The organism is Mycobacterium sp. NPDC003449 (assembly GCF_053588415.1).
Map to the genome: position 1 here is coordinate 1 of NZ_JBSFPX010000005.1, position 104,111 is coordinate 104,111.

The 104,111-nt window shown below is 68.8% G+C and carries 100 protein-coding genes and 2 tRNA genes; 37 read left to right on the forward strand and 65 right to left on the reverse strand.

What is annotated here, in order from left to right; translation table 11 throughout:
• Positions 1 to 146: 146 nt before the first annotated feature.
• Entirely contained in the window at positions 147 to 1,058 is a 912-nt protein-coding gene (locus tag ACWDTP_RS02645) for an arginase family protein (protein WP_450016296.1), read from the reverse strand.
• Positions 1,059 to 1,092: 34 nt separating this feature from the next.
• On the reverse strand, positions 1,093 to 1,833 hold the full coding sequence (locus ACWDTP_RS02650) for an HAD-IIA family hydrolase (RefSeq protein ID WP_450016469.1): 741 nt from the start codon (positions 1,831 to 1,833) through the stop codon (positions 1,093 to 1,095).
• Between the two features lie 137 nt (positions 1,834 to 1,970).
• Between ACWDTP_RS02650 and ACWDTP_RS02655 the strand changes: the two genes are divergently transcribed.
• Positions 1,971 to 2,249, forward strand: coding sequence for a hypothetical protein (locus tag ACWDTP_RS02655; protein WP_450016298.1), 279 nt, complete (start codon positions 1,971 to 1,973; stop codon positions 2,247 to 2,249).
• A gap of 52 nt (positions 2,250 to 2,301) precedes the next feature.
• Here ACWDTP_RS02655 and ACWDTP_RS02660 read toward each other — a convergent pair whose 3' ends face one another.
• Both ACWDTP_RS02660 and ACWDTP_RS02665 read right to left on the reverse strand, forming a co-directional pair.
• A complete protein-coding gene (locus ACWDTP_RS02660) occupies positions 2,302 to 3,687 on the reverse strand; it encodes an aminotransferase class III-fold pyridoxal phosphate-dependent enzyme (RefSeq protein ID WP_450016300.1) in 1,386 nt (461 codons plus the stop codon).
• A 13-nt stretch (positions 3,688 to 3,700) separates the two neighbouring features.
• Complete coding sequence (locus ACWDTP_RS02665) at positions 3,701 to 5,203, reverse strand: CoA-acylating methylmalonate-semialdehyde dehydrogenase (protein ID WP_450016302.1); 1,503 nt, start codon at positions 5,201 to 5,203, stop codon at positions 3,701 to 3,703.
• A gap of 126 nt (positions 5,204 to 5,329) precedes the next feature.
• On the opposite strand from ACWDTP_RS02665, the gene ACWDTP_RS02670 reads away from it, so the two are divergent.
• The 4 genes from ACWDTP_RS02670 to ACWDTP_RS02685 are packed head-to-tail and all read left to right on the forward strand — an operon-like array spanning position 5,330 to position 9,555.
• A complete protein-coding gene (locus ACWDTP_RS02670; RefSeq protein ID WP_450016303.1) occupies positions 5,330 to 6,928 on the forward strand; it encodes a PucR family transcriptional regulator in 1,599 nt (532 codons plus the stop codon).
• 29 nt (positions 6,929 to 6,957) lie between these two features.
• Positions 6,958 to 7,362, forward strand: a complete 405-nt coding sequence (locus ACWDTP_RS02675; RefSeq protein WP_450016305.1) for a DUF2237 family protein — start codon at positions 6,958 to 6,960, stop codon at positions 7,360 to 7,362.
• 10 nt (positions 7,363 to 7,372) lie between these two features.
• Positions 7,373 to 8,815: a protein adenylyltransferase SelO gene (locus ACWDTP_RS02680; protein ID WP_450016307.1), complete on the forward strand. Its 1,443-nt coding sequence runs from the start codon at positions 7,373 to 7,375 to the stop codon at positions 8,813 to 8,815.
• A 32-nt stretch (positions 8,816 to 8,847) separates the two neighbouring features.
• The gene (locus tag ACWDTP_RS02685; protein ID WP_450016309.1) at positions 8,848 to 9,555 is read left to right on the forward strand and encodes a dienelactone hydrolase family protein; all 708 of its coding nucleotides are present in this window, start codon (positions 8,848 to 8,850) and stop codon (positions 9,553 to 9,555) included.
• Here the strand turns inward: ACWDTP_RS02685 and ACWDTP_RS02690 are convergent.
• Genes ACWDTP_RS02690 through ACWDTP_RS02700 form a run of 3 tightly spaced genes read right to left on the reverse strand, consistent with a single transcriptional unit; the run spans position 9,552 to position 12,807 of the window.
• The gene (locus ACWDTP_RS02690) at positions 9,552 to 11,141 is read right to left on the reverse strand and encodes an aldehyde dehydrogenase (NADP(+)) (protein WP_450016311.1); all 1,590 of its coding nucleotides are present in this window, start codon (positions 11,139 to 11,141) and stop codon (positions 9,552 to 9,554) included. The genes ACWDTP_RS02685 and ACWDTP_RS02690 overlap by 4 nt on opposite strands.
• Positions 11,138 to 12,346 carry a fumarylacetoacetate hydrolase family protein gene (locus ACWDTP_RS02695; protein WP_450016313.1) on the reverse strand — a complete coding sequence of 403 codons (1,209 nt, stop codon included), beginning with the start codon at positions 12,344 to 12,346 and terminating at the stop codon, positions 11,138 to 11,140. The genes ACWDTP_RS02690 and ACWDTP_RS02695 overlap by 4 nt, the downstream gene beginning before the upstream one ends.
• Positions 12,343 to 12,807, reverse strand: coding sequence for a MaoC/PaaZ C-terminal domain-containing protein (locus tag ACWDTP_RS02700; RefSeq protein WP_450016315.1), 465 nt, complete (start codon positions 12,805 to 12,807; stop codon positions 12,343 to 12,345). Before ACWDTP_RS02700 ends, ACWDTP_RS02695 begins: the two co-directional genes overlap by 4 nt.
• Before the next feature lie 147 nt (positions 12,808 to 12,954).
• On the opposite strand from ACWDTP_RS02700, the gene ACWDTP_RS02705 reads away from it, so the two are divergent.
• The 5 genes from ACWDTP_RS02705 to ACWDTP_RS02725 all read left to right on the forward strand — a co-directional run bounded on the left by ACWDTP_RS02705 (position 12,955) and on the right by ACWDTP_RS02725 (position 18,643).
• The gene (locus ACWDTP_RS02705) at positions 12,955 to 13,986 is read left to right on the forward strand and encodes a LacI family DNA-binding transcriptional regulator (protein ID WP_450016317.1); all 1,032 of its coding nucleotides are present in this window, start codon (positions 12,955 to 12,957) and stop codon (positions 13,984 to 13,986) included.
• A gap of 76 nt (positions 13,987 to 14,062) precedes the next feature.
• On the forward strand, positions 14,063 to 15,436 hold the full coding sequence (locus ACWDTP_RS02710) for an MFS transporter (RefSeq protein WP_450016319.1): 1,374 nt from the start codon (positions 14,063 to 14,065) through the stop codon (positions 15,434 to 15,436).
• Positions 15,436 to 16,668 carry a CaiB/BaiF CoA transferase family protein gene (locus ACWDTP_RS02715; protein ID WP_450016321.1) on the forward strand — a complete coding sequence of 411 codons (1,233 nt, stop codon included), beginning with the start codon at positions 15,436 to 15,438 and terminating at the stop codon, positions 16,666 to 16,668. Before ACWDTP_RS02710 ends, ACWDTP_RS02715 begins: the two co-directional genes overlap by 1 nt.
• The gene (locus ACWDTP_RS02720) at positions 16,665 to 17,816 is read left to right on the forward strand and encodes a hypothetical protein (RefSeq protein WP_450016323.1); all 1,152 of its coding nucleotides are present in this window, start codon (positions 16,665 to 16,667) and stop codon (positions 17,814 to 17,816) included. The genes ACWDTP_RS02715 and ACWDTP_RS02720 overlap by 4 nt, the downstream gene beginning before the upstream one ends.
• 170 nt (positions 17,817 to 17,986) lie before the next feature.
• Positions 17,987 to 18,643, forward strand: coding sequence for a DUF3159 domain-containing protein (locus ACWDTP_RS02725; RefSeq protein ID WP_450016471.1), 657 nt, complete (start codon positions 17,987 to 17,989; stop codon positions 18,641 to 18,643).
• Here ACWDTP_RS02725 and ACWDTP_RS02730 read toward each other — a convergent pair.
• The 5 genes from ACWDTP_RS02730 to rplS form a co-directional block, all read right to left on the reverse strand.
• Positions 18,560 to 19,765: an amidohydrolase gene (locus ACWDTP_RS02730; RefSeq protein WP_450016472.1), complete on the reverse strand. Its 1,206-nt coding sequence runs from the start codon at positions 19,763 to 19,765 to the stop codon at positions 18,560 to 18,562. The two genes, ACWDTP_RS02725 and ACWDTP_RS02730, sit on opposite strands and share 84 nt — an antisense overlap.
• Before the next feature lie 64 nt (positions 19,766 to 19,829).
• Positions 19,830 to 20,135, reverse strand: coding sequence for a DUF2469 domain-containing protein (locus tag ACWDTP_RS02735; RefSeq protein ID WP_267316933.1), 306 nt, complete (start codon positions 20,133 to 20,135; stop codon positions 19,830 to 19,832).
• Positions 20,132 to 20,890, reverse strand: a complete 759-nt coding sequence (locus ACWDTP_RS02740; protein WP_450016474.1) for a ribonuclease HII — start codon at positions 20,888 to 20,890, stop codon at positions 20,132 to 20,134. The genes ACWDTP_RS02735 and ACWDTP_RS02740 overlap by 4 nt, the downstream gene beginning before the upstream one ends.
• A gap of 21 nt (positions 20,891 to 20,911) precedes the next feature.
• Positions 20,912 to 21,763, reverse strand: coding sequence for a signal peptidase I (gene lepB, locus ACWDTP_RS02745; protein WP_450016325.1), 852 nt, complete (start codon positions 21,761 to 21,763; stop codon positions 20,912 to 20,914).
• A 67-nt stretch (positions 21,764 to 21,830) separates the two neighbouring features.
• Complete coding sequence (gene rplS, locus ACWDTP_RS02750) at positions 21,831 to 22,172, reverse strand: 50S ribosomal protein L19 (protein WP_029372100.1); 342 nt, start codon at positions 22,170 to 22,172, stop codon at positions 21,831 to 21,833.
• 324 nt (positions 22,173 to 22,496) lie between these two features.
• Here rplS and ACWDTP_RS02755 point away from each other — a divergent pair, with 324 nt between their 5' ends.
• Entirely contained in the window at positions 22,497 to 23,438 is a 942-nt protein-coding gene (locus tag ACWDTP_RS02755) for a serine hydrolase (RefSeq protein WP_450016328.1), read from the forward strand.
• A gap of 79 nt (positions 23,439 to 23,517) precedes the next feature.
• Here the strand turns inward: ACWDTP_RS02755 and trmD are convergent, their stop codons facing one another.
• The 6 genes from trmD to ACWDTP_RS02785 form a co-directional block, all read right to left on the reverse strand.
• The gene (gene trmD, locus ACWDTP_RS02760; RefSeq protein WP_450016330.1) at positions 23,518 to 24,198 is read right to left on the reverse strand and encodes a tRNA (guanosine(37)-N1)-methyltransferase TrmD; all 681 of its coding nucleotides are present in this window, start codon (positions 24,196 to 24,198) and stop codon (positions 23,518 to 23,520) included.
• A gap of 12 nt (positions 24,199 to 24,210) precedes the next feature.
• The gene (gene rimM / locus ACWDTP_RS02765) at positions 24,211 to 24,732 is read right to left on the reverse strand and encodes a ribosome maturation factor RimM (protein WP_450016332.1); all 522 of its coding nucleotides are present in this window, start codon (positions 24,730 to 24,732) and stop codon (positions 24,211 to 24,213) included.
• 34 nt (positions 24,733 to 24,766) lie between these two features.
• Positions 24,767 to 25,009 carry an RNA-binding protein gene (locus ACWDTP_RS02770; RefSeq protein ID WP_003881089.1) on the reverse strand — a complete coding sequence of 81 codons (243 nt, stop codon included), beginning with the start codon at positions 25,007 to 25,009 and terminating at the stop codon, positions 24,767 to 24,769.
• An 8-nt stretch (positions 25,010 to 25,017) separates the two neighbouring features.
• Positions 25,018 to 25,473 (reverse strand): 30S ribosomal protein S16, encoded by a 456-nt coding sequence (gene rpsP, locus ACWDTP_RS02775; RefSeq protein WP_450016335.1) that lies wholly within the window; start codon positions 25,471 to 25,473, stop codon positions 25,018 to 25,020.
• Between the two features lie 176 nt (positions 25,474 to 25,649).
• Positions 25,650 to 26,081 carry a nuclear transport factor 2 family protein gene (locus tag ACWDTP_RS02780; protein WP_450016337.1) on the reverse strand — a complete coding sequence of 144 codons (432 nt, stop codon included), beginning with the start codon at positions 26,079 to 26,081 and terminating at the stop codon, positions 25,650 to 25,652.
• Between the two features lie 25 nt (positions 26,082 to 26,106).
• Positions 26,107 to 27,324: an osmoprotectant NAGGN system M42 family peptidase gene (locus ACWDTP_RS02785; protein WP_450016476.1), complete on the reverse strand. Its 1,218-nt coding sequence runs from the start codon at positions 27,322 to 27,324 to the stop codon at positions 26,107 to 26,109.
• Positions 27,325 to 27,417: 93 nt separating this feature from the next.
• Here ACWDTP_RS02785 and ACWDTP_RS02790 point away from each other — a divergent pair, with 93 nt between their 5' ends.
• The 3 genes from ACWDTP_RS02790 to ACWDTP_RS02800 all read left to right on the forward strand — a co-directional run bounded on the left by ACWDTP_RS02790 (position 27,418) and on the right by ACWDTP_RS02800 (position 30,935).
• A complete protein-coding gene (locus ACWDTP_RS02790; protein WP_450016339.1) occupies positions 27,418 to 28,305 on the forward strand; it encodes a D-alanyl-D-alanine carboxypeptidase family protein in 888 nt (295 codons plus the stop codon).
• Positions 28,306 to 28,391: 86 nt separating this feature from the next.
• Positions 28,392 to 29,207 (forward strand): D-alanyl-D-alanine carboxypeptidase, encoded by an 816-nt coding sequence (locus ACWDTP_RS02795; protein WP_450016341.1) that lies wholly within the window; start codon positions 28,392 to 28,394, stop codon positions 29,205 to 29,207.
• Between the two features lie 141 nt (positions 29,208 to 29,348).
• On the forward strand, positions 29,349 to 30,935 hold the full coding sequence (locus tag ACWDTP_RS02800; protein ID WP_450016478.1) for a diflavin oxidoreductase: 1,587 nt from the start codon (positions 29,349 to 29,351) through the stop codon (positions 30,933 to 30,935).
• 91 nt (positions 30,936 to 31,026) lie between these two features.
• Here ACWDTP_RS02800 and ACWDTP_RS02805 read toward each other — a convergent pair whose 3' ends face one another.
• The 10 genes from ACWDTP_RS02805 to ACWDTP_RS02850 all read right to left on the reverse strand — a co-directional run bounded on the left by ACWDTP_RS02805 (position 31,027) and on the right by ACWDTP_RS02850 (position 45,075).
• Positions 31,027 to 32,112, reverse strand: coding sequence for an amidohydrolase family protein (locus ACWDTP_RS02805; RefSeq protein ID WP_450016343.1), 1,086 nt, complete (start codon positions 32,110 to 32,112; stop codon positions 31,027 to 31,029).
• Positions 32,113 to 32,115: 3 nt separating this feature from the next.
• Positions 32,116 to 33,681, reverse strand: coding sequence for a signal recognition particle protein (ffh, locus tag ACWDTP_RS02810; RefSeq protein ID WP_450016345.1), 1,566 nt, complete (start codon positions 33,679 to 33,681; stop codon positions 32,116 to 32,118).
• A 67-nt stretch (positions 33,682 to 33,748) separates the two neighbouring features.
• Positions 33,749 to 36,205 (reverse strand): [protein-PII] uridylyltransferase, encoded by a 2,457-nt coding sequence (locus tag ACWDTP_RS02815; protein WP_450016347.1) that lies wholly within the window; start codon positions 36,203 to 36,205, stop codon positions 33,749 to 33,751.
• Between the two features lie 84 nt (positions 36,206 to 36,289).
• Complete coding sequence (locus tag ACWDTP_RS02820; RefSeq protein ID WP_003881099.1) at positions 36,290 to 36,628, reverse strand: P-II family nitrogen regulator; 339 nt, start codon at positions 36,626 to 36,628, stop codon at positions 36,290 to 36,292.
• Positions 36,629 to 36,663: 35 nt separating this feature from the next.
• On the reverse strand, positions 36,664 to 38,013 hold the full coding sequence (locus tag ACWDTP_RS02825; protein WP_450016356.1) for an ammonium transporter: 1,350 nt from the start codon (positions 38,011 to 38,013) through the stop codon (positions 36,664 to 36,666).
• Between the two features lie 187 nt (positions 38,014 to 38,200).
• Entirely contained in the window at positions 38,201 to 39,544 is a 1,344-nt protein-coding gene (gene ftsY / locus ACWDTP_RS02830) for a signal recognition particle-docking protein FtsY (protein WP_450016480.1), read from the reverse strand.
• A 107-nt stretch (positions 39,545 to 39,651) separates the two neighbouring features.
• On the reverse strand, positions 39,652 to 43,239 hold the full coding sequence (gene smc, locus ACWDTP_RS02835; RefSeq protein WP_450016358.1) for a chromosome segregation protein SMC: 3,588 nt from the start codon (positions 43,237 to 43,239) through the stop codon (positions 39,652 to 39,654).
• Positions 43,240 to 43,265: 26 nt separating this feature from the next.
• Positions 43,266 to 43,562, reverse strand: a complete 297-nt coding sequence (locus tag ACWDTP_RS02840; RefSeq protein ID WP_450016360.1) for an acylphosphatase — start codon at positions 43,560 to 43,562, stop codon at positions 43,266 to 43,268.
• The gene (locus tag ACWDTP_RS02845) at positions 43,559 to 43,966 is read right to left on the reverse strand and encodes an OsmC family protein (RefSeq protein WP_450016362.1); all 408 of its coding nucleotides are present in this window, start codon (positions 43,964 to 43,966) and stop codon (positions 43,559 to 43,561) included. Before ACWDTP_RS02845 ends, ACWDTP_RS02840 begins: the two co-directional genes overlap by 4 nt.
• Positions 43,967 to 44,046: 80 nt before the next feature.
• Entirely contained in the window at positions 44,047 to 45,075 is a 1,029-nt protein-coding gene (locus tag ACWDTP_RS02850) for a PucR family transcriptional regulator (RefSeq protein WP_450016482.1), read from the reverse strand.
• A 316-nt stretch (positions 45,076 to 45,391) separates the two neighbouring features.
• On the opposite strand from ACWDTP_RS02850, the gene ACWDTP_RS02855 reads away from it, so the two are divergent.
• From ACWDTP_RS02855 to ACWDTP_RS02880, 6 genes are all read left to right on the forward strand, one after another.
• A complete protein-coding gene (locus ACWDTP_RS02855) occupies positions 45,392 to 46,567 on the forward strand; it encodes a CaiB/BaiF CoA transferase family protein (RefSeq protein WP_450016364.1) in 1,176 nt (391 codons plus the stop codon).
• An 18-nt stretch (positions 46,568 to 46,585) separates the two neighbouring features.
• Positions 46,586 to 47,923, forward strand: a complete 1,338-nt coding sequence (locus ACWDTP_RS02860; protein WP_450016366.1) for an MFS transporter — start codon at positions 46,586 to 46,588, stop codon at positions 47,921 to 47,923.
• Positions 47,924 to 47,985: 62 nt separating this feature from the next.
• Positions 47,986 to 49,314 (forward strand): DUF1254 domain-containing protein, encoded by a 1,329-nt coding sequence (locus tag ACWDTP_RS02865; protein ID WP_450016368.1) that lies wholly within the window; start codon positions 47,986 to 47,988, stop codon positions 49,312 to 49,314.
• Positions 49,311 to 49,673: a YidH family protein gene (locus ACWDTP_RS02870; RefSeq protein WP_450016370.1), complete on the forward strand. Its 363-nt coding sequence runs from the start codon at positions 49,311 to 49,313 to the stop codon at positions 49,671 to 49,673. Before ACWDTP_RS02865 ends, ACWDTP_RS02870 begins: the two co-directional genes overlap by 4 nt.
• Positions 49,673 to 50,014, forward strand: coding sequence for a DUF202 domain-containing protein (locus tag ACWDTP_RS02875; RefSeq protein WP_450016372.1), 342 nt, complete (start codon positions 49,673 to 49,675; stop codon positions 50,012 to 50,014). Before ACWDTP_RS02870 ends, ACWDTP_RS02875 begins: the two co-directional genes overlap by 1 nt.
• Before the next feature lie 95 nt (positions 50,015 to 50,109).
• Complete coding sequence (locus ACWDTP_RS02880) at positions 50,110 to 50,820, forward strand: Rv0361 family membrane protein (RefSeq protein ID WP_450016374.1); 711 nt, start codon at positions 50,110 to 50,112, stop codon at positions 50,818 to 50,820.
• A 5-nt stretch (positions 50,821 to 50,825) separates the two neighbouring features.
• Here the strand turns inward: ACWDTP_RS02880 and mutM are convergent, their stop codons facing one another.
• From mutM to ACWDTP_RS02930, 10 genes are all read right to left on the reverse strand, one after another.
• Positions 50,826 to 51,677: a bifunctional DNA-formamidopyrimidine glycosylase/DNA-(apurinic or apyrimidinic site) lyase gene (mutM, locus tag ACWDTP_RS02885; protein ID WP_450016376.1), complete on the reverse strand. Its 852-nt coding sequence runs from the start codon at positions 51,675 to 51,677 to the stop codon at positions 50,826 to 50,828.
• A 3-nt stretch (positions 51,678 to 51,680) separates the two neighbouring features.
• Positions 51,681 to 52,373 (reverse strand): ribonuclease III, encoded by a 693-nt coding sequence (gene rnc, locus ACWDTP_RS02890; protein ID WP_450016378.1) that lies wholly within the window; start codon positions 52,371 to 52,373, stop codon positions 51,681 to 51,683.
• Positions 52,370 to 52,972, reverse strand: coding sequence for a YceD family protein (locus ACWDTP_RS02895; protein ID WP_450016380.1), 603 nt, complete (start codon positions 52,970 to 52,972; stop codon positions 52,370 to 52,372). The genes rnc and ACWDTP_RS02895 overlap by 4 nt, the downstream gene beginning before the upstream one ends.
• 58 nt (positions 52,973 to 53,030) lie before the next feature.
• On the reverse strand, positions 53,031 to 53,768 hold the full coding sequence (gene sepIVA, locus ACWDTP_RS02900) for a cell division protein SepIVA (RefSeq protein ID WP_450016382.1): 738 nt from the start codon (positions 53,766 to 53,768) through the stop codon (positions 53,031 to 53,033).
• 90 nt (positions 53,769 to 53,858) lie between these two features.
• Positions 53,859 to 54,335, reverse strand: a complete 477-nt coding sequence (gene coaD / locus ACWDTP_RS02905) for a pantetheine-phosphate adenylyltransferase (protein WP_450016384.1) — start codon at positions 54,333 to 54,335, stop codon at positions 53,859 to 53,861.
• A 34-nt stretch (positions 54,336 to 54,369) separates the two neighbouring features.
• Entirely contained in the window at positions 54,370 to 54,924 is a 555-nt protein-coding gene (gene rsmD, locus ACWDTP_RS02910) for a 16S rRNA (guanine(966)-N(2))-methyltransferase RsmD (RefSeq protein ID WP_450016484.1), read from the reverse strand.
• Positions 54,921 to 58,349 (reverse strand): pyruvate carboxylase, encoded by a 3,429-nt coding sequence (locus ACWDTP_RS02915; protein ID WP_450016386.1) that lies wholly within the window; start codon positions 58,347 to 58,349, stop codon positions 54,921 to 54,923. The genes rsmD and ACWDTP_RS02915 overlap by 4 nt, the downstream gene beginning before the upstream one ends.
• 34 nt (positions 58,350 to 58,383) lie before the next feature.
• Positions 58,384 to 59,022, reverse strand: coding sequence for a vitamin K epoxide reductase family protein (locus ACWDTP_RS02920; RefSeq protein WP_450016388.1), 639 nt, complete (start codon positions 59,020 to 59,022; stop codon positions 58,384 to 58,386).
• Entirely contained in the window at positions 59,019 to 59,780 is a 762-nt protein-coding gene (locus tag ACWDTP_RS02925; protein WP_450016390.1) for a DsbA family protein, read from the reverse strand. The genes ACWDTP_RS02920 and ACWDTP_RS02925 overlap by 4 nt, the downstream gene beginning before the upstream one ends.
• 31 nt (positions 59,781 to 59,811) lie before the next feature.
• Entirely contained in the window at positions 59,812 to 60,903 is a 1,092-nt protein-coding gene (locus ACWDTP_RS02930; RefSeq protein WP_450016392.1) for an alpha/beta hydrolase, read from the reverse strand.
• Positions 60,904 to 60,916: 13 nt separating this feature from the next.
• Between ACWDTP_RS02930 and ACWDTP_RS02935 the strand changes: the two genes are divergently transcribed.
• Both ACWDTP_RS02935 and ACWDTP_RS02940 read left to right on the forward strand, forming a co-directional pair.
• Entirely contained in the window at positions 60,917 to 61,744 is an 828-nt protein-coding gene (locus tag ACWDTP_RS02935) for an aldo/keto reductase (RefSeq protein ID WP_450016486.1), read from the forward strand.
• Positions 61,745 to 61,749: 5 nt separating this feature from the next.
• Positions 61,750 to 62,595, forward strand: a complete 846-nt coding sequence (locus ACWDTP_RS02940; RefSeq protein ID WP_450016394.1) for an aldo/keto reductase — start codon at positions 61,750 to 61,752, stop codon at positions 62,593 to 62,595.
• Positions 62,596 to 62,659: 64 nt separating this feature from the next.
• Here the strand turns inward: ACWDTP_RS02940 and ACWDTP_RS02945 are convergent, their stop codons facing one another.
• A complete protein-coding gene (locus tag ACWDTP_RS02945) occupies positions 62,660 to 63,229 on the reverse strand; it encodes a TetR/AcrR family transcriptional regulator (RefSeq protein ID WP_450016396.1) in 570 nt (189 codons plus the stop codon).
• A gap of 54 nt (positions 63,230 to 63,283) precedes the next feature.
• Between ACWDTP_RS02945 and ACWDTP_RS02950 the strand changes: the two genes are divergently transcribed.
• The 4 genes from ACWDTP_RS02950 (at position 63,284) to ACWDTP_RS02965 (ending at position 67,809) form a co-directional block, all read left to right on the forward strand.
• The gene (locus ACWDTP_RS02950; protein ID WP_450016398.1) at positions 63,284 to 63,790 is read left to right on the forward strand and encodes a GNAT family N-acetyltransferase; all 507 of its coding nucleotides are present in this window, start codon (positions 63,284 to 63,286) and stop codon (positions 63,788 to 63,790) included.
• Between the two features lie 156 nt (positions 63,791 to 63,946).
• Positions 63,947 to 65,623 carry a dihydroxy-acid dehydratase gene (ilvD, locus tag ACWDTP_RS02955; protein WP_450016400.1) on the forward strand — a complete coding sequence of 559 codons (1,677 nt, stop codon included), beginning with the start codon at positions 63,947 to 63,949 and terminating at the stop codon, positions 65,621 to 65,623.
• On the forward strand, positions 65,616 to 66,290 hold the full coding sequence (locus tag ACWDTP_RS02960; RefSeq protein ID WP_450016402.1) for a GntR family transcriptional regulator: 675 nt from the start codon (positions 65,616 to 65,618) through the stop codon (positions 66,288 to 66,290). Before ilvD ends, ACWDTP_RS02960 begins: the two co-directional genes overlap by 8 nt.
• 94 nt (positions 66,291 to 66,384) lie before the next feature.
• Entirely contained in the window at positions 66,385 to 67,809 is a 1,425-nt protein-coding gene (locus ACWDTP_RS02965; protein WP_450016404.1) for an MFS transporter, read from the forward strand.
• Between the two features lie 36 nt (positions 67,810 to 67,845).
• On the opposite strand, the gene ACWDTP_RS02970 is transcribed toward ACWDTP_RS02965, so the two are convergent.
• The 3 genes from ACWDTP_RS02970 to ACWDTP_RS02980 are packed head-to-tail and all read right to left on the reverse strand — an operon-like array spanning position 67,846 to position 72,427.
• A complete protein-coding gene (locus tag ACWDTP_RS02970) occupies positions 67,846 to 68,553 on the reverse strand; it encodes an HNH endonuclease family protein (protein WP_450016406.1) in 708 nt (235 codons plus the stop codon).
• The gene (gene recG / locus ACWDTP_RS02975) at positions 68,550 to 70,790 is read right to left on the reverse strand and encodes an ATP-dependent DNA helicase RecG (RefSeq protein WP_450016407.1); all 2,241 of its coding nucleotides are present in this window, start codon (positions 70,788 to 70,790) and stop codon (positions 68,550 to 68,552) included. The genes ACWDTP_RS02970 and recG overlap by 4 nt, the downstream gene beginning before the upstream one ends.
• Complete coding sequence (locus ACWDTP_RS02980; RefSeq protein ID WP_450016409.1) at positions 70,790 to 72,427, reverse strand: DAK2 domain-containing protein; 1,638 nt, start codon at positions 72,425 to 72,427, stop codon at positions 70,790 to 70,792. The genes recG and ACWDTP_RS02980 overlap by 1 nt, the downstream gene beginning before the upstream one ends.
• Before the next feature lie 247 nt (positions 72,428 to 72,674).
• Between ACWDTP_RS02980 and rpmB the strand changes: the two genes are divergently transcribed.
• Together rpmB and ACWDTP_RS02990 are read left to right on the forward strand one after the other, a co-directional pair.
• The gene (rpmB, locus tag ACWDTP_RS02985; protein WP_450016411.1) at positions 72,675 to 72,869 is read left to right on the forward strand and encodes a 50S ribosomal protein L28; all 195 of its coding nucleotides are present in this window, start codon (positions 72,675 to 72,677) and stop codon (positions 72,867 to 72,869) included.
• A gap of 53 nt (positions 72,870 to 72,922) precedes the next feature.
• Positions 72,923 to 73,285, forward strand: coding sequence for a hypothetical protein (locus tag ACWDTP_RS02990; protein WP_450016413.1), 363 nt, complete (start codon positions 72,923 to 72,925; stop codon positions 73,283 to 73,285).
• An 11-nt stretch (positions 73,286 to 73,296) separates the two neighbouring features.
• Here the strand turns inward: ACWDTP_RS02990 and ACWDTP_RS02995 are convergent, their stop codons facing one another.
• Positions 73,297 to 73,980, reverse strand: a complete 684-nt coding sequence (locus ACWDTP_RS02995) for a uracil-DNA glycosylase (protein WP_450016414.1) — start codon at positions 73,978 to 73,980, stop codon at positions 73,297 to 73,299.
• 89 nt (positions 73,981 to 74,069) lie between these two features.
• On the reverse strand, positions 74,070 to 75,041 hold the full coding sequence (locus tag ACWDTP_RS03000) for a thiamine-phosphate kinase (protein ID WP_450016416.1): 972 nt from the start codon (positions 75,039 to 75,041) through the stop codon (positions 74,070 to 74,072).
• A gap of 104 nt (positions 75,042 to 75,145) precedes the next feature.
• On the opposite strand from ACWDTP_RS03000, the gene ACWDTP_RS03005 reads away from it, so the two are divergent.
• The gene (locus tag ACWDTP_RS03005; RefSeq protein ID WP_450016418.1) at positions 75,146 to 75,388 is read left to right on the forward strand and encodes an Lrp/AsnC ligand binding domain-containing protein; all 243 of its coding nucleotides are present in this window, start codon (positions 75,146 to 75,148) and stop codon (positions 75,386 to 75,388) included.
• Here the strand turns inward: ACWDTP_RS03005 and ACWDTP_RS03010 are convergent.
• Positions 75,385 to 76,536, reverse strand: coding sequence for an MFS transporter (locus ACWDTP_RS03010; RefSeq protein WP_450016420.1), 1,152 nt, complete (start codon positions 76,534 to 76,536; stop codon positions 75,385 to 75,387). The two genes, ACWDTP_RS03005 and ACWDTP_RS03010, sit on opposite strands and share 4 nt — an antisense overlap.
• Before the next feature lie 90 nt (positions 76,537 to 76,626).
• Here ACWDTP_RS03010 and ACWDTP_RS03015 point away from each other — a divergent pair, with 90 nt between their 5' ends.
• Entirely contained in the window at positions 76,627 to 77,517 is an 891-nt protein-coding gene (locus ACWDTP_RS03015; protein ID WP_450016422.1) for a LysR family transcriptional regulator, read from the forward strand.
• Positions 77,518 to 77,526: 9 nt separating this feature from the next.
• On the opposite strand, the gene ACWDTP_RS03020 is transcribed toward ACWDTP_RS03015, so the two are convergent.
• On the reverse strand, positions 77,527 to 78,393 hold the full coding sequence (locus ACWDTP_RS03020) for a class I SAM-dependent methyltransferase (RefSeq protein WP_450016424.1): 867 nt from the start codon (positions 78,391 to 78,393) through the stop codon (positions 77,527 to 77,529).
• A 217-nt stretch (positions 78,394 to 78,610) separates the two neighbouring features.
• Here ACWDTP_RS03020 and ACWDTP_RS03025 point away from each other — a divergent pair, with 217 nt between their 5' ends.
• Both ACWDTP_RS03025 and ACWDTP_RS03030 read left to right on the forward strand, forming a co-directional pair.
• Entirely contained in the window at positions 78,611 to 79,537 is a 927-nt protein-coding gene (locus ACWDTP_RS03025) for an SDR family oxidoreductase (protein WP_450016426.1), read from the forward strand.
• Positions 79,538 to 79,600: 63 nt separating this feature from the next.
• Positions 79,601 to 80,176, forward strand: coding sequence for a DUF3515 domain-containing protein (locus tag ACWDTP_RS03030; RefSeq protein WP_450016428.1), 576 nt, complete (start codon positions 79,601 to 79,603; stop codon positions 80,174 to 80,176).
• 9 nt (positions 80,177 to 80,185) lie between these two features.
• On the opposite strand, the gene ACWDTP_RS03035 is transcribed toward ACWDTP_RS03030, so the two are convergent.
• The 11 genes from ACWDTP_RS03035 to ACWDTP_RS03085 form a co-directional block, all read right to left on the reverse strand.
• Positions 80,186 to 81,295, reverse strand: coding sequence for a D-alanine--D-alanine ligase family protein (locus ACWDTP_RS03035; protein WP_450016488.1), 1,110 nt, complete (start codon positions 81,293 to 81,295; stop codon positions 80,186 to 80,188).
• A 73-nt stretch (positions 81,296 to 81,368) separates the two neighbouring features.
• On the reverse strand, positions 81,369 to 82,061 hold the full coding sequence (locus ACWDTP_RS03040; protein WP_450016430.1) for an SDR family NAD(P)-dependent oxidoreductase: 693 nt from the start codon (positions 82,059 to 82,061) through the stop codon (positions 81,369 to 81,371).
• Positions 82,058 to 83,419: an MmgE/PrpD family protein gene (locus ACWDTP_RS03045; RefSeq protein WP_450016432.1), complete on the reverse strand. Its 1,362-nt coding sequence runs from the start codon at positions 83,417 to 83,419 to the stop codon at positions 82,058 to 82,060. The genes ACWDTP_RS03040 and ACWDTP_RS03045 overlap by 4 nt, the downstream gene beginning before the upstream one ends.
• Positions 83,416 to 84,414 carry a Bug family tripartite tricarboxylate transporter substrate binding protein gene (locus ACWDTP_RS03050; protein ID WP_450016434.1) on the reverse strand — a complete coding sequence of 333 codons (999 nt, stop codon included), beginning with the start codon at positions 84,412 to 84,414 and terminating at the stop codon, positions 83,416 to 83,418. The genes ACWDTP_RS03045 and ACWDTP_RS03050 overlap by 4 nt, the downstream gene beginning before the upstream one ends.
• The gene (locus ACWDTP_RS03055; RefSeq protein WP_450016436.1) at positions 84,414 to 85,967 is read right to left on the reverse strand and encodes a tripartite tricarboxylate transporter permease; all 1,554 of its coding nucleotides are present in this window, start codon (positions 85,965 to 85,967) and stop codon (positions 84,414 to 84,416) included. The genes ACWDTP_RS03050 and ACWDTP_RS03055 overlap by 1 nt, the downstream gene beginning before the upstream one ends.
• Positions 85,968 to 85,976: 9 nt before the next feature.
• Positions 85,977 to 86,552 (reverse strand): tripartite tricarboxylate transporter TctB family protein, encoded by a 576-nt coding sequence (locus ACWDTP_RS03060; RefSeq protein WP_450016438.1) that lies wholly within the window; start codon positions 86,550 to 86,552, stop codon positions 85,977 to 85,979.
• 32 nt (positions 86,553 to 86,584) lie between these two features.
• Entirely contained in the window at positions 86,585 to 87,262 is a 678-nt protein-coding gene (locus ACWDTP_RS03065) for an MmgE/PrpD family protein (protein WP_450016440.1), read from the reverse strand.
• The gene (locus ACWDTP_RS03070) at positions 87,259 to 88,635 is read right to left on the reverse strand and encodes an MmgE/PrpD family protein (RefSeq protein WP_450016442.1); all 1,377 of its coding nucleotides are present in this window, start codon (positions 88,633 to 88,635) and stop codon (positions 87,259 to 87,261) included. The genes ACWDTP_RS03065 and ACWDTP_RS03070 overlap by 4 nt, the downstream gene beginning before the upstream one ends.
• Positions 88,636 to 88,698: 63 nt before the next feature.
• Positions 88,699 to 89,625, reverse strand: coding sequence for a LysR family transcriptional regulator (locus ACWDTP_RS03075; protein WP_450016443.1), 927 nt, complete (start codon positions 89,623 to 89,625; stop codon positions 88,699 to 88,701).
• Positions 89,618 to 90,736 (reverse strand): cystathionine gamma-lyase, encoded by a 1,119-nt coding sequence (locus ACWDTP_RS03080; RefSeq protein ID WP_450016445.1) that lies wholly within the window; start codon positions 90,734 to 90,736, stop codon positions 89,618 to 89,620. Before ACWDTP_RS03080 ends, ACWDTP_RS03075 begins: the two co-directional genes overlap by 8 nt.
• A 3-nt stretch (positions 90,737 to 90,739) precedes the next feature.
• Positions 90,740 to 91,720, reverse strand: a complete 981-nt coding sequence (locus ACWDTP_RS03085) for an NAD(P)H-dependent glycerol-3-phosphate dehydrogenase (RefSeq protein ID WP_450016490.1) — start codon at positions 91,718 to 91,720, stop codon at positions 90,740 to 90,742.
• An 82-nt stretch (positions 91,721 to 91,802) separates the two neighbouring features.
• Here ACWDTP_RS03085 and cofC point away from each other — a divergent pair, with 82 nt between their 5' ends.
• The 3 genes from cofC to mutT1 are packed head-to-tail and all read left to right on the forward strand — an operon-like array spanning position 91,803 to position 95,690.
• Positions 91,803 to 92,498 (forward strand): 2-phospho-L-lactate guanylyltransferase, encoded by a 696-nt coding sequence (cofC, locus tag ACWDTP_RS03090; protein ID WP_450016447.1) that lies wholly within the window; start codon positions 91,803 to 91,805, stop codon positions 92,496 to 92,498.
• Positions 92,495 to 94,702: an RNA degradosome polyphosphate kinase gene (locus tag ACWDTP_RS03095; protein WP_450016449.1), complete on the forward strand. Its 2,208-nt coding sequence runs from the start codon at positions 92,495 to 92,497 to the stop codon at positions 94,700 to 94,702. Before cofC ends, ACWDTP_RS03095 begins: the two co-directional genes overlap by 4 nt.
• 55 nt (positions 94,703 to 94,757) lie before the next feature.
• Positions 94,758 to 95,690, forward strand: coding sequence for an 8-oxo-(d)GTP phosphatase MutT1 (gene mutT1 / locus ACWDTP_RS03100; protein WP_450016451.1), 933 nt, complete (start codon positions 94,758 to 94,760; stop codon positions 95,688 to 95,690).
• 61 nt (positions 95,691 to 95,751) lie between these two features.
• Here mutT1 and ACWDTP_RS03105 read toward each other — a convergent pair whose 3' ends face one another.
• From ACWDTP_RS03105 to leuC, 3 genes are all read right to left on the reverse strand, one after another.
• Positions 95,752 to 96,399 (reverse strand): HU family DNA-binding protein, encoded by a 648-nt coding sequence (locus ACWDTP_RS03105; protein WP_450016453.1) that lies wholly within the window; start codon positions 96,397 to 96,399, stop codon positions 95,752 to 95,754.
• A gap of 203 nt (positions 96,400 to 96,602) precedes the next feature.
• Positions 96,603 to 97,196: a 3-isopropylmalate dehydratase small subunit gene (leuD, locus tag ACWDTP_RS03110; RefSeq protein ID WP_450016455.1), complete on the reverse strand. Its 594-nt coding sequence runs from the start codon at positions 97,194 to 97,196 to the stop codon at positions 96,603 to 96,605.
• A gap of 18 nt (positions 97,197 to 97,214) precedes the next feature.
• Positions 97,215 to 98,666, reverse strand: a complete 1,452-nt coding sequence (gene leuC, locus ACWDTP_RS03115) for a 3-isopropylmalate dehydratase large subunit (protein ID WP_450016457.1) — start codon at positions 98,664 to 98,666, stop codon at positions 97,215 to 97,217.
• A 97-nt stretch (positions 98,667 to 98,763) separates the two neighbouring features.
• Here leuC and ACWDTP_RS03120 point away from each other — a divergent pair, with 97 nt between their 5' ends.
• The gene (locus ACWDTP_RS03120; RefSeq protein ID WP_450016459.1) at positions 98,764 to 99,465 is read left to right on the forward strand and encodes an IclR family transcriptional regulator; all 702 of its coding nucleotides are present in this window, start codon (positions 98,764 to 98,766) and stop codon (positions 99,463 to 99,465) included.
• Between the two features lie 100 nt (positions 99,466 to 99,565).
• On the opposite strand, the gene ACWDTP_RS03125 is transcribed toward ACWDTP_RS03120, so the two are convergent.
• The 4 genes from ACWDTP_RS03125 to ACWDTP_RS03140 form a co-directional block, all read right to left on the reverse strand.
• Positions 99,566 to 99,638, reverse strand: a tRNA-Glu gene (locus ACWDTP_RS03125).
• Between the two features lie 57 nt (positions 99,639 to 99,695).
• Positions 99,696 to 99,770, reverse strand: a tRNA-Gln gene (locus ACWDTP_RS03130).
• 114 nt (positions 99,771 to 99,884) lie between these two features.
• On the reverse strand, positions 99,885 to 101,351 hold the full coding sequence (gene gltX / locus ACWDTP_RS03135; protein WP_450016461.1) for a glutamate--tRNA ligase: 1,467 nt from the start codon (positions 101,349 to 101,351) through the stop codon (positions 99,885 to 99,887).
• A gap of 8 nt (positions 101,352 to 101,359) precedes the next feature.
• Complete coding sequence (locus ACWDTP_RS03140; protein WP_450016463.1) at positions 101,360 to 102,154, reverse strand: fumarylacetoacetate hydrolase family protein; 795 nt, start codon at positions 102,152 to 102,154, stop codon at positions 101,360 to 101,362.
• Between the two features lie 131 nt (positions 102,155 to 102,285).
• Here ACWDTP_RS03140 and ACWDTP_RS03145 point away from each other — a divergent pair, with 131 nt between their 5' ends.
• Positions 102,286 to 103,476 carry an MFS transporter gene (locus ACWDTP_RS03145; RefSeq protein ID WP_450016465.1) on the forward strand — a complete coding sequence of 397 codons (1,191 nt, stop codon included), beginning with the start codon at positions 102,286 to 102,288 and terminating at the stop codon, positions 103,474 to 103,476.
• Between the two features lie 95 nt (positions 103,477 to 103,571).
• Here the strand turns inward: ACWDTP_RS03145 and ACWDTP_RS03150 are convergent.
• A partial coding sequence (locus ACWDTP_RS03150) for a dihydrofolate reductase family protein (RefSeq protein ID WP_450016467.1) occupies positions 103,572 to 104,111 on the reverse strand: 540 nt, incomplete at its 5' end.

Here is a 104,111-nt window from a genome sequence, read left to right on the forward strand (position 1 = left end):
TCTGACCGCGGCGCGCTGCCGCCGTCGGAGGCGGCTGCTGTGCGCCGGGTGGCTGTTCGCGGTGGCATCGGGTCTCGCTTTCCCTAATATTGGATACTCTATGCGATTGCCCCGATGCCACGCCATCCCCGCCAACAGTGTGTCGGTCAGATCCAGGGCCCGCCGATGACATTTCGGACGAACGCGACGATCTGCGCGGCACCGGTCGCCCCTGGATCCTGATCCGGGTCGTAGATCGCGAGGCTGCATCCGATGCAGCCTCCTCTGAAGACCATCAGCCGGGTCAGTTCGGCGAGCTGAGCCCACGTCAATCCACCCGGTTCGTCCGCAACTCCGGGCAGCCCCTGGGCGGCGAACTCTTCGGGATCGAGCACGTCGAGATCGATGTGCAGCCACCACCGGTCGGCTCCGGCGGTCAGCGCGGTGTGCGCGCGGCGCGCGGTCCCGCCCGGGTCGCCGGCCACGCTCGCCAGCGGTGCCACCCAGACGCCGCAGTCGGCGAGGGTGCCTACGTTGAACTGACGGCGCCACGCCTCGTCGCGCGGCCCGATCACGACCAGCCGCTCACGCGGCAGAGCCGGCAACCGGTCAGCCAGCGGACCGCCGAGCAGTCGTCCGGTCAGGCCGAGCAGCAGCCCGATCTCGGTGTTGGCCGCCTCGCCATCCTCGGACACGTCCAGCGGCATGGTGTCCTCGTGGCCGTCGACGACCGCCAGGCCGACGTCGCGGGCGTGGTCGCGCAACCCGGTTACGATGCCGAACAATATCGAGCAGTCACCGCCGTAGACGACGGGAAACCGGTCGGCGGCCAGCGCCGCCCCGACCCGTTCGTTGAGCGCGGCGGTCATCGCCAGCAGCGCCTGCTCGTTGATGAGGCCGGTCGACGGGCCACGTGCGGAATCCGGTGCGGGCAGGTCGAGATCGGCGTTGACGACCACCCGATGGGTGCCGAATACGTCGAGAATCCCGGCGCCGCGCAACGCGCTCGCCGCGCGCGCCTGGTTACCTGTTCGCCCATAACCGTCGAACGGCACCCCGATCAGTTCGATGTGAGCCATCGGCATCACTCTTGATGGTGGGGCCGAATCGAGGTCAGATCAGATCGATCGCCTCGGCGATCGAGGGCAGCACCCGGCTGGGCCGGAACGGATAGCGCTCGATCTCCTCGGCCGATGTGGACCCGGTGAGCACCAGGATGGTGTCCAGGCCCGCCTCGATACCGGCCACCACATCGGTGTCCATCCGGTCACCGACCATGACGGTGTTCTCCGAATGGGCCTCGATGCGGTTGAGCGCGCTGCGGAACATCATCGGATTCGGTTTGCCGACGAAGTAGGGGTCACGCCCGGTCGCCTTGGTGATCATCGCGGCCACCGACCCGGTGGCGGGCAGCGGTCCCTCGGCCGACGGTCCGCTGACGTCGGGGTTGGTCGCGATGAACCGGGCGCCGCCCAGAATCAGCCGCACCGCCTTGGTGATCGCTTCGAACGAGTACGTGCGGGTCTCCCCCAGGACCACGAAATCCGGATCGGTGTCGGTGAGCGTGTAGCCGACCTCGTGCAGGGCGGTGGTCAGGCCGGCCTCGCCGATCACGTACGCCGAGCCGCCGGGCAGTTGATCGTCCAGGAACGTCGCGGTCGCCAGGGCCGATGTCCAGATAGCCGACTCGGGCACCGTCAGCCCCGAACGCGTCAGGCGCGCAGCCAGATCACGCGGGGTGAAGATCGAATTATTGGTCAACACCAGGAACGGCCGTTCCCGGTCGGCCAGCGTCTGAAGGAATTCCGCGGCGCCCGGCAACGCGTGTTCCTCGCGTACCAGGACGCCGTCCATGTCGGTGAGCCAGCATTGGGCGTGTGTTCGCACGGGATCAGTCTCTCAAGCCGATCCCGTGTCCACCGTCCAACCGGGTTATCCACAGGCGTGCCGATCGACCTACCGGGCCGCCCGGCGACCCATAGGATGTGGTGATGGCGACCCTGGAAGACCTCGAAGCGCGCGTTGCGGCGCTGGAGGCCGATCGCTTCGACTACCGTGCCGTGCTCGCCGCGGTGAACGCAGTGGGCGTCAATCAGCGCGAGCACGGCACGCGGCTCACGTCGGTCGAGGGACGACTGACCTCCGTGGAGGGACGCCTGATGTCGGTCGAGCGGGAGCTCGCCGAGTTCCGCCAGGAGACCCGCGCGCGTTTCCGCTCGGTCGACGAACACCTCGCCGAGATCAAAGACCTGATCATCCAGGGCCGCTGACGCACCAAGCCCGGCCACGCGAATCGCGCAGCCGGGCTTGGAGAATCGAACGTCAGGCCGTGTGCTGGTCGGCCACGTCCAGCGCGGAGTCCAGGATCGCCAGACCCTCACGCACCTCTTCGGCGGTCACGTTGCACGGGGGCACCACGTGGATTCGGTTGAAGTTGGCGAACGGCAGCAGTCCGCCCGCCTTGCACGCCGCGACCACGGCGTTCATCGCCGGGCTCGAACCACCGTAGGGCGCCAACGGTTCCCGCGTCTCCTGGTTGGCCACCAGTTCGAGCGCCCAGAACACGCCGGCGCCACGCACCTCGCCGATGCTGCGGTGCCTGGCGGCGAGCTCGGCCAGGCCGGGGCCGATCACCTCGGCACCGATCGTGGCCGCGTTGTCCACCATGCCCTCGTCTTCCATCGCGGTGATGGTCGCGACGGCCGCGGCGGTCGCGACGGGGTGACCGGAGTAGGTCAGCCCGCCAGGGTAGGCGCGATGCGCGAACGTCTCGTAGATCGCCGGGCTGATCGCCACACCGCCGAGCGGGATGTACCCGGAGTTGACGCCCTTGGCGAACGTCAACAGGTCGGGCACCACATCGAAGTGGTCGATGGAGAACCACTTTCCGCTGCGCCCGAAGCCCGCCATCACCTCGTCGGCGATGAAGACGATGCCGTACCGGTCGCAGATCTCGCGTACGCCCGCGATGTAGCCGGGCGGCGGGATCATGATGCCCGCGGTGCCGGGGATCGACTCCAGGATGATGGCCGCGATGGTCGACGGACCCTCCAGCCGGATCAACTCGTCGAGGTAGGCCAGCGCCCGCTCGGACTCCTCGGCCTCGGTGGTGGCGTGGAACCGCGAGCGGTACAGGAACGGCCCGAAGAAGTGCACGACACCGGCGTTGCCGTGGTCGTTGGGCCAGCGCCGCGGGTCGCCGGTCAGGTTGACCGCGGTCTCGGTGCCGCCGTGGTAGGCACGGTAGCGCGAGAGCACCTTGTAGCGGCCGGTGTGCAGCCGGGCCATCCGCACCGCATGCTCGACGGCATCCGCACCGGCATTGGTGAAGAACACCTTGTTCAGATCGCCCGGGGTGTGGCTGGCGATCAGCCGGGCCGCCTCCGAGCGCGCCGCATTGGCGTGCTGCGGGGCGACCGTACACAGCTTGGCGGCCTGTTCGGCAATGGCCGCAACAACTTTCGGATGCTGATGGCCGATGTTGGTGTTGACCAGCTGGCAGGAGAAGTCCAGCAGCCGGTTACCCTCGCCGTCCCACACGTACGATCCCTGCGATGCGGTGATCGCCATCGGGGAGATCTCCTCCTGGGCCGACCAGGAATGGAACACGTGCGCACGGTCGAGTTCGTAGGCGCGCGCGGCCTCGGCCTTGGCGTCCTGAAGGCTCAGGCCGTTGGGCAGCAGGGCGGGTTCTTGAGACACGGTCATGTGGTGCAGTCTCTCACTTGTTTTCGGGGAAGCCGAGGTTGATACCGCCGTGGCTGGGGTCGAGCCAGCGGCTGGTGATGGCCTTGGCGCGGGTGAAGAAGTGCACGCCTTCGGTGCCGTGGGCGTGGGTGTCGCCGAACAGCGAGGCCTTCCAGCCGCCGAAGCTGAAGTAGGCCATCGGAACCGGGATCGGGACGTTGATGCCGACCATGCCGACCTCGACCTCGTTCTGGAACCGGCGCGCCGCTCCCCCGTCATTGGTGAAGATCGCGGTGCCGTTGCCGTACGGGTTGGCGTTGATCAGCTCGAGTGCCTCGTCGTAGGTCTCGACGCGCACCACCGACAGCACCGGGCCGAAGATCTCGTCGGTGTAGACGCTCATATCGGGGGTGACATTGTCGAGCAGGGTGGGGCCCAGCCAGAAACCGGCCGGATCGCGCTGCCCGGCGCCGTCGAGCACGGTGCGGCCGTCGAGGACCACCTTGGCGCCCGCGGCCTCGCCGGCGTCGATGTAGCCCGCGACCTTGTCGCGGTGGGCCTTGGTGACCAGCGGACCCATATCGGAATCCTTGGTACCGTCGCCGGTCTTGAGGGTGGTGGCACGTTCGCTGATCTTGGCCACCAGGTCATCGGCGATCGGGCCGACCGCGACCGCGGCCGAGATCGCCATGCAGCGCTCACCCGCCGAGCCGAAACCGGCGTTGACCATGGCATCGGCGGCCAGGTCCAGATCCGCGTCTGGCAGGATCACGGCATGGTTCTTGGCGCCGCCGAGGGCCTGCACCCGCTTACCCGCCGCGGTGCCGGTGGCGTAGACATACTGGGCGATCGGGGTGGACCCGACGAAGCTGACCGCCTTGATCTTAGGGTTGGTCAGCAACTCGTCGACCGCGGTCTTATCCCCCTGCAGGACGTTGAACACCCCGTCGGGCAGTCCCGCCTCGGCCCACAACTTGGCCATCCACAGCGAGGACGACGGATCCTTCTCCGAGGGTTTGAGCACCACGGTGTTACCGGCGGCGATCGCGATCGGGAAGAACCACATCGGCACCATGGCCGGGAAGTTGAACGGGGAGATGATGCCCACCGGCCCCAACGCCTGGCGGATCGAGTACACATCGACCTTGGTCGAGGCGTTCTCGGTGAACCCGCCCTTGAGCAGATGCGGGATGCCACATGCGAACTCGACAACCTCCAACCCGCGGCTGACCTCGCCGGCGGCGTCGGAGAGCACCTTGCCGTGCTCGGCGGTGATGATCTCGGCCAGCTCACCCTTACGGGCGTTGAGCAACTCACGGAAGTTGAACAGCACCTGGGTGCGCTTGGCCAGCGAGGCGTCCCGCCAGGCCGGGAACGCCGCGGCCGCGGCATCGATCACCGCGCGCGCATCCTCGACCGAGGCCAACGCCACCTGACCGCTGACCGCACCCGTCGCCGGATTGGTCACCGGAGCGGTCTCGGTCGAACTGCCGGCAAACAGTTTGCCGTCGCGCCAGTGCTGGATGGCAGTGCTCATATGCGGGAACCTCCGGATCGGGTCGCTGAATGGATCGCTGACTTCACTGCCAACCCTGCGGCACCAAACCCTCACCCGCGGCGATCACTCTGTAATCACTATCGATACTTTTATTACACTCCGTAAATGATCCCCACCGTCAGGGACGTGATCGCACTCCCCGTCGTGCAGGCCGGCCTACCCGAGGTGGTGAGCACCGAAAACCTCGCCCGCCCGGTGCGGTGGGTGCACGTCAGCGATATGCCCGACCTCTCGGGACTGCTGCAGGGCGGCGAGCTGGTGCTGACGACGGGCGCGGCGCTGCGCGATGCGCCCCGCGACTATCTGGAGGGGATGCACCGGGCCGGCGCGGTCGGGGTGGTCGTGGAGTTGGGCACCCGCATCGATTCGCTACCCGATATCGCGGCCGGCCTCGCCCGCTCGCTCGGCCTGACCCTGGTGCTGCTGCACCGCGAGACCAGATTCGTCGAGGTCACCGAGGCGGTGCACCGGCTGATCGTCGCCGACCAGTACGAGGAACTGGCCTTCGCCTACCGCACCCACCAGACCTTCACCGAGCTGAGCATGAAACGCGCCCCGCTCGCCGACATCGTCCACGCGGCCGCCGACATGATCGACGAATCGGTTGTGCTCGAAGACCTCTCGCACCAGGTGCTGGCGATATCGCCGCGCAACGAGCCGGCCACGCTGGTCCTCGTCGACTGGCAGCGCCGGTCACGCTCGATGACGGAATCCTGGACCTGCACGGCCGTCGGCCCGCGCACCGAGGAGTGGGGACGGCTGATCATTCCGCACGCCCCCGCCGCCCCGGCCAAGGCCACCATGACGCTGGAGCGGGCCGCGCAGGCACTGGCCTTGCACCGGATGGCCGAGCGGGGCCGGTCCGGGCTCGAGCACCAGGCCCAGAGCGGGCTGATCGAGGACGTCCTCGGCGGGCGCATCCCCGATGACCGGGAGGCCGACGCCCGTGCGGCCGCGCTCGGCCTGCGCGCCACCGGGCCCTACCTTCCGGTCACGGTACGTGTCAGCCCGCACGCCGACCGGCTCGAACCGGTCGCCGCGCAGCGACGCAACATCCGCGTCCTCGACGCCGTCACCCACAGCGTCAGATCGCAGGGCCATACGGCGATCTGCTCGATCCGGCGCGATGGCGAGATCGGGCTGGTGCTGGCGGTGGCGACCCGGCGCGGCACGGCCGCCGACTCGGCCCTCACCCGCCTCGCCGAGGGGCTGCGCGAAACCATCACCCGGGAGGGCGAGGCCGGAGACGTCGTGGTCGCGGTGGGCGCGGGCGCGGGCGCGTTCGCCGATGCGGTTCGCGGCCTGCGGGAATCCGCGCACGTCGCCGAGGTCGCGGCGGCGATGACGGGGCCACGGCGTCCGTTCGTGCGGGCCTCCGATGTGCGCCTGCGCGGACTGCTGACCCTGCTGCACGACGATCCGCGGGTGCAGACGTTCGCCGAGACCGAACTGAAGACGCTGCTGATCCACGATGCCGCCCACGGCGAGAACGATATGGCCGTCCTGCGTGGGTATCTGGAGCTGGCCGGAAACAAGACGGCGCTGGCCAAACGCCTGCACATGAGCCGGCCCGCGCTCTACAGCCGGCTGGCCGCGATCCAGCGCAGGCTGGGGGCCGATCTGGACGACGGCGAGTCGATGACCTCGCTGCACGTCGCGCTGCTCATCCTCGACGCCCAGCCGGGTGCGGTCCGGCGGGCCTGACCGACCGCGGGCCGCGCAATACTGGTCGCATGGCGGATCGCAATGTGCTCGGCGGGCCACTGGCGGAATGTGGCACCGACCCGCTGACCGGCTTCTACCGCGACGGGTGCTGCACCACCGGCGATGCGGATGTGGGCAGGCACACCATCTGCGCCGTCGTCACCACCGACTTCCTGGAGCACCAGCGATCCATCGGCAACGATCTGTCCACCCCGGCACCGCACTTCCGCTTCCCCGGTCTGGTGCCCGGAGACCGCTGGTGCGTCACCGCGGTGAACTGGCTGCGCGCCCACCAGGACGGCTTCGCCGCCCCGGTGGTTCTGGCCGCCACCCACGAACGCACGCTGGAGGTGGTGCCCCTCGAGGTGCTCGCGGGCTACGCGGTCGACGTCCCCGACGACCTGGGCGACCTCGAGCCGCCGCCCGGTCCGTAGCCTCGAAAGGGTGAGCGTGACACCGGATACCGCCGTCGCCCTGGACGCCGGCTTCTCCCGCCAGTTGCCGGAGCTCGCGGTGGCCTGGCGAGCCGAGGCGGCACCGGACCCGCGGCTGCTGGTCCTCAACGAACCGCTGGCCACCGAACTCGGTCTGGATCCCGCCTGGCTGCGCGGCCCCGCCGGGCTCGGGCTGTTGACCGGAACCGCCGTACCGGAGGGTGCGGCCCCCGTCGCGCAGGCCTATGCGGGCCATCAGTTCGGCGGCTTCGTCCCGCGCCTCGGCGACGGCCGGGCCCTGCTGCTCGGCGAGCTCACCGATACCGAGGGGCACCCGCGCGACCTGCACCTGAAAGGGTCGGGGCGGACACCGTTCGCCCGCGGCGGTGACGGCCTGGCCGCCGTCGGCCCGATGCTGCGCGAGTACATCGTCAGCGAGGCCATGCACGCGATGGGCATCCCGACCACCCGGTCGCTGGCCGTGGTGGCGACCGGCCGCCAGGTGTGGCGCGACAGCGCGTTGCCCGGCGCGGTGCTCGCCCGGACCGCGAGCAGCCACCTGCGGGTGGGCAGTTTTCAGTACGCCGCCCAATACGGACGGGCGGCAGACGATCTGGGCTTGTTGCGACGGCTCGCCGATCATGCGATCGCCCGTCACCACCCGGCGGCCGCCGAGGCCGACAACCCCTACCTCGGACTGTTCGAGGCCGTGGTGTCGACCCAGGCTTCGCTGGTGGCCCGCTGGCTGCTGGCCGGCTTCGTGCACGGCGTGATGAACACCGACAATATGACCATCTCCGGCGAGACGATCGACTACGGACCGTGCGCGTTCATGGAATCCTATGATCCCGCAACGGTATTCAGCTCTATCGACCACACGGGGCGCTACGCCTACGGCAACCAGCCCGCGGTGGCCGAGTGGAACCTGGCCCGGTTCGGCGAAACCCTGCTCCCGCTGCTCGCCGACGACGGCGAGCGGGCGGTGGCGCTCGCCACCGGGGCCCTCGACGGTTTCCGGACCCGGTTCGAGGACGCCTGGCTGGCGGGCATGCGGGCCAAACTCGGCCTGCTCGGCGATACCGACGACGAGACGGCCCGCGCCCTGATCGTCGATCTGCTCGCCCTGCTGCAACAGCACCGTACCGACTACACCTCGTTTTTCCGGGCGCTGGGCGGTGAGCGCCCGGCCGGCACCGGGTTCGACGACTGGTTGGCGCGCTGGCAGGCACTCGGCCCCGACACCCGCGCGATGGACCGGTTCAATCCGGTCTACATCCCCCGCAATCATCTCGTCGAGGAGGCGCTGGACGCGGCGACCGCGGGCGACCTGGAACCGTTCGGCAGGCTCATGGACGCCGTCACCCAGCCCTACGATGAGCGTCCGGGCCTCGACCGCTACGCGTCGCCCGCTCCGGAGAGCTTCGGCGCCTACCGCACCTTCTGCGGCACCTGAACGCCGGCCGCCGAACCACTACATTCGGTGAGGTGACCGAAATCTCCATCGCCACCCCGAACGGTCCGCTCGACGCCCTGCTCAGCACACCCGAAGGCGACGGACCCTGGCCCGGGGTGGTGGTCATCCATGACGGCTTCGGATACGCCGCCGACAACGAGGCGATCTCGGCACGCATCGCCGCCGCCGGTTATCTGGCGATCACCCCGAAGCTGTTCTCCCGCGGCGGCTGGGCCCGCTGCGTGACCAGGGTGATGCGCGAGTTGTTGACCCAGCGCGGCAGGTCGCTCGACGACATTCTGGCCGCCCGCGATCACCTGTCCGCGCATCCACAGTGCACCGGCCGGATCGGGATCGCCGGCTTCTGCATGGGCGGGCAGTTCGCCCTGATCATGGGGCCCAAGGGGTTCGGCGCCGCCGCGCCGTTCTACGGCACCCCGCTGCCCCGGCACCTGAATCGGGCACTCGACCCGTCCTGCCCGATCGTGGCCAGCTTCGGCGGGCGCGACCCGTTAGGCGTCGGCGCACCGGCCCGGCTCCGCAGGATCGTCGAGGACAACCACATCCCCGCCGATATCAAGGTCTATCCCGGAGTCGGTCACAGTTTCGCCAATCAGCTTCCGGGCCAGACCCTGCTGCGCGTCACGGGCTTCGGCTATGACGAGGCCGCCAGCTCCGATGCCTGGTCGCGGGTGTTCGCGTTCTTCGGCGAACACCTCACGACCGAATCCGACGCCTAGACCCGTCCCGGCACCGTCAGGGTGCCCTCGATCCGACGGGTCAGGTTTGGCGAGTCGTCGCGCACGGCCGTGGGCTGCAGCGCCACCGGCATGTCCTGATAGGTCACCGGCCGCAGGAAGCGGTCGATGGCCAACGTGCCCACCGAGGTGGTCCGGGAATCGGACGTCGCCGGGAACGGGCCGCCGTGCACCATCGCGTCACACACCTCGACACCGGTCGGCCAGCCGTCGAACAGGATCCGGCCTGCCATGCGCTCAAGGCGCGGCAGCAGTCCGCGGATGAACGGGTGGTCGCCCTCGGCTGCGTGCACGGTCACGGTCAGTTGTCCGGGCAGTGTGTCGAGCACCTCGGTGAGCGCCTGCGGTGAGTCGCATTCGACGATCAAACCCGCCGGGCCGAACACTTCCTCACAGAGCGCCGGGCGGTGCGTGAAATCGTCTGCTGCGACCGCGAACAGCGCCGCACCAGCCTGCCGCGCGCCGGCCTCGGCCGGCCCGGTCAGCTCACGCACTCCGGGTTGTGCGCGCAACCGCTGCAGGCCACGGTGATACGCCGCCGCGATCCCAGGTGTCAGCATGGTCTGGGCCGCGGCCGTGCCGAGGGCTTCGACCGCGGCGCGGGTGAACTGTTCGCTGCCGGGTGACTTCACCACCAGCAACAGGCCCGGATTGGTGCAGAACTGTCCCGCGCCGAGGGTCAGTGACGCCGCGAAGCCGGCCGCGAGACGCTCGGCCCCCTCGTCGAGTGCCCCCGGGGCCACCAGGACGGGATTGATGCTCGACATCTCGGCGAAGACCGGGATCGGGACCGGCCGTTGTGCGGCCGCGGCCATCAGCGCCGACCCGGCACGCCGCGATCCGGTGAATCCCACGGCGGCGACGGCCGGATGCCGGGCCAGGCCCTGTCCGACATCGGGCCCCGCACCGTACAGCAATGAGAAGACGCCGTCCGGAAGGCCTTCGGCGCGAACGGCTTCGGTGATCACCGCGCCGACCAGCTCGCTGGTTCCCAGGTGGGCTTCGTGCCCCTTGGCGATCACCGGACATCCGGCCGCCAGCGCCGAGGCGGTGTCGCCGCCGGCAACCGAGAAGGCGAACGGAAAGTTGCTGGCCCCGAAGACCGCCACCGGGCCCAGCCCGATGTGCTGCAGCCGCAGGTCCGGGCGCGGCGAGGGTTGCCGTGACGGATCGGCCGGATCCACCCGGACCCCCAGCCAGTCGCCCTGACGGACGACCCGGGCGAACATCCGCAGCTGTCCGGTGGTCCGGCCGCGCTCGGACGTCAATCGCCCCTTCGGCAGGGCGGTCTCGACGTGGGCCCGGTCGATCAGCTCATCGCCGAGCCCTTCCAGGCCGTCGGCGATGCGTTCCAGCAGCCGGGCCCGCACCTCGAGCGGTGCGTTGCGGTACCCGTCGAACGCCTCGCGGGCTGCCGCGGCCGCGGCGTCGATATCGCCGGCCGCAGCCGAGCCGTAGGCCGGTTGCAGCTCGTCGCCACTGACGGCGGCAACCGGGTGCAGTACGGGGCCGGCGCCGGCCACCCGGCGGCCGGCGACGAACAGCTGTCCCGTCAGGGTCGTGGTCATGTGGTTCCTCCGTGTGCGTCGGGGGTGCGGTTTCGATGGTCGGTGAGCAGGGCGCCGATGCCGTAGCGCCACGGCGGCAGATCCTCGGTCCGGCCGATCACCCCGACGAGACTGCCGAGTTCGGGGCTCGAGATCGTCACGACATCATCGAGGTGGTGGGTGAATCCGAGCCCGGGCGCGTCGCGATCCTCGGTCGGCGCGAACAGGGTTCCGGTGAAAAGCGCGAACCCGTCCGGGTATTGGTGATGGCGGCCGTAGGTGGCCGCGATCAGCTCCTCGAACGAGCGGCTCAATGCGGCGACCACGTTGGTGCCGTGCAGAACGAAGCCGTCCGGGCCGTCCACCCGCAGGCTGATCTCGAGGGACCGCGCGTGGTCGACGGTGAAGTGCTCGTCGAAGATCCGGATGAACGGCCCGAGTGCGGCCGACCGGTTGTTGTCCTTGGCCATTCCGAGCAGCAGCGCGCTCCGGCCTTCGACGTCACGCAGGTTCACATCGTTGCCGAGGGCCGCGCCGACCGGTACGCCACCGGAGTTGACGGCCAGCACCAGTTCCGGCTCCGGATTGTTCCACTGCGAGAACTCCGGGATGCCGATGTGGCCGAGCGATCCGACCGAGGACAGCACCGGAGCCTTGGTGAACACCTCGGGGTCGGGGCCGAGGCCGACCTCCAGATACTGCGACCACAGACCGTTGACCACCAGTCGTGCCTTGAGTTCGGACGCGGCGGCCGAGCCGGGAGCGATGGCGGCCAGATCGAGCCGCTGGTCGCCGAGCCCACCGGCCTCGAGTTCAACGCGCAGGCTGTTGGCGCGGACCGGGTCTCCGGCGCTGCGTTCCTCGATGAGCCGTTCCAGCATACTGCCGGCGAACGTCACCCCGCATGCCTTGAGTACCTGAAGATCGAAGGGCGACAGCAGTACTGGCGCTCCTTCGGGTCCTGGCGGGCCGATCTCGCCGACCACGTCGTCGATACCGCACAGCGGGGCACCGCGGGCGATCCGGTCGAGGGTGTCCACCAGGTCGGGGGCGTCGAGCAGGTGGGCGACCGTCGGGGCCACCGACCGCAGATCCCACACCGATGCACCGCGCACCAGCACCGGTACCGGCGCACACCCGTCGATCCCGAGCCGACCGATCAACCGTGCCCGGCCGTCGGCGGGAAGCAACTGCCCGACACCGGGCAGTGCGGCCGTCACCGTCACCGGGCCTCCTCGAGGAAGTACAGGATGTGTTCGGCCGCAGCGACGGTCGTTCCCCCGTCGTTGCGGACGACGACGTCGGCATAGGTCTTCGCCGCGTCGAGGTCCACCTCGCGAATCGTGTAAGTCACCGTGACGGTGTCGCCGATGAACACCGGCGCGATGAACCGCACCCGGTTGTACCCGTAGGAGACCGCGGTCCCGCCGAGCGCCGTGATCATCGCCGTCGAGGTGGTCGACATGAAGCCGACGAGCAGGACGCCGTGAGCGATCCGGTGGCCGTACCGGGTTTTCGACATGGCCGATTCGTCGACATGGTTCGGGCTCAGGTCGCCGGTGATTCCGGCAAACAGGTAGACGTCGGATTCACCGACCGTCTTGGTGAACGAGACTTCACGGCCCACGGCCGCCGCGGCGATTCCCTGGTGCGCCGTTGCGTCGTCGGTCTGTCGATGTTCTGTCATCCGATTCGATCTCCTTGATGGTTCGCGGGGTCACCGATCTGGCTATGAGCCTTGACACAGTCAACCCGAACGTACATGATTGCGCAAACGTTTAACCACATTGCGTAATCGTTTTTCCACGTCAAGCAAACTGTCAGGAGGGTGAGAGTGACACCACATCGCCCAGTTCTCGCCAAAGACGTCGCCGAGGCCGCGGGCGTGTCCATCGCCACGGTCTCGCGCGTCCTCAACGGCAAGCCGGGGCGGATCAGTGTCGAGACCCGCGAACGGGTCGTCGCCGCCGCTGAACGCCTCCAGTACAAGCCCGACCCGCTGGGACGCTCGCTACGCAGCGGATCCAGCAACACCCTGGGACTCATCGTCCCCGATATCGGCGACCAGTACTTCCAGTACATCGCCCGCGGCGCCGAGACCGCCGCCCGCGAGCGCGGCTACGGGATCGTGTTCTGCAACACCGATCGCCATCCCGATCGCGAACTCGCCGCGCTGGAGTTCCTCGCGGACAAGCGCGTCGACGGTGTCGTACTGTGCGGCGGCGGCCTGCAGGACGAAAAGCACCTCGCCGACAACGACTTCGACGGCCTGTCCATCGTGTCCATCGGACCCCATCAGCTGCAGGTGCCCAACCTCGCCGTCGACAACCACTCGGCCATGCATGCCGCCGTCAGCCATCTGGCCACCCTGGGCCGCAGAAGGGTGCTCTGCATTGCGGGCGAACGTGATTGGCTGATCACCCGGGCCAGGGTGACCGCGGCAGGAGAGGCCGCTCGATCGCTCGGCATGGACACCGACCCGGAGTTGGTGCGCTACTCGGGCTTCACCGCGGAAGCGGGTGCGGCCGCCGCCAACGCGGCGCTGGCCGAAAAGCTCGACTTCGACGCCGTCCTGGCCTTCAACGACTACGCCGCGGTGGGGGCGATGTCGGTGCTGGCCGGAGCGGGCAGGACCATACCGGGTGATATCGCGATCGTCGGCTGCGACGACACCGACATCGCCGCCTACTCGCGAGTTCCCTTGACCACCATCCGATTCCCCACCGCCCGGCTCGGCGAGACCGCCGTGCGCGTGCTCTGCGACGGCGCGCCGGTCCCCACCGACCCCTTCACCTACGAGCTGGTGATCCGAGAAAGCACCGTCGGTTCCTCGGCCACCACTCACCACCACACCGAGCTTCGTTGACGAACCGGACGATCCGGCACCCGACGACGGCGCCATCCACAATCCCCTCACCCCGACACGCCACTGGAGTCAACTGATGTCACAATCCGCGCCCATACCCGTCGCCGAGAAGGACGCGCAGCGTCGGCGGGCGATCGTCTCAGGAACCCTCGGCTCCAGCATTGAGTGGTACGACTTCTACCTCTACGGCGTCGCGGCGGCGACGATCTTCAACCGGCAGTTCTTCCCTGCAGGCACAAGCGTTTACGTCGGTACGCTGCTGGCGTTCAGCACCTATGCGGTCGGTTTCGTCGCCCGGCCGCTTGGGGCGATCATCTTCGGCCACTTCGGTGACCGGATCGGCCGCAAGAAGGCACTCGTCTTCTCGCTGCTGATGATGGGCCTGGCCACCGTCGTGGTCGGGCTGCTGCCCACCTACGGCTCGATCGGCATCGCGGCACCGCTGATCCTGACCCTCATGCGGTTCCTGCAGGGCATCGGTGTCGGCGGCGAGTGGGCGGGCGCCACCCTGATGGTTACCGAACAGACGCCACCACAGCGCCGCGGGTTCTGGGGCAGCCTGCCCCAACTCGGTGTCGCGTTCGGAGCGCTCACCGCCAACGGCGCGTTCATGCTGACCAGCACGCTCGTTCCCGATGGCCAATTCGATTCCTGGGGTTGGCGTATCCCGTTCCTCGCGTCGGCAGTACTGATCGCGGTGGGCCTCTATATCCGGCTCAACATGGCCGAATCACCCGCGTTCACCGCCGTCAAGAATTCCGGCAACATCCAGCGCCGCCCGGTACTGGAGGTGGTCCGCCGGTATCCGATGACGATTCTGCGCGCCGCGGGCATCCGGGTGGCCGACGTCGGCATCTATTACGTCTGGACCAGCTTCTTCCTCGCGTATGCCGTGGGCCTCGGGTTCGACAAGTCGACGCTACTGACCCCGACCCTGCTCGCGTCGGCCATCGCCATCGCGACCATCCCCATGTGGGGTGCGGTGTCGGACAAGATCGGCCGGCGTCCCACCATCATGTTCGGCGCCGTCGTCATGGCGATTCTCGCCTTCCCGTTCCTCTGGGCGGTCGACGCGGGGGCGATGTGGCTGGTGGCCCTGCTGCTCGTGCTGGGCATCAACATCGGCCGCGACGCCTGTTACGCACCGCAGGCCGCGTACTTCACCGAACTGTTCCCGCCCCACCTGCGCTACAGCGGGGCCTCGCTCGGCCCGCAGCTGGCGGCCATCTTCGGCGGGTGTGCACCGCTGATCTCCACCGCACTCGCCGGCCCGGAGTACGCGGGCATCGCCCTGGTCTGCGGCCTGGTCATCGTCATGGCGGGATTCACCTTCCTCAGCGCATTCGTCAGCCAGGAAACCGCATACGCCAAGGTCGGCCGTGACGTCACCCTGGACCACCTGCCCCCAGCCCAGGCCGCCGAGGCCGATCCACAGAAAGTGATCTCCTGATGCCAGAAGACCAGGACACGGTGGTGCCGACCCGGCCGGCCGGCCTCCTCGAGGGGGTCAAGGTGCTGGCGTTCACGCACTGGCTGCAAGGGCCTGCCGCCTGCCAGTACCTCGCCGACCTCGGCGCCGACGTCATCAAGGTGGAACCGTTGAGCGGTTCGGCCGAGCGGGCCGTCATGGGTCCCGGCCCAGGACCGGCCGACGCGAGTTCGTTGTTCGTCGCGGGCAACCGCAACACCCGCAGCATCAGCGTCGACCTCAAGAGCCCGCACGGGACCGATCTCGTGCGCCGCCTGGCGCGCACCTACGACGTCGTGATCGAGAACTACCGCCCCGGGGTGCTCGACAAACTCGGCCTGGGCTACCAACAGCTCAAACACGACAACGAGTCGGTGATCTTCGCGTCGGCAACCGGCTACGGCCCGCGCGGGCCGTTGTCGTCGATGCCCGGTCAAGACCTGCTGGCCCAGTCGGTTTCGGGCCTCACCGCCGCGTCGGGCCCGCGACCGACGCCGGGCGGCGCGGCGCTCGTCGACCAGCACGGCGCGACGCTGCTGGCGTTGTCGGTGCTGGCCGCCGTCGTCAAACGCACCCGCACGGGCGAGGGCACCAAGATCGAGGCAAGCCTGTTGAACGCCGCGCTGGATCTCCAGATGGAGGCCCTGACGTTCTTCATGAACTCGGGTAGCAAGTGGTCCGATGTCGGCACCCGCCACGAGAATCTGGGGACCTGGTACCACCAGGCGCCCTACGGCGTCTACGAGACCCGAGACGGGTGGCTGACCATCAGCATGGGGCCGCTGGAGAACCTGCGCACCGCGCTGCCCGAGATCGGCGATCTCACCGGCCTCGACCCGATGGCCGACCGCGACGAGGTGGCCCGGCGGGTCACCGAGGCGGTGGCCGCCCTGACCGCCGACCAGGCCCAGGAACGTCTGCGCGCCGCAGGCGTCTGGCACGCGCCGGTCCTCGACTACGACGACGTGCTCGCCAGCGAGCAGGTGCACATCAACGGAATCATCGGGCACGCCGGAACCGACGACTGGGATGCCTCCGTCGTGCACCATCCGGTGATGTACGACGGCGCATTGCCCGCCGTGCGCACCCCTCCCCCGTACTGCGGGCAGCACACCCGAGAAATTCTGCGGGAAAACGGATTCCATGACGATGAGGTGGCGGCGCTGATCGACGACGGCGTCGTATGTGACCGACAGGAAGGTAACGCCGGATGACTTCGACCGTCACCAGTGTGGCGCCGGACAGGGACGACTTCGTGAGCGAAGCCTACGGCCGCGTACTCGACGCGCTGTCCGATGCGCCGATGCGCAGCGGCCACTACGTCGAAGACGGCCGCTGGAAACAGGTGCCGGTCGACGAGGAAAGCTACTGGACCACCGACAGTTACGATCACGGCAATTGGACCAGCGGGTTCTGGGTGGGCTGCCTGCTGCACCTGCACCGGCTCGGCGCACCGCCCCAGACCGAACTGGCGGCCGCGCTCGCGGGGGCGACGGCGATGCGCGCCCGCGACGAGACGACCCACGATCTCGGCTTCATGTTCTGGCCCTCGGCGGTGCTGCTGGCCGATGAACGCGAAGCCGAGGGAGACGCGGCCGCAGCGCAGCGCTGGGCGCGGGTCGCGCTGACGGCCGCCGAGACGCTGGCCAAACGGTTCCGCCCGGCGGGCTCCTACCTGCAGGCGTTCGGGGCGCTCGACGACACCCGCGGCCAGCCGACCTCGACCATCGACACGATGATGAACCTGCCGCTGCTGTGGTGGGCGGCACGTCGATTCGACCGCGCCGATCTGCACGACATCGCCCACCGGCATGCGATGACGACCAGCCAGGATCTGGTCCGCGCGGACGGCGCGAGCTTTCACATCGTGCACCACAACCCCGACGGCAGCGTGCGGTCCCGCGGCACCTTCCAGGGCGCCGCCGACCAGAGCTGCTGGACCCGGGGCCAGGCCTGGGCCGTACACGGCTTCATCGACGCCTACCTGGCCACCGGCGAGGAGCAGTTCGCCGAGGTCGCCGAACGGTGCCTGCAGTTCTGGGTCGACCATGCGCCGCTGCAGGAACTTCCGCCGTACGATCTGCTGGCCGGCACCGGACTGTTCGACGCCAGCGCCGCCGCGATACTCGCCTCCGGCCTGGCCGATGCGGCGGCCGACCCGCGGCTGGGCAGCCGGCTCAAGGCCGACGAGCGGCTCGAGCGGGTGCTCACCGCACTCGGGCGCGATGCCGTATTCGCCGGGCCGGCAGGCATCATCGGCAAGTCGACGTATTCGGCCCCGCACGGCTGGGGTGTCGACGGTGCGCTGCCCTACGGCGACTACTTCTATCTCAGGGCGCTCACCAAGACCGCCCCCGCTTGACCTTCCTGTCACTTAGTGACACAGTAGAGCTGTCACTAAGTGTCAGGAGATCTCGCCATCGTCCCCGGCCCCGCCGCGGATAACGTCTCCGCAGGACGCCGACGACGAGAACCAGGAGGACGGGCGTGAAAGATGATGGCGGTCAACCGAAACCGACGCTGCTGGCCCAGATGGGCGGCGTCTCCGGGCTGGTCTACGCCAGCCTGCCGAGCCTGGTCTTCGTCGCGGCCGATGGGGTAGCCGGGCTGCACGTGGCCGTCGCAGTGGCGGTGGCCGCGGCCGCAGCCGTCGCGGTGCTGCGATTACTGCGCCGGGAATCGCTGCAGCCGGCCCTCTCCGGTCTGCTGGGCGTCGGGATCGGCGCCTTCATCGCCTACCAGACCGGAGACGCGAAAGACTATTTCCTGGTGGGGATCTGGATGAGTTTCGCGATGGCGGTGGTGTGCTTCGGATCCGTCCTGGCGCGCCGGCCGCTGGTCGGTGTCATCTGGGGCGCCCTCAGCGGCGGCGGGCAGGCCTGGCGCGCGGACCAGCGCTCACGTTTCGGCTACGACGTCGCGACGCTGGCCCTTGCCGCCGTGTTCGCGGCCCGGTTCGTGGTGCAGAACTGGCTTTACGACGCGGACTCGACCGGGTGGCTGGCCTTCGCCCGGATCGCCATGGGCTATCCGCTGACCGCGCTGGCGCTCGTGGTCGTGGTCTGGGCGATCCGGCGTTCGGGGCGCAGCCTGCCGCAGGCCACGTCACAGCCAGCCGAGCGCGGCGACCACGAGCGCCTGGGTGCCGGTGTCGAGGGTGGGCTGGAGCACCGGTGCGAACCGCGGTGAGTGGTTCACCGGAATGTCCGCGCTGACCCGGACCGCGGCCGCCGCCGTGCGGTACACCCGTTCGTCGATACCGCCGATCCCCCAGTAGCTGTAGGGCACACCGAGCGCCGCCGGGATGTCGCTGAAATCCTCACTGGCCGACTGCGCACCCATGGTCTGCGCCCGGTCGGCGCCGAAATAGCCGCGGAATGCGGCGTCGATCCGCTGCGTCACGGCCTCGTCGTTGACCGTCAGCGGGAAACTGTCGTACAGCTCGAATTCGGGCTCCCGCGGCGAGTCGGAAGCCTGGCATTCGGCGGTCACCACCCGGCGGATCGCATCGAGCACCGCGGCCCGCACCGAGGTGTCGTAGGTGCGCAGGTTGAGCTCGAGCACCGCGTGATCGCCGATGACGTTGCTCTTGGCGCCCGACCGGATGCTGCCCACCGTCAACACGACCGTCTCGGCCGGTGCCACCTCGCGCGACACGATCGTCTGCAGCCGGATCACGATCATCGCCGCCAGCACCACCGGGTCCACCGTGGCCTGCGGCATCGAGCCGTGCCCACCGCGACCGTGGACGGTGATGCGCATGCTGTCGGCGGCCGCCAGGACCGGACCACCGCGAGTGCCGACCATGCCGGCCGGCGCGGGCAGCACATGCTGGGCGAACGCCACATCGACCGGGCCGACGAGCTGGGCGAGGCCGTCGTCGACCATGCCCCTGGCCCCGTCGCCGGCCTCCTCGGCGGGCTGGAACAGCGCGACCACGGTCCCGTTCCAGTGCCCGGTTCCGTTGGCCAGCAACTCGACCGCACCCAGCAGGCAGGTCACGTGCACATCGTGGCCGCACGCGTGCATCACGCCTGCGGTGTCGCTGGCATACGGCAGATCCGTCGCCTCGGTGACCGGCAGGGCGTCCATATCGGCACGCAACAGCACGGTCGGCCCGTCGCCATTGCGCAGGATCCCGACCACACCGGTGCCACCGATCCCCTCGCGCACCCGCAGGCCCGCCGAGTTCAGGCGTTCGGCGACCGCGCCGGCGGTCCGGTGCTCCTGGTGCGACAGCTCGGGGTGGCGGTGCAGATCCTGGTACAACGATTCCTGCCAGGACCGCACCCCGGGCAATCCGGCCAGCACCGCGTCGGCACGTCTGCGCAGGTTCTCCGGTGAATCGGTGACGGTCATCCGGACGCCCCCAGGTCTATTCGGGCAGCCGCAGCTCGGGCTTCTCCACTTCTTCGATGTTCACATCCTTGAACGTGATCACCCGTACCTGCTTGACGAACCGGGCCGGCCGGTACATATCCCACACCCACGCGTCGGCCAGGCGCAGTTCGAAATACACCTCACCCTCGGCGTTGCGTGGAATCAGCTCCACACTGTTGGCGAGGTAGAACCGCCGCTCGGTTTCCACGACGTAGCTGAACTGCCCGACGATGTCCTTGTATTCGCGGTACAGCGAGAGCTCCATCTCGGTTTCGTACTTTTCGAGATCTTCGGCGCTCATGTGCTCTGCTGTCCTTCTGGTTGTCCTGCCGGCCTATCGCCCATCTTTGCGTACGTCGTTTCAGCATGCCCCATTGGTGCCGTAACCCGCCGCACCTCCGTCGTCTCCGCGGCCCGCCGCACGTTCACATACGAGTAGCGGTGCTGCGCGCACGGCCCCAACGTCGTCAACGCCGCGGTGTGCGCCGGCGTGCTGTACCCCTTGTGCTCGGCGAACCCGTAGCCGGGGTGCTGCTGCTCCATCTGCACCATCAGCCGGTCGCGGCTGACCTTGGCCAGCACGCTCGCGGCCGCGATACACGCCGCGGCGCCGTCTCCCCCGATCACCGGTAGCGAAGGCACGGCCAACCCGGGTACCCGAAACCCGTCGGACAGCACATAGCCGGGCCGCACCGACAATCCGGCCACCGCGCGGCGCATGCCCTCGATGTTGGCGACGTGCACACCGCGGTGATCCACCTCGTCGGACGGGATGAACACCACGTGATAGGCCAGCGCGTAGCGGCGGATCAGCGGGTAGAGCCGCTCCCGCTCCTTCTCGCCCAGCTTCTTCGAATCGTCGAGCGCGGCCAAGCTGTCCAGCCGGTTCGGCCCCAACACACACGCCGCCACCACCAACGGGCCCGCGCACGCGCCCCGGCCCACCTCGTCGACCCCGGCGACGGGCCCGAGCCCGCTGCGGTACAGCGCGGATTCCAGGGTGCGCAGACCCGAGGACTTTCGGATCACCGCTCGAGGCGGCCACGGCGCCCGCAACTCGGAGACCACAGGTTGCTCCTAGGAGTCGGTCTGTGGATTCACGCTGCTGATACCGCCCCATCGGCCGGGCGGCCACGCGATGAATCGTGCCTTACCGATCACATTCTCCACCGGAACGGTGCCCGCCACCGGGTCACCCGTGCACAGCAGGCCCTTCTGCGCGTCGGCCGGCTGATTGGAGCAGTGCACCCGCGAATCCGCCGAGTGCGTGCGGTTGTCGCCCATCACCCAGATCCGCCCCTGCGGCACCGCGACCGGACCGAACTCATTGCCGAGGCACGGGTAGATGTTGGGGTCCGCCATCATCGTCGCCGGGTCCAGATACGGCTCGGTGAGTCGCTTGCCGTTCACCGTCAGGCCGGTATTGGCGCGGCATTCGACGGTCTGCCCACCGACCGCGATGATCCTTTTGACCAGGTCGTTCTCATCGGGCGGCACGAAGCCGATGAACGAAAGCGCGTTCTGCACCCAGCGGACCGCGGGATTGTCGGATCGGATCGACTTGTAGCCGATGTTCCAGGCGGGCGGACCCTTGAACACCACGACGTCGCCGGGTTCGGGCGCCGAGAAACGGTAGGTGAGTTTGTCCACCATGATGCGGTCGCCCACGCAGCCGGCGCAGCCGTGCAGCGTCGGCTCCATGGACTCCGACGGAATCAGATAGGGCCGCGCCACGAACGTCAGCATCACGTAGTAGATGACGATCGCGATGGTCACCAGGATGGCGCCCTCACGCAGTGCGGAATGCTTGCGCTTCTTGGGGGCTTCCGGTTCGCCTCCGGAGGCCGGATCGGCTTCCGGACGGGGCGGCGCATCGGTGTTGAGCGTGTCCTCCGACGGAGCGTCGGCAGAGTCGGCGGATCCGGTCACGGGATCCACAGTAGCGAGCGATGCGACAGCGACCCTGTCGACGGCTGCGCCACGTGCTGGCTGACGCTCAGCGCTTTTCCTTGATCTTGGCCTTCTTGCCACGCAGTTCGCGCAGGTAGTACAGCTTGGCCCGGCGCACGTCACCGCGGGTGACGACGTCGATGTGATCGATGTTGGGCGAGTGCACCGGGAAAGTCCGCTCGACGCCGACGCCGTAGCTCTCCTTGCGCACGGTGAAGGTCTCGCGGATGCCGCCACCCTGGCGGCGGATCACGACGCCCTTGAAGACCTGGATGCGCTCCTTGGAGCCCTCGATCACCTTCACGTGCACATTGACGGTGTCGCCGGGGCTGAAGGTCGGGATGTCGTCGCGCAGCGACGCCTGATCGACGAAGTCCAGCGTGTTCATCGGTGACACTTCCTTGTTTGTTCGCGGCTCCGGCCGGTGCGCACGGTGGCGCGGCCGAAGCTGATTTTCGGGTGTATCGGGGTGTATCCCGCAGCGGGCGGGACGTACCCGACCCAGGCCTGCGCAGACAACTGGTCAATTGTGCCAGACGGGCCCCCAAGTCGTGAAATCCGGAGTTTCCCGGATCGGCCCGCACCGCCCACACAGGACTCCCAAGTCTAACGAGGCATGACGCCCTGGAACCGGTTAGGCTGCTCTAACCCGATGCGCCGCGCCCATTCCGACGCGCCCATCCGGGATCCACTTGACGGTTCGAGGAGGGCTATGCGACGGCCGTCGATGCTGATGACGGCGACCGCAGCGGGTGTGATCACGATGATGGTCGCCACCGGTTGCGAAGCGCGGGTGTACGGCACACCGCCGTTCGCACCCGATGCGCCGCAGCTGACGGTGGTCGCGCCCCAGGGCAACATGGCCCCGCTGCCCGAAGCCTCTCCCGGCGAGCGGGCGGCGACCTTCGACGGGTTGCAGGATCGGACCGCGACGGCCACCGACCAGGCCGCCGACGCCGGTGCCGACATCACGGTGCTGGTGCTCGACCGCAATACCGGCGAGCAGATCTCCAACGGGAACGGCACCACGATCGCGATCGCCTCGGTGGTCAAACTGTTCATCGCCGACGACCTGCTGCTGCAGGAGGCCAAGCGCCAGACCGTCATCACCCCCGACGACCGCAAGCTGCTCGACGTGATGCTGCGCTCCTCCGACGACAGCGCGGCCGAGGTGTTCTGGAACCGCAGCGGCGGCGACGAGATCGTGACGCGGGTCGCGGCACGCTACGGGCTGTCCTCGACCCAGCCGCCCGACGACGGCCGCTGGTGGAACACCATCAGCACGTCGGCCGATCTGGTGCGTTACTACGACATGTTGATGAACGGCAGCGGCGGGCTTCCGCCCGAGCAGGCCAACATGATCCTGTCCAACCTGGCGCAGTCCACCCCGAACGCGATCGACGGCACCCAGCCGGGCGGCATCTACCCGCAGCGGTTCGGCATCCCCGAGGGCCTGTACGCCGAACCCGTCGCGGTCAAACAGGGCTGGATGTGTTGTATCGGCACGGATTGGATGCACCTGTCGACCGGGGTGATCGGGCCCGACCGCCGGTTCATCATGGTGATCGGTGCGCTGCAGCCCGCCGATTCCGAGACCGCGCGCCGCACCATCACCGACGCGGTCAAGACGATGTTCCCCGGCGGCCGAATCTAGCCCTCACCTTTTCCCGCGAGCAGACATAAAACTGCCTGCATTCGCCGGAAAACGGTCAGGTTTATGTCTGCTCGGCGGGTTAGTCGCCCAGCAGATCGGGGCGACGTTGCCTGGTTCGCGCCACCGACTGCTCGTGACGCCAGGCCGCGACCTTGGCGTGGTCGCCGGACAACAGCACCGACGGCACGTCCAGGCCACGCCAATTCGGCGGCCGGGTGTAGCTGGGCCCTTCGAGCAAACCGTCGGAATGCGAATCCTGTTGATGGGACTCGGGGTTGCCGAGCACCTCGGGCATCAGCCGCACCACCGCCTCGATCATCACCAGGGCCGCCGACTCACCGCCGGTCAGCACGTAGTCGCCGATCGAGACCTCCTCGACCCGCATCCGCCGCGCCGCATCGTCGACGACGCGCTGATCGATGCCCTCGTAACGGCCGCAGGCGAACACCAGATGACGCTCCGCGCTCCACCGCCGCGCGGTGGCCTGGTCGAACAGCCGGCCCGCGGGCGTCGGCACGACAAGAAGTGTTTCCTCCGAGCAGATCTCGTCGAGCGCCGCGCCCCACACCGGAGCCTTCATCACCATCCCCGGACCACCCCCGTACGGCGAATCGTCGACCGAGCGGTGCACATCGTGGGTCCACGAACGCAGATCGTGGATGCCGAGAGTCACGATGCCGGCGTCAATCGCCTTGCCCGGCAACGACTGCCGGATCGGGTCCAGATAGGCCGGGAAGATCGTGACGACGTCAATACGCACGGTGCGGCACTCTCAGCCCAGGTCCAGCAGACCCTCGGGCGGGTCGATGACGACGGTCTGGTCCTCGCGTGAGACCGATGTGACGATGGCGCCGACGAACGGTACGAGCACTTCCCGCCCGTCATCGTCGGCCTTGACCGCGAGCAGTTCCCCTGCGGCGGTGTGCAACACCTCGGTGACCGCACCGACCGTCGCACCCCCGATGGTCACCACCCGCAACCCCTCGAGTTCATGATCGTAGAACTCATCGGGGTCGTCGATCGCGGGCAGTTCGGCGCTGTCGACCACGAAGACGGTGCCGCGCAACCCGTCGGCCGCGTCGCGGTCGCCGACCCCGGTCAGCCGGATCAGCAGCCGGCCACCGTGCTCGCGCACCGATTCGACCGTGAACGACCGTTGCGCGCCACCTCTGGCCCGGCCGCGCAGGATGATTCCCGGCGCGAACCGGTCATCCGGATCGTCGGTGCGAACCTCGACGACGATCTCGCCGGAAACACCGTGGGCCTTGACCACCCGGCCGACGACGAGATCCATGTTCACACCATCCCCGGGCCGAACGCCCGCCGATCTACTGGTCGGTGTCCACCACGTCGACGCGGATACCACGCCCGCCGATGCCGGCGACCAGGGTGCGCAGCGCGGTGGCGGTCCGGCCACCGCGGCCGATGACCTTACCGAGGTCATCGGGATGGACGTGCACCTCGACGGTGCGGCCCCGACGGCTGGTGACCATGTCGACCCGCACATCGTCGGGGTTGTCCACGATTCCGCGAACCAGGTGCTCGACGGCGTCGACCACGACTGAACTCACTGCGATGCTCAGCTCTCGCTTGCGGTGTCGGCGGCAGCCTCGGCGGCCTCCGCGGGCGCATCGGCCTTCTTGGCCGGCGCCTTCTTCTTCTTGAGCGTGGTGGCATCCGAGCCGCCGCCGCTGTCCGCCTCGGCGAGCGCGGCGTTGAACAGGTCCAGCTTGGACGGCTTGGGCTCCTTGACCTTCAGCGTGCCCTCGGCGCCCGGCAGGCCCTTGAACTTCTGCCAGTCCCCGGTGATCTTCAGCAGCGCCAGAACCGGCTCGGTCGGCTGCGCACCGACGCCCAGCCAGTACTGCGCGCGCTCCGAGTCGACCTCGATCAGGCTCGGCTCTTCCTTCGGGTGGTAGCGGCCGATGACCTCGATGGAGCGGCCGTCGCGGCGGGTGCGCGCATCGGCGACGGTGATGCGGTACTGGGGGTTGCGGATCTTGCCAAGCCGGGTGAGCTTGATCTTGACAGCCATGACTAAACGTTCTCCTGTGGTTGCCACGCTGCAATTCGGCGATCGGGGCGGGATGCCCGGATCCGGTTTTGCTTTACGTGTGTGACCGCCGCGCAGCGCATCGAACGAGTCGCGGGCGGACAGCCGTTCATTGTGCCAGAGCGCGCGCGGCCCGCCCAAATCCCGGCGACGGCGAATCACACCACCTTGTCGAAGCCCTTGGTCTCGACCCGCCTGGTCATCCGCCAGCCGTCGGCGGTGCGCACGAACTCGTCCTCGTACCACAGCCCGCAGAACAGCACCTGCGGCTGCTCGCCCTCCTTCGAGCCCGGCAGCACCATCGGGTTGAAACAGATGGTGCGCGAGGATGCGGTGTCCCCGGTGATCCGCACATCGACGTTGCCGAGCATGTGGGCATACGCCGGAAAATTCGGCAGCACCTCGGCCAGCCACGTCTTGACCTGCGGATAGTGACCGTCGATGCCGCCCATCGCCCGGTAGTCGATATAGGCATCGGCGGTGAACACCGCGTCGAGGTCATCGAACCGCCGTCGGTCGATCGCGGTGGAGTAGTCGATCAGCAGCTGCTGAATCTCCAGTCGGTCCGAAATCTCAGCCAGGCTCAACATGGGTCGATTCAACACCACCGGGCGGTCACGCCTGCGGCCCTTCCGACGGCGGCCAGTGCTCCCCCGGCGACGCTTCGCCGGGCTCGGTGTGGTCACCGCGCGACAACGGCACCCACTGCTCGCTGGGTGCCGGCTGCTTCGAGGACGGGAAATCGCGCAGCTCGCCGGTCGGGGTGGCATCCCAGGACTCGAACGTCAGCGGGGTCTGCAGCCAGGTGTGCAGCAGCAGATAGGTGGCCTCCAGCGAATCCAGGTGGGTCCGCTCCCAGCCGTGGCTGCCGTCCAGGCCGAAACCCACCAGGGCCGCGCGGGTCCCGGCACCGGCCTCGATCGCCGCGGCGGCGTCGGACCGGTAGTAGCGGAACACGTCGCGCGCGTAGGGAATGCCCTGCCCCTCGGCCAGCCGGCACAGCTTGCGGGTCAGGTGGTAGTCGAACGGGCCGTGCAGATCGGCCATCGGGATCGTCACCCCGTGCTCGATGGAATGCTGTCCGGGGGCGCACACGGCGTTGTCCACCGAGACCAGTTCGGCCGCGTCGGGCGGCAGCCCGTGGCTCGCGCCGTGCCCCACCTCCTCGGTGATGGTGACCATCAGCATGGTGCGGTGCGGCAGCACCACCTTCTGCTCGAACAGGGCCTTGGCCAGGGTCAGGGCGATCGCCACACCGGCCTTGCCGTCGAGGTGGCGCGACACCACGAAACCGTCCTGGGTCAGCTCGGGACTGGCGATCAGGGCGACGAAGTCACCGACGTTGAGCCCGAGGCGTTCCAGATCGGCGCGCGTCGACACATTGCGGTCGAGCCGGACCTCGACGTGGTCCCAGTCGGTCGGCTGGGTGTCGATCTCGTCGCCGAAGGCGTGGCCACTGGCCTTGAGCGGCATGATCGTTCCGGTGAAGAACTCGTCGGGATCGTCGGAGAAGATGCGCACCCGTGCGCCCGCGGCGAACCGCGCCGAGAACGTGCCGATCGGAACCAGTTCGAGCCTGCCGTTGTCCTTGAGCCCACGGACCATGCAGCCGATGGTGTCGGCGTGCACCACCAGTGCCCGATCGACCGCCTCCGATTCACCTGGCAGTTCGGCGATCAACGCGCCCCGGCGGGTCAGCGTGAACGGAACGCCGAAATCCTTGAGGATGTCGCCGATCAGCTGCATCACCGCATCGGTCCGGCCCGACGGGCTCGGGGTCTGCAGCAACGCCAGCAGGGTGTCGACCATCCAGGTGCGATAGTCCGCGGGCATTGTGGCGGGGTCGGCCACGTTGTCTCCTTTCGACTACGTCGGAACGGCATCGGCGCCGACGCATAAGGGTAGGTGGGGCTAGGCTCAGTCCGCATGGTGAGGTTCGTCGGCGTCATCGCGCTCTGGATCGCAACGGTTCTTCCCATCCCACTCGCACTCGGCGCCGCGCCGGCCCGCGCCGACATCGAGGTTCAGCAGATCGGCTCGGCGCCCATCCCCGACGGTCCGGCCGAAGGCTGGGTGGTGGCGGACATGGACTCCGGCCAGGTGCTGGCGGCCCGCAACGGGGACACCCGCTACGCGCCCGCGAGCACGATCAAGACCCTACTGGCTCAGGTGGTCCTCGACGAGCTGCCACTGGACGCCACGATCGTCGCCGACGAAGCCGACACCAAGGTCGAGTGCAACTGTGCCGGGGTCGCGCCCGGCCAGACCTACACCGCCCGCCAGCTTCTCGAGGCGGCGCTGCTGGCGTCGGGCAACGACGCCGCGAACACCCTGGCGCGGATGCTCGGCGGGCCCGAGGCCGCGGTGGCCAAGATGAACGCCAAGGCCGCGCAGCTGGGCGCGGGCAACACCAACGTGGTGACCCCGTCCGGACTGGACGCACCAGGGATGCCGTTCTGGTCGACACCGCACGATATGGCGCTGATCTTCCGGGCGGCGATGGCCAACCCGGTGTTCGCCCAGATCACCACGATGCCGTCGACGGTGTTCCCGTCCAAGACCGGCGACCGGGTACTGGCCAACCAGGACGAACTGCTGTTCCGGTACCCCGGCGCGATCGGCGGCAAAACCGGGTTCACCGACATCGCGCGCAAGACGTTCGTCGGGGCGGCGCAGCGGGACGGCCGCCGGCTGGTGGTGAGCATGATGCACGGGCTGATCCACGAGGGCGGCCCGACGTACTGGGATCAGGCAGGCGCCCTGCTCGACTGGGGCTTCGCCCAGGATCGGGCCGCGAGCATCGGCGCCCTCTGACCAGCGCCGACGCCGCGCCCCGTCGAAACCGTACGGAGACCTGACCGCGCGCTGACCGAGTCCTGGGAGCCGTAGGCTCGGCGGCCGTGCGCAGACTGTTCGCGGCGGTGGTGGCCACTGTCGGCGTGGCGCTGACGGCGCCGACCGCCGCGGCGCAGCCCAGTGTCCAACCGGCGGGGGCCCAGGCGCTCGTCGACGGCCCGGCCCAGGCCTGGCTCGTCGCCGACCTCGACACCGGACGCGTGCTGGCCTCCAAGGACCCCACCGGTTCCTACGCGCCGGCCAGCACGATCAAACCGCTGCTGGCCATGGTCGTCCTCGACCATCTGCGGCCGGACAATTTCGCGCGGGCCAACCAGTCCCACACCCAGGTCGAATGCTCGTGCGTCGGCTTGACGCCCGGCCGGCCCTACACCACCCGGCAGCTGCTGGAGGGGCTGCTGATGGTGTCGGGTAACGATGCCGCCAACATGCTGGCCGATATGCTCGGCGGCCCCCGCGCGACGGTCGCCGCGATGAACCGCAAGGCCGCGAGCGTGGGAGCCCGCAGCACCCGCGCCGGATCACCGTCCGGGCTCGACGGACCGGGCTGGGAGTCGGTGACCACACCGCACGACCTGGCCGTGATCTACCGCGCGGCGCTCACCTATCCGCTGATCGCGCAGATCATGCGGCAGCCCACGGCACAGTTTCCCGGCAAGACCCTGACCAACCAGAACGAGCTGCTGACCCGCTATCCGGGCGATATCGCCGGCAAGACCGGCTTCACCAATCTCGCGCGCAAGACCTACGTCGGCGTCGCCCAGCGCGGCAACCGGCGCCTGGTCGTGGTCCAGATGTACGGCAGCGGAGACCTCTACGGCCAGGCGATCCGGCTGTTCGACTACGGCTTCGGTCAGTAGCGGGGCCCGGGAAGGGAGCGCCCCACAACCCGACCCGCGGAAGTAAGGTCACCCTAAATTCGCGTCCCCCCGGGGAGGGGTCGCGCACATGAGGGGAGCCATGTGACCGACCCGCAGCACCGCATCCGGGACTTCTCGCTGATGGTGGCCTTCGGCACCGATATGGGCAACGCCGAGGATGCCGCCATGTCATTCGCCGAGGCCGCCGCCGCGGCCCTCGGCATCGAATCCGAGGCGCGCGAACTCAACCAGATCGACATCGCCGAGCTCCAGTCGACGACCCATTTCATCGTCGTCACCTCGACCTTCGGCGACGGCGAATTCCCCGACAACGCGAACCTGTTCTGGGAGGCGATCAGCGCCGCCACCGACCGGCTCGAGCATATGAGCTTCGGCGTGCTCGCACTCGGCGACAGTTCCTACGAACTGTTCTGCAATGCCGGCAAACTCCTCGACGAGCGGCTGGAGGAACTGGGCGCCACCAGAATGGCCGAACGCGTCGACATCGACGGCTTCTACGAGCAACCGGCCAAGGACTGGACCACCGACGTCGTCAAACTGTTGGCCGCCGAGCACACCGGTCCGGTCGCGGCCGTGGCCGAGACACTCGCCCCCGACCGCGGCGACCAGCCGGGGCGGGAGAAACACCTCCCCGTCGAGGTCGCACTGAGCGTCAACCGACTGCTCAACGCACCGCAATCCGATAAGGAGGTGCGCCACTACGAGCTGGACCTGGGTGGATCGGGAATCGCCTACCGCGCAGGCGATTCGATCGCGGTGCATGCCACCAACGACCCGACCCTGGTCGCGGCGATCCTGGCCCATTTCGGCGTCCCTGCCGAGCACGCGGTCACCGGCCACGACGAGCCGCTCGGGGTCCTGCTCGCCGAGCAGCTGGAGATCCGCACCCCCTCGCGGGCCCTGCAGTCCCTGGTGGCATCGCGTACCCGCAATCCGCGGGTGGCCGCGGCCCTGCGCGCCGACGCCCCGACCGGACCGGGCTCGTGGTCATACGGCAAGGACGTCCTCGACCTGGTCGGCCTGGCGAAGCTGTCGGTCGACGAGTTCGTCGACACCTTGCGCCCCTTGCAGTTCCGCGACTATTCGATCGCCTCCAGCCCGCACGTCCATCCCGGCCACGTGCACCTGACGGTGGCCACCGTGCGCTACACCGACGGTGAGCGCGGGCACGGCGGCGTGGCCTCCACTTACCTGGCCGAGCGGGCCCGGACGCTGCGGATCCACCTGCGCCCGAATCCGCACTTCCGGCTGCCCGCCGCCGACGTGCCGATCATCATGATCGGGCCCGGCACCGGGATCGCCCCGTTCCGCGCGTTCCTGCAGGAGCGCGCGGCCACCGCGGCGCCGGGCCGGTCCTGGCTGTTCTTCGGCGACCGCAGACGCGCCACCGACTACCTCTACGGCGACGAGCTGGAGACCTTCGTCCGATCCGGCACCCTGACCCGGCTGGACCTGGCCTTCTCCCGCGATCAGGGCACCAAAGTCTATGTCCAGCAACGCATGCAGGAGAACGCCGAGGAACTGTTCGCCTGGCTGAGCGAGGGCGCCTACCTGTACGTGTGCGGCGACGCCGACCGGATGGCCAGAGATGTCGACACCGCGCTGCACGATATCGTCGCGCGCTGCGGCGCGATGGACGCCGACGCCGCGCACGCCTACGTCAACGAGCTCGTCAAGACCCACCGCTACGTCCGCGACGTGTACTGAACTTTTTCCGCGCGAACAGACACAAACCTGCCTACTTCGGACGAAAAATAGGCAGGTTTGTGTCTGTTCGCCGGGAAAGGTGGGGGGCAGATCAGAACACCCGGCCGCGCAGGATCACCAGCGCCGGATCGTCCACCCCGGCCACCCGGGGATCCTCGGCGAAGCACAGCAGGTCGGCCGGTGCACCGTGTTCCAGCCCGGGCCGGCCCAGCCAGGCGCGGGCATCCCAGCAGGCCGCGCCGAGCGCTTCGGTAGGGCTCAGGCCGACCGTCCCCAGCGCCGCGATCTCATCGCCGATCCGGCCGTGGGCGATCCCGCCGCCGGCATCGGTGCCCGCGAAGATCGGCACCCCGGCCTCATGCGCCGCACCGACCCTGGCGTGGCACGACGCGTACAGGTCGCGCATGTGGCGGGCGTAGGTCGGGTATTTGGCGGCCTGGTCGGCGATGCCGGGAAAGTTCTCGATGTTGATCAAGGTGGGCACCAGCGCCGTGCCGTGCCCCAACATCAGCTCGATGATGTCGTCGGTGATGCCGGTGCCGTGCTCGATGCAGTCGATACCGGCGCCGATCAGCCCGCTCAGCGCCTCCTCCCCGAACACGTGCGCCGTCACCCGCGCCCCCTCGGCGTGGGCGGCGGCGATCGCGGCCTTGAGCACCTCGTCGGACCACAACGGGGCCAGGTCACCCACGCCCCGGTCGATCCAGTCCCCGACCAGTTTCACCCAGCCGTCCCCGCGGCGGGCCTGCTCGGCGACGTAGTCCGGGAGCTGCGATTCGTCCTCGATGTCGATCGGCACGCCCGGGATGTAGCGCTTGGGCCGGGCCAGATGTCGCCCGGCCCGGATGATGCGGGGCAGATCCTCGCGCTCGTCGAAACTTCGGGTGTCCACCGGCGAGCCGGCGTCGCGCAGCAGCAACGCGCCGGCGTCACGCTCGGTCTCGGCCTGGGTGACGGCCTCGTCGGGTGTGACGGCGCCGCCCGGCCCCAGCCCGACATGGCAGTGCGCGTCGACCAGGCCGGGCAGGATCCACCCGCCGGACCGGTCGGCCCCGAAGATGGTCTCGGCGCCGGGCACCGGTTCCGCCGACAGCATCCCGTCCGCCACCCACCATTCGACGGGTTCGCCATCGGGCAGCGCGCGTCCCCTGAGGTGCAGCGGGCCGTGAAGTCCCATCCGTCAGTTCTTGGGGAACTTCAGCTTGGACAGGTCGAGGTCGGCCAGCCCCGGCGGAAGCTCGTCGAGGCCCTTGGGCATATTGGACAGGTCGGGGAACCCGGGGGGCATGCCCAGCGGATTGGCCGCCTTGGGCGGGGTCGGACCCCGGCCCGATTTGCGGCCCTTCTTCCCGGCCTGTTTGTTCTTGCCCTTGGCCTGCTTGCGGGTCGCGCTCTTACGTCCGAGCCCCATGCCCATCTGCCCGGCCATCGACGACATCATCTTGCGGGCCTCGAAGAACCGGTCCACCAGTTGGTTCACCTCGGAGACACTGACCCCGGAACCGTTGGCGATGCGCAGCCGGCGAGACGCGTTGATGATCTTCGGTTCGGCGCGCTCGGCGGGCGTCATCCCGCGGATGATGGCCTGCACCCGGTCCAGCTGGCTGTCGTCGACCGCGGCCAGGGCGTCCTTCATCTGGCCGGCCCCTGGCAGCATGCCCAGCAGGTTGCCGATCGGACCCATCTTGCGGATGGCCAGCATCTGCTCCAGGAAATCCTCGAGGGTCAGCTCGCCGGAACCGATCTTGGCGGCGGCCTGCTCGGCCTTCTGCTGGTCGAAGACCTGCTCGGCCTGCTCGATCAGGGTCAGCACGTCGCCCATGCCCAGGATGCGGCTGGCCATCCGGTCCGGGTGGAAGACGTCGAAGTCCTCGAGCTTCTCCCCCGCCGAGGCGAACAGGATCGGCACCCCGGTGACCTCGCGCACCGACAGGGCCGCGCCACCGCGGGCGTCGCCGTCGAGCTTGGTCAGCACCACACCGGTGAAGCCGATGCCCGCACCGAACGCCTCTGCGGTGGCGACCGCGTCCTGGCCGATCATGGCGTCCAGCACGAACAGCGTCTCGTCGGGGTGCACGGCGTCGCGGATCCCCGCCGCCTGCGCCATCAGCACGTCGTCGATCCCGAGGCGGCCCGCGGTGTCGACGATGACCACGTCGTAGTGCTTGGACTTGGCCTCGGCCAGACCTGCCGCGGCGACGCCCACCGGATCGCCGGGCCCCCCGCCCTCGGTCTCGGCGGCGCCGGGCGCGGTGCCCGGATGCGGGGCGAAGACCGCGACGCCGGCCCGCTCGCCGACGATCTGCAGCTGGTTGACGGCGCCGGGACGCTGCAGGTCGCACGCCACCAGAAGGGGGGTATGCCCTTGCGTCTTAAGCCATTTCGCCAGCTTGCCGGCCAGCGTGGTCTTACCGGCGCCCTGCAGACCGGCCAGCATGATCACGGTCGGCGGGGTCTTGGCGAACGCCACCTGGCGGGTTTCGCCACCGAGGATGCCGATCAGCTCCTCGTTGACGATCTTGACCACTTGCTGGGCAGGGTTCAGCGCCGCGGACACCTCGGCACCCTTGGCGCGGTCCTTGATGCGGGCGACGAATGCGCGCACCACCGGCAGCGAGACGTCGGCCTCCAGCAGGGCCAACCGGATCTCGCGGGCGGTGGCGTCGATGTCGGCGTCGGTCAACCGACCCTTGCCACGCAGGCCCTGCAGGGCTCCGGTCAACCGGTCAGACAGGCTTTCAAACACGTGGTAAGCCTAACGGCCGGGGAATTGTGGTGTCATTGCCCGCCGCGGGCCCGGCGTCCTGGCCGGGTCAGCCTGCTTGTTCCACCGGTTTCGCGGGCGGCGGCGCCGGCAACACGGCGTACAGGTCACGCTCCAACTCCTCGCGCACCTTCGCCCGGGCGGCGTCGTCGGTGGCCGGGATCACCACCCCCAACGCGTCGAGCACCGACGCGCCGAGCGTGGTGACCTTCGCCCAGACGATGTCGACGTCGTCGCGTTCGAACACCGCGGTCAGCCGGGCCAGCAGGCCGGCCCGGTCCATGGTGCGGATCTGCACGATGAGCTCGCCCGGGGCGCCGCCCGGCGACCACAGGATGCGCGGCGGGGCCGGTACGTGGTTGGCGGGGACCGCGGCGAGCACCTCACCGGCGCGGCCGGCCGGGTACCGCGCCGCCTCACGTTCGCGCCGCTCCAGCGAGCCGATCACGTCCAGGTCCCCGTCCATGGCCAGGATGAACTGCTGGCGCAGCAGTTCGGCGGCCGGCGGCGACCCGAAATGCGGTGACACCACGAACGTGTTGATCGCCGACCCGCCGTGGCTGTTCACCGACGCCGAGTGCACGCGCAGCGCGTTGAGCGCCAGCACCCCGGCCGCCTTCGACAGCAGCCCGCGCCGGTCGCCGGCGATCATCGTGACCTGATAGATGTGCGGGCCGTCGCCGCGGCTGAGCTCGACGTGCACCCCTACCCGGGTGGCCAGTTCGAGGAAGCGCGGGTCGATCGGATCCGGTGTCGGGAACGGTTCGCCCGCCATCACCAGCCGGCAGCGGCGCACCAGGTCACCGATCAGCGAGGCCTTCCAGTCACCCCACACGCCGGGCCCGGTGGCCAGCGAGTCGGCCTCGGAGAGGACGTCGAGCAGTTCCAGCAGCACCATGTCCCCGCCGAGCGCCTCCACCACCGCGTCGATGGTCTTGGGGTCCTGGAGGTCGCGCCGGGTCGCGGTGTGCGCCAACAGCAGATGGTGGCGCACCATCTTCGACAACACATCGATATCCGAGGGCCACAGGCCGAGCCGGGTGCCGATCTGGGTGGCCAGTTCGGCGCCGATGACGCTGTGGTCACCGCCGCGGCCCTTGCCGATGTCGTGGCACAGCGCCCCGAGCATCAACAGATCGGGACGTGACACCCGGGTGGTGAACGCGCTTGCCCGCGAAACCGTTTCGACGAGGTGGCGGTCGACTGTCCAGATGTGCACGACATCGCGCGGCGGCAGGTCGCGGACCGCACCCCACTCCGGGAAGAGCCTGCCCCACAGCCCGGTCCGGTCCAGCGCCTCGATCGTGGCCACCGCGGCGGGCCCGGCCGCCAGCAGCACCAGCAGATCCTTGAGCGCCTGCCGCGGCCACGGGGTGCGCAGCTCGGGCGCGGTCTCGGCGAGCCGGCTCAGCGTCGAGACCGCCATCGGCAGTCCGGTCGTCGCCGAGGCCGCCGCGACCCGCAGAATCAGGCCGGGATCACGTTCCGGCCGGGCGTCGCGGGCCAGGATCACCTCACCGGCGTATTCGATCACCCCTTCGTCGAGCGGACGGCGCACCGGGCGACGCAGCGCCGCGAATCCGCGGCGCGGCAGGGCATTCGCGGCGGTGCGGACGCCCGAGTCGATGTAGTAGCTGACGGTCCTGGCCGCGTCGGACAGCACCCGGGCCAGGTCGAACCGGTCGCCGATCCGCAGGGCCGCGGCGATCTCGTCGGCGTGCTGGGCCAGCAGCAACTCACGCCCCCGACCGGCCGCCCGGTGCAGTTCGGTGCGCACATTCAGCAGCGCGAGGTGCGCATCGCCCAAGGTGCCGGTGGGCGAGGCCAGCGCCCGGCTCGGGTACACATCGGCCAACTGCGCGATCGCCAGCGCATTGAGCAGCTGTACGTCGCGCAGCCCGCCCCGGCCGGATTTCAGGTCCGGCTCGGCCCGGTGCGCGATCTGCCCGCTGCGCTCCCACCGGGACGTGGCGTGGGCGACGAGTTCGTCGAAGCGCGATGCGATTCCGATCCGCCACTGCCGACGAGCGCCACCGACCAGCAGCGACGACAGGTCGGCATCGCCGGCGATGTGGCGCACGTCGAGCATCGCCAGGCCGACCGCGATGTCCTGGCCGGCCACCTTGAGGGCCTCCGGCACGGTGCGCACGCTGTGGTCGAGGCGGATGTTGGCGTCCCACAACGGGTACCACAACTTCTCGGCCACCTCGCCGACCGCGTCGGCCGGCATGTTGTCGTGCAGCAGCATCAGGTCCAGATCCGAATACGGCAGCATCTCACCGCGTCCCAGCCCGCCGGTAGCGACGATCGCGAATCCACTGTCGGCGGTGATGCCGATCTCGGTTGCCTTTGTGGTGAGCCAGAATTCGTGCAGGTCGAGCAGTGCGTTACGCAACGCCGCCGAGTCCAGCTGCCGGGGCGCGCCGGCCAGCAGCTGCCGGGTGGCGGCCGCCAGATCGGTGGCGGGCCGTGCCGGACCGGCCGATCCGGGCTGCTGTTCTGCCATTTCGTTCCTCTCCCGGCCAATTACCTGATGAACGCTCACACGGTGCTTGGCCGGGAGACGACGTCTCGACTGACTGACCTGTGGCTACAGCGCGTCGGCGCCCCGCTCCCCGGTGCGCACCCGGACGACGGTGTCGACGGGGCTGACCCACACCTTGCCGTCCCCGATCTTGCCGGTGCGCGCGGCCTGCACGATGACATCGACCACCTTGTCCACCGCGGAGTCGTCGACCACGACCTCCACCCGGACCTTGGGCACGAAGTCGACCGAGTACTCAGCGCCCCGGTACACCTCGGTGTGCCCCTTCTGGCGGCCGTAGCCCTGCACCTCGCTGACGGTCATCCCCAGAATGCCGGTCTGCTCGAGGCCGGTCTTGACGTCTTCGAGAGTGAACGGCTTGACGATCGCAGTGATCAGCTTCATATATATTCCATCCCTTCCAGGACAATTGTTCCCGATCAGGCGAGCTCGTAAGCCGTTTCCGCATGCTCGGTCTCATCGATACCGGTCGCCTCGTCTTCATCCGTGACACGCCAGCCCAGCGGTTTGAGGGCCAACGCGATGATCGCAGTCATGATCGCGGTGAATACGGTTGCCGCGACGGCGATCACGATCTGCACCACCAACTGCTTGATCCCACCACCGTAGAACAGGCCGGTTTCGGTGGCGAAGAATCCGATACCGACCGTGCCCCACAGGCCGGCGACCAGGTGCACACCCACGACATCAAGTGAATCATCATAGCCGAGCTTGTATTTCAGGCCGACGGCGAGCGCGGAGAGCGCACCGGCGATCGCACCGAGGAACAGCGAGCCGATCGGGCTGAGCGCACCGCAGGCCGGGGTGATGGCGACCAGGCCCGCGACGATACCCGAGGCCGCACCGACGCTGGTCGGGTGGCCGTCGCGGATGCGCTCCACCACCAGCCAGCCCAGCATCGCCGCGGCGGTCGCGGCGGTGGTGTTGATCCACACCAGCCCGGCCGTGGCATCGGCCGCACCCTCGGAGCCCACGTTGAATCCGAACCAGCCGAACCACAGCAGCGCGGCGCCGAGCATCACCCAGGGAATGTTGTGCGGACGGAAGGCGGTCCTGCCGAATCCGCGGCGCCTGCCCACCATGATCGCCAGCACCAGCGCGGCCATCCCGGCGTTGATGTGCACCACGGTGCCGCCCGCGAAGTCGATCGGCGCCACGGTGGCCGCGACGGTCCCGTCGTCACCGGCGGACGTCCCGAACAGCCATGACGCGAAGCCGTGCTCACTGCCCGAAAGCAGCCCGCCGCCCCAAACCATGTGTGCCAGCGGGAAATACACCAGCGTGACCCAGGCGCCGGAGAACACCAGCCAGGTACCGAACTTGACCCGCTCGGCCAGCGCGCCGCTGATCAGCGCGACGGTGATCACCGCGAAGGTCAGCTGGAAGGCGACCCACACGATCGCGGGCACCGAGCCGAAACCACCGATGACGTGCAGTTCGGTGCCGCCGATCTCCCGCGTCTCGAGCAGTTGGGTGAGGCCGAACAGGGCGAACGGGTTGTCGAAGATCCCCGCGATGTCGGAGCCGCCGGTATGGGCCGATGCGAACGACATCGAGTAGCCCCACAGCACGTAGATGACGCTGACGATGCCGAGGGCACCGAACGACATCATCATCATGTTCAGCACGGATTTCTGCCGGGACAGCCCGCCGTAGAAGAACGCCAGGGCCGGCGTCATCAGCAACACCAGCGCGGCGCTCGCGAGCACCCACGCCGTATCGCCGCTGTCGAATGCGGCGAACGATTCGTCAGGTAAGGCTAAGACCACTTTGTGTGAACCTCCTTGGGAAGTGCGCCGACGGATCGGCCTCCCGATGAGGTTCGTTCGGGGTCGTTTCATCAGTGATGCGCTCGCGTTTCGGGCAGGTGAACGCATTCCGGATCGCTGTTACGCTCATGTTTCCCGACCGCTCACCGCGCCGCTGCCAGCCGAACCGGGCCTCGTGAACGGTTTTTTACCCGAGCAGCGCGTCGACGAACGCCGCGGGCTCGAACGGCGCGAGATCGTCGGGGCCTTCCCCGAGCCCGACCAGTTTGACCGGCACCCCGAGCTCCTGCTGGACGCGGAACACGATGCCGCCCTTGGCGGTGCCGTCGAGCTTGGTCAGCACCACCCCGGTGATGTCGACGACCTCGGCGAACACCTTGGCCTGGGGCAGGCTGTTCTGACCGATCGTCGCGTCGAGGACCAACAGCACCTCGTCGACCGCGCCACGTTTCTCCACGACCCGTTTGACCTTGCCGAGTTCGTCCATCAGACCGGTCTTAGTGTGCAGCCGGCCCGCGGTGTCGATCACGACGACGTCGGCGCCCTCGGAGATTCCCTCGTCGACGGCGTCGAAGGCCACCGACGCCGGATCGGCGCCCTCGGGGCCGCGCACCACATCGGCACCCACGCGCGAGGCCCAGGTCTGCAACTGGTCGGCCGCCGCAGCCCGGAACGTGTCGGCGGCGCCGAGCACGACACGCCGGCCGTCGGCCACCAGGACCCGGGCCAGTTTTCCGACCGTGGTGGTCTTGCCGGTGCCGTTCACCCCGACGACGAGCAGCACCGACGGCTTGTCGGCATGCGGCAGGGCCCTGATCGAGCGATCCAGATCCGGCCGCAGCTCCGACATCAGCACCTCGCGCAGCACCGCGCGGGCATCGGCCTCGGTGCGCACCGAGGCGCTGGCCATCTTGGCCCGCAGCGCGCCGACGACCGACTCGGTGACCACCGGCCCGAGGTCGGCGATCAGCAGGGTGTCCTCGACGGCCTCCCACGAGTCCTCGTCCAGATCCCCACCGCCGAGCAGGCCGAGCATGCTGCGGCCCAACGCGTTCTGGGATTTGGACAGCCGGCCGCGCAGCCGGTCCAGCCGACCCTCCGGCGGGGCGATCTCCTCGATGACCGGGGCGGCCTCGGCGGGCGCCGTGGCGGCCGGTTCTGCCACCTCCGGCTCGGCCGGGGCCTCGGGTTCGACGGGAGCCTGCGGCTCGGCCGGGGCCTCGGCCGTCTCGGCGGGCGGCTCGGGCAGTCGCACATCGGCGATCGGGCGCTTGGGCGCATCGCGCGGAATGGTGGCGTCGTCGCCGACCGCGGGCAGGCCGCTGGTATCGATGCGCTCGGCGGTCGGCGTCGCCGTCTGGCTGAACGTGATGCCCGAGGACGCCGTATATCCCCCCGATCGGTCGATCGACGCCGGCTTCTCCGGCTCGGACAGGCTGATCCGCCGACGGCGGTAGCGCACCAGCCCGATCACCACCACGGTGACGAGCAGCACCGCTACAACCGCGATTGCAATCCAGAGACCTATCAGCGCAGTTTCCGACACGCGGCCATTGTGTCAGGGGCCACCTGCACCGAGCGTGGGGGTTGCGTACCGGATTCGCGAACAATCCGTACCTGGCCCCCACGCTCGGCGTATCAGCTCGGGTTGGACACCAGCTCCTGGCCCCGCATCCGCTGCGAGATCACCGTCGTAATGCCGTCACCGCGCATGGTCACCCCGTAGAGCGCGTCGGCGACCTCCATGGTCGGCTTCTGATGGGTGATCACGATCAGCTGTGAGCGTTCCCGCAACTGCTCGAACAGGCTGATCAGCCGCCGCAGGTTGACATCGTCGAGTGCAGCCTCGACCTCGTCCATCACGTAGAACGGCGACGGTCTGGCCCGGAAGATGGCCACCAGCATCGCCACCGCCGTCAGCGACTTCTCCCCACCCGACAGCAGCGACAGCCGTTTGATCTTCTTACCCGGTGGCCGGGCCTCGACCTCGATGCCGGTGGTGAGCATGTCGGCGGGGTTGGTCAGCAGCAGCCGGCCCTCACCGCCGGGGAACAGGGTGGCGAACACCTGCTCGAACTCGCGCTCCACGTCGACGTAGGCCTCGGTGAACACCTGCAGGATCCGGGAATCGACGTCGGCGATCACATCGAGCAGGTCCGAGCGGGCCGCCTTGACGTCCTCGAGCTGTGTCGAGAGGAAGTTGTAGCGCTCCTCCAGAGCCGCGAACTCCTCCAGCGCAAGCGGATTGACCCGGCCCAGCTCGCCGAGCTCGCGTTCGGCCTTCTTGGCGCGCCGCTCCTGGGCGGGCCGGTCGAACGGCATCGGCGCGGGCGCGGTGACCTGTTCGCCACGCTCCTTGGCCTGCTCGTACTCGGCCATCTCCAGCTCGCTGGGCGGCAGCGGCACCTGCGGGCCGTACTCGGCGATCAGGTCGGCGGCGGGCATCCCGAACTGTTCGAGTACCTGCGCTTCGAGCTGTTCGATCCGCAGCGACGCCTGCGCCTTGGCCATCTCGTCACGATGCAACGCATCGGTCAGCGCGGTGATCCTGGCGCCGAGGTCGGTGGCCTGCTCGCGGACCTGCGCCAGCGCTTCGGACCGGTGCCTGCGCTCGGTCGCCAGCTCGTCGCGGGTGCCGGCCGCCACCGCCACCACGGCGCTCAGCCGTTCGGCCACCAGACGTCCTGAATCGGCGACCGCGTCGGCCACCCGGGCCGCGAGTTCGCGTGCCTCCCGGGCCCGCTGCGCGCGCACCCGCGCCTCACGTTCGGCGGTCGCCGCCCGGCGCAACGAATCCGCCCGTCCGCGAACGGCGTTGGCCCGTTCCTCGGCGGTGCGCACCGTCAGCCTGGCCTCGACCTCGACCCCGCGGGCGGCGTCGGCGGCCGCGACCGAGGTCTGCCGGTCCACCGGTTCGGCCTCGAAGGTCGGGACCTGCTCGGCGTTTCGCAGGCGGGTCTCCAGTTCGGTGAATTCCTCGACGGTTTTGGTACGCCCGGCTTCCAATTCGTCGCGTTGGGTGATCAGGCGCTGCCATTCGTTGTCGGCACCGCGCGCGTCCTGGCCCAGCCGGCCGAGCTGCTCGTAGATCGACGAGATCGCCGCATCGGATTCGTTGAGCGCGGCCAGGGCCTGCTCGGCAGAGTCTTGGCGGGCCGATTGTTCGGTCAGCGCCCCGGCCAGCGCTGCGCCGAGTTCGGCGGTCTGGCGTTCGGCGGTCTCCAGCTCGGCGCGGGCCTTGTCGATCTCCGAGCTGATCTCCAGGGTGCTCGGCTTGCGGTCGGATCCGCCGCTGATCCACCCGGCGCCGACCAGGTCGCCGTCGCCGGTGACCGCGCGCAGTTCGGGCCGGGCCGTCACCAGCCGCAGCCCGGCGTCCATATCCGAGACGACCGCGACCCCGGCCAGCATCGCCGTGATCGCACCGCGCAACCGGTCGGGCACGGTGACCAGATCGGTCGCCCAGATGGCGCCGTCGGGCAGCGCGACCGCGGGCCGTGTCCCGTCGACCCGCCAGTCCCCCAGCAGGATTGCGGCCCGGCCGCCGTCGGACTCCTTGAGCGCAGCGACGGCCGTCGTCGCGGCGCCGAAGTTCTCGGCGGCCAGCGCATCGGCGGCCGCTCCCAGCACCGCCGCGACTGCCACCTCATGACCGGGACGCACCTTCAAGAATTCCCCGATGGTTCCGAAAAGTCCTGCGCCGCTGTGATTTTTCTGCAACCAGGCCGCCCCGTCGCGGCGGTCCAGGCTCACCGAAAGGGCTTCGATTCGGGCCCGCAGCGAGGCCACCTGACGTTCGGCCCCCCGTTCGGCGGCCTGCAGTTCGGCGACCCGCTCGTCGGCCAGCCGCAGCGCGGTCACGCTGCGGTCGTGGTGCTCGTCGAGCCCCACCTCTCCCGCGTCGAGCTCGCCCACCCGGCTTTGAACGGTCTCGAATTCGGCCTGGGCCTGTTGGGCTTTGGCGCCGGCCTCCTCGATGCTGACCGACAGTCGCATCACGCCCTCGTCGATCGACTCGACCCGGGTGCGCATGGTGTCGACCTGACCGGCCAGCCGCGCCAGGCCCTCGCGACGGTCGGCCTCGGCCCGGGCCGCAGCGAGGTGGGCGCGCTCGGCCTCGGCCGCCACCTGTTCGCGCTCGGCCAGTTCGGCCCGCGCCGCCTCGAGGGCGAACTGGGATTCGGCCAGCTCCTCCAGCAGCCGCTGCTCGGTTTCGGCGACCTCGTCGGCCTCGGCCTCCAGCGCGTCGGGGTCGCGTCCCGACGAGACCTCCGGTTCTGCCTCCAACAGCTGCGCCCGGTCGGTCGCGATGCGGACCGTCGCACCGACCCGTTCGGCCAGCGCCGAGGCCCGGAACCAGGTCTGCTGGGCGGCTTCGGCGCGCCGAGACAGCTCGGCGACCGCGGTCTCGTGGGCCTGCAACTCCACGGTCGCGGTCTGCAGCCGCGTGGTCACCTCGTCGTGCTCGCGGCGCAGCGTGGTCTCGGCGTGATTGGTGTTCTCGAACTCGGCCTGCCGGGTGACGAGGTCGTCGGCGGCCAGGCGCAACCTCGCATCGCGCAGGTCGGCCTGGATGGTCGCCGCGCGGCGTGCCATCTCGGCCTGGCGGCCCAGCGGTTTGAGCTGACGCCGAAGCTCAGTGGTGAGGTCGGTCAACCGGGCCAGGTTCGCGGCCATCGAGTCGAGCTTGCGGACCGCTTTTTCCTTGCGCTTGCGGTGCTTGAGCACCCCGGCCGCTTCCTCGATGAACGCGCGGCGGTCCTCGGGGCGCGACTCCAGGATCTCCGACAGCTTGCCCTGCCCGACGATGACGTGCATTTCCCGGCCGATGCCGGAGTCGCTCAGCAGCTCCTGAACGTCCATCAACCGGCAGCTGCTGCCGTTGATCTCGTACTCCCCCGCGCCGTCGCGGAACACCCGGCGGGTGATCGACACCTCGGAGTACTCGATGGGCAGCGCATTGTCGGAGTTGTCGATGGTCAGGGTGACCTCGGCGCGGCCGAGCGGGGCACGCGAGGACGTGCCGGCGAAGATGACGTCCTCCATCTTGCCGCCGCGCAGCGTCTTGGCTCCCTGCTCACCCATCACCCAGGTCAGGGCGTCGACCACATTGGACTTGCCGGACCCGTTGGGCCCGACCACACAGGTGATGCCGGGTTCGAAGCGCAGAGTCGTCGGCGAGGCGAAGGATTTGAAGCCCTTCAGCGTCAGACTCTTGAGGTGCACGACGTCAAACCCTACCGCCGACTCGGCTACCGTTCGTGAAAGCCGGCCATCGGGGCGTCGGGTTGCGACCAGTCGGCGATCACGTTGTCCACCGAACCTGGGGTTTTCCCGCTCTTCAGCAGGTCAAGCAGGCGTTCGCAGGCGGCGCGCCGGCCCTGGGCCACCACATGCACCCGGCCGTCGGGCCGGTTCGAGGCAAACCCGGCCAGCCCGAGTTCCAACGCCCGCGACCTGGTCCACCACCGGAACCCCACGCCCTGCACGCGTCCGTGCACCCAGGCACTGAGCCGCACCTCGGCGTCCGGGGGTTCCGCTCCGGTCATTTCCCGGTGACCTCGAACTTCACCTCGGTGCCCGATTTGAGTGTGCGGCCCACCGTGCACACCTGGTCGATGGCGCGTTCGACGACGGTCAGCAGCCGCGCCACCTCGGCTTCCGGCAGCCCGGACAGGTCGATCTCCAGTTTCTCCTCCAGCAACGGATACCGCTCCTGGTCCCGGTCGGCGGCTCCGGACACCCGGATCGTGGCGGGATAGTCGTCGCCGAGGCGCCGGCGCAGCGGCTGGTCGCTGGACATACCGCTGCACGCCGCGAGCGCGATCTTCATCAGCTCGCCGGGGGTGAACACGCCCTCGACGTCCTCGCTGCCGACGAGTACCTCGGCGCCCCGGCTGCTGTGCCCGGTGTAGCGACGGACCCCGGTGCGCTCAACCCAAAGTTCGGTCATAGAAGTATTTCTACACGGTGCGGTCGGCGAATATTCCGGCCGAAGCTCCCCTGCCGCCCGCCCGGTGGACCCGACCCGGGTCATGACGGTTCGAGCGCCGTGTTCACCGCAACCGCCAGGGTGATCAGATCACGGACCACGTGTACGTCGAGGCCGGTGAGTTCACGAATTCTGTTGATCCTGTTGTCAATAGTGTTCGGATGCACCGCGAGCGCGTCGGCCGTCGCCCGGCGGTCCAGATTGTTGTGCAGGTAGCCGCGAAGCGTGTCGATCAGCAGTGCCCGCCCGACGAGTGCCTCACTCCGTCCGAGCAGGACGTCACGCCCCGGACCGCTGCGCGCGAGGTGATGCTCCAGTGCCACGTCGTCAATGGCGCTCAGCACCCCCTTGCGACCGCACCGCAGCGCCGTGTCCAAGACTTCCCGGGCAAGCTGCGCCGCGCGTGGAATATCATCGACGCCTTGGGATTCAGCCACGGCGATGCTGATGACGACACCGAAACGGGCACCCGCTTCTGCCGCCACGGCGGAGAGCGGTCCACGGTACCCCTGCAGGATGAGACGACCGGAATCGGGCCGAATGTCCATCAGCCAGAGATTGCCGAGCCCTCGGTCGAAGTGGTCGCGGATACCCCTGACCTTCCGCGTCGAGGCGAGGGCTCGGGCCCGCGCGGACCCCTGCCGTTCGGCGGAGGTGGTTTCGACGGCCAAGAGTGCGACGAGCGGTCGTGCGGGAACGGCATCGGCCACGTCGAAGCCATCGGCGATGCCGATGCCGGTGAACAGCGCGTCGATGGTCCTGGCGTGACGGTCCTGTTCTTCTGCGGGCAACTTACGACTCGGCAACTCGTAGGCGGCCACCCCGTCACCGATGAGCTCGTCATAGACGCTGCGCACCCGATTGAGTACCGGCCGGGCGAGCACCATGTCGTCGCCGAATTCGGCTTCCAGCCGCTCGTTCAGCACGGCATAGCCGATCTGCAGGCACCGGAGATAACTGCGAAGCGGAAGCCCCTCTGCGACACGGACACTCGATCGGGCGGTGACATCCTTGGCAACGGCGTGAAAATCCAGGTCGTCGTCGGAGACCGAACGCAGACAGGTGTCCATCAGCACCCGGACGGTGTGTGCGCTCTCCCGGTAGAGCAGCTCCGGCGCCGCGTCACGCGGATAGATCGACGACTCCTCGACGTAACGATCGATCGCAGCCCGCGCCATCGCAGGAACCTCGTTGCGCAACCTGCGCAGCGCCCCCGCCACGTCGACACCCGGCATGGTCTACACCTCCCATTGTGAACAGTCACACCACACACGCCTATATGTTGTGACGTCGTCCTATGTTATCCCCGTCCCGTTCCGAGCAGTCTGGCCGTACCGGTACTGCGAACGCAGCGCTCGATCCGCGAAACATGAACGGGGAATTGAATTGTCCGAGTCATCCGACTCCACTGCGGCTCTCGACGGGGTCGTTGTCGTCGATCTCGGCCAGTACATCGCGGCCCCCGGCGCCACCCAGGTACTCGCGGATATGGGTGCCGAAGTGATCAAGGTCGAGAGACCCGCGGGCGATCAGGCCCGTGGCATCGGCACTTACGGCGAGGCGATCCTGTTGGCGTACAACCGCCGCAAGAAGTCGGTGGTGATCGATCTCAAGACCGAGCAGGGACTCGCCCAGGCCAGCACCCTGCTTCGAGAGGCCGACGTCGTCGTCAGCAACCTCGCACCGGGAGCCCTGCACCGGGCCGGTATCTCCGCCAACGCCATCCGTTCGATGAACCCGAGGATCATCGTCGCCGAGATCACCGGCTTCGGTCCGTCCGGCCCCTCCGGTAACCGGCCCGGCTACGACATCGCCGCCCAGGCTGAGAGCGGGATGATGTCGGTCACCGGGACGTCGGACAGGGAGCCCCAACGGGTCGGGTTTCCGGTGGTCGACCATGTGGCCGCCCAGGTGGCCGCGCAGGCGATACTCGCCGCGCTGTTCCGGCGGGAGCGCACCGGTGCGGGCGACCACATCACGATCTCACTGCTCGATGTGGCCATCCACCTCCAGGCCATCAACTGGGCCGAGTACGCCATCACGGGGATCGCGCCAACGCGCAGGGGCAACGGCCAGCCCACCGTCGCGCCCGCAGCCGACCTCTTCGAGACCGTCGACGGCGCCATTGTCGTATCCGCTTACACCGCAGAGAAATTCGCTCGTCTGTGCGGGGTCGCGGGGGTGCCGCACCTCGTCGATGACGAGCGCTTCCTCGACAATGCCGGGCGGGTACGCAACCGGGCCGCACTTGTCGACGCCCTGTACCCGTTCTTCGCAGCACATGAGACCGAGGAACTGCTCGGCATCCTGACCGACGCGGGAATCGTGTGCGGCGCGGTGCGCACCTACGATCAGGCCCGTCGGTCCGCCGATGTCGAGCATTCAGAAGTCTTCGTCACAGGCGAGACTCCGACCGGGCGGCGACACATGGTGCCCGGCCTGCCTTTTCGCTCCGAAGCTGTCGCCGACCTGGGCGGCGCCGGGCGCATACCAGCCCTCGGTGAGCACACCGAGGAGATCCTCCGTCAACTCGCGGCGCCCGACCGAATCGCGTGCCGGTAAGAATCGGGGAGTTCACAGATGTCGATGAAGTCATTTCTCGAATCCACCAGGCGCGCGCAAACCGCCACCACCTCATCGGCCGTGTACCGGCGGGCCTGGATCGTGACCCTGCTGTTGACGGCCTTCATGTTCATCAATTTCGCCGACAAGGTCGTGGTCGGAATCGTGGGTGTCGAAATCCAGCAGGATCTGGATATCTCGTCCTTCCAATTCGGGCTGCTGCAGAGCACGTTCTTCTGGCTTTTCGCGCTCGGCGCGGTGACGCTGGGGATGCTCGGCGGGCGGGTCGACTCCCGGTGGCTGCTGACCGGCCTCGTCGGCGTGTGGGTGCTCAGCCTGATCCCACTCACCGGCCTGATCCCGGTGACGTTCTCGGTAGTCCTCCTTGGCCGGATGGCGCTCGGGTTCGCCGAAGGACCGGCGTTCGCACTCGCCAACCAGATCACCCACACATGGTTCGTCCCCAGCCGACGTTCGTTCCCGTCGTCGGTGGTGAACATGGGCGCATCGCTCGGCCCTCTGATCGCGGCCCCGGTACTTACCTGGGTGATGCAGCGGCACGGTTGGCAGGCCTGCTTCCATGTGCTGATCCTCCTCGGCGTCGTCTGGCTCGCCCTGTGGATGCGGTACGGAACCGAGGGGCCCGCGGCGAGCGCACCGCCGGACGCCACGACGCCCGACTCGACAGACACCGACCGGCGGCCCGAAACCGTTCCGTGGCGGGCGCTGTGGGCACGCCCGACGGTGTACGGCTTCGCGATCTTCTCGTTCTGCTCCTATTGCGCCACATCCCTGAAGGTGACCTGGCTACCTGTGTATTTCCGCCAGGGCCTGCAGTACAGCGCGTCGACCACAGGCTTCCTCATCACCCTCCCATTCGCCTCGGCCGCGATATTCGGACTGCTCGCGGGCCTGCTGAGCGGACGGATGATGGCACGCGGCGCCTCGTCGCGGGCCGGACGCGGGCTCCCGGCGGCCGGTCTGCTGATGGTCGGCGGAATCTGCATGATCACCTTCCCGCAACTGCCCGCCGGAGCGGTGCAGATCGTCCTCCTCACGTTGGCCTTCTCGCTCAACACCGCCGCGTGGGGAATCGCCTTCTCGATGCTGTCGGACGTCGTACCCGCAAGACAGCGGTCATCGGTCATGGGGATTGTCGTCGCCGTCTACAGCCTCGGCGGAGCCGCAGCACCACTCGTGCTCGGAATACTGGTGTCGGGATCGGCGGCCCACGGCTACCACCGCGGCTTCATCGCGCTGGGCGCGGTGATGGTCGTCGGAGCGATCACCATGTGTGTGTGCGCCAACCCGCGCCGCGACTCCGACATCCTGACCGGCCGATACGGCGGTATGTGACACCGCGACGCTAATCACAACCACCACCACTCACAACCGCACGACGAACGGAGAATCAGCACGTGTCGGCGCACACCGATTTCCACGGCACAATCATGTCACCGAGGTCCTCGGCCGAGCTCACGGTCACGGCGGCAGAGGCGTTCGCCCTCGGCTTCGAGGCCTATGTATGGGGGTATCCGCTGGTTCTGACCATGCGGACGCGCGACTTCCTGCTCTCCCCCGCTCGCCATCGACCGACCAGAATCAATGCGCTGAGGGCGACCCACCGACTGCTCACCGACCGCGACCGTGAAGTGGTCAAGCCGAACAACGACACCTTGTTCGTCATCGGCTGGATCGACCTCAGTGCCGCTCCGGTCACGCTCACAGTCCCGGATGTGCAGCGCTACTACAGCTTTCAACTGATGGATGCCTACACCGAGACCTGGGGATACATCGGCACCCGCACTACCGGAACCCGTGCAGGGACGTACACCATTGCGGGGCCCGACCCGGCAGGCGAGCAGGACGCCGATGTGCTGCGCTCCCCGACGAACACCGTGTGGATGCTCGGGCGCGTGCTCGTGAACGGTGTCTCGGATCTCCCCGAAGCCGCCCGGATCGCCGAATCGTTCCACTTGTCCGGCCCCGACACCCGGCCCGGGCCGGATGCCGCGACCCCCGCCCCGTCACCGCACGGCGTCGGTGCGGCGGGCCTGGCGTTCTTCGACGAACTCGGCACCGCATTGATCGGAAACCCCCCGCCTGACACGGACCGCGATCTGCTGGCCCGGCTGGAGGCCATCGGTATCGGCGCCGGACGAACACCGAGCGCCGACATCACCGACGTCGCAGTGCGAGAGTCGCTGGCCGCATCGGTCGCCGCGGCGCACGCATCGATCGCGGCAAGTGACCTCGGCGGCCTGTCCGCCTCGCACGGGGACTGGACCTACGATCTGAACATCGGCAGCTACCACGGCGATCACCTGCTGCGCTCCGTCACCGCGCTGCGCGGCCTTGGCGCGCTCACCGCCGACGAGGCCGTCTACGCGAACGCCGGGGCCGACGCCGACGGCGAGCGCTTCGACGGAACGCACAGGTATCTACTGCGGTTCGGCGCCGACCAATTGCCGCCCGTCGACGGTTTCTGGTCGCTCACCCTGTACGACGACAACGACTTCCTCACGGCGAACCCCATCGACAGATTCACGATCAGCGATCGCAGCACGCAGTTGCACTACGGCCCCGACGGATCCCTGTCCATCGTCATCTCCCATGACGCACCCGACGAAACGTCCAACTGGCTGCCCGCCCCACGGGGCCGCTTCCAGCTCACACTGCGCTGCTATACCCCGCGGGCCGCACTGCTGCGCGGCGAATACGTCGTCCCGTCCGTACAGCGGTTGTGACTGCCCAGCGCTTCCCGGCGCGGCTCTATCGGTACGGCACCGAACCCGACGCGCGTTTCACACTCGCAAACGAGCGCACCTTCCTCGCCTGGATCCGCACAGCGTTGGCGCTCATCGCGTGTGGTGTCGCACTGGAGACATTCGGCCCCGACGTACAACCGGTCCTGCGACTCGCGGCCTCGATCACGCTGATCGCGGGCGGAATCGCCGCACCGATCCAGGCTTGGTGCGGGTGGTACGTGACGGAACGGCAACTGCGGCTCGGCAGACCCCTGCCACCGGCGCGGACATCGTTTCCGGTGACCATGGCGGTCGTCGCCGCCGGGACATTACTACTGCTTGCTCTGCTCGTCCGGTGATGCACGCGACGGCGAGGGATGCCGGGCTGGCCACGGAGCGGACCTTGCTGTCCTGGCGGCGCACCGTCATCACGCTGGTCGGCGCGTCGATCGCCACGTTTCGAACCCTGTCGGGTTTGCACTGCTCGTCAGGGGTGCTGATCGGAATCGTCGGCCTGACCGGCGCGGCCGCTGCGGCGATGGTGTCATCCGCCCGTCACCGATCGGCGCAACCGTCACTGCGCAGGTGCGGGCGGGTGCATCGGACCTCCCGACTCGCCGGTGCCGGTGTCCTCGCCTCCGTCGCGGCAGGCACACTGCTGCTCGCGACGACCGCGGCCGTCGCCGTCGCCTGTGGGTAGCCGACCACCGCAAACTGACAGTGTGCGCTCGGCGCGACACGAAATGCGCCGGGCCCGGGGATAGACTCGGCGTATCCGATTCGTCTAGGAGAGTTGTGACCTACCCCCCCATCCCACCCAGCGGCCCCAACGGGCCGTGGCAGCAGCCGCCGCAGTACGGGACCGGTGGGCAGTACCCCGATCCGCAACAGCCGTACGATCCGGCGCAGTACGGCGCCCCCTCCCCATACGGGGCTCCGCAACAGCCCTATGGATCCCCCCAACCGCCTTACGGCGCAACGCAATTCCCCTACGGCTATGGCGGACCGCAACAGGGTTACCCGTATCCTCAGCCAAACCCCTACCCGCAACCGCAGCCGCCCGGCGGTAACCGCACGGGGTTGATCGTCGGCGGCCTGGTGGTGGGCCTGGTGGTGCTGGTCGCGATCATCGGGCTGGTGATCGCCATGATGCTGCCGTCCGGGGATGAGCGGGCGATCAAGCAGCTGTTCGAGGACATGGGCCACAGCACCGGCAAGGTCGACGAGCTCAAGCAGTACTTCTGCGCCCAGGATCAGCAGTTCTTCATCCCGATCGACACCAGCGCCCTGGAGGAACTCGGCATCGAGGTTCCCGACATCGCGCCCGAGAATCCGGCCGAGACGGCCGGCGGGATCGACGACATCAAGGTCGACGGCAACGAGGCGACCGCCAAGGTCACCGCCGAGGGCGGCCAGTACACCATCTACTTCCGCAAGGAGAGCGGTGACTGGAAGGTGTGCCTGTCGGCCGACCCGAGTATGCCGGTGCTGCCCGGACTGCGGTGACCTAACTAGCGGGGCCTCGGCCGGGGTTGGCATCTGGGACAGTAGAACGACGACCGGTTCATGAACTTCTCGCGGCGCATCACCGCACCGCAGCGGCGGCAGGGCTCGCCGTCACGGCCGTAGGCGTCCAATGACCGCTCGAAATAGCCGGATTCGCCGTTGACGTTGACATACAGCGAATCGAACGATGTGCCGCCCTGCCCCAACGCCTCGGTCATCACCTCGGCGGCCGCGTCGAGCAGCCCGGCCAGCCGGCGCCGCGGCAGCGAGGCCGCCGTCCGCACCCCGTTGAGTTTGCTGCGCCACAGCGCCTCATCGGCGTAGATATTGCCGACCCCCGACACCACGGTCTGGTCGAGCAGCTGGCGTTTGATCTCGGAATGCTTGTGCCGCAACACCGTAACCACACCGTCCCGGTCGAATCGCGGGTCCAGCGGATCGCGGGCCACGTGGGCCACCGGCTGCGGCACGTCGGTTCCGTCGACGGTCACCATCTCGGCGAGCTGCCAGCCGCCGAAGGTGCGTTGGTCGACGAAGCTCAACGCGGTGCCGTCGTCGAGCATCACCGCGATCCGCAGGTGCCGGTCGTCGGGTATCGGCCCGAGCAGCATCTGGCCGCTCATTCCGAGATGCACCACGAGCGCATCGCTGTCGTCGAGGGTGAGCCACAGGTACTTGCCCCGCCGGCCGGTCCCGGTGATCCTCGCGTTCAGCAGCCGGGCGGTCAGATCGGCGGGCCCGGCCTCGTGGCGGCGCACGGCCCGCGGATGGTGCACCCGCACCGCGGTGACGGCCCGGCCGGCGACATGCTCCTGCAGCCCCCGCCGAACGACCTCTACCTCGGGTAGTTCGGGCATCGGTCACGCATTGTCGAGCGCGTTCCAGGCCGCGGCCGCCGCTTTGAGCTCGGCCTCCTTCTTGGTCCGTCCCACGCCACGACCGTATTCGACGTCACCGACGACCACGGCGGCCGAGAACTCCTTGTCGTGGTCGGGCCCGGTCGAGGTCACCAGGTAGGCCGGGGCGCCCAGCCCGCGGGCCGCCGTCAGCTCCTGCAGGCTGCTCTTCCAGTCCAGCCCGGCGCCAAGGGTCGGCGCGGTGTCCAGCAGCTCGCCGAACAGCCGCAGGATCACCTCGCGCGCGATGTCCAGGCCGTGCTCCACATAGATTGCGCCCAGCAATGATTCGACACCATCGGCCAGGATGCTGGATTTGTCGGCGCCGCCGGAGCTCTCCTCGCCCTTGCCGAGGAACAGGTGGGCGCCGAGCCCGCCGTCGCTGAGCCCCCTGCCGACGTCGGCCAGCGCCTGGGTGTTGACGATGCTGGCCCGCAGCTTGGCCAGGTCACCCTCGGACCGGTCCGGATGACGGTGGTAGAGCTCCTCGGTCACGGTGAGCCCGAGCACCGCATCCCCCAGGAACTCGAGCCGCTCGTTGGTGGGCAGGCCGCCGTTCTCATAGGAGTAGCTGCGGTGGGTCAACGCCATGGTGAGCAGTTCGTCGGGCAGCGAGACCCCCAGCGCCGCGATCAGCGACGCGTGCGCATCGGTCACCGGCCGCCCCCGGTCTGGTCGTCCTCGACCGGACGCAGCGCGGCCAGTTTCGCCCAGCGCGGGTCGATCTTCTCGTGGTGATGGCCGGGCTCGGCGGTGGCCAGCGCGATCCCGCAGTCCGGGCACAGTCCGGCGCAGTCCGGTCCGCACAACGGTGAGAACGGCATGACCAACCCGACCGCGTCGACGATCGCCTGTTCCAGATCGACCGTATCGGCGCGGCCACCGGTGCCGACCCGTCCGATCTCGTCGGATTCGGTGGTCTCGTCGGTCGCACTGTCCGGGTAAGCGAACAGTTCGGTCAGGTCGATCTCGACGTCACCGGTGATCGCGGTCAGGCAGCGCGCGCATTCGCCGACCGTCGGTGCCGCCACCGTGCCGGTGACCAGAACCCCCTCGGACACCGACTCCAGGCGCAGGTCCAGGTCGAGGGGGGCGCCGGCTTCGACCGCGACGAGTTCCACACCGATTCGGGAGGGACTTGGCACGGTTTCGCGGTACTCCATCATCGATCCCGGCCGTCGGCCCAATCGGGAGATGTCGATCACCAGGGGCGATCGGGATTCGCGGTGCCTGCCCGCGCTCGCATGCGTCGCCATGCAGCAATCCTACGGCTGCCCGACAGCGAATTACGCGGCGTCGCCCCCGATCGCGCCGTCAGTGACTGGCGTAATCGTGGGTGCCCGCGGTGGTGCGTAGCTGGTGACGCCCTCTGCCGACCGAGCGCAGCGTGCCGTTGAGGAAATCCTCGAACTCGGCGAGTTTGCTGTCGACGTAGATATCGCATTCGCCGCGCAGCCGGTCCGCCTCGGCGTGGGCCGCATCGGTGAGACGGGTGGCCTCGGCATTCGCGGTGGCGACGATCTCGGTCTGCGACACCAGCCGCTGCTGCTCCTTGATCCCCTCCTGGATCGCCTTCTCGTAAGAGATGTTGCCGTTCTCGATCAGGCGGTCGGCCTCGGCCTTGGCCCGGCCCGTGCTGGCCTCGTAGTCACGCTTCGCCGCGGCCCCGAGGCGGGCGGACTCCTCCCTGGCTTCGCCGATCATCCGCTCGCTGTGCTGACGGGCCTCGGCAACCATCCGGTCGGCCTGGGACTTGGCGTCGGCCAGGACGCGGTCGGCCTCGTCCCTGGCGTGGTTGAGCATGCCGTCGGCGTCGGCGTTGGCCGACGACATCACCGATTCGGAGTGATCCTTGGCCTCGCGCAACAGCGAATCCCTGGCGTCGAGCACATCCTGGGCGTCGTCGAGTTCACCCGGGATGGCGTCCTTGATGTCGTCGATGAGCTCGAGTACGTCGCCGCGCGGGACCACGCAGCCCGCGGTCATCGGCACGCCGCGCGCTTCTTCGACGATCGCGCCGAGCTCGTCGAGCGCTTCAAAAACTCGGTACACGGCAAAACCCTCCAGGCCTCGTTGTTAGTTACCAGTGTGCCTGGTGTTACGCCTGTGACTAAGGATCGTGGCCGGTGTGTCGCCCACCGGCTAACCTTGCAGTTTGGCCCGCAACCTGCGGTTGACCGGCTCGGGCAGCAGGGCCGACACATCGCCGCCGAGCGAGGCGACCTCCTTGGCCAGCGACGACGAGACGAACGCGTACTGCGGCGTGGTCGCCACGAAGAAGGTGTCGACGCCGGCCACATGCCGGTTCATCTGCGCCATCTGCAGTTCGTATTCGAAGTCGGTGCCGGTGCGCAGACCCTTGACGATCGCGGTGAGCCCGCGGGACTTGACGAAGTCGACCACCAGGCCCTGCCCGGACTCCACTCGCAGATTCGGCAAATGCTCGGTCGATTCGGCGATCATGGCCATCCGCTCGTCGAGATCGAACATGCCCTTCTTGTTGGGGTTCACCAGGATCGCCACCACGACCTCGTCGAACTGCGCCGCCGCGCGCTCGAAAACGTCGATATGGCCGAGGGTCACCGGGTCGAAGGAGCCGGGGCATACCGCGCCACTCATGAGTGACGACGCTACAGGTCGCCCGGGTATCGGCTCAGGCCACCTCGGCGAGTTCGACCCGGGTGTCGCCGTACCGGCGTGCGCTCAACGCGATCCAGCCCTCCGGCCAGCCGACCGGTTCGCTGCTCGCGCGCCGCTCGACCATGACCACCGATCCGGCGCCAACCCAGCCGCGCTCGGCCATCGTGGCCAGCACGGCGTCGACGGCGGTCGGGGCGAGGTCGTAGGGCGGGTCGGCCAGCACCAGATCCGCGCGCCGTTGCGCACCGCCGCCCAGCACCGACTCCACGCTCCCCCGCCGCACCGTCGCGCCGCCCGCGTCGAGCGCGGCGATGTTCCTGGCGATCACCGCCGCCGCTTTGGCGTCGGCCTCGACGAATATCGCCGACCGTGCACCGCGCGAAAGCGCTTCCAACCCAAGGGCGCCCGAGCCGGCGTACAGGTCGAGCACGGTCAGCCCGGCAAAATCCAGCCGCGCGGCCAGTGCGTTGAAAACCGCCTCCCGCACCCGGTCCGAGGTCGGCCGGGTCCCGCTGGGAGGCACCGCGATCCGTCGCCCGCCGTAGCTGCCGGCGATGATCCGGGTCAGACTGCTCCCCCGGTCGCTTCGCTGCCGCCGGCCGAACCCACCACCACCAACAGGTCACCGCCCTCGACCTGGGCGGTGGTGGCCACCGCGACCCGCTCGACGGTGCCCGCGTTCGGTGCGGTGATCGCGGCCTCCATCTTCATGGCCTCGATGGTGGCGATGGTCTGCCCGGCCTCGACGGTGTCGCCGGCGGCCACCCCAACCGTGACCACCCCGGCGAACGGGGCCGCCACGTGACCGGGATTGGCGCGGTCGGCCTTCTCCGCGGCGGGTGTCTCGCTGGCGATGCTGCGGTCGCGCACCAGCACCGGGCGCAACTGCCCGTTGAGGATGCACATCACCGTGCGCATACCCCGCTCGTCGGCGTCCGAGATCGCCTCGAGGCCGATCAGCAACTCCACCCCGCGTTCGAGTCGCACCCGGTGCTCATCGCCCTGACGCAGCCCATAGAAGAACTGGTTGGCGCTCAATGACGAAGTGTCGCCGTAGGTTTCGCGGTGCGCGTCGAATTCGGCGGTCGGCGCGGGAAACAGCAGCCGGTTCAGCGCAGCCTGACGCGTAGTGCCCGGTTCGGCCAGCAGCCCCTCGTCCTCGGCCGACAGTTCGGGGGCCGGTTTCGCCGGGCCGCGGCCGGCCAGTGCCTTGGTACGCAACGGCTCCGGCCACCCGCCCGGCGGATCACCCAACTCGCCGCGCAGGAACCCGATCACACTGTCGGGGATGTCGAACCGCGCCGGATCGGCCGCGAACTCGTCGGCGCTGACGCCAGCACCGACCAGCGCCAGGGCCAGATCGCCCACCACCTTGCTCGACGGGGTCACCTTCACCAGGCGGCCGAGGATCCGGTCGGCGGCCGCGTAATTGGCCTCGATGTCCTCGAACCGGTCGCCCAGCCCCAGCGCGATGGCCTGCTGGCGCAGGTTGCTGAGCTGGCCGCCGGGGATCTCGTGCGAGTAGACCCGGCCGGTCGGGACGGGTGGGCCGGACGCCGCGACATCGAACGGCGCGTACACCTTGCGCAGCGCCTCCCAGTACGGCTCCAGATCGCAGACCGCCGACAGCGAAAGCCCAGTGTCGTACTCGGTGTGGGCCGCGGCCGCCACGATCGAGCTCAGCGCCGGCTGGCTGGTGGTGCCCGCCAACGGGGCGGCGGCGCCGTCGACCGCCGACGCGCCCGCGGTCCAGGCCGCCAGGTAGGTGGCCAGCTGTCCGCCCGGGGTGTCGTGGGTGTGCACGTGCACCGGCAGGTCGAACCGGGTCCGCAACGCGCTCACCAGGGTCTGCGCCGAGGCAGGTCGCAACAGCCCGGCCATGTCCTTGATCGCCAGGACGTGCGCGCCCGCATCGACGATCTGCTCGGCCAGTTTCAGGTAGTAGTCCAGCGTGTAGAGGTTCTCGCCCGGATCGGTCAGGTCACCGGTGTAGGACATCGCGACTTCGGCTACCGCGGAACCGGTTTCACGCACGGCGTCGATCGCCGGGCGCATCGACTCCACATTGTTCAGCGCGTCGAAGATCCGGAAGATGTCGATCCCGCTGCGGGTTGCCTCGTCGACGAATGCCGAGGTGACGATCTCCGGATACGGGGTGTAGCCGACGGTGTTGCGGCCACGCAGCAGCATCTGCAGACAGATGTTGGGGATCGCCTCGCGAAGCGCGATCAGCCGCTCCCACGGATCCTCCTTCAGGAACCGCAGCGCGACGTCGTAGGTCGCCCCGCCCCAGCATTCGATCGACAGCAACTGCGGCATCGTGCGGGCCACATACGGCGCCACCGGCAACAGTCCCGTCGACCGCAACCGGGTCGCCAACAACGACTGGTGCGCATCACGGAACGTGGTGTCGGTGACCCCGACGGATCTGCTGTCGCGCAGCCAGCGGGCGAACCCCTCCGGGCCCAGCTCCACCAGCCGCTGCCTGGAGCCCGCCGGCGGGGGCGCCGAGAGGTCCACCTGGGGCAGCTTGTCGTGCGGGTACACCGTCGACGGGCGCTCGCCGTGCGGTTTGTTGACGGTCACGTCGGCGAGGTAATTGAGGATCTTGGTGCCGCGGTCGGCGGGCGAGCGCGCGGTCAGCAGGTGCGGGCGATCGTCGATGAACGATGTGGTGACGCGGCCCGCGCGGAAATCGGGGTCGTCGACCACGGCCTGCAGGAACGGGATGTTCGTCGACACCCCGCGGATCCGGAACTCGGCCAGCGCCCGGCGGGCCCGCGAGGCCGCCGCCGAGAAATCCCGGCCCCGGCAGGTCAGCTTGACCAGCATCGAGTCGAAGTGCGCCGAGATCTCCGCACCGAGATTCGACCCGCCGTCGAGCCGGATTCCCGCGCCGCCCGGCGACCGGTAGGCGGTGATCCGGCCGGTGTCGGGGCGAAAGCCGTTGGCCGGGTCCTCGGTGGTGATCCGGCACTGCATGGCCGCCCCGCGCACCCGCAGATCGTCCTGGTTCAGACCGAGATCGGAGAGCGTCTCCCCCGCCGCGATCCGCAACTGGGACGACACCAGATCGACATCGGTGATCTCCTCGGTGACCGTGTGCTCGACCTGGATCCGGGGATTGCACTCGATGAACACGTGGTGCCCGCGCTCGTCGAGCAGGAACTCAACCGTGCCGGCACACGCGTATCCGATCTGCCGGGCGAATGCGACCGCGTCGCCGCAGATCTGCTGTCGCAGCTCATCGGGCAGGTTGGGGGCGGGTGCGAGTTCGACGACTTTCTGGTGGCGGCGCTGCACGCTGCAGTCCCGCTCGAACAGGTGCATCACGTGACCGGCGCCGTCGGCCAGGATCTGCACCTCGATGTGGCGCGGATTCAGCACGGCCTGTTCCAGGTAGACCGAGGCGTCCCCGAACGCCGACTCCGCCTCGCGCGATGCCGCCTCGATCGCCTCCGGCAGCGCCGCCGCATCGGTGACCCGGCGCATACCGCGGCCACCACCACCCGACACCGCCTTGACGAACAGCGGAAATTCCATCCCGTCCGACGCCGCGACCAGGTCCGGCACCGAGGAGGACGGCTCCGAGGAGGCCAGCACGGGCAGGCCGGCGTCGCGCGCCGCGGCGATCGCGCGGGACTTGTTACCGGTCAGCTCGAGCACCTCGGCCGACGGACCGACGAAGGTGATGCCGTTCTGGGCGCAGGCCGCCGCCAGCTCCGGGTTCTCCGACAGGAAGCCGTACCCCGGATACACCGCGTCCGCCCCGGAATGCACCGCCACCCGGATGATCTCGTCGACCGACAGGTAGGCCCGGACCGGGTGGCCGACCTCACCGATCTGATACGACTCGTCGGCCTTCAGCCGATGCAGCGAGTTCCGATCCTCATACGGATAGACGGCAACGGTCGCGATGCCCATCTCGTATGCGGCACGGAACGCACGGATCGCAATTTCGCCACGATTGGCGACAAGCACCTTGGAGATCACGCGTAACCCTAACCGCCGACTTGTTTCCAGAGTGTTACAACAGCGTTGACCAGTAGTCCCAGAACCGGACCAGGATCAGCAGTACCAGCGCGGCGAACCACAGCGCCACCAGCGACCATCGCCACTGGTGGATGGCCCCCACCACCGGGTTCGCCAGCTGCGGACGCAGCGCGATCGAACTCACCACCACCAACAGCGGGATGGTCACCGCCCAGACCCCCATGCAGTACGGGCACAGGGCACCGATCCGGTACAGGCTCTGGAAGATCAGCCAGTGCACGAACACGGCACCGAGCAGCGTGCCGACCGCGAGCCCCGCCCAGTACCAGCGCGGCAGGCGCACCCCCGCGAGCGCGAGCACCCCGGTGACCACGACGAGCGTGAACGCGACGATCCCGATCATCGGATTGGGGAAGCCGAACACCGAGGCCTGCGGGGTCGCCATGACCGAACCGCAGGACAACACCGGGTTGATGCTGCACGACGGCACGTAGTCCGGGTTGATCAGGGTTTCGAACTTCTCGTAGGTCAGCGTCAGCGCCGCGGTCAACCCGACGACACCGGCGATCAGCACCCACACCGCGCTGAGCCGACCGACCGCGACACCCGTACCGGTCTCGGTCTCGGTCTCGGGCTCGCTCACGGGCTGCGCGGTCGCGTCGGTCACGGTCATGGCTGGGCGGGCGCGCCGGGCGCCACCGCGGCGAGACCGGGCACATCGCCGACGATCTCCTTGATCTTGTCCACCAGGGCCTGCGGCGTGCTCGGCTCATAGTCCTCGCCGTTGATCCGCAGGGTCGGAGTCGAGTTGATCCCGCCCGCCGATGCCATCCCCTGCACCATCTCGACGTAACGACCCTTGGAGATGCAGTCCGGAACCCCGCCGCCGGCGCCGGCCTGGCGCGCGAGTTCGATCAGGCGGGCGTTGTCCGGGTAGACACCGCTGCCCTCCTTGGGCTGCAGTTGCTCGGAGAACAGCGCCTCGTGGAACCGGCGGAAAGCCGCGTCGGACTCGTCGGCCACGCAGTACGCCGCGGCGCCGGCCCGGGAGGAGTAACCGTTGCCGGCCTTGTCGAGGATGCTGACCATGTGGTAGTCGACCGCGATCGCGCCGGTGTCGATGAGCTTGGTGATGGTCGGGCCGAAGCTGCGCTCGAGGTTGCCGCACGCCGGGCAGAGGAAGTCCTCATAGGTGCTGAGCACGGCCTTGGGATCCGAGGTGCCCTCGTTGGTGACGACGTTGCTCGACGCCACCCGGATCGCCTTGCCCTCGCCCCCGCCGGGCTTCTTGTCGCCGGTCGTGACGATGTAGAGCACCAGTGCGGCGGCGAACAGCACGACCACCGAGGTCAATCCGATCTGGATGAACAGGTTGCGCTTGCGATCGGCTGCCTTGAGGTCGTACTTGGCGGTCTTCTTCGGTTTGGCCACGCACCAAGCGTACCGGCGGCGCCCAGGTCGCTCAGCTGCGGCTGAGATGTGCCCGCAGCGCCGAGATCATCGCGGCGGTCGCGACGGCGCTGCGCCCGCCCAGCGGGAAGAAACTGGCGAAGGCGTGAATCAGCGACCGCTCTTCGCGCAGGTCAACCGGGACCCCCGCGGCGCGCATGGCCCGCGCGTAGCGGTTGCCCTCGTCGCGCAGCGGGTCGAATCCGGCCGTGACGACCAGGGCGGGCGGCAGCCCGGACAGATCCTCGGCCAACAACGGTGAGACCACCGGATCCTCGGCCGTGACCTCGGCACCGTCGAGATAGTGCCCGCCGAACCATTCGATCTGACGCCTGGTCAGGAAGTAGCCGTCGGAGAACAGCGTGCGGGACCGCGTCTCACTCGAGTGGTCGGTGACCGGATACAGCAGCAGCTGCAGTGCGGGCAGCGGCAGTTCCGAATCGCGCGCCTGCTGGGACACCACCGCGGCCAGGTTCCCACCCGCGCTGTCTCCACCGACGATGACCCGCGGCGCGCCGAAACCGTCGGCGTGGTCGAGTGCCCACCGGTAGGCCGCATAGGCGTCCTCGACGGCGGCGGGCGCCTTGTGCTCGGGGGCCAACCGGTAGTCGACCGACACCACCTGGATGCCGCCGTCCCGGCAGATCAGCCGGCACAGGTTGTCGTAGATGTCGAGGTCGCCGAGAACGAACCCGCCGCCGTGGAAGTACAGCAGCAACGCCGGGGTGGCGTCGGTGTCGACGGGGACGTAGCGGCGTGCCGCCATCGGTCCCGCCGGGCCGGGAATGGAGACGTCACTGACGTCCACGTCGATGGTCGGGTGCATCATCGCCGCGGTCACCCGCAGCTGGGCCCGCGAGACGGTCACCCCCGAGGCCGGGCTGAAGTCGGCGACCAGTCCCGACAACCCGGCGGCGCGCTGCGCCGCCAACAACAGCTGCAGGGTCGGGTCCAGGGTGTTGCCGTCGACGGTCACCGAACGCCCGCCCAGCAACAGACGTTTGCGGTGGTCGGGGATTCGGGGCAGCGCGTTCAGGGTGAAGTTGGTGGCGCGGTTGAGCAGCAGCTCCTTGGCGGCATGCCGGCCTGGCAGACTTTCAGTCATGGCAGCTCCCTCCGTGAACCCTCGCGTCACGCTCAACGACGGTAATTCCATCCCACAGGTCGGGTTGGGTGTCTGGCAGACCCCTGCCGAGGAGACCGAGCGGGCCGTGACCGCCGCCCTTCAGGCCGGTTACCGGCATATCGACACCGCGGCCGCCTACCGCAACGAGACCGAAACCGGCCAGGCCCTGTCCAATTCGGGGGTGCCGCGCGAAGACGTCTTCCTGGTGACCAAGCTGTGGAACAGCGATCAGGGCTATGACGCTACCCTGGCGGCCTTCGACGCCAGCGTCGACCGGCTCGGGGTCGACTACCTCGACCTCTACCTGATCCACTGGCCGGTCCCGGCCAACGGCCAATACGCCGACACCTTCAAGGCATTCGGCCATCTGCGCGATCAGGGCCGCGTCCGGTCCATCGGCGTCAGCAACTTCGAACCCGAACACCTCAACGTCCTGATCGACAGCACCGGCATCGTGCCCGCGGTCAATCAGGTCGAATTGCATCCGCTGCTGCCCCAACACGAATTGCGGGAGGTGCACGCCAAGTTGGGGATCGCGACGGAGGCGTGGAGCCCGCTCGGGCAGGGATCGTTGCTGGCCGATCCGGTCATCACCGGGATCGCCGACAAGCACCGCAAGACACCCGCCCAGGTGCTGATCAGGTGGCATCGGCACCTGGGTAATATCGTCATCCCCAAGTCGGTGAACCCAGAACGGATTGTGAGCAATTTCGACGTGTTCGATTTCGACCTCGACGAACAGGACATCGCGTCCATCGCGTCGCTGGAGAACGGAACACGCCTGGGTCCCGATCCTCGAACCTTCAATTTCACAGGGTAGGTGACATGAGCCCATCGAACGGGGCTGCGATTCCCACCATCACGCTCAATGACGACCGGACGGTCCCGGTCGTCGGTCTCGGCGTCGGCGAGCTGTCGGATTCCGAAGCCGAGCGCTCGGTGTCGGCCGCGCTGGAAGCCGGCTACCGCCTGATCGACACCGCGGCGGCCTACGGCAACGAGGCCGGAGTGGGCCGCGCGATCGCCGCGTCGGGGATCGCCCGCGACGACATCTTCGTCACCACCAAGTTGGCCACCGCCGATCAGGGCTTCCAGTCCTCGCAGGACGCCGCCAAGGCGAGTGTGGAGCGGCTCGGCCTCGACTACGTCGACCTCTACCTGATCCACTGGCCCGCCGGGGACACCAGCAAATACGTCGACAGCTGGGGCGGCCTGATGCGGGTGAAGGAAGAGGGCCTTGCCCGCTCGACCGGGGTGTGCAACTTCGGCGCCGAGGACCTGTCGACCATCATCAACCTGACCTTCGTGAGCCCCGCGGTCAACCAGATCGAGCTGCACCCCCTGCTCAACCAGGCTGAACTGCGGCGGGTCAACGCCGAACACAACATCGCCACCGAGGCGTACGGCCCGCTGGGCGTCGGCCGGCTGCTGGACAATCCGGCCGTCACGGCCGTCGCCGGCGCGCACGGCAAGACCGCGGCGCAGGTTCTGATCCGGTGGAGCGTCCAGCTCGGCAATATCGTGATTCCGCGTTCGGCCAATCCCGAGCGCATCGTGTCCAACTTCGAGGTGTTCGACTTCGAGCTGACCGACGACGAGATGGCCACCCTCAACGGCCTCGACGAGGGCACCCGGTTCCGGCCGGACCCCGCCACCTACACCGGCACCTGATCCCGCCGAGCAGACACAAAACTGCCCGTTTTCACTGGAAAATGGGCAGGTTTGCGTCTGCTCGTCAACACCGGAACTGGGTCCGGACCGCGCAGGTGACACGATCGGTGTCGCCGGTGGCCAGCAGATCCAGCAGCGCCCCGCGCAGCACCGCCAACGCCAGGGTGCGGCGCGCGACGGCATCGTCACCGTCGCGTTCCGTCGCGGGCTGGCAGGTCGCGAGAACCGTGAGCCAGTCCGCGACGGTGTCGTGCGCGAAGCCGGCCCACGCCCCGTCCGGCTCCACCAGCGAGCGCGCATAAGCCTCCGCCCACAGCTTGAGCAGCGGCCGATGTTCTTCGGCCGCAAGCCAATCCCAGGTCACCTGGACGGCAGCGGCCAGCCCGAGCGGGCCGGTGGTGTGCCGGAGCCGGTCCAGCAATTCCAGTTCGTCGTCGCGTGCCCGCGCCAGCAGCGCACGCACCAGACCGTCCTTGCTGCCGAACAGGAACAGCAGAACCCGTGGGCTGGACCCGATCGCCGCGGCCAACGGGCGCAGTGACATATCGCCGAGGCCGTGGGTCAGTGCGTACCGGTAGGCGCTCTCCAGGAGTTCGGTCTGGCGTGCGGACGGGGTTGTCGGATACGCGGGCACGTTGGTAGTTTACCGCTACTGAAACGAGTGTGTCAGTGTTCTGGAGGTTCATCGATGTCGTGGGCCGCCGACCAGAGGCAGGTCACCGTGCGCCGGGCCGACCGCCCGGGCGATCTGGGTTGGGTCGTGATGGCTCACGGCGAGATCTATCACGACCAGTTCGGCTGGGATAGCACCTTCGAGGCCCTGGTCGCACGGATCGTGGCCGACCACGCCGCCGCACACGATCCGGCCAGGGCGGCGGGCTGGATCGCCGAGGTCGACGGCGAGCGCGCCGGATGCGTCTTCTGCGTGGCCGGCGATGAGCCCGACGTCGCGAAGTTGCGGATCCTGCTGGTCACACCGCGGGCGCGCGGCCTGGGACTGGGCACCCGCCTGGTCGATGAATGCCTGACCTTCGCCCGCGACGCGGGCTACCGGCAGGTCACCCTGTGGACCAACGACGTCCTGGTGGCGGCGCGAAAGATCTATCAGGCGTTCGGGTTCCGGCTCGTCGAGTCGGACCGTCACCACAGCTTCGGCCACGACCTGGTCGGCCAGAACTGGGCGCTCGACCTCTAGGCCCCACCGCGAGCAGACACAAACCTGTCCATTTTCACTGGAGAATGGGCAGTTTTACGTCTGCTCGGCGGGGATATCGAGGCCGCCCTCGAGGCACCCCGACCTCCATCTGCCAAATGTTGACATTTAACAGATGATCCTTGTAGCGTGCGTCACATGACAACAGCACCCCGGCGCAGCGAACTGCGCTACCAAGGGCCTGACCGCGCGTTCGCCCGTTCCTGGTGGTACGGAACCGGCAGGACCCCCGCCGAGCTGAAGCGTCCCCTGATCGCAGTCGTCAACTCGCACAACGAGATCGCCAACGAGAACGTCCTCCTGGACAAGATCGCCAAGCGCGTGAAGGACGGCGTCACCGCAGGCGGCGGCACGGCAGTCGAGTTCAACGTCATCCACGCGACGGATGTGCTCAGCGAGGCATCCGACGGGATGCGCTACGTGCTGCCGTCCCGGGAGACCGTCGCCGACTCGGTCGAGATCATGCTGCAGGCCCATGCTTTCGACGCCGCCGTGCTCATCGCGGGTGGCGACAAGATCACCCCGGCGATGATCATGGGCAGCCTGCGGGTCGACCTGCCGACGGTCTTCGTCTACACGGGTACCACCGAGACGGGCCGGGTGGACGACCGCGAGATCTCCTGGGAGACGGTGTTCGAGGCGATCGGCGAGTACCACAACGGGCAGATCACCGAGGAGCAGCTCACCGAACTCGAGATGGCCCAGATGCCGACGCCGGGCGGCGGAGCCAGCGCCTACACCGGAAATACGATGGCGATGTGCGCTGAGGCAATGGGTCTGGCATTGCCCGGCGTATCCACCGCGGTGTCGGGATCGGCCGAGCAACTCCGCCTCGCCTACGACAGCGGGCTCGCGGTCACCCGCCTGCTCGAACAGGGCACCACGATCAGGCATATCGTCACCGGACCGGCGATCCGCAACGCGGCTCGCGTCGCCATCGCGGTGTGCGGTTCGACCAACACATCGCTGCACCTACCCGCGATCGCGCACGAAGCCGGCGTCGCGTTCGACTGGCGGACGTTCGACGAACTCTCGCAGGCCACTCCCACTCTGGTGGCCCTGCGCCCGTCGGGTCCGGTGTCCCTGCCGGAGTTCCACCGCGCCGGTGGCGTCCAAGCGGTACTGCACGAGTTGCGCGGCGCACTGGAACCGAGCGCTCGGATAGCGCCCCCGCCGTCAGGCGCCGCCGCGCCACGCCGCGATCGGACCATAGCGACCGTCGCCGACCCCATCGCGCCTACCGGCGGGCTGCGGGTGTTGTTCGGTAACTTGGCACCGCTGGGCGCAATCGTCAAGGTTGGCGGGGTTCCCGAATCCCTCCTCAACCACAGCGGGCCAGCCCGGGTGTTCGAGGACGAGGAGAAGGCGATCGTGGCGATCCACGGTGGGCAGATCGAGCCGGGCGACGTTGTGGTGATCCGCAACGAGGGCCCGCGCGGCGGCCCGGGATTTCGCGAGATGCTCGGTGCGACAGCGGCTGTCGTCGGAATGGGGCTCGCCGACTCGGTGGCCCTCGTGACCGACGGACGATTCTCGGGTGCATCACACGGCGCCGCAATCGGCTACGTCTGTCCGGAGGCCGCGTCGGGCGGTCCGCTCGCCTACCTTCAGGATGGTGACGTGATCACCCTGGACCTGGTGGCGGGCCGGCTCGACGTCAAGGTCGACGAGGCCGACCTGAAGGCACGTGCGCCCGGACCTCGCCCCGGCACGCCCGGTACCGGAGTCCTGGCGCGATACTCGCAATCGGCCAGCGAGGCCTGTTTCGGCGCGGTGCTCGACTCCGGACTGTCCGCGGCGGGACGTCATGACTGACGCGGCCAATGTTCGGCAGATCCGCCCCAAGCTGCTCTACGAGACCGCAGCCGACGAGATTCGGCGCGCGATCCTGGCCCGCACCTATGGTCCGGGTTCGCGAATCAACGAGGTCGAACTCGCCCGGGACCTGAACCTGTCCCGGGGGCCGGTCCGGGAGGCGCTGCGTGCCCTCGAACACGAGGGCCTCGTCCTCGCCGAACCCCAGAAGGGCGTTCGGGTACAGCACACCTCGTCGCAGGAATTCCGGAACGCGTTGGCACTACGCACCACGCTGGAAACCCTCAGCCTGCACGAGACCGTCGCCGCGGTCACCGACAGAGATATCACGGCACTTCGCCAACTGATGACAGAGATGTCGCAGGCCGAAACCGACGGCGACATCCTCACCGTCATCGACCTTGACTACGAGTTCCACGAACGCTTCCTGGAGATCGCGCCGTCGGCGGTGGTCCGCGGCGCCTGGCGGGCGATCGCCGGCCAGATCCGGATGTACCTTGCCATCGGCGATTCCGCGTGGGCGCAATCGGGATCGGTCGCGGTCTCGCATGAACCCATCGTCGTGGCGTTGGAGGCGAGAGATGAACTCGTGCTCCACGATTCCGTCCTCGCCCACATCGAGGAGAACCGCGCGTCCATCGGCGCGAGCATGCCCGAAACGCCCTGACACCCAACATCATTAAACCGGTGCATAACCGGAAAAAGACTCCACGCGGCTTCCCAATCGCGTATTCGCCACTCACAGCATATCAGGAGTTCCCGTGTCCACCTCACCCACCGGATCACCCGGGGTCGCGCCAAGCTGGCGTGGACCCATCGGAGATTGCGCTCACCGCAAGGTATCTCGACATCTACTTCCGATTCTGGTCGTCTTCTACGTTCTCGCCTACCTGGGTCGGTCGAACCTCGGCTACGCCGCCCTGACGATGAATGCCGACCTCGGCATCACGGATACGGCCTTCGGCTTGGTCGCGGGCATCTTCTTCATCGCCTATTTCATCTTCGAAGTGCCGTCGAACATTCTGCTCGACCGCTTCGGCGCGCGAAAGTGGATCGCGCGCATCCTGGTGACCTGGGGCCTGGTGATCGTCTGCACCGGTTTCGTCCAGAACGTCGAGCAACTCTATGTGGCCCGTTTCCTGCTCGGCGTCGCCGAGGCGGGCTTTTTCCCGGGGGTCATCCTCTATCTGTCCCGGTGGTACCTCGGACGCGACGCGGCCAAGGCGGCGGCCCTGTTCATGTTGGCCATTCCCGTCTCCTACATGGTCGGCGCGCCGGTATCGGGCTGGATCATCGACAACGTCAGCTGGCTGAACATGCCGAGCTGGCGGTGGATCTTCATCCTCGAGGGCATCCCGTCGATCATCGGCGGCATCGCATGCTTCTTCGTGCTGCCCGACCGGATCCGCGACGTGAAGTGGCTGAACCCGCCGGAGAAGGAATGGCTGGAGAACTCGCTCGCGGCCGAAGCCGAGTTGAAGCCTTCCAAGAGCAAGCACTACATCTCCCGGCAGACCTTGCTGGACCCGAGGATCTGGGTGCTGGTGCTGATCTACTTCGCCATCGAGATGGGCGAGTACGGGCTCGGCTTCTGGACCCCGCTGATCATCCAGCGGATCGGGGAGAACCTGAGTGCGACGAACGTCGGCCTGCTCACCTCCGCGACCTACGTCCTCGGCGCGATCGCCCTGGTCGTGTGGGGCCGCAGCTCCGACCGGCGCCGTGATCGACGGTGGCACACCATTATTCCGACGCTGCTGTGCGCGCTGACCCTGATCGTCATCAGTTCGGTGTCACACTCGGCGGCGGCGATCGTCTGCCTCGCCGTCATCATCGCCTGCATCTACGCCGTCCTCGGACCGTTCTGGTCACTGCAGAGCTACTTTCTGACCGGAGGGGCTGCGGTCGTCGGAATCGCCTTGATCAACTCCTTCGGGAACCTCGCCGGGTTCGTGAGCCCCTACCTGATCGGTGCGATGAGCGACTGGACCGGAAACCAGTACGCCGGTTTCTACGTGATCGCGGTGTTGATGGTGATGGCCGCCGGGCTGCTCGCGAAATCCGTACGCAACGAGCAGCTTCGCGCGCAGGAAGACCAGGCCCTCGCGGATGCCGCCGAGCGCTCGGCCGCCGTCGACTCCGCGCTCAGCCCGCCGAGCAGACAGAAAGGTGCCCGTTTTCACTGAAAGATGGGCAGTTTTGCGTCTGCTCGGCGAAGAAGGTCAGCCGGTCGGACAAGTGCCTGCGGCCTCCCGCAGCACCGGCGCCGACGGCGCATCCACCGGCAGCGAGTACCCCCGCAGCACCGCGACGAACTGCACCGAGTACTGACACCAGAACGCGCGGTTGGGCGGCATCCAGTGGGCCGGCTCCTTATCGCCCTTGTCCTGGTTGGGCTGGCCCGCCACCGCCAACAGATTGGCCGGATCATTGGCGAAGCGCCGCCGCAGATCCTCCGGCCATGACCGCGCGCCCAGGTCCCAGGCCAGGGCCAGTGGGACGATGTGATCGATCTGCACCGCGGCCCCGGTCTGATTGCCACGCATGAAGGACACGACCGCATTCGTGTACGGGTCGTGCAGGGTTCCGGTGGCGACGGCGCTCGGGCAGCGCTTGATCGCCACGTACGTCTTGTCGGCGAGGTCGCGGTCGAGGATGTCGTTTCGGGTGTCACACCCGTTGTGGCCGCCAGGTGCGCTGTTGTCGTCGTCCCAGGCCTCGCCGAACGCCGCCCGCCGATAGTCGTTGCCGTGCACCCGCACCGGGATCTCGGGCAGGCCCGCCAGAATATCGACTCCCGGTGCCACGGTCGGGGTCTGCGCCGCCGCGACGAACCGGGCGCTGCGCTGCTGGGCGACGGCCACCTGGACGGCGACCACGACCGCGAGCGCGACGGCCAGTGCCAGCCACCACACCCGGTGGCGGGTCATGCCTTTTCCAGATATTCGACCCGGTCGGTTTCCACGAATTGCGCTGCCAGCAGGGCCATTCCCGGATCTCGCGGATGCCGCTCGTACATCGACTCGCAGAACTCGCGCGCCTGGGTGATCACCTCGAGGTGCTCGCGCAGCGACAGGAAGCGCAGATTGATGGTCCGACCGGACTGGTTGAGCCCCAGCACATCCCCCTCGCGGCGCTCGTCGAGATCAAGGTCGGCGAGCGCGAACCCGTCCAGCGTGCCGGCCACGGCCCTGATCCGTGCGCCGGCCTTCGAGCTCTCGGGCAGCCGGGTGGCCAACAGGCACAGGCTCGGATGCTGCCCGCGCCCAATCCGGCCGCGCAGCTGATGCAGCTGGCTGATGCCGAACCGGTCGGCATCCATCACCACCATCATCGTGGCGTTGGGCACGTCGACGCCCACCTCGATGACCGTGGTGCACACCAGGACATCGATCTGACCGGCCCGGAAGGCGCTCATCACGCCGTCCTTCTCCTCGCCGGGCAGCCGTCCGTGCATCAGGCCCAGCCGCAGCCCGGACAACGGCCCGGCCCGCAGACGCTCGAACAACTCGACCACGGTGACTGGCGGCGGCCCCCCTTCTCCCCCGTTGTCGCCGTCGCTCTCGTCGATCCGGGAGGCCACCACGTAGGCCTGGCGTCCCGCGTTCACCTCCTCGCGGATCCGGGTCCACGCCCGCTCCAGCCAAGCGGGTTTCTGCGAGACGAAAATCGGGTTGGTCGTGATGGGCTGGCGGCCGCGGGGCAGTTCGCGCAGCGTGGAGGTTTCCAGGTCGCCGTACACCGTCAGCGCGACGGTGCGCGGGATGGGGGTGGCCGTCATCACCAGAAGGTGCGGCGTCAGACCGTCGCGGGCCTTGGCCCGCAAGGCATCCCGCTGCTCGACCCCGAAGCGGTGCTGCTCGTCGACCACCACCATGCCGAGGTTGTGGAACTCGACCGCGTCCTGCAGCAGGGCGTGGGTGCCGATCACGATGCCGGCCGTACCGGACGCCACCTCATCGCGAACCCGGCGCTTGTGCTGCGGTGACATCGAGCCGGTCAGCAGCGCGACGCCGGTGGCATGCTCGTCCGCACCGAGCTGGCCGGCCATGGCCAGTGGGCCCAGCACATCGCGCACCGACCGAACATGTTGTGCGGCAAGCACTTCGGTCGGCGCCAGCAGCGCGCACTGATAGCCTGCATCGACCATCTGCAGCATCGCCAGCACCGACACGATGGTCTTGCCGGAGCCGACCTCGCCCTGCAGCATCCGGTTCATCGGCCGCGTCGAGGACAGCTCGGCCGAGACCACTTCGAGCACCTCGCGCTGCCCGGCGGTCAACTCGAACGGCAACCGGGTCCGCATCGCGGCGAGCAACCCGTCGGCGGTGGGCGGTGCCGAGGGGCCCGACTCGCTCAGCTCGCCGTACCGGCGGCCCACCAGACCCCACTGCAGGCCGATCGCCTCGTCGTAGGTGAGGCGATCGGCCGCGCGCTCGCGCTGCTCGGCGTTCTCGGCCAGGTGGATGGTCCGCAATGCCTCATCCTCCGACATCAGGCCGTGCTGGCGGACAAAGGTTTCCGGCAGCGGATCGGGCACCGGGTCGAGCACGTCGAGCACCTGACGCACGCAGGCGTAGATGTCCCAGCTCTGCACCTTCGCCGACGCCGGATAGATCGGGAAGAACTCCCGCTCGAACGCCGCGAGCATCTCCTCGCCGGTGGCGCCCGATGTGTTGGCGATCGTCGTGAGCGATTTGGTGCCGATCTGCTTTCCGGGTGGCGGGTTGAGCACCAGAAACGCCGGATGGTTGAGCTGCATGGTGTTGCGGAAGTATTTGACCTCGCCGGACAGCATGAGCCGGGTGCCGGCTTCGAGCTTGTCGATCATCCATCCGGCGTTGAAGAACGTCGCGGTCACGGCGGGCCGGTGCTCACCCAACGTCACCCGCAGAAACTTCGGTGTCTTGCGCCGGCCGCTGTTCTTGGCGAAGGTCTGCTTCATATCGCCGACCTTGGTGTGGGTGACCACGTCGATGAAGGTGACGTGCTCACCCTCTTCGAAGTCCAGGGCCTCCCCTTCGCCCCGGATCGTCATCCCGTCGCTGTATTTGCGGGGGTAGTGGCGCAGCAGATCGTTGACGGTGCGCAGGCCGAAGTGTTCCTCGAGCGGACGCGCCGAGCGCGCACCGATCACCAGCTCGAGCCGGTCGGTGAGGGTGGCCATCACTCCACCCCGATCAGCAGCGCGTCGCCGCGGTGGCCGGTGTGATAGGTCACCAGTTCCGCTCCCAGATGTCGATGGTGTACGTGTTCCTGGAGCGCCTGGCCCACCGCGGGGCCGACGCCGTCGCCGGTCAGCACCGTGATCAGTTCACCACCGGCCATCAGCAGCAGATCGATCAGGCCGGCGGCGGCCGCGGTGAGGTCGGGGCCCACGATCAGCACTTCGTCGCCGGCGATCCCGAGACCGTCCCCGGGCCGGCAGGCACCGGCCCAGGTGAGGGCCTGCTCGGTGGCGACCCGGACGGTGCCGAGCCGGGCGCCCGCGGCCGCGCGGGCCATGGTGTAGCCGTCGTCGACGGCCTGGCGGCCCTCGTCGTGGACGGCCAGCGCCGCCAGCCCCTGGACCATGGATCCGGTCGGTACCGGGACCACGTCGATACCCCAGCCGATCGCCGCGGTGCACCCGGCGACGAGCTCCTCGGCCGCCACATATCCGTTGGGCAGCACCATCACCTGCGCGGCCCCGACGTCGACGAGCGCGCGCAACAGGTGTTTGGCGCTGACCGGCTCGTCGGCGTCGGGGCGCAGCACCCGGGCGCCCTCGCTGGCGAACAATTCGGCCCCGCCGTCACCGTCGGCGACCGCCAGCACGGCCCGCTCGTGCGCCCAGCCCCCGGCCGGTCGCGCGCCCGCGGTGCTGAGCGCGGTGATCTGGATGCGGCGCAGGGTGCCGACCGCGAGGCCGGCCTCGACGGCCGCGCCGGCGTCATCGACGTGCACGTGGACCGAGTACTCATCCCCGCCCGAGGTGGCGATCGCCACCGATTCGCCCATGTGGTCGAGCCCCGCGCGCAACCGTTCCACGGCGTCCGCGCCGCATCCGCTCAGCAGATACATGACCTCGAACTGCGGCGGCACCTTCGTCGGCGGCTGGGACCGCGCGGCCGACCCGCCCTCGGGCGGTGCGGGTGTGTAGACCCCCCGGCGGGGGGCCTGCCCGGCCAGGGTCGCGGTCATCGCGTCGAGCAGGACCAGAAGGCCGCGGCCACCGGAATCCACGACGCCTGCCTCGGCCAGCACGCTGAGTTGCTTCGGGGTCTGATCGAGCGCGACGGCCGCGGCGTCGGCGGCCGCAGCGGCCGCATCGGCGGTGTCGCCGCCGTCGTCGGCACATTGTTCGGCGGCGCCGGCCGCGGCCTGCAACACCGACACGATGGTGCCGGGCACCGGCCCACCCATCGTGGTGATGGCGAGGGTCACGGCGTGCCGCAGGGCCGCGCCGTAGATCGGTGCGTCGATGTCGCCGAGGCCGCCGTCACGCTGGGCGGCCGCCGAGGTGACGACCTCGGCGAGGCCGAGCAGGATCTGCGACAGGATCACCCCGGAATTGCCGCGCGCCCCCTGCAGGGCGCCGGCGGCCAGGGCGCTCGCCACCTGCGCGACATCGCCGCCGATCGGCCCGTTGTCGATCTGCGCCCACGCCGAACGCATGGTGAACAGCATGTTCGTCCCGGTGTCGGCGTCGGCCACCGGGAACACGTTGAGCCGGTTGATCTCGTCGGTGTGGGTGATGAGGTCGTCGACGGCGGTGTGCACCCAATCCCGCAGGGTGTGGGCGTCGAGCCGCCGAGCAGACATCGAACCTCCCTATCACCGCCGGAAATCCCGTTTGCGGCACGGGCGCCGCCCTCGGCGTCAGCCTATCCAGTGACGGCGACAAAGCCGACCAGACCACCGCCGTCTGTGGACAACCTGATGCCGCGTTCACGGGCCGTTTTGGCGATACCCTGGCCTGCCGGTATTCTGATCAGGTTGTCTGTCGAGCCGCGTCGATCGGTGGCGACAGACCCAAGACCCCAAGTACTGATTTCGAGGAGTTGTTGATATGGCTGCCGTGTGCGATATCTGCGGGAAGGGACCGGGCTTCGGCAAGTCGGTGTCGCATTCGCATCGGCGGACCAGCCGGCGCTGGGATCCGAACATCCAGTCCGTGCGCGCCGTGACGCGCCCGGGCGGTAACAAGCAGCGGGTCAACGTGTGCACCTCGTGCATCAAGGCCGGCAAGGTCGCGCGCGGCTGAGCGCTTGCGCGCTTGCGTTTAGTGGTCGGACCGGCGGGGTATCTCCCTTCGGCATGACCCCCCATCGGCGTTTCTGGCGACGGTTCTACCCGCTTACCTGCGGTCTGGCCGCGGCGGCTGTGCTGGCCGCATGCGGCGGCGGCGAATCCGGTGGCGGGTCGACATCCGCGACGACGGCCCCGGAGACGTCGACGAGCGAAAGCACCGTGGTCGAGACGACGGTGCCGACCACGGTCTCGCCGGCGCCGACACAGCCTCCCGCCGCTCCGCCTGCCGAGACCACCGAGGGCGGCGCCAACGGCACGATCGAGGTTCCGGCGCCGCCCGCGATACCGTCACCCCCGGCGATACCGTCACCGCCGGCGATTCCCGCGCCCCCGCCGATACCGTCGCCGCCCCCGATCCCGATGCCGTGACGGCGGTGCCGTCACGGCAGCCGCCAGTCGATCGGGTCGCACCCCCGCTGCGCCAATAGGTCATTGACGCGACTGAACGGCCGGGACCCGAAGAAGCCGCGCGATGCCGACAGCGGCGACGGATGTGGAGATTCGATCGTGGCGCAGTCCCCTTCGGCCAGCATCGGCTTGAGGGTGGACGCGTCGCGGCCCCACAGGATCGCCACCATCGGCTGCCTGCGCGCCACCAGGGCCCGGATGGCGCATTCGGTCACCGCCTCCCAGCCCTTGCCGCGGTGGGAGGCCGGGGTGCCGGGACGGACGGTGAGCACCCGGTTGAGCAGCAGTACACCGCGTTGCGCCCACGGTGTCAGGTCGCCGCTGCTGGGCTGCGGGTGGCCGAGGTCCTCGGCGTACTCGGTGAAGATGTTGGACAGGCTGCGCGGCAGTGGGCGCACATCGGCGGCCACCGAGAAGCTCAGCCCCACCGCATGACCGGGGGTCGGGTACGGGTCCTGTCCGACGATCAGCACCCGCACCTGGTCGAAGGGAAAGGTGAAGGCCCGCAGAACATTCTGGCCTGCGGGCAGGTAGCGCCTGCCCGCGGCCAGTTCCTCACGCAGGAACTCCCCCATCTGCGTCACGTGCGGGGCGACGGGTTCCAGCGCCCGGGCCCAGCCGTCGTCGATGAGTTCACTCAGGGGTTGCGCGGTCACGAAGGTCCAACATAGTGCGCCGAGCGTGGGGCCCATGCACGGGATTCAGTCAATTCGCGTGCACAGGCCCCACGCTCGGCCAAACCTGCTCACGCGAACGACTGCCATCCCGTGGTTCCGGACCACACCGCGCCGTCGACGTGCACCAGGGCCGCGCCGTCGACCACCCGGCCGATCACCCGCCAACCCGCGGGCGGTGCTTGCGGGAACGTCGCCACCAGCGCGTGGTCCTCGCCGCCGCCCAGTACCCACTCCCACGGGTCGGCACCGACCGCCGCGGCCGCGGCACCGACCACGGCCCGGTCCGCTGCCAGGCCGTCGCGGGTGAGGTCGATGCCGACCCCCGAGGCGGTGGCGATATGGCCGAGGTCGGCCAGCAGCCCGTCCGAGACGTCGGTCATGGCGGTCGCGCCCGCGTCGGCGGCCGCCACGCCCTGACCGTAGGGCGGTTCGGGTGTCAGGTGGCGCTGCCGCAGGTCCTGGTGTGCATCGATACCGTTGCTCCACAACGCATATCCGGCCGCGGATCGGCCGAGCTCGCCCGCGACGGCCACCATGTCGCCGGCCCGCGCCCCGCTGCGGCGCACCGGCGCCCGGCCGCCGAGGTCGCCGAGCGCCGTCACCGACACCACCCACTGCGGTGCCCGCACCAGATCGCCGCCGACGATGCCCGCACCGAGCCGTCGTGCCTCATCCCACATTCCGTCGGCGAGTTCGACCGCGGCGGCGGTGGACGTCTCGGCCGGGGCACCGAACGCCACGACGAACGCGGTGGCGGTGCCGCCCATCGCCTCGATGTCCGCGGCGTTCTGGGCGATCGCCTTGCGCCCGACGTCGTGCGGCGTCGACCAGTCCAGCCGGAAATGCCGGTCCTGGACCAGCATGTCGGCCGACACCGCGGTCCGGCCGTCCGAAACCGTCAGCACCGCCGCGTCGTCGCCTGGTCCGAGCGCGACCGCTTCCGGTTGCCTGCGCCCGGCCAACAACCGGTCGATGACGGCGAACTCGCCGACCTCGGCAAAACTGTCCCCGGTGTTGCCGGCCGAATTCTGCCCGGCCATATCGCCTCCTGCCGGCCGCCGCCGCGCCATGAACACTGGCCGGACCTGCGGTACGTTTATCCCTGCGGCCAGGAGTCTATGCAGCGACACGGAGGAGACGGGCGGTGGTTCAGGCTTACGTGTTGATCCAGACCGAGGTGGGCCGCGCCGAGGTCGTCGCCAAGCAACTCGCCACGCTGCCGGGCGTGCTCTCGGCCGAGTATGTGACCGGACCGTATGACGTCGTGCTGCGGATCGGCGCCGACACCATGAGCGCACTGCAGTCCGACGTGGTGGCCGGTGTGCAACACGTCGCCGGCATCACCCGCACCCTGACCTGCCCGATCGCCGACCCGGCGGGATCCTAGAGCGGTGCGATCCGGACCGTCACGACGATGACGGCGATCATCGCCACCGCCATGACCAGGAACGCGCCGACATGGCCGAAGCAGCCGATCACCCCGCCGAGCGCGACGGCGCCCGCGCCGAGCCCGCCGTCATAGGCGGCGTTCCAGATGGTGCTGGCGACGCCACTGTGGTCGCGCCCGAGTCGCCGGTGGGTGGCGACGAAGGAATCGTTCTGGGCGGCCCCGAAACCCGCGCCGAGCAAGGATGCCCCGACGATCAGTGACACCGGATGCCCGTCCAACGACAACCCGATCTGGCCCACACCGCAGGCGGCGACGACGACGGCGACCGCCAGCAGCGGCCCGGCCCGGTACCGGTCCCCGATGTACCCGGCGAGCGCACGGCCCGCGACGAGTGCGACGGAGGCCGCGAGCAGCGCCGTCGCCGACAGGCCGACCGTCGGCCCCGACAGTGGCAGGAAGGTCGTGACGGCACCGAACGCCCCGGCCGTCACGACGAACAGGATGAGCGGCGCCGCGATGCGGCGCGTGACGACGATGTTGCCGAGCCGGAACGTATTTCGATGGTTCGGCAGCGCCCATGCGATGACTGCGGCGACGACGCAGGCCCCTCCCGATACCCAGAAGACGAATCCGTACCCGAGGGCTTCGGTGGCCCACACACCGCCGGCCAGCGCGCCGATGTTCGGCAGGGCCGCCGCCACCCCGTACCAGGACGCCGAGGAGGCCAGCCGGCCCGCACCCGCCAGCGTGGCGACGAAGGTGGCGCCCGCGGTGACCATGAACGCGAATCCGATGCCGCGCAGAACCGTGATCGCCATGATCGGCGCGAAGTCGGTCGAGAGCAGGTAGAGCGGGCTCGGCGCGCCGAGCAGCAGCAGGCCGGCCAGCATCAGGTTGCGCAGCCCGGCCGTCCGCGACAGGCGCAGCATCCCGGCCTGCGTCACGACGGTCGCGGCCATCATCCCGCCGGTCGTCACACCGGCCGCGAGGTTGGCCGCCCCACCCTGAACGGCCCACATCGGCACCACCGGGAGCAGGGCGGCGTAGTTGACGAACGCCAGAAACGTCACGGCCAACAAGGCGAGCAGCGCGACCGTCGCCCGGCCCGCCCGCTCACGGTCCGTCGTGTCGCACCCTCCGCGCATGGTTTCCACTGTCGACCAACACCGATATCGTGTCTAACGATGAAACTCGATCAGCCATATCGCGAATCGCAATAGCAACGGACGGGTCGAATGGACACCAGGCTTTTGCGCAGTTTCCTCACCGTCGTGCACGCGGGAAGCTTCACCGCGGCCGCGATGGAACTGGGCTTCACCCAATCCACGGTGACCAGCCATGTGCAGAAGCTGGAGCGCCAGCTGGGCGGCCGCGTACTGGATCGGCTGCAGGACGGGGTGCGGACCACCGACCTGGGCTCGCGCCTGCTCCCGTTGGCCGAGGCGATGCTCGCCACCCAGGACCGCATCCACGCCCTGCCGATCGAGAGGTCGCAGCGGCCCGCCGGGACGGTCCGCGTCATGGCGCCGGAATCCCTGTGCACATACCGCCTCCCGGCGATCATCAGTGCCGTCCGCGCGGTCGAACCGCTGGTGCAGGTGTGGGTCAGCCCCGGAGGTATCGCAGCGGCGCTGGACGCCGTCAATCGCGCCACGGTCGATATCGCGCTGACTATGGAGCCCGCGCTGCCGCCCACGAACCTGACCGCCGAGCGGCTCGGCGCCGAACCGCTGGTGTTCCTGGAGCGGGCGACGGCCGGCACCGGTGAGGTGACCTGGAGCGATCTGGCCCGCCGCGACGTGCTGCTCGTCGAGGAGGGCTGCGGCTACAGCGATGTGGTCTCCGACCGACTCGCGGCCACCGGATCAGCGACCGGCCGCTGTTCACGTTTCGGCAGTATCGAGGCGATCAAACGTTGTGTTGCCGCCGGTCTCGGCTGGACGACACTGCCGGCCCTGGCCATCGATGCCGAACTCCGCGACGGCACACTGCAGGTGATCGACGGACCGCAGCTGCCCGCCTGCGATGTCGTCGCCCTCACCCACCCGCGCCGCCATCTCGGCCCGGCGACCGGCGTCGTCCTCGCGGAGATCCGCTCGGCGTGGAACCGTGCGTCCCCGCCATGATTCGTAAAATCACGCCGCCGGCACGTGGCCGATCGCCATCATGTGGGCGGTGGCGCCGAGCAGCGACGGCTCGGACTCGACTCGTCTGATCGCGCGTTGCAACGCATCTTGTGCGGCCTGGTCGGCGGGCGGTTCGCCGGCCTGCATGGCCGCGACGCCCTCGATCGCCAGGATCTCCACGTCGTCGAAGCCCGCTCCGGCGATCTCGGCGCGAAGCTCGTCGGGCTCGTGGAAGTAGGCGAGCGTGAACCACTCCGGACGCCCGACCGGATCGGGATTGTCATGCACGCCGTCGCGCAGGTCTCTCTCGACGATCGCCTCGAACCCGGGGTCGCCGATCGCGTCCGATGCGATTCCGCTGATCGTCGAGGCGAAGCGGGAGATTCCGGCGGCCATCAACACCCCGCCGGGGCGCAGCACCCTGTGCGCCTCGCACAGTGCCCTGGCGCGATCCCGCGGATCGATCAGGTGGTAGAGCGGGCCCAGCAGGAGAAGGCCGTCGGCAACGCCGTCGTCGTAGGGAAGATCGCGGGCATCACCCTCCTGCACCGACATCAGCGGGGCATCGGGCTGCCGCGCGGATGCGGCCCTGGCGACCCGCACATGCGGCGCCCACGGGTCGATCAGGTGGACCCGGTAGCCGCCGACGGCCAGCGGTAACGCGTATGCGCCCTCGGCGCCGCCCACATCGATGATCACCGCCGGCGCCGGCGGCAGGAATCTGTGCAGCATCTCGCGGGTGCGCAGGGCTTCCAGCCATCCCCAGGTCGTCAGGCGATCACGTTCCACGCCCAGGCCGTAGTGCGCCTGGATCGTCGGTGCGAGTGCGTATCGCGCCACCTCGCTCCGCTGCGCATCCCCGTGCTTCTCGGTCATCCGGTCACCTCCTCGTGCGAGGCTATCTCCTACACTGGAGCGGCTACTCGCCGAAGTCCCACCCTCGCCCGCAAGGGCGGCCGCGATTTCCAGTCAAATGCATACTGCCGCAACGGATCTGAACTCATACCCGAGGCGATGCGGCCGAGATCGTCGAGAGGAACACTCCGGCAACGGTATCCGGGGCGCGGCGGGATGGAAAGGAGACAGGCGTCGGATGGGATCATCGACCGACGGCCCGCTCGCGGGAACCGTGGCCCTGGTGGCCGGAGGAACGCGCGGGGCCGGCCGGGGTATCGCGATCGAACTCGGCGCCGCGGGCGCGACGGTGTACGTCACCGGGCGGACCACCCGGCAGCAGCGGTCGGAATACGACCGCCCCGAAACCATCGAAGAGACGGCCGATCTGGTGACCGATGCCGGCGGCGCCGGAATCGCGGTGCGCGTCGACCACCTGATCGGCGACGAGGTCGCGGCGCTCGTCGCCCGGATCCGCGCCGCGCACGGGCGGCTCGATGTTCTGGTCAACGACATCTGGGGTGGCGAGTACCTCGTCGAATGGGACACGCCGGTGTGGCGGCATGATCTGGAGAAGGGGCTGCGGATGCTCCGACTCGCCGTGGACACCCACCTGATCACCGCGCACCACGCGTTGCCACTGCTGATCGAGAACCCCGGCGGTCTTCTGGTCGAAATGACCGACGGCACCGCCGAGTACAACTCGGCGAACTATCGTCTCTCGCCCTTCTACGACCTTTCGAAGACCTCGATCAACCGACTGGCGTGGGTGCACGCCAAGGACCTGGCTCCGCATGGCGCCACCTCGGTGTCGCTGAGTCCCGGATGGATGCGCTCGGAGATCATGCTGGAGGAATACGGGGTCACCGAAGAGACCTGGCACGATGCCACCGGCAGGGAACCGCATTTCGCCATCTCCGAGACACCCCGGTTCACTGGCAGAGCGGTGGCCGCGCTCGCCGCCGACCCGGACCGTGCGCGCTGGAGCGGCGAGTCGCTGTCGAGCGGAAGCCTGGCCCGGTACTACGGATTCACCGACCTCGACGGATCGCGGCCCGACTGCTGGCGCTATCTCCGCGAGGTTCAGGACGCCGGCAAGCCCGCCGATACCACCGGATACCGCTGAACCGAATTGCTGTGGGGGGTCAACCCGAACCCGGTTTGTTCGACGCGCCTTAGAGTTAGGGGTGTGACCGATCCGCAGACCACCGACGGACCACCGCGCGCCTTGCTGATCGCGGCGGTCGTGGTGGCGGTGTCGGCGCTGATCACCGTCCTGGGCATCGCGGCATCGCGTCAGCAGTCACCCGACCAGGAACCCGTGGCCATCTCCGGGGTGCCGGCCCCGCGAGCCGACAGCGACGAATGCCACGCCCTGCTCGGCGCCCTGCCCGAGCAGCTGGGTGATTACCGGCGAGCACCCACGGTCGAGCCGACCCCGCCCGGCGCGGCGGCGTGGCGGGCCGGCGCCGACAGTGAGCCGGTGGTGCTGCGCTGCGGGCTGGAACGGCCCAACGAGTTCGTGGTCGGCACTCCCCTGCAACAGGTGGACGCGGTGCAGTGGTTCCGGGTGGACGAGCTGGGGGCGCCGGCCGCACCCGACGATGCCGATCAGGGCCGCAGCACCTGGTACGCGGTGGACCGGCCGGTGTATGTGGCGCTCACCCTGCCCGCCGGATCCGGGCCGACGCCGATCCAACTGCTGTCGGGTCAGATCGCGCGGACCATGCCGGCCAAACCGATCGATCCGGCCCCGGTCGGCTGAGCGCGGCGGTCAGCGCAGGCCGGTGCCCCTGGCCATCGCGGTGTCCACCATCGCCGTCAGCAGGGACGGATAGTCGACGCCGCTGGCCGCCCACATCCGCGGGAACATCGAGATGGTGGTGAACCCCGGCATGGTGTTGATCTCGTTGATCACCGGTCCGTCGTCGGTGAGGAAGAAGTCGACCCGGGCCAGGCCCTGGCCGTCGATGGCGGTGAAGGCGCGCACCGCGAGCCCCCGCACCGCCTCGGCGACCTCGTCGTCGACTTTGGCCGGTACGTCGAGTTCGGCGGCGTCCTCGAGGTATTTGGTGGCGAAGTCGTAGAAGCCGTCCTCACGGCCCCGCACGCCGGCCACCCGGATCTCCCCGACCGTGCTGGCTTCGACTGTGCCGTCCGGGAATTCGAGCACACCGCATTCCAGTTCGCGCCCGGGCACCGCCGCCTCGACGATGACCTTGGGGTCGTGGCGGCGGGCGAGGGCGATCGCGGCGGGCAGCTCGTCCCAGGCCGTCACCCGGCTGACGCCGATCGAGGATCCGCCGCGCGCAGGCTTGACGAACACCGGCAGCCCGAGGCGCTCGCGGGCCGCCAGGTCCAGGGTCGCGACCTTGGGGCGCAGCACCTCGTGGTCGCCGATCGGCAGGCCCTCGGCGGCCAGCAGCTTCTTGGTGAACTCCTTGTCCATCCCCGCGGCGCTGGACAGCACCCCGGACCCGACATAGGGCACCCCGGCCAGTTCGAGCAGGCCCTGGATGGTGCCGTCCTCGCCGTACGGTCCGTGCAGCACCGGGAACACCACGTCGACCGCGGCCAGGATCTCGCCCGGGCCGTTGCCCAACGCCAGCAGCTGCCCGCTGCGATTGGGGGCGGCGGGCAGGGCCAGCTCGGTGCCCGAGGACTCGGTGACCTGCGGCAGTTGCCCGCCGCTGATCGCCAGCGTCTCCGACCGGCCGTCGGTCAGCACCCAGGAACCGTCCGGGGTGATCCCGACGGCCACCACCTCGAACCGTTCCGGATCGAGGTTGCGCAGGATGCTGCCTGCCGAGACACAGGAGATCGCGTGCTCGGAGCTGCGGCCACCGTAGACGACGGCGACCCGCGTGCGACCTGAGGGTGGAATGCGGGCAGTCACAACCTAGAGAGGCTACCGCCCCGGTACCCGGGTGCCTTTCGGCGCATCGTGACCTGCCATTTCATCGCTGCGCCCCCACTTCGATCAGCTGTGCCGTCACATCGCGGCCCGCAGGCGAGGCCAGAAACGCCACGGTGCCGGCAACCGTGTCGCGGCGCCGCTCGGCCTCCGCCGCTGCCGCCGGGGTGCCGGGGCCGGGTTCCATCCGGCTCGGTGAGACGGCATTGACGTTGATGTGGTCGGCAGCGCATGCGGCGGCCAGGGCCTTCGTCATCCCGACCAGACCGTATTTGGCCGCCGAGACGTGAAACCGGCCGGCATCGCCGGACAGGGCGTTGGCCCCGACGATCGACACGATGCTGCCGCCGCCGGCGTCGCGCAGCCGGGGCAGTGCGGCCATCGCACAGTGCATGGCCCCGTCCAGGGTCACCGACCGCACCGCCGTCCAGTCGGCGGCGGTCACGTCGTACACCGGCACCCGGGTGCGCATGGCCGCGTTGTTCACCAGCACCCGCAACGGCCCGAGCTCCTCGGCCAGGCCGAACATCCGCTCCACCTGTTCGGCGGCCGCGACATCGGCCGCCGCGGCGACCGCGTCGACCCCGATTTCGCGGGCCTGCGCCACCACCTTTTCGGCGGCCTCCACATCGGACCGGGTGTTGACCACGACGTGGTAGCCGGATCGGGCCAACGCCAGCACGATGGACCTGCCGAGGTTGCGGGCACCACCGGTGACCACCGCGACGCCACTCACCCGCGCACCCCCGTCGTCCGGATCAGCTCCCCGAAATCGCCGGTGTGCTCCAGATCCCAGCACCGCGCGAGCAGCGCGGCGGCACCGTCGTCGCCGAGCCGCGGCGCCGCGTTGTCGATGAACTTCTCGGTCAGATCGGCGTCGGTCAGCGGGTTTTCCGGGGTGCCCTTATTGGCCTCGACGCGGCCGTCGAGCACCCGGCCGTCGGCCAACTCGACGCTCACGGATGCGGCCCGCTTGCCGACCGAGTCGTCGGGACGCACCACGGTCACCTCACGCAACGCCGCGATCCGCGGATCGCGGGCCCCCTCGTCGGTGTAATGGTCCAGCCGGGGACGCGCGAGCAACGCCACCGCGACACCGTGGGTCAGGCTGAACTTCGCCTCGAGCCCGGTGGTGGGGTTGGTCTTGCCGGTCACGGTGGCCGCCTTGGGGTTCACCGTGGCCCGCACGGCACGCACGTCGGCCGCCGCGAACCCGTGCTGGGCGCGCAGTAGCAGGACGGCGTCGATGGCCGGATGCGTCAGCGATCCGCTGGGATAGGCCTTGTAGCCGTTGGTCAGAAGGTGCCACTGCTCACCGAGCCGCTCGGTGAGCTTGTCCGGCGCCGGATCGGTCGACATCACCGCGAGGAACCCCCGGGCGTCCTCGACGATTTGGCCGGTCGATGTGATGCCCTCCTGCGCCATCACGGCCGAAAGCAACCCGTCCATCGCGGCCTTGCCGGCGTGCAGCGGCTTACCGTCGGTTCCGTACACGGCCTTGAGACCGGCGGCCTGGGTGCCCGCACTGCCCATCGCCTGGCTCAGCGTCGCCGGCCCGAGTCCGAGCAGGCGTGCCGCGCCGGCGGCCGCTCCCACGTGACCGACGGTTCCCGTGACGTGCCAACCGATCTCGTAGTGGGCGTCGCCCGCGGCCCGGCCCAGCCGGCATTCGGTCTCGAATCCGGCCACGAACGCCGTCAGCGCCTCACGCCCGGTGACGGTCGACTGCCCGGCCAGCGCGGCCAGCGCGGGCCAGACCGGCGCGCTGCCGTGCACCGTGGTGTCGCCGGGATTGAAGGTGTCGTCGTAGTCGAGCAGATGCGCACCGAATCCGTTGACCAGTGCGGCGTAGGGCATGGTCACGGTTTCGGTCCGGCCGAAGACGGTGTGCGCCCCCGGCCCGCCGCACCGCTGCGCCACCCGCAGCATCGTGTCGACGGACGGATGCCCGGACGCGGCCAGCGCGACGCCGAGATGGTCGATCACGGCCCGTTTGGCCTCATGCACCACCTCGTCGGGGAGATCTGAGAATTGCAGTCCTGCAGCGAAATCCGCGAGCTGTGCGGTCAGCCCGGCCTGGACGGTTGTGGTCATTGTTGCGCCAATCCGATGCTGTCGATCAGGGTGGTCAGGGAATCGTCCTGCTCCTTGAGCATGGAACCGAACTTGTCGGCCTCCAGAAATGTGGTCACCGAACCGTTCTCGTCGACGAAGTCGTCCCACCCCGGGGACGTCACCAGCTTCCCGAACAGCTCCTGGTAGTAGGTCAGCGCCTGCTCGGGCATCTCGGGCGGGCCGACGAAACCGCGGAACTCCTCGGGCAGTGGTCCGGTGTCGAGCCCCTGCGCCTTCATCGAGGTCAGCTCCGGGAACGTGGCGACCTTGCGGTCGGCGACGGTGGCCAGCACCTTGACCGCACCGAGCTTGACCTGGTCGACGAAATCCGTTGAGGCCCCGATCATCATCTGGGCGTCGTTACGCAACAGCGCCCCGATCCGCTGGGCGCTGTCGCTGAAGGTCAGGTACTTCCACTGGCTGTCCGTCCTGGCCTGCAACGCCTTGCCGGTCAGTGAGTCGGTGGCGGTGATGGAACCGCCCACCTGGACCAGCTGATCCGGCTTGCGCTGCGCGTCGGCGATGAAGTCCTTGATGGTGTGGTAGCCGGAATCGGCCCGGACCGCCACCACCTGGGGCTCGACCAGCAGCGCCGCGATGGGTGTCAGCGCGGTGATCGACACCGAGGCACCCGACAGCGTCAGCGGCGTCACCAACCATGTCGGGGTGACCGCGGCGATGGTGTCGGTCTTGCCCTTTCGACCGCGCAGATACGACATCGCACCGATCGAGGAACCCTCGGTCTGGTTGCGCACCGGCCACGAGGTGTCGATCAGCCGGTCGTCGTGCATGAGTTTGACGACCTGGCGGGCGAACACGTCACTGCCGCCGCCGGGGCCGGTGTGCACCACCACCTGGGTGCTGTTGGGCACCCCGTTGGACATGCCGCCGCGCTGCAGGCCGCACCCGGCCAACATCAGGCCGGCGCCGGCACCGAGGAGCACGGTTCGCCGGGAATACTGTCGTGTGTTCATCACTCGCCCTTCGATCCGGCCAGGTCGCCCGACTGTTCCAGCACCGAGGACCGCAGCCGGGCCCGTGGTGACTTCCGGCGCCGCCCGGTGATCAGCAGCGTCACCGCGACCAGTACCGCCGCGCCGAAGATGGTCGCCGAGATCGGGCGCTCCAGGAAGATCATCGGATTGTTGTCCGAGAGCACCAGGGATTGCCGCACGGCATTCTCGGCCATCGGGCCCAGCACGAACGCCATCACCAGCGGGGCCGCAGGCACGCCGAACTTGCCGAACACGTAGCCGAGCAGACCGAAGCCCGCCATCATGAAGACATCGGTCAACGAGCTGCGCACGCTGTACACGCCGACCGCGGCCAGCACCAGGATCGCCGGATACAGCGCCCAGTACGGGATTTTGAGGATCTGCACCCAGACCGGGATCATCGGCAGGTTCAGGATGATCAACATCACGTTGCCGATGTAGAGGCTGGCGATCACCGGCCAGCCGATCTCGGGATGATCGGTGAACAGCAGCGGCCCGGGCTGCAACCCGTAGAGCAGCAGCGCCGCCAGCATGACCGCGGTGGATGAGCTTCCCGGCAGACCGAGGCTCAGCAGCGGGATCATCGCGCCGCCCGACTCGGAGTTGTTGGCCGCCTCCGGGCCGGCCACACCCTCGATGGCGCCCTTACCGAATTTCTCGGGACGCTTCGAGGTCCGCTTGACCATCGCATAGGACAGGAAGGATGCGACGGTGGAACCGCCGCCGGGCAGTGCCCCGATGAAGAAGCCGAACACCGACCCCATCGCGATGGCCGCGCGGGACTGCTTGAGATCCTGTCTGGTGGGCAGCAGATTCTTCAGGCCCTTGGGCACCGTGAAGAGCTGCCGGTCCATCTTCTTCTCCACGTTGAGCAGAACCTCGCCGACGGCGAACAACCCGACGCTGACCGCGATGAACTCGATGCCGTCGAACAGTGCGGTGGTGCCGAAGGTCAGGCGCTGCTGACCGGTGAAGATGTCGATACCGATGGTGGACAGCAGCAACCCGACCGACAGCGACAGAAATCCCTTCACGGGTGACTCGCTGGCCAGCAGGATCACCATCAACAGGCCGAAGGCCATCAACGCCGCGTATTCGGGCGGGCCAAAGCTCATCGCCAGATTGGCCACGAACGGTGCGGCGAAGGTCAGCGCGACGACACCGAAGGTGCTTGCGATGAAACCCGAAATCGCCGACATGCCCATCGCGGCCCCGGCCCGGCCCTGGCGGGCCAGCGGGTGTCCGTCCAGACACAGCACCACCGACGAGGTCTCGCCGGGGATGTTGAGCAGGATGGACGTGGTCGCGCCGGCGAACTTGGCACCGTGATAGATGCCGGCCATCATGATCAGTCCGGTGGTCGGTGACAGGGCGGTGGTGACCGGCAGCAGGATGGCCAGGGTGGCCGGTGGGCCAAGTCCGGGCAGGATGCCGACGAGGGTGCCGATGACGACCCCGACCAGCACCCAGAACAGGTTCATCGGTGTGAACGCCGACTCGAATCCGGTCAGCAGATTATTCAACGCGTCCATCAGTGCTTCCTAAATCCCTTCGACGAAGGCCGATGTCGGCAGTTCCACCCCGAGGACGAAGACGAACAGCAGGTACGCGACGAGCGGTACGCCGACGATCGCCAGCACCGCCTTGATCCCGCGGACCCGCTCGACCGCCAGCACCAGGTAGGCGATGAGCAGGGCGCTCGCCGCGACGAACCCGATCACCTCCATCAGGGCGATGCAGATGACCAGGCCGATCCACACCGTGCCTGCCCGCAGGATCTCCGCGCCGACACCGGTCAGCCCTTCGCCCGGCCCCGAGCGGATCCGGCGCAGCACCGAGATCCCGACCAGCGTCAGGCCGAGGACCGTCACCGCGAGCGCGGTCACCGTGGGGAACAGCCCGGGCCCCGGCACTCCCTTCTTGCCGAACATGTCGAGCCCGGATGCGTCGACCAGCGCGATGATGCCGAATACGGCGGCCACCACACCGAGCCCGGCCTGCGCCAGTGGCGCGGTGGACAGCGGTGAATGTTGCTCATCGCCCGCGTCGAACTCGTCCGGTGGTGGATCGCTGTCGTGATGTTCGCGCTGCCCGCGAGCACTGTCCGTCTCAGTCATCGTTGACCTCCTTACCCTTGGCGCCGCGTCCGTCAATCGCCGTCCGTACCCCACCGGTCACCCAGGCCCGGCGGCCACACCGCCCCGGGCGCCAGGACCTCGAAAAGCCCTCTGCGCCCGCCCAACCCGTCGACCGACGAGGTGAACCCGTGGCGTGCCAGCACGGCCGCCTCGACGGCGTCGGCGGCGGCCTTGGCCAGTTGCAGTGTGCCGGTGCCGGTCTCGTCGGCGTCGGCGAGTCCGGCCGCCTGGGTGGCGCACAGTCCGAGCAGGTGACGCAGCTGGGCCTCGTCGAGCCGCAGCAGGCGTCCCGCGCCCGCACCCGCGCCGAGGACACTTGCCACACTGCGGTGGCTCCACCGCTCGGCGCTGGTGGTCGATCGCAGCGCGGTGCGAAGCTGATCGGCGACGGCGGTGCCGATCGCGGTCGCCGCCTGGGCATCCGCCGTTGCCGTCGTCGATCCACGGTGCAGCGCAACCACTGCGGCCCCGACCGCCGGCCAGCCGTCGGCACCGGCCGCGGTGATCGCGGTGCGCCAGGCGCGGTTCGTCGCCGTGGGTGGCCCGGCCGGATAGGCGTCCTTGACGGCGTCACCGGATATCCGGACCAGGCGCCGGATCTCCCGAAGTTGATTGCCAGCCTCGGCCAGCGCGGCGGGCGGCGGTGCCGCGGTGCCGATGAAACGGACGAGTTCGTCGGTGACGGTCACAGGGCACCTCCGGGACGCGTGGTGGCGACGACGCCGGAAAAGCCGGCGCCGGTGTCGGTTTCCAGGGCTTCGACCGCGGCGAGAATCCGCGCGGCCGATCCGGCACCGAGGACGGGTTCGGTGAGCGCGTCGACCTTGGCCAGCAGTTCCGCATCGGTCAGCGGCCGGGCCAGGCTGCCACGCGCATGCTCGACGTGCACGACCACCGGATCGGCACCACGCAGCCGCACCGTGATCGTGGCTTCGTCGCGGGCGCAGTCCGTGGTCGGCAGGAGTTCGGTGACGGCGCGCAGCCCGACCACATCCGCCGCGGTGGCACGCGCATCGGAGAACTCGCGCAACCCCACCGATCCGTCGAGCAGCCCCACCGCGGCCCCGTGGCGGGAACTGAACCGGGCCTGCAGTCCGTCGCGCGGCTGCCGGGTACCCATGAGTTCGGGGACCAGCGGATGGCAGGTGACCTCGACCGCCTCGATCGCACCGGTATCGGCGATCTGGCGGCTCGCCGCGACGGCGGCGTCGATCACCGGGTGTGCGACGATCCCGCACGGGTAGGGCTTGAACGTATTGCTGATCAGCTCCCAGTCGGAGCCATCCGCGGACCACGGCCGGTGCAGCTCGGCGGCGTCGACCGCATCGGCGATCACGGTGAGCACACCGTCATCGCCCAGCGGGTCCTCGGACCCGGTATGCCCCGCCGCGGCCAGCCGGGCGGCCAAAATGCCGTTGGCGGCGGCCTTTCCGGCGTGGAACGGTTTGGTCATCGAGCCGAACGCCTCGCGCTGACCCAGGGTCATCGTCGCCGCGGCGCCGAGCGCCGCACGCAGTTCATCGCTGGTGTGTCCCAGCAGCACCGAGGCCGCGACCGCCGCGCCGAAGACGCCGCAGGTGCCGGTGATGTGCCAGCCGCGGTCGTAGTGGTTGGGCGAGACCGAGTTACCGATGCGCAGTTGCGCCTCACACCCCAGCGCGAACGCGACCAGATACCGCTCGCCCGGCGCGTCCACCGAATCATGCAACCCCACAAGGACACCGAGGGTGGCCGCACCGGGGTGGATCACCGTCGCCAGGTGGGTGTCATCGAAGTCGTCGTAGTGGGCCGCGGTTCCGCTGAACAGGGCCGCCCAGTGCTCGTCGAGCAGTTCACCCCGGCCCGGCACCCGCACCGAGCCGTTGGCGGAAAGCTCGCGTGCGGCCGCGAGGATGGCATCCGCGGCCGGCGAGTTCGCGGCGCCCACCGCCGTTCCCAGCACGTTGAACAGGCTGCGGCGCGCGGCATCGGCGACGGCGGGGGGCAACGGTTCGGCGGCGGCCGCGATCAACTGATCACAAAACTCAGTGGTCGTGGTCCGCATCACAGCGGTTTCAGGCATGCCTTGGACCCTATGAACGCGGTCGAGGTGGAACAACACCGTTCCGCGTCGCGATTGTTGCAGTTACTGCAACGGTTTGTGGCGCAGCCTCCCGCGCCTGCGGGCGATCGCGGCGAGCTCGTGCACACTCTCGTACTGGGCACCCGCCCGCGGGTAGGCCAGGAAGGCGGTGCGTTCGGAGGGCTTCGGGTCGACGATCCGGATCCGCACCACCCGGGGATGCTGATGGTCGGTCATCCCCTCGGGAACCACCGAAACCCCGATCCCGGCCCCGACCATCGACTCGACGACGAACAGATCATTACCCTCGACGGCGATCTGCGGCACGAATCCCGCTCTGGCACAAGCATTCACCATATGAGTGCGGCTACTGGAGCCGAGTTCCATGGCCACGAAGGCGCGGTCGCGCACGCTGGCCAGCGATACGCTGCTGCGCTGCGCCAGCGGGTCGTCGACCGGAACCGCGAGCAGCAGACTCTCGGTGAACAACGGCACGACGACGAAATCCTGCTCGTTGGGCGCCACCGAGGTGAAGGCCACATCGGCCTCGCCCCGCAGCAGTGCGGCGATCACATCGGTGGCCGAGCCCTGCCAGCACCGGAACCGCAATCCCTTGTGTTCGACCAGGAGTTCGGCCAGCACCTGGGGCACGAACCCGAGCCCGAGCGAGAACGTGTGCGCGATGCGCAACAAACGCTGCGGGTAGCCGGCGTCGGCCAACGTGGTGTCGACGGCCTCCTGCCTGGCCCGCAGCACCGCATTCGCCTCCCTGGCAAGCACATTGCCGGTCCGCAACATCCGGACCCGGCGTCCGGACTGTTCGACCAGGGCGACCCCCAGCTTGCGCTCCAGCGCCCGGATGGCACGCTGCACGGTCGCGACGCTGACCCCGAGCTCGTCGGCGGTGTGGCCGAAGTGCTCGGTCCGCGAGAATGCGACCAGCATCTCCAGATCGGCGAACGTGACGTCCTTGCCGCTGAAGTCATCCATGGCCGGAAGCCGAAAGGGCCTGTTCCACATCGGCGAGCAGATCGTCGGTGTCCTCGATGCCGGCCGAGATGCGGGCGAATCCGGCGGGCACCGGGTCGCCCCAGCGGGCCCTGCGGTCGACCGAGGTGTGGATGCCGCCGAAGCTGGTCGAGGCGATCAGCAGCGCACTGCGCTGCACCAGGGCGTGCACCGCCGCGGCATCGGCCAACTCGATGGACACCAGCCCGCCGAACCGTTTCATCTGTGCCGCGGCGGGCCCGTGCGCCGGATCGTCCGGCAATCCGGGATAGCGCACCGATCTCACCGCCGGATGGCTTCGCAACATGACCGCCAGTGCGGTGGCGTTCTGGCACTGTCGCTCGAAACGCAGCCCGGCGCTACCGAGACTGCGCAGCACCAGCCAGGCCTCGAAGGCGCCGAGGATCGGCCCGGCCAGCAGCCGCTCGGATTCCACCGCCGCCATCAGTTCGGGCTGGCATCCGGCCACGTACCCCGCCACCAGGTCACTGTGCCCGGACAGGGATTTGGTGGCGCTGGCCACCACGAGGTCGGCGCCCAGCGAGAGCGGCTGCTGCCCCAGCGGGGTGGCGGTGGTGTTGTCGACCATCAGGGTGGCCCCGCGACCGCGGCAGATAATGGCGAGCCGGTGCAGGTCGACGACGTCCAACCCGGGATTGGCCGGCGTCTCGGCCAGCACCACATCCGCGGCCGCCGCGGCCTCGCAGATCTGGCCGGTGTGCGCCTCGACCACGGTGATTCCCTGCGGCGCCAGATACTCCGCGGCGTACCGCCGGACCTGGTAGTACCCGTCAGCCGGGACCACAAGGGTGCAGCCCGGCCTGGCCGTGACCCGCAGCGCCGAGGTGATCGCGGCCATCCCCGACCCGAAGGTCAGCGCGGCGGTCGCCCCCTCAAGCGCGGCCAGCGCCGATTCCAGCTGGCGCCACGACGGATTGGAGCTGCGCCCGTAGCTGTCCAACGGTTCGGTCTCGTCGGGCGAGAGGTGATACGTCGAAGCGGGAACCGGCATCGGCGCCACCGGACTTCCTGGAACTGATTCCACACCAACGGCTTTGACGCTGCGGGTGGAGTCGCCGTAGGTACCGTCCATCGGTTACTCCGGTTTGGTGCTGCGACCGAGCAGCAGGGCGACCGCTTCGTGTACCGAAAGCCCCTTGTGACAGACCCGGTGTACGGCATCGGTCAACGGCATCTCGACGCCGTAGCTGGAGGCCAGCGCCAGCACCGATTCACACGAGGACACGCCCTCGGCCACATGTCCGCGCGCCGCCGTCAGCGCCGACTCCATGGTGCCGCCCTTTCCGAGCCGTTCGCCGAACGTGCGGTTGCGCGACTGCGGCGAGCTGCAGGTGGCGACGAGATCACCGATCCCGGCGAGGCCGGACAGCGTGGCCGGGGTGGCCCCCAGTGCGATGCCCAGCCGCATGATCTCGGCCAGGCCGCGCGTGATGATCGCGGCGGCGGTGTTCTCCCCCAGGCCGACGCCCGCGGCCATGCCGCAGGCCAGCGCGATGACGTTCTTGCACGCCCCACCCACCTCGGCGCCGATCACATCGGCATTGGTGTAGGGCCGGAAGTACCCGGTGGCCAGGGCCCGTTGCAGGGCCACCGCCCGCCCGGAGTCGCTACACGCGACGACGGTCGCCGCCGGCTGCTCGTCGGCGATCTCGCTGGCCAGGTTGGGCCCCGTCACCACGCCGACCCGCATCGGGTCGGCACCGGTGACCTGCACGATGACCTGACTCATCCGCATGAGCGAACCCAGCTCGATGCCCTTGGCCAGGCTCACCATGGTCACGTCGGCACCGATCAGATGTTTCCAGCCGTCCAGATTGGCCCGCAGCTGTTGGGCCGGAACGGCCAGGAGCACCGTGCACGCCCCGGCCAGTGCCTCCTCGGGGTCGGCGGTCGCCCGGATCCCCTTCGGCAGCGCGACATCACCGAGGTAGCCGCTGTTGCGCCGGTCCCGGTTGATCTCCTCGGCGACCTCGGCCCTGCGGGCCCACATCGTCACCGGATTACCCGCATCCGCCAGCACCTTGGCCAGCGCCGTCCCCCACGCGCCGGCACCCATGACCGCAGCCTCCACCACGGCTTCACCCTATCTCCGGGCGCTGGGCACCCGGGCATACCGGCCCGGCTGGCAGGATGGCCTTATGAACGGCAGGAGACCCGGCGGCGCCGCAACATCGACGCCGGGCACCGACGTGGCGGTGGTGATCGCCGTCAAGCGCCTCACCGCCGCCAAGACGCGGCTGGCCCCGATATTCTCCGCGCCGACCCGTGAGGCGGTGGTGCTGGCGATGCTCGTCGACACCGTCACGGCGGCCGCCGCGGTCGCCCCGGTCACCGTGGTGACCCCCGACGACGTCGCCGCCGATGCGGCCCGTCAGCTCGGGGCAGGCGTCCTCGACGACCCAACCCCGGCCGGCCACCGCAACCCACTGAACAACGCCATCGCCGCCGCCGAGCACGAACTGCGCACCACCACACCGAATATCGTTGTCCTGCAAGGTGATCTACCAGCCCTGCAGGCACAGGAATTCGCCGAGGCGCTGACCGCGGCGCGCGCGTATCCGCGCAGTTTCGTCGGGGACCGGCACGGCACCGGCACCTCGGCACTGTTCTCGTTCGGGGTGGCACTGGCACCCCGGTTCGGCACGGACTCGGCGGCCCACCACAGGCACTCCGGAGCGATCGAGCTGACCGGGGCCTGGCCCGGGCTGCGATGCGATATCGACACCCCCGACGATCTGGCCACCGCGCGGCGCCTCGGGGTCGGGCCCGCCACCTCGAAGGCGGTTGCCCACTACCGCCAGCGGGTAGCCGGGGCGCTGACCGATAAGGAATGATCGGACGCGTGAGCGAAGCCACCGAAGCCGAGGTTGCGTCCGGGACCGGCCACGTCTCCCCTGATGAGGCGGGTGCCGGGGCGGCGCCGGGATTACCGGCCGCGACACCGCAGGCACCCCCGGCCGCCACGTCGCCCGCGGTGGACGACGCCTTGCCCGAGGACCGCTACCTCAACCGGGAACTGAGCTGGCTGGACTTCAACGCGCGGGTGCTGGCCCTGGCCGCCGACCCGTCGCTGCCGCTGTTGGAACGGTTGAAGTTCCTGGCCATCTTCGCGTCCAATCTCGACGAGTTCTTCATGGTTCGGGTCGCGGGCCTCAAGCGCCGCGACGAGATGGGCTTGTCGGTGCGCTCGGCCGACGGCCTGTCGCCCCGCGAACAACTGCGCCGGATCAGCGAGCGCACCCAGCAGCTCGCCAGCCGCCATGCCGCGGTGTTCCTCGACTCGGTGCGCCCAGCCCTCGCCGAGGAGGGCATCCGCATCGTCACCTGGGCCGAATTGGATGCCGGCGAACGCGACAAGCTCTCGACGTACTTCCACGGGCAGGTCTTCCCGGTACTGACACCACTCGCGGTGGATCCGGCGCACCCGTTCCCGTTCGTCAGCGGTTTGAGCCTGAACCTGGCGATCACCGTCAAGCATCCCGACGACGGCGGTCAACATTTCGCCAGGATCAAGGTGCCCGACAACGTCGACCGGTTCGTCGAACTCAGCGCGCCAGCCGACGGTTCGTCGGTGGTGCGGTTCCTGCCGATGGAGGAGCTGATCGCGGCATTCCTGCCGGTGCTGTTCCCCGGTCTGGAAGTCGTCGAGCACCACGCGTTCCGGATCACCCGCAACGCCGATTTCGAAGTCGAAGAGGATCGCGACGAGGATCTGCTGCAGGCACTCGAACGCGAGCTGGCGCGCAGGCGGTTCGGGTCGCCGGTGCGCCTGGAAGTCTCCGACGATATGACCGAGAGCATGCTGGAGCTGCTGCTGCGCGAACTCGACGTCGCCCCAGCCGATGTCATCGAGGTGCCGGGCCTGCTCGACCAGTCGGCGCTGTGGCAGATCTACGGGGTGGACCGGCCCGCGCTCAAGGACCGGCCGTTCGTGCCTGCCACCCCACCGGCTTTCGGTGAACGCGAGACCCCCAAGAGCATCTTCTCGACGCTTCGCGATGGGGATGTACTGGTCCACCACCCCTACGATTCGTTCTCCACCACGGTGCAGCGGTTCATCGAGCAGGCCGCCGCGGATCCGAATGTCCTGGCGATCAAGCAGACGCTGTACCGCACCTCCGGTGACTCACCGATCGTCAACGCCCTGATCGACGCGGCCGAGGCCGGTAAGCAGGTGGTCGCACTCGTCGAGATCAAGGCCCGCTTCGACGAGCAGGCCAACATCAAATGGGCCCGCGCGCTCGAACAGGCCGGCGTGCACGTGGTGTACGGCCTGATCGGACTCAAGACCCATTGCAAGACCTGCCTTGTCGTGCGGCGCGAGGGGTCGACGATCCGGCGGTACTGCCATATCGGCACCGGCAACTACAACCCGAAGACCGCGCGGTTGTACGAGGATGTCGGTCTACTCACCGCCGACCCCGATCTCGGGGCCGACCTGACCGACCTGTTCAACTCGCTCACCGGATACTCGCGCAAGGATTCCTACCGCAACCTGCTGGTGGCACCGCGCGGGGTGCGCAAGGGCATCGTCGAGCGGATCGACGCCGAGATCGCGGCGCAGCGCGACGGCGCCGAGGGCCGGATTCGGTTGAAGGCCAACGCGCTGGTCGACGAGCAGGTGATCGACGCGTTGTACCGGGCGTCGCAGGCCGGGGTCGCGGTCGAGGTGGTGGTGCGCGGCATCTGCGCGCTGCGGCCCGGGATCCCTGGGGTCTCGGACAACATCACGGTGCGTTCGATCCTGGGACGGTTCCTCGAACACTCCCGAATAATTCACTTCCGCGCCATCGACGAGTTCTGGATCGGCAGTGCCGACATGATGCATCGTAATCTCGACCGTCGGGTCGAGGTGATGGCTCAGGTCAAGGATCCGCGGCTGACCGCACAGCTCAACGAGGTGTTCGAGTCTGCCATGGACCCGGCCACCCGGTGCTGGGAGCTGCAGCACGACGGCCGCTGGACGGCACTGCCCCAAGAGGGACAGACGGTACGAGACCACCAGGTGTCTCTGATGGAACGTCATCGGCATCCCTGAACCGCCCCGAGCCCGAACCACTACCCCTACCGGCGAAAATCCTGCAGGAGTTGAGGTGTCGAACAACAGCACGAGCGCGAAAAAGAAGATTGTGCCCGCCGCCGGAGCTGTGCTGTGGCGCGGAGCCGACGGTACCGGCGACCGTCCGGCGCCGATCGAGGTCGCCGTCATTCACCGTCCGCGCTACGACGACTGGTCCCTGCCGAAAGGCAAGGTCGATTCCGGGGAGAACGAACCGGTCGCCGCGGTGCGCGAGGTGCTCGAGGAGACCGGCCACACCGCCGTCCTCGGGCGCAGGCTGGCCTCGGTGACATACCCGGTGCAACAGGGGACGAAACGGGTCTGGTACTGGAGCGCGCGGGCGACCGGCGGCGACTTCGCCCCCAATGGTGAGGTCGACAAACTGATTTGGCTGCCGGTCGAAGCGGCCATGGCCCAATTGCAATATCCGCACGACCAGAAAGTGTTGCGCCGCTTCGCAAAACACCCGCCGAACACCAAGAGCGTGATCATCGTGCGGCACGGCTCCGCGGGCAGCCGGTCGCAGTACAAGGGCGACGACCGCAGGCGCCCGTTGGACAAACACGGTCGGGCCCAGGCCGAGTCACTGGTCGGTCAACTGCTGGCATTCGGTGCCACAACCGTATACGCGGCCGACCGGGTGCGGTGCCATCAGACCGTCGCACCGCTGGCCGACGAACTCGGTGTCGACATCCACAACGAGCCCCTGTTGACCGAGGAGAGCTCCGCAGCAGACCACAAGATCCTACGCAACCGGGTGCTGGAGATCGCCGCTCGCGCCGGCACCCCGGTGATCTGCACGCAGGGCAAGGTGATTCCCGATCTCGTCGCGTGGTGGTGCGCACAGACGCACGTGCGGCCCGAGACGACAGGTAATCGCAAGGGCAGCACCTGGGTGATGTCGCTGGCCGACGGCCGGCTGGTGGCCGCCGACCACATCGCCAGCCCCCTGCCCACCAAACGCTAGGACCGACACAGAAAGACACGCCGTGAGCCGGTCATCAGCTCACGACGTGCCTGTCTGGAATCTACTTGCGGCCCTTCTTGGCCGGGGCCTTCTTGGCGGCGGCCTTGCGGGCCGGAGCCTTGGTGGCCGCCTTCTTGGCCGGAGCCTTGGTCGCGGCCTTGCGGGCCGGAGCCTTGGTCGCAGCCTTCTTGGCCGGAGCCTTCTTGGCGGCGGCCTTCTTGGCCGGAGCCTTGGTGGCCGCCTTCTTGGCCGGAGCCTTGGTCGCAGCCTTGCGGGCCGGAGCCTTGGTCGCAGCCTTCTTGGCCGGAGCCTTCTTGGCCGGGGCCTTCTTCGCAGCGGCCTTGCGGGCCGGGGCCTTCTTGGCAGCGGTCCGCTTGGCCGGACCAGCGGTGACACCCCGCTTGACGGCCGGGCCGTCCGACGGGAGGCGCTGAGCCCCAGAGACAACCGCCTTGAACTGCGCACCGGGCCGGAATGCCGGCACCGAGGTGGGCTTGACCTTCACCGTCTCGCCGGTGCGCGGGTTACGCGCCACCCGAGCAGCGCGGCGGCGCTGCTCGAAAACCCCGAAGCCGGTGATCGTCACACTGTCGCCCTTATGCACCGCCCGCACGATGGTGTCGACAACGTTCTCCACCGCGGCGGTAGCCTGCCGACGATCGGTGCCCAGTTTGGTTGTGAGTACGTCGATGAGCTCCGCTTTGTTCATTCAAACCTCCGAAACCAGTGGTCCGCTTTGGACCGACTAGAGGACACGGTAAACCCTGTGACCATTGATTTCCAAGAGCCACGCGCAATTTCAAGTGAAGCCAGCGAACTTTTTGGCAATCCGCTTGCCCCACTTGGACTCCAGCCGGGGGGGTTCAGAACCGGTTAGGGAGGCTGCGAATTCAGGTCGCAGAGAGGGTCTAATCAAGCTGGCAGAGTGCGCGGTTTCCACCCCGGACGATGCCGCTCAAAGGACTCGATCTGATCGAGTTTCCGCAGCGTAAGGCCTATATCGTCGAGCCCTTCGAGCAGCCGCCAAGCGGTGTAGTCGTCAATCCTGAACGGCACCACAACGGTTCCCGCGGTCACGTTTCGATCTTGAAGATTGACAGTGATTTCCAAGCCCGGATTCTGCTCGATGACCTTCCACAGAAGCTCGACATCGTCTTGGGCGACTTCGGCCGCCAATAGTCCGGCTTTGCCCGCGTTCCCCCGGAAAATGTCGGCGAAACGGGACGAGACAACCACCCGGAAGCCGTAGTCCATGAGCGCCCAGACGGCATGCTCGCGCGACGAGCCGGTGCCGAAATCGGGGCCGGCGACGAGGACGGAACCCCGGTCGAATGGTGCGAGATTCAATATGAACGACGGGTCATTGCGCCAGGCGGCGAACAAACCGTCCTCGAAACCCGTTCGGGTCACCCGCTTCAGATAGACCGCGGGGATGATCTGGTCGGTGTCGACATTCGACCGCCGCAGCGGGACGCCAATGCCGGTGTGGGTGTGGAAAGCCTCCATGGTCTTCTCCTGATTCCTCTAGCGGGCGGCGGGCAGGTCGGCGGGGGAAGCCAGCGTGCCGCGGATGGCGGTGGCCGCCGCTACCGCGGGCGACACCAGGTGGGTGCGTCCGCCCTTGCCCTGGCGGCCCTCGAAATTCCGGTTCGACGTCGAGGCGCAGCGCTCCCCCGGCGCGAGCTGGTCGGGATTCATGCCGAGACACATCGAGCAGCCGGCCTGGCGCCACTCGGCTCCCGCAGCGGTGAATACCCGGTCGAGACCTTCCGATTCGGCCTGCGCCCGGACCCGCATCGAGCCCGGCACCACCAGCATCCGCACACCGTCGGCCACTTTGCGGCCGGCCAGCACGTCGGCCACGACGCGCAGATCCTCGATCCGGCCGTTGGTGCACGAGCCCACGAACACGGTGTCCACGGCGATATCACGCATGGCCATGCCCGCCCGGAGATCCATATACGCCAATGCCTTTTCGGCGGCCTGACGCTCCCCGTCGTCGCCGATCAACTCCGGATCGGGGACCGACGCCGAAAGCGGCACGCCCTGCCCGGGGTTTGTGCCCCAGGTCACGAACGGGCTCAGGGTGGCTGCGTCCAGATAGATCTCGGTGTCGAATTCGGCACCCTCGTCGGTACGTAACCGGTTCCACGCGTCCACGGCCGCGTCCCAGTCGGCACCCGCGGGTGCGTGCGGGCGGCCCTTGAGGAACTCGTATGTGGTCTCGTCCGGGGCGACCATCCCGGCCCGGGCGCCGGCCTCGATGCTCATATTGCAGATCGTCATCCGGCCCTCCATCGACAGCGCTTCGATGGCGCTGCCCCGGTATTCGATGACATGACCCTGCCCGCCGCCGGTTCCGATCTTGGCGATGACCGCCAGGATGATGTCCTTGGCGCTCACCCCGGGCGGCAGCACGCCGTCGACGTTGACCGCCATCGTCCTGAACGGTTTGAGCGGCAATGTCTGCGTGGCCATGACATGTTCGACCTCCGACGTGCCGATGCCCATCGCGATCGCGCCGAACGCGCCGTGGGTGGAGGTGTGGCTGTCGCCACACACCACGGTCATGCCGGGCTGGGTCAGCCCGAGCTGGGGTCCGATGATGTGCACGATGCCCTGCTCGGCATCGCCCATGGGGTGCAGCCGGATACCGAACTCCGCGCAGTTGCGCCGCAGCGTCTCGACCTGGGTCAGCGACACCGGGTCGGCGATCGGCTTATCGATATCGACCGTCGGCACGTTGTGGTCCTCGGTGGCGATCGTCAGATCGGGCCTGCGCACCGGACGGCCGGCCAGCCGCAGCCCGTCGAAGGCCTGCGGGCTGGTGACCTCGTGCACGAGATGGAGATCGATGTAGATCAGATCGGGCTCGCGGGAGGAGCCCTCGCCCGCGCCGACCGCCACTACGTGGTCGGCCCACACCTTTTCGGCCAGGGTGCGCGGTTTAGTGGATGTCTGCGTCGGATGGTCCATCGCTTCTACTCGATTCGGTTCGGGCGACTGCGGGCTGTGCAGTAGGGCTGGAGAGTGACGGTAGCCATCTCAGAATGCGAGACGCTAGTATCTCTCTGTGAGAAATGATAGCGGCATCGGCGTGCTCGACAAAGCGGTGGGTGTGCTGCACACGGTGGCCGAGTCCCCCTGCGGGCTCGCCGAACTGTGCGAAAGGACCGGGCTGCCCCGCGCGACCGCACATCGACTGGCCGCTGGCCTGGAGACCCACCGGCTGCTGGCCCGCGACGGAGACGGCCGCTGGCGCCTGGGCCCCGCCCTGTCCGAATTGGCCGCCCACGTCAACGATCCGCTGCTGGCGGCCGGGGCCGCGGTACTCCCCCGGCTGCGTGAGATCACCGGCGAGAGCGTGCAGCTGTACCGGCGGGAAGGGCTGTCACGGGTGTGTGTGGTGGCGCTGGAGCCACCGGCCGGGCTCCGCGACACCGTGCCCGTCGGAACCCAGCTGCCGATGACCGCGGGTTCTGGCGCCAAAGTGCTACTGGCCTACGCCGACCCGGCCACCCAGCAGGCGGTGCTGCCCTCCGCCAAATTCACCGACCGCACCCTTGCCGAGGTACGCAAACGCGGCTGGGCCCAGAGCGCGGCCGAACGCGAACCCGGAGTGGCGAGCGTCTCGGCGCCGGTGCGCGACGGCCGCGGCGCGGTGATCGCCGCGATTTCGGTATCGGGCCCGATCGACCGGATGGGCCGGCGTCCGGGGGCGCGCTGGGCCGCAGATCTATTGGCCGCGTCCGAAGCCGTGACCCGCCGGCTCTGACAGTCCGCAGCGCCACCTACCCCCGCGAGCAGACGCCAAAGCACCCCAAACCGGGTGGTTCAGGGTGCTTTGGCGTCTGCTCGCGGCCAAAAAACTGTTGTACCCCCGATGGGATTCGAACCCACGCTACCGCCGTGAGAGGGCGGCGTCCTAGGCCGCTAGACGACGGGGGCTAGAACTTCCGGATGGTCAGCATAGCTCAGCCGAACTCGCTGACCTAATCGACGCATTGGCTGGGGTACCAGGACTCGAACCTAGAATGGCGGTACCAGAAACCGCTGTGTTGCCAATTACACCATACCCCATTGGCCGCCCGTCACCGCAGGTCACGAGCATTTCCGGACCGAATCACCCAGCGGGGACACCCCCGCCGCGCTTTCCGGGCCGACGAGCAGACTACCAAAGATTCCGGCCCGCTTTTACACGCGGTCCCGGGCGGCCCGCAGCCGCGCCAGGCTGCGCTCCCGGCCGAGCAGCTCCATCGACTCGAACAGCGGCGGGCTGACCGTGGCGCCGGTGACCGCCACCCGGATCGGGCCGAACGCCTTACGGGGCTTGAGCTCAAGACCGTCGAGCAGGGCGGCCTTGAGGGCGGCCTCGATATCGGCCGTAACCCACTGTGAGACCGGTTCCAGCGCGCTCAGCGCGGCGTCGAGCACCGGTGCGGCCTCGGCCTTGAGCTCCTTGGCCGCCGCCTTCTCGTCGATCTGGTAATCGGCATCGTCGAGGAACTTCAGCAGCCCCCAGGCGTCGCCGAGTACCACGATCCGGGTCTGCACCAGCCCGGCCGCCTCGGCGAAGCCGGCGTCGTCGAGTCCGGTGTCGTGACCGTGCGCGGTGAAATAATCGCGCAGCCGGGCGGTGAAATCCGCTGCGCTGAGCAGGCGGATGTGCTCGGCGTTGATCGCGTCGGCCTTCTTCTGATCGAAGCGGGCCGGGTTCGAGTTGACGTTGCGGACATCGAACGCGGCCACCATCTCGTCCAGGCCGAACACATCGTGGTCATCGGCGATGCCCCAGCCCAGTAGCGCCAAGTAGTTCAACAGGCCCTCGGGCAGGAATCCGCGGTCGCGGTGCAGGAACAGGTTCGACTGGGGGTCACGTTTGGACAGCTTCTTGTTACCGTCGCCGAGAACGCTTGGCAGATGGGCGAATTCGGGCACCCGTTCGGCGACCCCGATCCGCATCAACGCCCGGTACAGCGCGATCTGGCGCGGCGTCGACGGCATGATGTCCTCGCCGCGCAGCACATGGGTGATCCTCATCATCGCGTCGTCGACCGGATTGACCAAGGTGTACAACGGATCGCCGCTGGCCCTGGTGATGGCGAAATCGGGCACCGAGCCGGCCGGGAACGTGGTCGGCCCGCGCACCAGATCGGTCCACGACAGGTCCTCGTCGGGCATCCGCAACCGCAGCACCGGCCTACGCCCCTCGGCGGCGAACCGCTCTCGCTGCTCGTCGGTGAGGTCGCGGTCGTAGTTGTCGTAGCCGAGTTTCGGGTTCCGGCCCGCCGCGAGGTGGCGGGCCTCCACCTCCTCCGGCGTCGAATAGGCCTCGTAGATCTCGCCTGCCCGCCGCAGCCGCTCGATCACATCCCGGTAGATCTCGGACCGCTGCGACTGCCGGTACGGCTCATAGGGCCCACCGACCTCGGGCCCCTCGTCCCAGTCCAGGCCGAGCCAACGCAGCGCGTCCAGAATCGCCGCGTAGCTCTCGGCGCTGTCGCGGGCCGCGTCGGTATCCTCGATCCGGAACACGAACGCCCCGCCGGTGTGGCGGGCGTAGGCCCAGTTGAACAATGCGGTGCGGACCAACCCGACGTGCGGGGTACCGGTCGGCGACGGGCAGAAGCGGACCCGTACCGGGACAGCGGGGGAAGACATCGATACCTCTATTTCTGCTTGCGCACAACGGGATTGGTGAGGGTCCCGATGCCCTCCACGGTGATGCTGACGGTGTCACCGTCCTCGATCGGCCCGACGCCTTCCGGGGTCCCGGTCAGGATCAGGTCACCCGGCAGCAGCGTCATCACCGCCGAGGCCCACTCCACGATGGCCCCGATGTCGTGGATCATCAACGAGGTTCGGCTGCGCTGGCGCACCTCGGTCTCACCGGCCACCCCATGGGTGACCTCGGTGCGCAACTCCAGATCCGACGGGTCGATCGCGGTCTCGATCCACGGGCCGACCGGGCAGAAGGTGTCGTGCCCCTTGGCCCGCATCCACTGTCCGTCCTTGCGCTGCTGATCGCGCGCCGACACGTCGTTGGCGATCGTGTAACCGAGAATGTTCTCCGCGGCGCGTGCGGCGGGCACATCCTTGCAGGGCCTGCCGATGACGACGGCGAGCTCACCCTCGTGGTGGACGGGATCGGCGTCGGCGGGCAGCTGGATCGGTACGCCCGGTCCGACGATCGCGGTGTTGGGCTTGAGGAAGATCACCGGATCCTCCGGCGCCACCCCGCCCATCTCCTCGGCGTGCGCCGCATAGTTCTTGCCCATGCAGATCACCTTGCTGGCCAGGATCGGCGCCAGCAGGCGCACATCGGCCAGTGGCCATGTCCGGCCGGTGAAGTTGGGGTTCCCGAACGGATGCTCGGCGATCTCTTTGCAGACGGCATCGGCGCCGTCGCCCTCGATGCTGACGAACGCGACACCGTCCGGACTGGCGATTCGACCTAGGCGCATTTTTGTCAGCGTAGTGCGCACGGTCCCGGAGCCGGTCGCCGATGCCGGCACGTCGACCGGGCCCGATGCGGCGGTCTCAAGTACTGGGATACGAGTTCAGAATATTGAGACGGATATGAAACCATGCAGTCGTGCCTCCTTCTTCAATCAGCACCTTTCGCCGCTGGTTGATGCTGGCCATCGCACTGACCGCGACCACATGCGCCAACATCTTCATCAACGGTGCCGCCTTCCTGATCCCCACCCTGCACAGCGAGCGCGGCCTGGATCTGGCCAAAGCGGGCCTGCTGTCCTCGATGCCGAGCTTCGGCCTGGTCGTCACCCTGATCGCCTGGGGTTACCTGGTGGACCGCGTGGGCGAACGGATCGTGCTGACGGTCGGATCGGCGTTGACCGCGGCGGCCGCGTTCGCCGCCGCCTCCGCGGATTCCCTGGTCGCCGTCGGTGTGTTCCTGCTGCTCGGCGGGATGGCGGCGGCCAGCAGCAACGCCGCGAGCGGTCGCGTGGTGGTCGGCTGGTTCCCGCCCGAACAGCGCGGCCTGGCCATGGGCATCCGGCAGACGGCGACCCCGCTGGGAGTTGCCCTGGGAGCCTTGGTCATCCCGCGGGTCGCCGAGAGTCACGGGGCATCGACGGCGCTGCTGTTCCCGGCCGTGGTGTGTGTGATCGCGGCGGTGATCTGCGCGGTCGGCGTGCTCGACCCGCCGCGGCCGGCGCGTCACGAGGCGCCCGCCGAACACCTCGCCAACCCGTACCGGGGCTCGTCGGTACTGACACGTATACACGCGGTTTCGGTGCTGCTCGTGGTCCCGCAGGGCATGGTGTGGACGTTCACCCTGGTCTGGTTGATGAGCGATCGCGGATGGTCGGCCGCGGCGGCGGGCACGCTGGTCACAACGGCCCAATTGCTCGGTGCGGCCGGGCGTATCGCGGCGGGCCGGTGGTCCGACATCGTCGGGCACCGCCTGCGTCCGATCCGCACGATCGCCCTGGCCGCCGCCGCGACGATGGCGCTGCTGGCGCTCACCGACTGGCTGGGCTCACCGGTCAGCGTCGCGTTGATCGTGATCGCCTCGGTGATCACCGTGTCGGACAACGGGTTGGCCTTCACCGCGATCGCCGAGATCGCCGGACCGTTCTGGAGCGGTCGGGCGCTGGGCACCCAGAACACCGCCCAGCATCTGGCGACCGCCAGCTCGGCACCGATCTTCGGCGCGCTGATCGGCGTTGCCGGCTATCCGGTGGCGTTCGCGGTATGTGCGCTGCTGCCGTTGGTGGCCGTGCCGCTGGTCCCCGCCGAACCGGTCTCCGACACCGTCTAGTTCCCGCGCGAGTTCCCCCGCGAGCAGACGTAAACCTGCCCGTTTTCGCGTGAAAAGGGGCAGGTTTGTGTCTGCTCGGCGGGGAACGGCAGCGGTCAGGCCAGGCTCATATCCCCCGTGCCGGGCACGCCGTCGGCCAACCCGTAGCGCACGTGCACGATGCCGTTCGGGCTGGCGACCGGCGGTTCCAGCAGGGTCACATTCGTCGGCACCGCGCCACCGTCGAACACCTTCTTCCCGACGCCGAGCATGATCGGGTGCACCCAGAGATCCAGGCGGTCAAAGAGCTTCTCGTGCAACAAGGTCTGCACCAGATTCAGGCTCCCGACCACGGTCACGTGCTCGTGCCGATCCCGGATCTCGCGCACCGCGGCGGGCAGGTCCTTGCCGAGTTGCGTTGAGCCGGCCCAGAACAGGTCGGGCCTGCCTCGGGAGGCCACGTATTTCGGAATGCTGTTGAACAGCGCGCCGAACTCGTCGTCGCGATCCGGCCAGTACGCCGCGAAGATGTCATACGTGCGCCGGCCGAGCAGCAGGGCGTCGGTGCCCTGATATGCGGCACCGACCTGGGCGCCGGACACCTCGTCGATCAGGGGCGCCTGCCAGCCGCCGAATCCGAACCCCGAGGGGTTCGG

Excerpts from the sequence above, each read along its gene's own strand:
- ACWDTP_RS02645 (WP_450016296.1), bottom strand. The coding sequence starts at position 1,058 with ATGGCTCACATCGAACTGATCGGGGTGCCGTTCGACGGTTATGGGCGA.
- ACWDTP_RS02650 (WP_450016469.1), bottom strand. The coding sequence starts at position 1,833 with ATGGACGGCGTCCTGGTACGCGAGGAACACGCGTTGCCGGGCGCCGCG.
- ACWDTP_RS02655 (WP_450016298.1), top strand. The coding sequence starts at position 1,971 with ATGGCGACCCTGGAAGACCTCGAAGCGCGCGTTGCGGCGCTGGAGGCC.
- ACWDTP_RS02660 (WP_450016300.1), bottom strand. The coding sequence starts at position 3,687 with ATGACCGTGTCTCAAGAACCCGCCCTGCTGCCCAACGGCCTGAGCCTT.
- ACWDTP_RS02665 (WP_450016302.1), bottom strand. The coding sequence starts at position 5,203 with ATGAGCACTGCCATCCAGCACTGGCGCGACGGCAAACTGTTTGCCGGC.
- ACWDTP_RS02670 (WP_450016303.1), top strand. The coding sequence starts at position 5,330 with ATGATCCCCACCGTCAGGGACGTGATCGCACTCCCCGTCGTGCAGGCC.
- ACWDTP_RS02675 (WP_450016305.1), top strand. The coding sequence starts at position 6,958 with ATGGCGGATCGCAATGTGCTCGGCGGGCCACTGGCGGAATGTGGCACC.
- ACWDTP_RS02690 (WP_450016311.1), bottom strand. The coding sequence starts at position 11,141 with ATGACCACGACCCTGACGGGACAGCTGTTCGTCGCCGGCCGCCGGGTG.
- ACWDTP_RS02700 (WP_450016315.1), bottom strand. The coding sequence starts at position 12,807 with ATGACAGAACATCGACAGACCGACGACGCAACGGCGCACCAGGGAATC.
- ACWDTP_RS02710 (WP_450016319.1), top strand. The coding sequence starts at position 14,063 with ATGTCACAATCCGCGCCCATACCCGTCGCCGAGAAGGACGCGCAGCGT.
- ACWDTP_RS02715 (WP_450016321.1), top strand. The coding sequence starts at position 15,436 with ATGCCAGAAGACCAGGACACGGTGGTGCCGACCCGGCCGGCCGGCCTC.
- ACWDTP_RS02720 (WP_450016323.1), top strand. The coding sequence starts at position 16,665 with ATGACTTCGACCGTCACCAGTGTGGCGCCGGACAGGGACGACTTCGTG.
- ACWDTP_RS02725 (WP_450016471.1), top strand. The coding sequence starts at position 17,987 with ATGGGCGGCGTCTCCGGGCTGGTCTACGCCAGCCTGCCGAGCCTGGTC.
- ACWDTP_RS02735 (WP_267316933.1), bottom strand. The coding sequence starts at position 20,135 with ATGAGCGCCGAAGATCTCGAAAAGTACGAAACCGAGATGGAGCTCTCG.
- rplS (WP_029372100.1), bottom strand. The coding sequence starts at position 22,172 with ATGAACACGCTGGACTTCGTCGATCAGGCGTCGCTGCGCGACGACATC.
- ACWDTP_RS02755 (WP_450016328.1), top strand. The coding sequence starts at position 22,497 with ATGCGACGGCCGTCGATGCTGATGACGGCGACCGCAGCGGGTGTGATC.
- rimM (WP_450016332.1), bottom strand. The coding sequence starts at position 24,732 with ATGGATCTCGTCGTCGGCCGGGTGGTCAAGGCCCACGGTGTTTCCGGC.
- rpsP (WP_450016335.1), bottom strand. The coding sequence starts at position 25,473 with ATGGCTGTCAAGATCAAGCTCACCCGGCTTGGCAAGATCCGCAACCCC.
- ACWDTP_RS02780 (WP_450016337.1), bottom strand. The coding sequence starts at position 26,081 with ATGTTGAGCCTGGCTGAGATTTCGGACCGACTGGAGATTCAGCAGCTG.
- ACWDTP_RS02785 (WP_450016476.1), bottom strand. The coding sequence starts at position 27,324 with ATGCCCGCGGACTATCGCACCTGGATGGTCGACACCCTGCTGGCGTTG.
- ACWDTP_RS02790 (WP_450016339.1), top strand. The coding sequence starts at position 27,418 with ATGGTGAGGTTCGTCGGCGTCATCGCGCTCTGGATCGCAACGGTTCTT.
- ACWDTP_RS02800 (WP_450016478.1), top strand. The coding sequence starts at position 29,349 with ATGGTGGCCTTCGGCACCGATATGGGCAACGCCGAGGATGCCGCCATG.
- ACWDTP_RS02805 (WP_450016343.1), bottom strand. The coding sequence starts at position 32,112 with ATGGGACTTCACGGCCCGCTGCACCTCAGGGGACGCGCGCTGCCCGAT.
- ACWDTP_RS02815 (WP_450016347.1), bottom strand. The coding sequence starts at position 36,205 with ATGGCAGAACAGCAGCCCGGATCGGCCGGTCCGGCACGGCCCGCCACC.
- ACWDTP_RS02820 (WP_003881099.1), bottom strand. The coding sequence starts at position 36,628 with ATGAAGCTGATCACTGCGATCGTCAAGCCGTTCACTCTCGAAGACGTC.
- ACWDTP_RS02840 (WP_450016360.1), bottom strand. The coding sequence starts at position 43,562 with ATGACCGGAGCGGAACCCCCGGACGCCGAGGTGCGGCTCAGTGCCTGG.
- ACWDTP_RS02845 (WP_450016362.1), bottom strand. The coding sequence starts at position 43,966 with ATGACCGAACTTTGGGTTGAGCGCACCGGGGTCCGTCGCTACACCGGG.
- ACWDTP_RS02850 (WP_450016482.1), bottom strand. The coding sequence starts at position 45,075 with ATGGACACCTGTCTGCGTTCGGTCTCCGACGACGACCTGGATTTTCAC.
- ACWDTP_RS02860 (WP_450016366.1), top strand. The coding sequence starts at position 46,586 with ATGTCGATGAAGTCATTTCTCGAATCCACCAGGCGCGCGCAAACCGCC.
- ACWDTP_RS02875 (WP_450016372.1), top strand. The coding sequence starts at position 49,673 with ATGCACGCGACGGCGAGGGATGCCGGGCTGGCCACGGAGCGGACCTTG.
- mutM (WP_450016376.1), bottom strand. The coding sequence starts at position 51,677 with ATGCCCGAACTACCCGAGGTAGAGGTCGTTCGGCGGGGGCTGCAGGAG.
- ACWDTP_RS02895 (WP_450016380.1), bottom strand. The coding sequence starts at position 52,972 with ATGGCGACGCATGCGAGCGCGGGCAGGCACCGCGAATCCCGATCGCCC.
- coaD (WP_450016384.1), bottom strand. The coding sequence starts at position 54,335 with ATGAGTGGCGCGGTATGCCCCGGCTCCTTCGACCCGGTGACCCTCGGC.
- ACWDTP_RS02920 (WP_450016388.1), bottom strand. The coding sequence starts at position 59,022 with ATGACCGTGACCGACGCGACCGCGCAGCCCGTGAGCGAGCCCGAGACC.
- ACWDTP_RS02930 (WP_450016392.1), bottom strand. The coding sequence starts at position 60,903 with ATGACTGAAAGTCTGCCAGGCCGGCATGCCGCCAAGGAGCTGCTGCTC.
- ACWDTP_RS02940 (WP_450016394.1), top strand. The coding sequence starts at position 61,750 with ATGAGCCCATCGAACGGGGCTGCGATTCCCACCATCACGCTCAATGAC.
- ACWDTP_RS02950 (WP_450016398.1), top strand. The coding sequence starts at position 63,284 with ATGTCGTGGGCCGCCGACCAGAGGCAGGTCACCGTGCGCCGGGCCGAC.
- ilvD (WP_450016400.1), top strand. The coding sequence starts at position 63,947 with ATGACAACAGCACCCCGGCGCAGCGAACTGCGCTACCAAGGGCCTGAC.
- ACWDTP_RS02960 (WP_450016402.1), top strand. The coding sequence starts at position 65,616 with ATGACTGACGCGGCCAATGTTCGGCAGATCCGCCCCAAGCTGCTCTAC.
- ACWDTP_RS02970 (WP_450016406.1), bottom strand. The coding sequence starts at position 68,553 with ATGACCCGCCACCGGGTGTGGTGGCTGGCACTGGCCGTCGCGCTCGCG.
- recG (WP_450016407.1), bottom strand. The coding sequence starts at position 70,790 with ATGGCCACCCTCACCGACCGGCTCGAGCTGGTGATCGGTGCGCGCTCG.
- ACWDTP_RS02980 (WP_450016409.1), bottom strand. The coding sequence starts at position 72,427 with ATGTCTGCTCGGCGGCTCGACGCCCACACCCTGCGGGATTGGGTGCAC.
- rpmB (WP_450016411.1), top strand. The coding sequence starts at position 72,675 with ATGGCTGCCGTGTGCGATATCTGCGGGAAGGGACCGGGCTTCGGCAAG.
- ACWDTP_RS02990 (WP_450016413.1), top strand. The coding sequence starts at position 72,923 with ATGACCCCCCATCGGCGTTTCTGGCGACGGTTCTACCCGCTTACCTGC.
- ACWDTP_RS03000 (WP_450016416.1), bottom strand. The coding sequence starts at position 75,041 with ATGGCCGGGCAGAATTCGGCCGGCAACACCGGGGACAGTTTTGCCGAG.
- ACWDTP_RS03010 (WP_450016420.1), bottom strand. The coding sequence starts at position 76,536 with ATGCGCGGAGGGTGCGACACGACGGACCGTGAGCGGGCGGGCCGGGCG.
- ACWDTP_RS03015 (WP_450016422.1), top strand. The coding sequence starts at position 76,627 with ATGGACACCAGGCTTTTGCGCAGTTTCCTCACCGTCGTGCACGCGGGA.
- ACWDTP_RS03020 (WP_450016424.1), bottom strand. The coding sequence starts at position 78,393 with ATGACCGAGAAGCACGGGGATGCGCAGCGGAGCGAGGTGGCGCGATAC.
- ACWDTP_RS03025 (WP_450016426.1), top strand. The coding sequence starts at position 78,611 with ATGGGATCATCGACCGACGGCCCGCTCGCGGGAACCGTGGCCCTGGTG.
- ACWDTP_RS03045 (WP_450016432.1), bottom strand. The coding sequence starts at position 83,419 with ATGACCACAACCGTCCAGGCCGGGCTGACCGCACAGCTCGCGGATTTC.
- ACWDTP_RS03050 (WP_450016434.1), bottom strand. The coding sequence starts at position 84,414 with ATGAACACACGACAGTATTCCCGGCGAACCGTGCTCCTCGGTGCCGGC.
- ACWDTP_RS03055 (WP_450016436.1), bottom strand. The coding sequence starts at position 85,967 with ATGGACGCGTTGAATAATCTGCTGACCGGATTCGAGTCGGCGTTCACA.
- ACWDTP_RS03060 (WP_450016438.1), bottom strand. The coding sequence starts at position 86,552 with ATGACTGAGACGGACAGTGCTCGCGGGCAGCGCGAACATCACGACAGC.
- ACWDTP_RS03070 (WP_450016442.1), bottom strand. The coding sequence starts at position 88,635 with ATGCCTGAAACCGCTGTGATGCGGACCACGACCACTGAGTTTTGTGAT.
- ACWDTP_RS03075 (WP_450016443.1), bottom strand. The coding sequence starts at position 89,625 with ATGGATGACTTCAGCGGCAAGGACGTCACGTTCGCCGATCTGGAGATG.
- ACWDTP_RS03080 (WP_450016445.1), bottom strand. The coding sequence starts at position 90,736 with ATGGACGGTACCTACGGCGACTCCACCCGCAGCGTCAAAGCCGTTGGT.
- ACWDTP_RS03085 (WP_450016490.1), bottom strand. The coding sequence starts at position 91,720 with ATGGGTGCCGGCGCGTGGGGGACGGCGCTGGCCAAGGTGCTGGCGGAT.
- cofC (WP_450016447.1), top strand. The coding sequence starts at position 91,803 with ATGAACGGCAGGAGACCCGGCGGCGCCGCAACATCGACGCCGGGCACC.
- ACWDTP_RS03095 (WP_450016449.1), top strand. The coding sequence starts at position 92,495 with ATGATCGGACGCGTGAGCGAAGCCACCGAAGCCGAGGTTGCGTCCGGG.
- ACWDTP_RS03105 (WP_450016453.1), bottom strand. The coding sequence starts at position 96,399 with ATGAACAAAGCGGAGCTCATCGACGTACTCACAACCAAACTGGGCACC.
- leuD (WP_450016455.1), bottom strand. The coding sequence starts at position 97,196 with ATGGAGGCTTTCCACACCCACACCGGCATTGGCGTCCCGCTGCGGCGG.
- leuC (WP_450016457.1), bottom strand. The coding sequence starts at position 98,666 with ATGGACCATCCGACGCAGACATCCACTAAACCGCGCACCCTGGCCGAA.
- gltX (WP_450016461.1), bottom strand. The coding sequence starts at position 101,351 with ATGTCTTCCCCCGCTGTCCCGGTACGGGTCCGCTTCTGCCCGTCGCCG.
- ACWDTP_RS03140 (WP_450016463.1), bottom strand. The coding sequence starts at position 102,154 with ATGCGCCTAGGTCGAATCGCCAGTCCGGACGGTGTCGCGTTCGTCAGC.